This window comes from Paenibacillus solani, assembly GCF_001277345.1.
Taxonomy (GTDB): Bacteria; Bacillota; Bacilli; order Paenibacillales; family Paenibacillaceae; genus Paenibacillus_AQ; species Paenibacillus_AQ solani.
In genome coordinates this window covers 115,343-230,685 of sequence record NZ_LIUT01000005.1, presented here as the reverse complement: position 1 = coordinate 230,685, position 115,343 = coordinate 115,343, and the positions used below count along the sequence as shown (strand labels likewise).

Genomic DNA, 115,343 nt, shown 5'->3' with positions numbered 1-115,343 from the left:
AATTGGGTGTAATTCAGTTTTTTCGCCAGCATACTGCAGTGTTCGATGACATCTGCCTTGAGATCCAATCCGACAATATTCAGCTTTCTGCGCGCAGTAATCGCCAAATAGTGATACAAAGCGAAGGTGAGATACGATTTACCACAACCAAAATCAACGATCGTGAGCGGCCGATCCTCCGGCAAATGAGGGAGGACATCTTCAACCATCTCCAGGAATCGGTTGATCTGCTTGAATTTATCGTATCTGCGGGCAAATACTTTGCCCTCTTCGCTCATGATGCCGAGCTCCACCAGAAACGGAACCGGCTCTCCCTCTTCCAGAATATATGTTTTTTTGCGATTATGAGACAAGTCCGTCTTCTGCTTGGAGGCGGATTTGGTCAGAATCGAAACCTTGTATTTCTTCGAGATCAGCACCTGATAGTCCGCTTCCGGTGTATACATCATGGCTTGGCGGAATACGTTCTCGAACATGTCGATAAGTACCGCCTCGGCCTCGTCTGCAGGCACATTCTGATGGGTAACTTTCGTTCCGGAGTAATAGGCGAACTGATAGTGCAGCTTGTTATTCTTAAGCTCGACTGGCTTGACCGTAACCTTGCTGTACGTCATGCCTTCCCGCTTGCGGAGCTGGCTTAACGTAGCCGTGATTAAAGTGCCTTCTTCCATGATGGTGTGAATCAATTTTCTTAATGCATCCAAAAGGTACATCTCACTTTCTTTATGTTAGTCGATATGTTGATTACGAAGGATAAGCTACTTATTCCCCTCCGTTAGATGCAGACAGCGGCGGTTAAGCTCGTCGATGCCTTCGTGGACCTCCTCCAGCGGAAGCCCGCCCCTTGCCAGATCCTCCGGCAGCTTCAGCAATAATCTTTCATAAAAAGAGATTGCCTCGTCATATTCCATATAACCGTTATCCAGCAGCTGGTACAGCATATTCTCGGCTTCTGCATACATCCCCTGCTGCTCTGCGTAGGCATAGTAATCCCGCTGCGCCGTTTCGGGCAAAGCATACGCCTTTAATTGCTCTTTCACCAAGCCGATCCGTTCCTCGAGCCTGATCAGCTTCATGTCTGCCCCTTGCAGGGCTGACTTCAAATATAACTGAAATACTTTGATATAGAGCATAATCGCTTCTTCTTCACGTTCCAGCTCAAGCAGTAATGATGCTTCTTCTTCCAACAGTCTAGCAGCACTCTGCAGCTTGTCCGCTTCCAGATAACCATGATTACGAAATAACTGTTCAATATCAGCAGCAGACAAGGAACGAAGCAGTTCTGAGTTCAACCGGAACTGCCGTTTGAACAGCTCATCCAGCTCCCATAAAGCTTCCGTGTGTTTACGCTCCTGCTTAAGCGAAAACACCTTGGCAATCATCTGTGTCATATCCTCAATTAGCCGCACGAGATAATCCCTGCGAAACATTCGCTCGCCCCCAGTCGGCACCCATAGCGGATGCTGATGTTGATGTGCCCATCTTCTTTGGGCCAAGAAACCGATTCGGCACGTTTAAATTGTAGGCTATTCGGAACCAGAATTCCAGTGGGCTCCGGTCCTACCCATTCTTCTCTTCCCAGGGCTGCAGGATTCAACTTCCCAAAATGAATAAACGGATACCTCTCTCAGGAGAGGTATCCGTTTATTATACAAGATGCGACAATGGTCCTGCCTTTATTCATGCTCAAGCTGATTCATAAAAGAAGTAATCACTTCACCAAGTTTTTCTGGCTGCTCCATCATGCTCATATGTCCCGCACCCTCAATCACGACTCGAGTTACATTCTCATGGTCTGTCGTAAAAGTACGCTCGGCGGGAATCAAACCGTCCTGATCTCCCGCCACAAGCAGGATAGGCAATACAGATGCTGAAAGAACATCACGTCGGTCCGGACGCTCACGCATCGCCAGCGCCGCTCCGATCGCTCCCTGTGGAGGTGTCAAATAGCCGATCTCCTTCGCCCGCTGAATACATTGCGGGTTCGTATCCGGAGCGAATAAGCCAGGCACCAATCCATCAACAAAAGCCGTAATGCCTTCCCCTTGAATGGTACTGACGGCCTTCACCCGTCTCTCCTTCGCTTCTTCGGAATCCGGGTACGCTGTGGAATGAATAAGACCGAAGCCGCTCAAACGGGAAGCATAGCGCTGGACAAACGAGAGCATTATATATCCTCCAAGGGAATGTCCGAGCATGGTTGCTTTCGGAATATCAAGCTCATCCATTAATAACAATACATCGTCTGCCATCTGTTCTATAGTATAAGATCCCATCGGTGCGTCAGACCGCCCATGACCCCGGAGATCCGGCACAATAACCCTGAAGCCTGAAAGAAATGGCAGCAGCTGCTCCCAATAGGCCGAGCTTCCGCAGAAGCCGTGAAGCAGAATGAGCGGCTCGCCTTGTCCCTGATCAACATAGCAAATTGTGCTGCCGTTGCATTGTACTTTTTCCATCGCGATACCCTTCTTTCTATTCAGCGGGTGTGTACGTAAAGGTGTACACCCATTATTTTATAAAGAATGATCTATTATTAAACAAAATTGCTCTGACTGAAACGCATGTCCTACGCCCTAAGGCCAAAGGCTGAAGCGGCTATCTTCGCTAATTGCTCCGCCATCCCCATCACCTCGTAAAGAGACGTCACCTGGAGGGTCCAGTAAGGCTTGGGGCCATGGACGTTCACCACTGCTGCCACGCTGTAATCTCCCACTGCCGGAAGCTTCCCTCCGACGGATTGAGCAGGCGTCAGCGCCCCTTCACTTGCAAAGAAGCAGCCGACGGATGAGGGTTGCCCGAGACAAGCATCGATGGCTATAATAATTTTATCCTCGGGTATTCCGCTCAATTTCGTCTCGAGGTTCAAAGCATCGCATGGCTCGGGCAAAGTCCCGATCACATGGGGAAAGCCGTATTCCTTAAGTCTGCTTCCTGTCAGCGGCCCGAGTGCATCTCCAGTGGATCGGTCGGTGCCAATACATAAGAACACAATACTGTCCAGCGCATGCCGCTGGGCAATTATATGAAAAAAATCCGTTAGTTCGCAGCCCGACATTTTGATTTTGGCAGCATGCACGCTTGGTGTTTTACCGACTTGCTCGCTCATGACGGACCTCCTCATTCATTTCATCCGCTGCTGTCATCCCCTGCACGTTAATTGGTTTTCATTGATTTTAACCTAACCCTGTCCCTAATGGCAAAAGAATTGGTCGAGCCGCATAATTACATGGTACAATACAGGGATGAATATCGTAATCCGCCTAGGAGAGGATGGTGTTAGTAATAATGGATTTGAACATTAAATCTCAAGAAAATGTCGAGTATATGATTGAGCAGATTAAGAGCAAGCTTCGGATGGCCACCGGGGCTGCAATGCAAGCCTCTGCCTTTTCAGTTAACCAATATGATGATATTTATGATTTGTATGATATGGTCATGAATAAACAAAACCTCAGCATATCAGAAGTGGAGGCTGTCGTGTCCGAGCTCGGACAGCTCCGCGGAAATCGTTAAAATCGGTAGATCTAACCTTATTGCTTATCATTCGCCTGAAAGAGCACAGCCCCCGGAAGTTCGCATATCTTGCGAACTTCCGGGGGCTGTCTTTGATCCGCTATGGCATGTCAATCAGGATGACTTCCGAGCTTCCCTCACTTGAGTTTCCCTTAAACGTAAGATTATGGCGACGCTGGATCCGCGCCGCATCTCCGGCCTTAACATCAAATACCCCGTCGTCCGAGGAAATTTCGATATGACCGCTGGTCACATATACGTGCATTCTTCGGTCCTCGGCCAGACTGTATTCGAGCACTTCTCCTGTCTCCAGCACGCTAGCGTACATGACCATATCCAGCGACTGCGGGGAACTCAGCTCACCGCGGCTTGAGCCCAAGAGCGGGAGCAGTCGGTTTAATCGCTCCTCTTGCGTATAAATCTCCTGATAGTGGCTCGTCTCCAAGCCCGGTTCAGCAGGTAAAAACCACATCTCAAGATAGCGCACTGCTTCGGATGCGGAAGCATTACGCTCCGCATGATAAACGCCGGAGCCTGTATTCAACACATGAATCGTTCCCGGTGTCAAATCCGCCTGTTTCCCTGTATCATCCTCATACGTTAACGTGCCCTCTAGCACAAGATGTACTATCACCAGATCATGATGAAATCTGCGATCAAACCCTTCCATAGGTTGAAGGGTATATTCATTATGTGCCAGTAGACTTCCAAAATGTTCATTGTGTGGATCTATATAATCACCAAAAGAAAAGCTGAATTCACTATGAATACCGTCTTCATGGGTAGTATGTCTTTCCGCTGCCGTCATGATTTTAATCATGTCCGGTCACCTCCGCCGTTTTTACTATTCAATACCCCAGTGGTTTACGCTCTAATCAGCGTTCCTTATAAGCGGGTTAGCGTAAATGCGGTTTCCGTTTTGCCTACCTTAAGGCCTTCGTCATTGATTAAATCCTTGGGATAAGCAGACTTCAGACGTTCGATGGTGCTTTTATTGCTATATCCGATTTGCTCTAATATGGATTCCGCAATCCAGCCCCATTCTTCTTCCGAGCCGTCCGCTATCTTAAAAGAAATCCCCAGCCGCTCCTTCTTCAGTCCAAAGCAATACACCCCTTTGAAACCGCCCTTCGCCACGATATTAGAGTCTTCCAACAGGAGCGTATCCACTTTCTGTTTGCCAGCCACCATATAGGGAGCGGCATTCATGGCTCCCGTAATTCGGCTAACTGCATCCCGAGTCGGTTTATCCTCTATCCGTTCCGGAACTGCGAGCTTCATATAGGCTGTTGCTAATGCACGAAGCGGGAGGGCAAATACTGGCAAGCCGCAACCGTCCGTTCCTAAATGAATGTCACCGGGAGCCAGTCCGGCCAAATCGGTTACCGTTCGAAGAATCTCCTGTTGGAGAGGATGGTCTGGATGGTCATACCCAATTAACGGGTATCCCGCCATCAAAGAGTAAGCCAGCATACCATAATGCTTGCCCGAGCAGTTATGATACCATTTGCTCTTCTCTTTCCCCGCCCGCAGCAGCCGTTCTTTGCTTTCCTCATCAAGAGGCCAGCTGGGAGCACAAACCATGTAAGATTCGCTGATGTTCACCTTATTGGACAAACCTTTCAAAGTTTCGATATGAACGGGTTCTGCCCGATGCGATGCTGTCATCATGGCAATCTCCTCATTCGTTAGCCCGTATTGATCAGCCAGCCCACCACGAATCGCAGGGATCGCTTGCAGCGGTTTTGCGGAGGATCGTGTAAATACGATATAATCCGGGTCTCCCGCATATGCCTGAACGTTTCCTTGTTCATCTACAATACATATATGTCCGTTATGGACGCACTCCACGATGTTCGCCCGATATTCCTTTACCAGTACATTGTCCATGCTTGTGTAACTCCTTCTATATCCGTCTATGCTGCATTATTCCTTTAAATCCCTCGGAATAATCCTTATCTTATGAGGCAATCCGTATCATTCCTTATTCTTGTGTGAGTACGAATCTGTATACAGTATAGTACAAAAATCCATGAATAACAGCATGGCAAGTTCCATAGGGGGTGGACACTTGATTTTGTTTACTGTTTCCTGCTTCTCCTGTTTCACGATGTGGCCTTACGTTTAATTACGAGATAAGCAAGCCCACTTGAAAGACATTGCTCTGAAAAGGAGGCGATCGTATGTGGGGAATCATTATCAGCATCGTGATGGCAATCATCATCGGGATTATCGGGGATGCGCTGGCTGGTCATGAAATGCCGGGTGGAATTATCGGATCCATGATCGCAGGTTTCGTAGGCGCTTGGCTCGGACCTTGGCTTTTTGGAGCGTGGGGCCCGGTTATTGGCGAATTTGCCATTGTGCCCGCTATTATAGGTACAGCCATTTTCGTATTCCTGCTCGGTCTTGTTGCCAAGTTGTTTAGACGCACAGCCTAAATTCTCGTGTTTATATTCATTTTTATATTAAATTAAAGGAGTGAATGTTATGAATAACGCAGAACAAGAATATCCAGTACAAAGTGGTTCCACATTCTTCAAAGGTGCTTTTATCGGTGCTTTGGTAGGGGCAGCAGCAGCGCTGTTGTTCGCTCCAAAACCAGGTCACGAATTGCGTGGTGATTTATCTGAAAAGCTGAACAAGGTTACAGAAAAGTCCAAGGAAGTTGCTTCTACCGTTGGGGATAAGGCTTCCGAACTCGCCAAGACCGTAGGCAGCAAAGCCTCTGATGTCATGACAACCGTAAATGAAGGCCGTCAAAACATTATGTCGAGCGTTAAGGAAGCATCGGCAGATGTTTCGAATGAGGTATCAAATGCTTCCAAGGATGTAAAAGACAACGCAATGGACACCTCTTCTGATGTCAGCCGCGAAATGAAATCGACAACGAATGTTTAATTCGTGAAGTCACGAATAGCCAGCTGACACAGCTGGCTATTTTTGTGCCAGGTCGTGAGAAGTAATGATGTGAATTCCTGGAAATGAACGGGCCATTAGCCTAGAAAGCGGGGATATCTCATGAGTAAAGCCAACCCATATAACAGCGGCTCCACCTTCGCAAACCGAAGCGGGAGTCTGCCCAGACGAGCCGAGGAACAACGGGCAACCGTCGATTCGAACCATTCAAACACGGACAGGCACGCTCGGGAGGCGGAGGAAGTTCAGGAACATCCCTTCGAGCTTAGGCATGAAGTGAGAAAGCTGAATACCCGTCTGGATAAAATTGCTGCCACACTGGAAAAGTCCGAAATGAAAGACATGATCGATAATTATATGAATCCCAAGAAACGCATCATCGCCAACCTCTCGGCCGGACTGGCCCGCGGTTTGGGGCTAACGGTCGGTACTGCACTGGTGCTTGCTCTTCTTGGTTACATTCTCAGTTTCTTCGTCAATGTACCGATGATCGGCGATTTCATCTCAAATCTGCAGGGATATGTAGAGCAAACTAAAAAATGATAGCATATAATTACAGGCCCGGTTCCTTTAACAGGTTACCGGGCTAGAATTTGCTGCTGACAGCTGTTTTTTGCATATTTAAAGGTTCTTATTTTTGGCCTTCACACGAAGCAGATCCCCTGTCCATCCCTTCGCACGCATCCATAGGTACATACCTCCGGTCCACAGGATCGTTAAGCCGCTGATAGCCGTAAATCCCCAAAAGGTTCGAATAGCAGGCAAATTCTCAAAATTCATTCCCCATATCGCGCCAATGACCGTGGCCGGCGTGAATATGACCGTTAAGATTGTGAGTGTCTTCATAATTTCATTCCCACGAAATGCCGATATGGCATCATCTATGGATACCAGCGTATCGATTTCGCGTTCATAGTGGTGCATGAGCTTACCCAGTCGTTCCACACGATGCTGGAGCTGTTGAAACGAAGGACTATGATCCAGCTCCCCGTGATATCCTTCCTTGGAAGCAGCGATTAGTTCCTGAAAAGGAATAAACAAATTGCTCCAATCCAACAATTCAAATCGTGCAGTCAAAATATCATCCATTAAGGATTTGCGGTTATGGACACGCATCTCACTTTCGACAAGCCTCAAGTTATGCTCGAATTGATCCATGCCGGTATGATAATAATGCAGTATTGCCCGGGCTAATACAAACATGCCATCTATGGGTCTCTGACATTGATTAAGCATTGAGAACCTCTCCGAATTAGTCATCACGCAGCGTGTATGTTCATCCAAATTAATCGTAATCAGCACGTTATTGTCTATATAGAAATAGAATTGTTCCAACTTATAGTTGTCGGCGGTGGCATCCATCACTTTATAGATCATGGTCCCCATCATAACGGCTTCTACCCCGTCTCTGAACCGGACGGATAAATAATTACGTTCCTCTAACGAGGGTGCCAGATCAAACCATTCGGCTGTGTAAGGATATTGTACCCGAAGCTCTTCAATCCTAGAGGACTGCCAATGATCAATCTGAACATCGTACCACTCCCACCCTTTCGGAAATGTATGGATATTCCGACTCTCCGTCCCGTTTGACCCCGTCATGATTTCGATACAACTCCTTTCCAAGATTCCGAATAAAATTGGGTACCAAAAAGGCACGCTTTCCCATGATGGAGGAAGCGCGCCTTATGCGTCCATACGTCTGTCTCTACGAGGCTTGTCCATATCAGTAAGAAGAATTGGACATGATCTGCTTCAATTTTTCGGTTGCCCGCTTTTGGATACGCGAGACACTCATTTGTGATACCCCTAACCTCTGAGCGATAGCCCTCTGAGACTGTCCCTCCTGAAATGCCAGCAACAACACTTTCTGTTCTTGCTCCTTCAACTGGCTCATCGCTTGCTGAAGATCCATGCGTTTCTCAACGGAATCAAAATCATTTACATCCGAGCTGATCAGCTCTCCAAGCGTTGCCCCTGTCTCTTCCTGAGACAACGGTGAGTCCAGCGATACATAATGATAGCATTCCCGTCCCGCTAATACTTCAACCGTTTCCTCAACAGAAAGATCCAGGTAGTCTGCAATTTCATTCACATCCGGAGATCTTTCGAGCTTAACCATTAATTCATCAATCGCCTGCTGAACTAAAGCGCCTTTCTCCTTGATACGTCTCGGAACTTGGATGTACCAAGATTTATCTCGAAGGAAGTTCTTCATATGTCCAATCATGCTCTTCATAGCATACGGCTCGAACGGTATGCCAAGGCTGATGTCATATTGCTGAAGCAGGCGGATCAAAGCCATTTGGCCGACCTGATATAAATCTTCATAGAGATCTGGTCGATTTCGCGCAATCTTGCCAGCAGCCATCTTGACCATCGGTTCGTATTTCTTAATCAACACGGTCGCGATCTCGTTATCCTTGGTCTCCTGATACTGTTGTATTAGCTCTACTGCTTCATCTCTTGACTCTTGGGAGGTTACCTTATCGCTCATACTGGCTCCTCGCTTCTTGCGAGCCGCTTCGTCAGCGTAACCTCAGTTCCCTTTCCGGTCTGGTTTGTTACGCTCACCTCATCCATAAGCGCCTCCATCAGATAGAAGCCAAGTCCTCCGATTTGGACCTCGCTGAGATCTTTGTCATGCAGTGAACGATCGCCTACTGCACCCACATTGTCGAAACTCTCCCCTTCGTCTCTGACCGTAATAGATAGCGAATCGGGGGTCACTTGAAACAATACCTCTACCATTCCGCCTTCCTGACTGTAAGCATACAAAACGGAGTTGTTGCAGGCCTCGGATACCGCAACCTTCATATCTTCAATTTCTTCATAGGAGAAGCCCATCTTGGAGGCTATTCCATATAAATTCAGTCTAACGATATCTACGTATTCCGCACTGGCAGGCAAATTAAGCGTTACTCTCTGAACATCTGAATTCATTCTCTTTCGATCCTTTCCTATTGGGAATTCTTCTTACGACTGAAAAAACTTCGCGATGCCCGTCATATCAAACAGCTTTTGAATTTGCGGCGGTACTTCCTCAACTGCAAAGCGCGCCTCCATGCCATGTCTGGCTTTCAGGATCGACAGAAGAATACCAATGCCCGTACTATCAATATATGTCATGTCTTTCATGTTGACGATCAGGTCTACTTCGGAATTGCCAACAAGGGGTTCCATCACCAATCGAAAATCTGGAGCGACAGACAGATCAAGTTCTCCGCTCAAAAACACAGTGCACACACCCTCGTTTAACTGAGTCTTCGCATTGAACTTATCATTCGTTTTTGTATTCATAGACACTCTCTCCCAATAATTTGTTTTCTCTTTACATAACCCGTTATCTTGCTTGTTGAAACAGCTTTGAGGGAAGCAGCCTCTCGCTAATATCTGGAAGATTCCCGCTTGTTAGCCGTTAATCATACGAACCGCACCATGGGTATCGCCCCATTCTATTGATTCTGCAGGCGAAAAACGAGAAATCAGACGCTTCACGCAGCTGATTTTGACGGGCTTGCTAATATAATCATTCATACCTGCATCAAAACACCGTTTTTGGATCCCATCCATCACGTTGGCTGTCATAGCAACCAATACAGGAGCTTCCCCCTCAGGCTTCATCTCCCGGATCCGGCGGGTTGCTTCTAATCCATCCATGACGGGCATCTGTAGATCCATAAAAATCATATCGTAAACTTTAGGGCCCGCAACCATCTCGACCGCCTGTTTTCCGTCTTCTGCCAAGTCTGCTTTGAGTCCCATCTTTTCCAGCATACTGTCCATTAGCTTTCGATTAATCGGATGATCATCCACAATCAGGATATTCGGCTGCCTTTCTCGATGCAGCCGGTATTTATCGGAATGATCCTCTTCCCGGATCCGCAAATCCCCTTGCTCATGCGTGTGGACACAGATCGTGAACACGAAGGTAGCTCCCTGACCTTCTTTGGATTCAACTACGATCTCACCGCCCATCATCTGTACGAGCGATTTACAGATCGCAAGTCCAAGCCCTGTTCCTCCATAACGTCTGGTCATCGAAGAATCCAGTTGAGAAAACGGCTTAAACAACCGATCTAATTTTTCCCCTGAGATGCCAATACCGGTATCCTTTACTGTGAATTCGAGAGTTAACCGGTCTTCTTCGGCTTTGACAAGCGAAGCGACCAAGTATACGCCTCCCTCGTTCGTAAACTTTACAGCATTAGAAACCAGGTTCACCAACACTTGCCGGAGACGTCCCATGTCACCGTACACCATCGTCGGAATTCGATCCTCAATATAACAAGAAAGCTCCAAATTCTTCTTGGAGGCTTCCCCAGAGAACAAGCCAAACACTTCCTGAACACATGACTTGAGATCAAACGGATACTCCTCGAGCTCCATTTTGCCGGATTCCATCTTGGAGAAATCCAGGATGTCATTAATGATATTAACCAAAGCATCTGCGCTATTGCGGATAATCGTTGCGTACTCACGCTGTTCTTCCTGAAGGTCACTGTCCATCAATAGATCTATCATACCGATTACACCATTCATCGGGGTACGGATCTCATGGCTCATCATCGCCAGAAATTCCGTTTTGGCCTTAGCCGCAATCTCTGCTTCTTCTTTAGCCTGCACAAGCTCACGATTCGTCTTTTCCAGTTCCTGTGTCTTCTGATGCAATTGCATAGACTGGATCTTTAGCCTGTTATTGGTTTGATACATATCGACAAAACCCTCGATCTTGGATTTCAAAATTTGAGGAATAAAGGGTTTGACCATATAGTCGATTGCTCCCGCAGAGTATCCTGCGAACAGGTGCTCCGCATCCTTGCTATTCGCAGAAATGAAAATAATCGGAATATCCTTCGTCTTGTCTCTCGCCTTGATCAGCCTTGCTGTTTCGATACCGTCCATGCCAGGCATCTGTACATCGAGAACAATCACGGCAAAATCATACTTCAGAAGATAGCGCAATGCCTCTTCTCCTGAAGTTGCTTTAATAAGCGTGTATTGTTCACTATCCAGTACAGCTTCGAGTGCAAGTAAGTTTTCAGGGCGGTCATCTACCAATAAAATATGAATCGGTTCGTGAAACCCCATAAGTTCCTCCTACATTACTTCTATTTAATCTTCCGGTATATTTTCTCAACCCGGTCCAGAGTCTCGTATGCTTCACTATATTCCGTAAAATGTATGGACTCTTTAGCACCCAGAACAAGAATACCGAAATGGCTTAAACTCTCGTGAAATAATCCATGAACGTGGTCCCGCAGCTGGTCATTAAAATAAATCATGACATTACGGCAAAAGATCACGTTGAATTCGTTAAAAGAGCGGTCGGTCGCCAAATTATGCTCGGCAAATATCATGTTTTTCTTCAAGAACGGTTGGAAGATAACCGAATTATACTTCGCTGTATAGTATTCGGAGAACGAGCGTGTCCCGCCCGCCTCCAAGTAATTCTTAGTGTATTGCTTCATGCGTTTGATGTCGAATACCCCCTCCTTGGCTTGCTGGAGAGAACGTGAATTCATGTCAGTCGCATATATCCGGGATTTCTCATACAGTCCTTCTTCATGAAGCAATATGGCCATGGAATACACTTCTTCACCGGTCGAACATCCCGCATGCCAGATCCGTATATAGGGATACGTACGAAGCAGCGGAACAACCGTCTTCCTGAATGTCAGGAATAAATTCGGGTCCCTGAACATTTCCGTGACCGGAATCGATAGATTATATATAAGCCGTTCAAAACAAGAACGTTCGTGTAGTACTTTATCCTGTAGGGCAGAGATCGTGGAGACGCCTTCGGCATGCACATGGTGCCAGATCCTCCGTCTCAATGAAGGAAGCGCGTAATTACGAAAATCGTACCCATAGAATCGGTGAATTCCTTCTAAAAGAAGCTCAATCTCTATCTGCTCCAGCTCACGCTCACTATCACTATCCTCTATTAATAACAGTTGCTCTTCAGTATGGTCACCAGATGGCATTACGTTTACACCGCTTTCCGAGTGTTATTTGCTACTTGTACTTTACCCACAAAAGCAGCTTACGAATACAACCAAACCCTCATGAGCGAAAGAAGTTGCTCCGTCTGAATCGGTTTTTTCATGTAATCGGAAGCACCCGCTTCTATACACTTCGCCCGATCCTCTTTCATCGCTTTGGCCGTCAACGCTATAATCGGAAGTTTATGGAACTCCGGCATTTCGCGCAATCGACGCATCGCCTCGTAACCGTCCATCTCCGGCATCATCATGTCCATTAATACCAGGTCAAAGTCCGGATTTTCCTGAAGCAGCTCTATGGCTTCCCGGCCATTCTCAGCGAAGACAACTTCCATATTATATCCCTCCAACACACTGGAAAGGGCAAATACATTGCGAATATCATCATCGACAAGCAGGATCTTCTTACCTTCAAACAGTTCTTCCTTGTTATGCAGCTTTTGCAAAATTTCACGTTTATCCTCCGGCAAATCGGCTTCTACCCGATGAAGGAAGAGCGTAGTTTCATCCAAGAGCCGCTCTGGTGATTTGACGTCTTTTATGATGATAGACTCGGCATATTTGCGAAGCTGCATCTCTTCCTTCGAATCCAGATCCTTACCTGTGTATATAATTATAGGCAAATCTACTAAGTTCTCGTCATCCCGAATCTGATCCAGCAGCTCAAAACCTGTCATGTCCGTCAGCATCAGGTCAAGCACCATGCAATCATATCGTTGTTTATGCAGCTCGCGAAGCGCTTCTGCTCCAGTAGATACAGCGGTGATCGACACATCATCATGACCAATCAATTCAATGATGGAATTTCGCTGAATATCATCGTCTTCTACGATCAAAAGATGTTTCATCGATTTCTCTGCATACGACTCAATGTGCGTAAATGCATCCTCCAGAGCTTCTCTGGATGAAGGTTTCTTCAAATAAGCAATGGCCCCCATCATCATTCCTTGCTTCACTTCATCCACAACAGAGATGACATGTACGGGAATATGACGGGTAACCGCCGAGCTCTTCAGCTCGCCCATTACAGACCAGCCGTCAATGACCGGTAGCTGAATATCCAGAATAATCGCATCAGGTATATATGATTTTGCCATCTCCAACCCGATATCCCCTTGAAGTGCAACTAATGCTTTGAAGCCGCGGCTTCTGGCCATATCCAGAAGGATTCTGGCAAACTTCACGTCATCCTCAATGATAAGCAAGATTTTATCCGTAGGCCCCAATTGGTTCCGATCGTCTTCCACTTGTACTTCGGATGATGGCGCTTCTTTACTGATTGTCTTCGCCTTCGGAATGATCATCTGGCTCGCAGGCGGCGTCTCCACTGTAGCGGCTGCTTCCTGTGCGCTCTCCCCCATCGCCGGATGACTGTCAGGCAGATAAAGCGTAAAGCAGCTTCCCTTGCCTTCTTCCGATTCCACCAGAATGCCACCGCCCAGCAAACGAGAGAGCTCACGGCTGATTGACAGACCAAGCCCGGTCCCCCCGTATTTGCGGCTTGTTGTGCCATCTACCTGCTGGAAAGCTTCAAAGATCAGATCTGTTTTATCAGCAGGAATACCAATTCCTGTATCTTTGATCGAGAATGCCACATAGTCAGCTTCATCATTTAGATAAACCGGAACCCGTTCTTTGTCTGCCTTCTCTACATGCAGCTCGACAGAGCCGCGATTTGTAAACTTGAAGGCATTTGACAACAGATTGCGCAAAATTTGCTTCACACGATGGCTATCCGTTACAATGCTTTGCGGAATATCCTCAGCGATTTGTACTTTAAGATCAATATCCTTGCGGGATGCCAATGCGGCAAAATTCTGTTCCACGAAGGATTCAATATCCGACAGCTGAACATCTTCATAATTGATATCCATTTTCCCTGCATCCACTTTGGACAAATCAAGAATTTCATCAATCATCTTGAGCAGGTCCGCGCCGGACATATAGATGGTTTGTGCATATTCAATTTGCTTGGCGCTTAGATTACCATCCTTATTCTCAGACAGCAACTGCGACAATATCAGCAGACTGTTCAGAGGGGTCCGCAATTCATGGGACATATTCGCCATAAACTCCGACTTGTATTTCGTTGTAATCGAAAGTTGTTTGGCTTGCTGCTCAAGCTGCCCTCGCGCTTTTTCTATCTCATCGTTCTTTTCTTCTACTTCCTGTACCTGCTCCTCAAGCGCCCGTGTCTTGGCAACAAGCTCGGTATTGTAGTGCTCCAGCTCTTCCTGCTGACGCTGAAGCAGATCCTCGGAGCGTTTGAGTGCATCGGTCTGCTCCTCCAAATTCTCGTTGGAACGGCGAAGCTCCTCTTGCTGAGTCTGCAGTTCTTCCGACTGAACCTGCAGCTCTTCGGTCATGGCCTGCGATTCGCGCAGCAGCTGCTCAACCCGCAGTCGGCCTGTAATATTATTCAGAATGATGCCGAGAGATTGGCTCAGCTGTGCCAACAGCTGTTCCTCTAAGGTTGTGGTTTCCTCAAATGCGGCTAGCTCCACAACACCGAGGACTTCATTCTCAAACAGGATCGGATAGATCATGATGGTAGTCGGCTTGGAAGATCCCCACGCGGATTGTATCTTCACATAATCCTCCGGCGGGCTTTTCAAAGTAATCGGCTTCTTGTCCAGAGCAACTTGGCCTACGAGCCCTTCTCCAATCATGAAGGCCGTCTTAGGCTCTTCACCGCCCTCATGGGCATATGAACCTTTCATCTCGAGCTTGTTCGGATGCTTGTCTTCTTGACGAATATACAAGGCTCCGTAATGTGCTCCCATAACCGGGGTAAATTCGCTGATGAAACGCTGTGCCACCTCTTCAAGTGAATTAATACCTTCCAGCAGTTCCGTAACTCTGGCCATATTGGAGTTCAGCCAAGACTGATCACGCTGTGCCTGAAGATAGGTTTCCTCGATACGCTGCTTCTCAATGATGTCTTCGGACAGCTTCTTGAATACACGGGCCACATCGCCCAGTTCATCCTTGGACGTGACTTTAATACGGCTAATAGCTTTCAATCTGCCTTCTCCGAAGCTCTTCAACATCATGGAGACCACACTGATGCCCCGAGAAATACTTGGAAGAATCCACAGGATAACCAGCATCCCTACTAATAACCCGCCAGCCATCAGATAAATAAATACCTGAACAGACCGATCATAGGCTGCTTTAGCCGTGTTTATGTCATCATTTATCTTCTGATTCTGATAGCCGCTGAGCTCGTTCAGGCTAGTCAGCATCTCTTCCTGTGCAGCTTGCCCAGTCGAGTTTCGCAATGAATTAGCTCCATCATTATCATTGGAAGCGAGCAGCTCTAGAGTCTTGTTTTGATAGATGAGATATTCGTTTACTGCACGTTCAATCCGGACCAGCAATTGCTGCTCCTCGGCAGCACTTATGCTCTCCTTGATCGCAGCAAAATAATCTTCCGCTTGCTTGGTCATCGTTTCGATTTCTTGTTTCGATACAGCGAAGGTAGATTCGTCGTTGCTCAAAATCATATTCGTAAGCTCGCGTGCCATATTATTGACTTCTCCGCGCATTCCGCTGGAGTTGCGCACTTTTTGATAGCGATCCTGGAATATGGTATCCATCTGGCTGTTCATGAAGCTGATTCGATCATACCCAATGAGGGTCAGAACCAGCATGAGGGCCAGTAAAGTCGTAAAGCCGATCACTAACTTGCTTCTAAGCTTCATTGATTGGTTCCCTCTCCTTTTTTAAGAGATATCCAAACCAGGCACTTATCGTCCTCACGCTCCTGCGATGGATCATCCACAAAATACAGCTCTTTCATCTCTTCTTCTCTCCAGTAATGATGGCCGCTCATATGCTCTTTCAGGTGATTGAGCTTCTCATCATGTCCACCCTCTATCAGTTCCAGCAAGCCATCCGTGTACATGACCAAATGTCCTTCACCTTCATATGGAAAACTTCTTGGCTCCATATCTTCAATACGGTCGAATAGGCCCACAGGACAACATCCCTGATCCAATGTCATGATCTCTCCGCTATCTTGGAAGAACAAAGCCGGAGGATGTCCCGCATTGACATAATCCACTCGCTTCAGACGGGTGTCTACTACAAGATAGATGGCTGTAAAATAGTACTGTATCAACTGTTCGCCCAGATTCAACTGATTGAATCTGCGGTTCAATTCCTGTACCACCTTCTCGGGCTCGACATAGGTTGTGACCGTGTCTTTCAAAACCGAAGCGATGAACATGCAAAATAGGGACGAAGTAATCCCATGTCCCATCATGTCCAGCAGAATCACACCATACCGGCCCTCACCCAGCGGGTACCATGCATACAAATCTCCGGCAAGCTCTGCCGAGGGCTGATACAGCGCATGAATCTCCAGTTGATCATCTTCAATTGGTGAGCTTAGCACTGCACTTTGTACCATGGCCGCAAGCTTCAACTCAGCCTGGACCCGTTGTTCTCTCTCAATATGCCAATCCTTCTCCTGCTTCAAACGGAGCGCAAGTCGAATGCGTGCCATCAGCTCGACCTTGTTAATCGGCTTCGTCACGTAATCGACAGCTCCCGCATCCAGAGCTTCTGCCAGCTTTTTGGAATCTCCAACTGCGGTGACCATAATAATCGGTATATCTTTCAAATGCTCATATTGTTGAACAATCCGGCAGGCTTCGATCCCATCCATCTCAGGCATCATCATATCGAGAAGAACCAGGTCAACGTCCGCTCGGCGGGGCTGCATGTCCTCATTCTGATTTCCTATACCCAGATGCTCCAGCATTTCTAGGGCTGAAGATGCAGACAGGGTGTTTCGGTAGTTTTCTTTCTTCAAGATTTCTCGAATAATGATGACGTTAGTCGGATTGTCGTCTACGATTAATATTCTCATTTCCCTCTCCTTTAACGTTACGGTTTATGCGATAGAAATCCTTTTCCTACTATTATACTATAATAAGGGTAGCGTTAAGTGCCATAGAAAAAGGATCTGCATCTTGAATATTCCACTTTTATAAGGTTTATGGAACATCCTTTTTAAAACATAGATAAGGAATGAGACTTCACCTGTCTCATTCCTTATCTATGTTCTAAGTCTATAATCTCTGCTGCTAATCCAGCCTTAAGGCAGATGAATTAATCTTTCTTGGCTATAACGAGTACTTTGCCAAGGTCGAGCTGCTTCTCGTAAAACCCCGCTTCAGCTTCCGTAAATCCAAGCGATTCGATTTTGGCACGGAGCTCGTCACCACGAGAGCGGAATAAATTCGCAATAGCGTCAAATACGCCTTCTTCCTTGATGCCCACATTGTTGGCATCAGATGCCTCTGCAATCCGGCTCGTCTTATCCGAATCATGGGCTATTACAAAAATACGATCATGATCGTAACCGGACTGTCTAAGATTCTCTACTTCCTGAACGGCTTGCGTACCATTCTCAACGACTTTTGCATAAGACTTCTCATTAGATAAATTCACTTTAAAACCTCCCCTAATCTTGTAAATATTCGAATTTAGGTTATAGTCCAATTGTTATTAACCAGAATAGTCTGAGTTGAAACAACTTCTATTGGCTATAATCAAAAAATAAATCAATTCCTGTAATCTGGCCGGAGTCCGGATCGATATATACCTTAAGCGCGTTATGATCCTCAAGGTAAACATCTCCGTCTTCCGCTTTAAAATATGGCTGTCCCAGAGTTGCCCGAACCTGAGCAGGTGTCATACTTATACGCTGGTTTTCCAATTGAAATGATGAAGCTCTAGAGTCAACATGTACATATTCCGTGTACCCGTTTCGAACCCCTACTTCCATTTCTCTGTAATGAAGTATGGCAATTCCACTCAGTTTCTCATGTTCAATTCGTTCGGGTGGTCCCAGCTTCCGGATCACTTCACGCTTGTGATCAGTCAGCGATATCCCGTTTAAGGCCCCATAGCTCTTCAAAGAGTTATCGCCAGTGTGTGCTTGTCCAACTTCCGAAGCGGTATGAATAATAGGCAGCTGCGACAACCCGGCAGTATGCTGTGCCTGTTCCACAGCACCTCCACCTCCGGAGAAAATCAAAAGCCCTACCATCAACAGTGTGACATTCCACATGCGGCTTCCTCCTATCTTCTTGCAGAGCTATACGACAAGGGCTTTTGTTATCTGGCTTTCTGACGGCGGAAGCTGTTCCACAGGCCAACCGCTGTATCCACATAACCTAACCAGTTTCGACTGCGGCTCTTCTCCTGTGCTGGTTCGGCATCATGGTTATATACCGCATCATAAGACTGGAATGTGCGTTCCGAAGCCGTCAAAGGTACCTCAGTGCGCACATGCTGCTCTTTCTTCTGCTCGGTGCGGGATTGCTTGAACTTGCTAACCATACCGGAAGATACTTGTTTCACTGCATAGGTGACTTCGCTTAAAGCTTCACCCAGATTCTTAACGGTATCCATCACCGGATCAATCTGTTTCATCTTATGCTGTACATCCACCGTAATATCGTTCGTATTTCGAATGGTCTGCTTCAGCTCGTAGGTCAATTCGTCCACCGTCTTCTGAACTTCCTGGAGTGTTTGAGTTACTTTCTCGAGCGATTGCGTCGCGGCCTTTAATGTTTTAATCAAGAAGAAAACAAGAACCGCAAATGCCAAAGCAATAATGGCAACACTGATTTGTGTTAGCATACATGTCCCTCACTTTCACGTGGTATTGGTTTACGTTACGCAATAGTTACCCGATCCCCCAGTTCACGAAACAAAGGATCCCCTGGCTGCTGCACCACTGTTTTCCAGCTTGTTTCATCCCCTGCTACCCCGGTTAAAGAACACTACGAAGGGCGCTAAAGACAACAGCCGATGGCTCCCAATCATCTTCAAGCTTGGGTGTATTCTACTTCTTAGATCTTTTGGCAACTTTCATGTATATCCAAATCATATTGAAGAAGAAAGCAGGGTGAATAGGATGTTAAAATGGTCCGTAATTTTTCTAGTTGTTGCACTGATTGCAGGGATCTTCGGTTTCTTCGGTATCGTTGAGGCTGCAGCCGGCATTGCGAAGGTACTGTTCTTTATCTTCGTTGTCCTGTTTGTAATCTCGCTCTTTACCGGACGCAGACGAAGTATGTGAAGCAGCTAAAGCCCGCATATAAAACATAAGAATAAGAAAAGGGTGTCCTGTCTGCTCATGAGCGGACAGGACACCCTTTTTCTATTCCAGCAAAATTTCCTAAACCAGGCTAGACGTTCTTAGCCACAGCCTTTCTATCCAAAGAAGACTTCTGCTCTACTGCAGGTTTCGTCTTCTTAATAAAGAATGCGAGGATCAAGGAAACAACACTGATCCACGTAGCGATCACAAAAGCATAATTAATACCATATATCGTCGCTTCATGACCAAGTTTTAGCATGTCAGCCTGATTCTGCGGATCAAATAATCCTGACTTCATCAAGGCTGCCCCCTTGTTCTCCGCCTGGGTCGACATGACCGTAACGAGGATGGCTGTACCGATCGAGCCCGATATCATGCGGAGTGTATTCGACATAGCCGTACCATGGGCATTCATAGCCCGCGGCAGCTGATTCAATCCAGCGGTCTGGATTGGCATCATAAGCATCGACATCCCAAACATGCGGGCCGTATAGATCACCATCATCTGAGTGTAAGATACCGTCTCGGTCAAATTACTGAATTCCCAAGTCGTGATGACAGTAATACCTAGACCGATAACGGCAAGCCATCTGGCGCCAACTTTATCGAATATTGCTCCGGTAATCGGCGACATGATTCCCATCAGAATAGCTCCAGGCAGCATAAGAAGTCCGGATTCCATCGGTGTAAACCCACGAATCTGCTGAAGATAAATCGGCAGCAAGATCATACCGGAGTACATAGCCATCGTAACGATGACATTGATAAGCGTTGTTAGTGTGAACATATTGTATTTAAAAATTCGGAACTCCAGCATCGGATTGTCAGTTTTCATTTCGCGCAATACAAACAGGATGAGCGCGATCACGCCAACGGCCAGGGATATAATAACCTGCTTGCTTGACCACCCGTCATTTCCCGCATCACTGAACCCATACAGCAAACCGCCAAAACCCAGCGTAGACAGTATTACCGCAATCATATCCAGCTTGGGTCTGCTGGCCTCGGTCACATTTTTCAAAAAGAAAACTCCGATTAATGTCGCAATGATGGAAAACGGTAAGATCATGTAAAATAACACGCGCCAATCATAGTGCTCCACAATATATCCTGAAAGCGTAGGTCCAATGGCAGGCGCAAATATCATGGCAATCCCCATCATACCCATCGCTTTGCCGCGATTTTCAATAGGGAAAATATTCAGGAACACGACCGTCATAAGCGGCATAAGGATACCTGCACCGGAGGCCTGGACGAGCCGTCCGGTGAGTAGGAAGGCAAAGTTCGGGCTGATAGCACACAGCAGGGTGCCTATTGAAAACAATGTCATCGCACTAATGAACAGCTGTCTTGTAGAGAATCGCGCGATGAGATAGGCGGTAACTGGAATCAGGACTCCGTTCACGAGCATAAATCCGGTTGTCAGCCACTGGGCTATCGTCGGCTTGATACTCAGGCTCTCCATGATGCTTGGAAGAGCGACATTCATCAATGTCTGGTTAAGTATAGCAACAAAGGCCCCGATCATTAATGCAGCAATAATCGGGCCTTTCTTAACAGGCTCGGCTGAGCGAGCAATAGAATGGGTACTCATATACGGCTTTCACTCTCTTTCTTATTTCGGATATGCTCAACATTCGTCAAAATTTTTCGATACAGACTACTTAACTGTTTGACCTCTTCATCTGTGAGAAATCCATATAATAAATCACTCAACTCGGCACGTTTGTTGGCAAGCTGTTCAATCAAACTACGTCCGATTGGCGTAATCTCCAAATGAACGACCCTGCGGTCTGCCTCATCCCTGACCCGGCGTGCGAACCCGCCTTCGATCAATTTATCGGATATGCCTGTCACGGCGCCGCAAGTCACATGAAGAGCATCCGCCAAATCCGATAACCTCAAAGCTCCAAGCTCATAGAGCTTTTCCAAGGCAGTATAATCGGTTCTGCCTAATTTCGGAAACCCCTCCTTCTGCCACTCGTTCTGTACGGTCCGAACCATCTTCTTAAATAGCATCTCTAATTCTAGTATTTCACTCCGCATGGACATGTATTTATTACACTCCTTTTAAAGCCCAGCACACACTCGAGAATGATCCAATTTCCACTTTTTTAAATACTTTAGTGCTAAAACATTAAAAACTAAACAATTATTGATTATAGTGCGTGAAGATTTCAGTGTCAATATTTACATATGTATTTTTTCCATATTTATTTTCAGAAAACAATAACATCACTAATAAAAACAAAAAAAGACTGAGACAAGACGTGCTTGTCTGAGTCTTTAGCCTATTTAGTAGCTTATTTAAATAGGGACGGGATGGACATCCAATCCATCGTAAAGTTCAATTCTAGGCCATCGGATAGAAACTTAACATTCTTCACGGTTACCAGGTCCGGCAAATAATCTTTAAGCGATATCTGGATAGGATCAAGTTGGAACAAATGAAGGGGTATATCCACACCGCGGATCGTCGTGGATTCATGAGTTAAATGAAGATAGCTTCCCTCTGCTGACATTTGAAAGCGTAATACGGCACCAAAAGGCACGATCCCCCATTTTCCGTTCATATTAGCCGTCATCCTGGTCCCGTTCATCACGAAGTCAGCTCCCGTAATGTCAACGCCTAAGTCGTGGGTGTTCATATATTTGACCATGTTCTTCTTGCTGAGCTCTCCGACTTCCTCCGTGCTTAGCAGCATGCGGGTATCCCGGTTTGTCACCATCGTCATTAACTTGTCCTTGAAATCAACGGAACGGTAACGCATGTCCAGCGATTGCGTAGGATAAACAAACCAGAGCGCCGCACCGATCACCACAAGCAGAAGGACAATGATCCCTAACAGGACACGTCCAATTCTTTTTTTTCGGCGTACCATCTACAGCTCCTCCTCCCAAGGATAACCTTGCAACCACAAGGGTTTATCCATCTCCAAAGTATATAGGATTCCGGGAAACTTGTCACGATATGAGAAATCTATCCAGCTTTCTTGGTTCATAACATCCAAATCGTGGTTATTACGATAATGTCGAATCATACTACAGTCCCAAGGAGGAATTAATCAATGAAAAAAACATTAAGCATTACTGCAGCCCTAGCACTCGCACTATCTCTGACGGCCGTTGCCAGCGCAGATCCGGTTAACGGAACTGTAGCAGAGCCCGTTAACGGAGCCGTAACCGACACTTCCGGAGCCGTGACTGATACTTCCGGAGCGTTGCCTATCTTGACGGATGAGCCTGTTATCAAACCTCATGAAGTGGTATTGGTACCTACCCCGATGATTGAGCTTACCGAAACAACTTATTTCTATAACGCTCCAAACGGCGAAAAGCTGGGTGCTTTGGCTCCACAAAAAATCGACACAACCGACGTTCGTTATGATGTCGTCTTTGGCGGGGAATGGGTTGAAGTTTATACATGGCTCGGTAAAGCTTGGATTTACGTAGAGTAATCTTAAATGGCTTCCGGATTCTATGATCCAATACGTAGCCTTGCATATTAAATGGCAGGTCAAGAGAATCTTGGCCTGCCATTGTTATACATAACCGTATTCGGTTTCGCGATCAGATCATATTCACTCCTTAGGCTCCACATGAATGTGTACACTCATTATATTGTGAATCTTCGCCATCTGTTCTTCGATACGGTCGCTAATTCGATGCCCCTCCAGAACACTGATCTTTGGATCTACCTCGATGACGACATCCACCAGCACATGATTGCCATGGATTCTAGCCTTCAGATCCTTGATTCCCTCAACACCGGGCGTCCGCGCGATCGTACTGCGCAAATCTGATAAACGATCTTCATCAAATCCATCGGTCAGACTATAGGTGCAATCTCTGAATATCTCCCAGGCCGTTCTACAAATGATAACTCCTACCGCTACCGCTGCAGCTGTATCCAGCCAAGGCAGGCCAAATTGGGCGCCGATGATACCAACAGCTGCTCCTACACTGACGAGAGCATCCGATAAGTTATCCTTGGCTGCTGCCATCAATGCCTGATTATCGATTCTCCGCGCAAGGTTCCGATTGTAACGGTATACACACAACATAGCAACCGCACAGATCGAAGCTACGCCTGCAGACCATAAATCCGGCACTTCTTTAGCACCTTCAAAAAACGAACGAATGGCCTCGACCAGCACCTGGATACCTACAACCGCCATAATAAACGATGCCACCAGAGCCGCAATGGTTTCTGCTCTTAAATGTCCGTAAGCATGATCGGAATCCGGCGGTTTTTGAGAAATTCGCAAACCGATTAATACGGCAAGCGATGCTACGATATCCGTCAGGTTGTTAAATCCATCAGCGAGCAGCGCACTGGACGCGAAGAAATATCCGCTACTTATTTTAAACGATGACAACACGAGATAAGCTGCAATGCTGATCCATGCCCCGCGTTCCCCTTGCTTGATGTTATCATAGGCATTCACGATACAAGTCTCTCCTTTGCGTACTCCCTAGCGGCTTTAAAACAGTCCCAGCATTATCCATATTCCAATCCTAGCAAAGGCCCATCGTGTGGGTCCAGAGAAACATAATTGGCTTTTCGTCAAAGAACCCTAACTCGGAGAAAATGGTATTAACCATTGTTACCCTTGCCGGGCGATTTAAAAACGAATAAAATGAGGACAAGCATATCGTGAGGAGGAGGGTGAAGCTATGCCCGAGAATAATGAAACGCGAAAAGTAAATTTAGCTGATGCCATCCGGCAAAAGTTGGAGCAAAAGAAGCAGCAAAATGCATCCGGAAATAAGCCGGGGCAATTCCAAGGCGCTTCAACACAAAAAATGAAGAGTCAAAACAACAAAAAACCAAACAATCAGCGTCGTCGTACCGGCGGTTCATAGAATCCGTACGTACAAACGCAAAAAAATGCTGCACCTTTCCATTTACGAAGAAGGTGCAGCATTTTTTTATTGTAATGGTGATCTTAAACTTGCACAGCGTACATGCTCTCGCGAAGTCCCTTGATCTCTTCACTCTCCAGATACTCGTCATAACTCATGCTGCGGTCGATGATACCGCTTGGCGTTATCTCGATAATCCGATTCGCAATCGTTTGAATGAATTGATGGTCATGGGAGGTAAACAGAATCGTACCATCAAAATCGATGAGTCCGTTGTTGAGTGCCGTAATGGATTCCAGATCCAAGTGGTTCGTCGGCTCATCGAGGATCAGCACGTTCGCGCCATTCAGCATCATTTTTGCCAGCATGCAGCGAACCTTCTCGCCTCCGGACAATACGCTCGCTTTCTTCAAGGCTTCCTCACCCGAGAACAGCATACGGCCAAGGAATCCGCGGAGGAAAGTCTCATCCTGATCCTTGGAATATTGACGCAGCCACTCCACAAGGTTCAGATCAACACCGTCAAAATAAGCCGAATTGTCTTTCGGGAAATACGCTTGGGTGGTGGTGACGCCCCAGCTGTATTCGCCGGCTTCCGCTTCGGTCTCGCCGGTAATAACCTGGAATAAGGTTGTTTTTGGCAAGCCGTTCGGTCCGACAAATGCAATCTTGTCACCTTTATTAACCACAAAATTCACGTTATCCAGCACTTTCTCACCTTCTACGCTCTTCGTGATGCTATCAACCGTCAGCAGCTGCTTGCCGGCTTCGCGTTCAGGCTTGAAGTTGAGGAACGGATATTTACGGTTCGAAGGACGAAGATCCTCCAATGTAATTTTATCGAGCTGCTTCTTACGGGAAGTCGCCTGCTTCGATTTGGAAGCATTGGCCGAGAAGCGCTGGATAAATGCCTGCAATTCCTTAATCTTCTCTTCCTTCTTCTTGTTGGCATCCCGTTGAAGTTCAAGAGCCAGCTTACTGGATTCGTACCAGAAATCGTAGTTGCCGACATACAGCTGGATTTTACCAAAGTCGATGTCCGCAATATGGGTACAAACCTTGTTCAAGAAGTGACGGTCATGGGATACCACGATAACGGTGCCTTCATAATCCATCAGGAAGTTCTCGAGCCATTGAATCGATTCGAGGTCCAAGTGGTTGGTAGGCTCATCAAGCAGCAGGTTATGCGGCCGGCCAAACAGAGCTTGCGCCAAGAGTACGCGTACCTTCTCGTTACCGCTCAGCTCCGCCATTTTCTTGTCGTGCAGCTCACGTGGAATACCAAGGCCAATCAGGAGCGCAGCCGCATCCGGCTCTGCATCCCATCCGTTCAGCTCGGCGAATTCGCCTTCCAGCTCACCCGCACGCATGCCGTCTTCTTCAGAGAAGTCGGATTTAGCATACAGTGCATCCTTCTCCTTCATAATGTTATACAGACGACCATGACCCATAATAACGGTCTCAAGGACCGGATATTGGTCGTATTCATAATGGTTCTGCTTCAGAACCGCCATCCGTTCGTTCGGTGTCATATGAACCTCGCCTTGGTTAGGCTCTATTTCACCGGAGAGGATCTTCAGGAATGTAGACTTGCCCGCCCCGTTTGCGCCAATAAGTCCATAGCAATTGCCGGGGTTGAATTTTATATTGACATCTTCAAATAGTGCTCGTTTGCCATAGCGGAGCGTTACGCCGCTTGTACTGATCATTAAGCATTACCATCCTTTATCACTTTTGGTGTTTCAGCACATTATAGCATAATTACGACCGTTATCGAAGCTTCCGTCACATATAAAACGGTTTTAAACAAATATAACCTCCTGCGCGCGCCAATTCTCAGATGGCGATGGCACAGGAGGCTCATGTCATTCATCGTATAATCTAAGATTCAGCACTGCGGCACTCCGGCTGAACTTTGAAGGTTTCTCCATATTTTAATACGAGAATTCGCTCCTTGGCGATTCCCAGCCGCTGCCGTTCCGCTTCCATCCGGTCCAAAGCTTCCTTAGCTGTGTCATCCGCCAATTTGAACGTGCCGTAGTGCATCGGAATCATCGTCTCGGCTTTTACATCCAAGAACGCCTGCAGCGCCTCTTCCGGATTGACATGCTGTGAGGTCATGAACCATTCCGGTTCGTATGCCCCTATCGGCATCAAGGCAAGGTGAATGTTAAATCGTTCACCTATCAGCTTGAAGCCTTCGAAATATCCGCTGTCTCCGGCAAAATACAAATTCGGTGGCAGCAACCGGGCGCCTTCCTCTGCGGAAGCATCGATCGAGCATTTCGCATCATCCAAAGGGTCTGATTCCGTCGCTGCCTCCTGCAGCACAGGCTCCATCACAAACCCTCCCCAATGAGAGGTGTTCGTATCGAACGGCGTACGCCGTGTCCAATGCTGTGTCGGCACAAAAGAGAATTTCACGTCCTTGATCGTTGCCGATTCCCACCATTGCAGCTCAATCACGCGGCGAAAGCCTTTACTGATCATTTTGCGCCGCAAACCAACCGGTACAATGATAGTCGTCCCCTCACGGTACAGTTTACGAATCGAGGAAACATGCATATGGTCATAGTGGGAATGCGAAATCAAGATCACATCAATCGGAGGAATCTCATGAATAGGAAGCCCTGGTTCTCCAAGACGCTTATTGAAAGCCATTCTCTTCGCCCATACGGGATCGGTTACAATATTCATTCCTTCATATTGGATGAAGAACGTTGCGTGCCCGATCCAGGTAACAGAGGTTTCGTGCCGGTTGCTATGCAAATACTGAAGATCCGGCGTCAGGTTCGGAATGCAGTAAGAATAATCTTTCTTCTTCTGACGACGTTCGTCGCGCCACTGCTTGAACTGTTTAAGCGTTTTGTCTGTGCTGACGTTATCGATATTGTTATAGCGAATTTTTGGCATGCAGCATCCTCCTTCCGTTACCTGTATTTTACCCTGTATAGACCTATCCGCTCAACTTTGCTGCTTCGTTGTTCTTTTTACACCGTTTGATTCCTGACGAAACAATGGAATTTTCCCCCAACATACAGAATCAATCAGAAGGATCTTTATACTTGACGACGTAGATCGCCATAAAGACGACAGCTGCCAATACGGTTAGCAGTGGTGCTATATAAATGTCGAAGTCCTCCACTTGCCTCACCCCTTCTTGGCGGATTTACCACGAATGTAGTTCGCATCGAACAGAAACAGACGCATCAGCAGAATTAGAGACGGAACCAATACGCATAAGCCCAGAATAAAGGCGGTGATCAAGGCAATCGCCATCGTATCATTGGTAATACTCTCCTGAATATGAATGTAATCATAAAGGATATACGGCAGATGTGAGCGCCCATATCCATACCAGGCAAAAGCAAATTGGAGCATAACCATAATGAAGGCTATGCCGAGACGGATACGTTTCCATAAAAGATACACCGCTACCACAAAGCAGAGAAACGACGCGATGAACATCCAGGCAATATCCAGCATCTGCCCAAAATGCACAGGATTCTGATGGTTGATCTGAAAAAAAGCGAACAGTGAAGCAAGGATTGTTGGTAAGCTCCATCCAAGCGCATAGCCGCGAACCACGCCGAAGGCGACCTCATCCCCAGCACGCTGCGCGTAATAGGATAAGAACATGGCCGAGATGTACAGGACGCTGACTAGAGCCAGAAGTATGACCGACCATGTGTACGGATTGGTAAAGAAGGTATTCCAGTGCAGCATGACCTTTCCGTTGTCCATATGGATAATGCCGCCTTCCGAGATCGCCAATATGGTCGACAAAGCTGCCGGAATCAGCAGCCCCGTTGCTCCATACAGCCCCATATAAATCTTGTTGTTCCCGGTCTGACTGCCGTAAGTATGATAAGCGTAATAAGCACCACGAATGGCCAGCAGGACAAGAGCTAAGCTGCCGGGTACTAGAAGCGCAGTGCCATAATAAAATGCCGCATCGGGAAAAAAACCGACTAATCCAACCACAAAAAAGATCAGAAATACATTGGTCACTTCCCATACTGGGGATAAATATCGCTGGATAATATTATGGATTTTATTCTCATGTCCTGTAAGTACGCTGTAAAAGCTGAAAAATCCGGCACCGAAGTCGATCGAGGCCACCAACAAATATCCAAACAGAAACGTCCACAGGACGGTGATCGCCATGATGGAATAACTCATTTGCGGTCTCCTCCTTCGATGTCGAGTCCCAGCGTCCGAATTTCCTCTTCGGCACTCTTATTCCGGAACAGTTGGCTAAGCACACGGATGGCAGACACGGAGAGCACCAGATACAAGATGATAAACAGCACCAGCATCCAGCCGACGCTTGTTGAAGTGGTTGCAGCATCCGATACTTTCATATATCCCCGCACAATCCACGGCTGCCTCCCAATCTCGGCAAGAAACCAGCCCAGCCATATGGCTGACATCGATAGAGGCCCCAAAGCCAATATACTGATCAGTAGCCATTTCGGGTAGGGCTTTTTGCCAGGAAGTTTCTTGCGGAACATATAGAGCAGCGGAATCAGCACGATCACGGCACCACTGGTTACCTTTAAATCAAAAAAATAATGTACCGACATGGGCGGTCTCTCATTCTCCGGAAATTCATTCAAACCGATGACCTCTTGATGGGGATTATTCCCCGCCAATATGCTGAGCGCATAAGGGATTTTCAGCGCATATTTAATATTGTTATTCTCATCGAGAAAGCCTCCGTATATGAGTGGAGCTTCAGTCATCGTCTCAAAATGCCACTCCGCTGCCGCCAGTTTCTCTGGCTGATACTTGGCCAAAAACTTGCCTGAAAAATCTCCGATCATTACGGTGGCTACAGCAAAAACAAAGGTAGAGACCACAGTGATCTTCAGCGCTTTCTTAAAATAAACATGCTTTCTTCCCCGAAGCAGGTTGAACGCTGCAATGCTGGCCAAAGCCGCAGCGCTTGTCGTATAAGCGGATGCCAGCACATGGCTCACCTTGGTGGGCGTTGCCGGATTAAACATGGCCACGAATGGATTCACATTCGTAAACACCCCATCCACCAGCTCAAAACCCTGCGGCTGGTTCATAAAGGCATTCATGCTCGTTATAAAGAACGCAGAGGCAGAGGAGCCGATGGCAACGGGAATAAGCAGCAGCAAATGGGTCCATTTATTCTTGAAACGATCCCATGTATATAGATAAATGCCAAGAAAGATCGCCTCTACAAAAAAAGCAAAGGTCTCCATGAACAGCGGCAGCGCAATGGCTTTACCGGCTACACGCATAAAAGTGGGCCATAGCAGGCTGAGCTGCAAGCCGATGGCCGTACCTGTCACCACACCGACGGCTACCGTAATCACGAATCCTCGAGCCCAGCGTCTGGCGAGCAATGTATAATGGTTATCCCCCGTCCGGATCCCTCTCCACTCCGCCAGAGCCAGCATAATCGGAATCCCAACGCCAATAGTTGCAAGAACAATATGTACGAACAGGGTCAGGCCGGTTAACATCCGGCTCATGAGGACCGGGTCCAGTGAAGACATGACGTTCACTCCTTGGTTTATTATCCGAAATATTCAACATAGCGCAAATATCCTTTTACGGCGCCATACAGCATAATAAGCGCAACAATAAAGCATAGAATTGCAAGCCTTGTCTCCTGCTTCCTGTACATGTGATAGCAAAGCCTCCCTATGTCTATCAACTCTTCTGCTGAGAGCTGTTCTTGGCTCAAATCCGGTGCTTCACATCATAGAATCCACCCAACCACTAACAGTTTTTACAACATGATCCCCTTTTTATCCAACATCCGGTCATTTTAAGCGAATCCTACTACAACATGTTTGTTCCTTCGGGGAAAAGAGGTACAATAAGAGGATAAGGAGGCGAGACAATATCATGAAAATAACATTCATTGAACCCACCCCGAGCCCGAACTCCATGATGCTTCACCTTGACGAGACCCTGGAGTCCGGGATACGCAGAACATATACGTTAGATAACGAACGATCGGCCCCTCCCTGGATCAAGCAGCTGCTCCATATTCCAGGCGTGAAAAGCGTCTTTCATACCCTTGATTTCATCGCGCTTGACCGTAAAGGGAATGCGGACTGGCCCTCCATTCTGGGCGCGGTACAGGAAATATTCGGTCAGGAAGGACTTGCCACAGGTCTAAAAGAAAACGGCGACGATCTTCCGTTTGGCGAGGCTCAAGTATTCGTACAATACTTCCGTAATATTCCGATGCAAATTCGTGTTAAAAGCGGAAATCAGGAAGAGCGCATCGCCCTATCCGAACGCTTCACAAAAGCGATATCGGCCGTGGGTACCTCGACGCTTATCAAAGAACGCAAGCTCAAGGAGTACGGCGTCCGTTATGGTCAGCTAGCCAACATTGCCCGAGATGTGGAGCAAGAGCTGGAAGCGGCATTCCCGCAGGAACGCCTCGATAAGGTTGTCACCCAGGCGATAGCGCACGGTGCCAGCGAAGAGGATTTCGTTGAGCAGCGCCGCAAGCTGACCGACGAGGAAATCGAAGCTGCGATGCAAGATGAGGACTGGCGTGTCCGCTATGCCGCATTGGATGCTTTGGAGCCTACCGAGCGACATATTCCGCTTCTGCGCCAAGCCCTTCATGATCCCAAGATGCAGATCCGCCGGCTTGTCGTCGTATACCTGGGCGATCTTCGCACCCCGGAAGCGATGGAGCTCTTATATGAAGCGATGCGTGACGAAACACCTGCTGTTCGCCGAACGGCGGGCGATACGCTGTCCGATATCGGCGATGCCGCCGCTACCCCGGTGATGATGGAGTCTTTGAAGGACAGCAGCAAGATTGTACGCTGGCGCGCCGCCCGCTTCCTGTACGAAGTCGGTACCGAAGAAGCACGGCCCGCACTTGAAGAAGCGTCCAATGATCCGGAATTTGAGGTTAGCCTGCAAGCTCGAATGGCGCTCGAACGTATCGAATCCGGCGAAGAGGCTGCTGGGACCGTATGGCAGCAGATGGCCAAACGAAATCACTCTTAATCTGATTTCAATGGGGCAACCGTAAAAATTATCCATTGCTTCCGGTATATCATGTGTTCTATACTGGGAAAATCTCTTGTTAAATTGAATATACAGATAGCCTCATCATTCCAAGATGAGGTAGAGGTTGCATACAGGATCAGTAATTGTGCCAAGGCAAAGAGAAGCCGATGAAGCGCAATGAAAGGCTTGAATGCCGAAGTGCAGGGTATACTCTTGTATCCTGTGCTGGGGCCGTTGTCGAAAGAGACGGAACTGTCACGGGAGCTTCCCGTGTTGAGCTATCTTCATGGAGGGTAATGATGCGGTTAACAGATAAAGACCGCAGGTACAAAACCTGCGGTCTTTTTTCTGCAGGATATACATTACACATTTCATTTCTTAATCAACCGAAGGAGTGTTCGATCTTGAATCGCAAAAAAGCACCAGCTGCTTCTCTGAAACAGAGCTTCAAAGCCCGCCATATGACGATGATCGCCCTCGGCGGGTCGATCGGCACAGGTCTGTTCCTGGCAAGCGGAACCGCCATCGCCTCTGCGGGTGCGGGCGGAGCCTTAATTGCCTATGCCGCCGTTGGCCTCATGGTTTACTTCCTGATGACCAGTTTGGGCGAGCTTGCCACATATCTGCCGGATTCCGGTTCATTTAGTACCTATGCATCACGGTTTATCAGTCCGGCCTTCGGTTTTGCTGTCGGCTGGAACTTCTGGTATAACTGGGCTGTTACCATCGCCGCTGAGCTTGCGGCTGCAACAGTTATTATCAAGTTCTGGTTTCCGGACAGCCCGTCTTTCTTATGGAGCTTGCTGTTTCTGGCGATCATGTTCGGTTTGAATTTTCTATCAGCCAAAGGATACGGCGAATCCGAATACTGGTTTGCCATCATTAAAGTAGCAACGGTCATCATCTTCCTCGTCATCGGCGTCATGATGATATTCGGCATCCTGGGCGGCGAAGCTGTCGGTTTCAGCAACTTTAACCTTGGGGATGGACCTGTGCATGGCGGATTCTTCGCACTCGTCGGCGTGTTTATGGCCGCAGGCTTCTCCTTCCAGGGCACCGAGCTGATCGGGGTTGCCGCAGGCGAAAGCGAGAATCCGAGAGAGCATGTACCCAAAGCCATTCGCCAGGTCTTCTGGCGCATCTTGATCTTCTATATTTTTGCTATATTTGTCATCGGCATGCTGATTCCATACACCCATCCTAGCTTGCTTCAATCCGGGGTCGATAACATCGGAGTCAGTCCCTTCACACTAGTCTTTGAGAAGGCCGGGCTGGCGTTTGCCGCTTCCGTCATGAATGCGGTCATTCTCAGCTCCGTGCTATCGGCGGGCAACTCGGGAATGTATGCATCAACTCGTGTGCTGTATGCCATGGCAAAGCAGGGCATGGCCCCAAAATGGCTGAGCGGCCTGAACAGCCGTGGGGTTCCCGTTGCGGCCTTGATCGTCACCTCTGCCGTAGGCATGCTGGCTTTCCTAGCCTCCTTCTTCGGGGACGGCATGGTTTATGTCTGGCTCCTGAATGCCTCCGGGATGTGCGGGTTTATTAATTGGCTGGCAATTGCCGTAAGTCACTACCGCTTCCGTAAAGCCTATGTTGCCCAGGGTAAAGACCTGAAGGATCTTCCGTTCCGTGCGCGCTGGTTCCCCTTCGGCCCCCTCTTTGCGTTCCTGCTCTGTCTTGTGGCCATTATCGGTCAAGGCAATTTTAGCGGAGAGATCGATTGGTTAACAATCATTGCCACATATATTAGCATTCCGCTGTTCCTCTCCATCTGGTTTGGTTACCGGTTGGTCAAGAAAAGCCGTATTGTGCCTTTGAACGAATGCGATTTGAGTACAAACTCCAAATAAAACCCGTGGTTTGGGCGGGTAAACATAAAACAGCTTCCCTTGGATGCCCAGGCATCAGGGGAAGCTGTTATTGGTATGCGTTTAAAAGTTTACCATATGATCTGCACTCTCAGATCATCCGTATTCTCAAATACCTGGTGATAGTATTGAATGGAGCCCAGATTGCTCTTCAGCTGCAATTGCTGCAGCACATTCACGAGCTCTTTCTCACTGCCGTCAAATCTGAACACCAGCTTCTTATCGCCTGCCGTCTTTGCTGCTTTGACCAGCGGCTGGAGCTGTCCATAGGAGCTGACAATGGAACGGCTGTCATACAGCTGATACTCCAGATCTCGCTTAATCTCTTCATAAATTCCAGCTCTGGCACGATCTTCCACAGCCAGATTGGCCAGCGTGTTTCGATACAGGGTATCAGCTTTCGGATACGACTTTATCCAGGTGTGATCGCGGCCCATCTGCTCATCCGTTCGTAGATAATACGTATAGGATACCTCGTTATCACGATCCGGTACTGGATCATCCCATGTGGTGTCCATATGATACCACTTGCCGTCCAGGAGAACCAGATTCCAAGCATGCTGCTGACCCTTTGGATTATCAGAGGCATATGCCGTGCCCTCTACAATTTTGTTCTGGATCCCTGCTTCCTTCAGCAGCTTATACGTTAAAAGGGAATATCCCTGACATACCGTGCTGCCGGTGTAAAGCCCGTCGTAGGCTGTATATTTCGTTAGTGTTGTATCATACTTCAGATTGCGGACAACCCAATCATGGATGGCCTTCACCTTCTCATGATCGTTCATAGATGGCTTGATGATTCGCTTCAGAATGCTCTCGGTATGATGATTCACATAATCGGTCTGTTCTGCGGTCTCGCGGTAACTCAACCGGACCGTGACATTGGCAGAACTGGAGGTTCCACGGTAGTCGTAGCTATAACTTGCGATCGTGTAGTGAATATAAGGGTCGCTGGCCATCGCCTGATCAAGCGCATCCTTCAGTTGGGATTTCAGCGACTTGGTCTCGCCCTGATAAACAAAACGGACCGTCGATTGCCTGTCGCTCATCGCTGTCAGCAGTTTCTGCTGTATCGCACTCACTGACTTCACAACCGCTTTGTTGGAAGTGGCATAGACATCACTGAGATTAGCCGGTTCAGGTACTGCTGCAACGGTTACCGCCAAGGTCCCTATGAACAGTAATTTAATGATCTTTCCTCGGCTTCGTTTCATCGGTACACCCGCCCTTCATCTTCCTCATCCGTATGCACCACCATTGTAACATATAACCTTAGGGCTTTAGGGTTCTAGTTTTGTCGACCGGGCACGAATAACCGACTAGTAAAAATATGAGGACAGGAAGGAATCGCTTCGTCCCGCCAGCTTCGACATCCGGATCAGAACCTCTGCGGCTTCAGCACGTGTTACTTCGCGCTCTGGCAAGAACTTGCCATCCACTGCCGGGATAAGCCCAAGCTTGAGGGCAATCAAGGCTGCACCTTTATTCGTAATGTTCTCCGCATCGGATACTCCCTGAACATCAGTCGGAAGAATAAAGGCTTTGGAGAGCTTCTCATAATTCAGAATGCGCGTCAGCGAGCTTGCCAGCTCATCCCTTGTCAGCTTACGTTCCAACTGCAACGGGCTATCCGGATCATACGGAATCCAGTTCTGGGCAATCAGCGTCTGAACGGCTTGATAATAAGGATGATCCGGCTGCAGTCCTGCATAAGGATCCATCGTCGTTCTCCCGTATATCTGCTCATAGGAGGGGGTTACTGAAGCAGCCACGAACTGATACCATTCGCCAAGGGTTATTTGACGATCTGGATATACCTTCCCATCCTTATCAGGAATCAGCACCTGGTATTTTACCAGATCTTTCAGGGCTGCCTCAGCCGGGTGGCCTGCCGTATCGGTCAATGCCGGAATATCTTTATTTCTCATTTCTGGTATGATGTCGCGCCATACTCCGCTTTTGGCATCAAGCGGTACAGAAATGCCGCTAAACGCCCCTTTTTTATGTGTCGGATAATAAATTAATTTGATTTCAGGCTTCATATCTCCGCTTGCGCTCGATACGTAACCACCGTAATAAGAACCATAATAATTGCCGTAGTATCCGTATTTCAGCTTCAAGTCAATCTCTTGCAAATATTTACTTCTCGCCTGCTCTGCGCTGAACGCCGGTTTCACATCAGATGGCAGCTTGGACGGGACAGCTTCTGAGTTCACACTAAAGTTCAGGGTTTGACCACTCCCGTCCATCGTAAGGCTCAATGTATCACCCATAACGAGAATATCGCCGATATAACGCTGGAATGTGAATTGATAATGAAGAGGTTGATCGTTCTTGCCGAGCTTATCAACCGACGTCAGTCTCCATTCTTCCGATGCATTTGGCACCAGTCTCGACACCGTCTCAAAGGCCAATTCTTGCGCTGCCTGCTGTGAGATTGAGTTCTTCACCTCGGCTGCTACGCTGCGATCAAAGCGATATCGATTGAAGGAGTATATCTGTCCGGTCTTTGCATCTACCTCAGCGGATACCATCTCTCCTCCGCCCATAGGATTTGGTTCGCCCCATCTTATGTTCCACGTCTTAATCGCGCTGTTATTCCACCTTGTACCCAGCATCTTGGACTCTGTCTTCAGGCCGGCGGGAAGCTTGATCTGCGATTCCACCAATCTGGCAGCCCCTTCACCGTTCGCAGCTGAGCTGGTGTTAGGTTTAAAACTCTCCAAGGATGGTGGAATCGCACCATTCTCGACCGAGATAATTTCACTATCCTCGCCTGAGAAGCTCAAAAATTTGCCTGTGTTGGCATCCAGTGAAAGACCCGATTGCTCATTAGCTATGTATCCCAGGAAATAATTTCCTTTTGTGTTGTTATATAATCTGTCAGGAACATATGCCAGCGTTACTTTAAACTGCTCCTCAAACACTTTACGAATGGCAGCCTCATCCCATTTCGGTGTAGAAGAAGGGAAATCCTCGCTGATCTGATTACGGGAATAGCTTACAATGTTGCCGTATCCATCAATCGTCATCGAAATGCTGTTCACATCCGACTCGATTCCATTCACTGAAGTCTGAAAATAAAAATCATACCGGGGCGGACTGAACAAAGCGGTCTGCATCCCTAAATATGCCTCATTCTCCTTTAAGTCACTAGCCTTCATATCCAAAACATGACTGCTAATCCATTGAAGCGCCTTCGCTTTGGCTGCTTCCCGGGTTACTACGGGTTTGTCGCTATCGAGGTTCTGCATACGGTTCGGGAGATAAATATTAATCAGTTCACCCGTCACTGCATTGACCTGGGCACTAAAACCCGAAGTTGTGTTTCCTCTGGTCATCGACATCTGCAGATCCCAGGCAAGCACGCTAGTTCTTAAACCGTCATTCTCCAAAAACTGGACGTTCGATATTTTCACGTTCTTAGGTTCTGGAATAGCCTTCTTCACAATCTCCTCCGCCTGCTTGGACGATATTTGTGCGCCCTTCGGTATTTCATTATCCGTTACACTCACTTCGCCCGAATTCTCACCGCTATTGACAGCAGCTACCTGCTCGAATACAGTGACTCCGCTGCCTGGGACGGAAGCTTCCCCCCAAACCGGCTGCGCCAAACATAGCATTGCAGTAGCTGTAACCGCACACACGGTCCTTTTTACCCTTACCTTCTTCTTCTCCGTTGAATTCAATTCAGTCGCTCCCTTCATCACTTGAACCTAATCACATCTGATCTTCTATGGAGGATATTCTTAACCGATGTCTGGACCCGGAAGCAATGACACCAACCATCTACCTAAATAATACCATAACTTGTCTATATATTCCTTATGTTACTAACCTGCTAAACATAACCTGTATGATAAATAATGAAAATAGTGTAATCATTCCGTCTCTTCTTTTGCATAGGAAAAGTCTATTCCGAACGCAAGGTTAACTGCGCTTCGCAGCTTCCACAAAAGCCGCCGTACGACGCGTGATCTCATCTGTGTTGCCTGTTAAGAGTGCATCCTTTGGAAGCAGTGCGCTGCCCAAACCAACCGCTGCCGCGCCGGCCGTAAAATAATCCGGAAGATTGTCCAGCGTAACCCCTCCCGTTGCAAGGAGTGGAATATGATTCAGTGGCCCCTGAAGCTCTCTGATATAGGACAAGCCCAGACTGGCAGTAGGAAACAGTTTCACGATCTCTGCTCCCGCTGCGTAAGCTGCCACAATCTCGGTCGGGGTCATCGCCCCCGGCCACACATCAATTCCCTGCTCCAAAGCATATTCGATGACAGACAGATCCGTATTCGGCGAGATCAGAAACTGAGCACCGGCAGCAATCGCTTCCTTCGCCATATCCACATCAAGCACGGTTCCAGCACCTACATATACCGCCTCATCATAGCGGGTACGCCAAGCCTGGATCATATGTAAAGCATCATCCGTATTCATGGTTACTTCCATGAAGCGGACTCCGCCTTGGGCCAATCCTTCTCCTACGAAATCTGCCTGCTCTCTCGTAATGCCCCGCACAATGGCAACGATTCTCTCACGTTTCAGTTCAGTAGTCAGTTTCAATGTTTAAATCCTCCATTCTTTTTTTACACTGGCGATAGGTTCCTCAATCGATAATGTCCGCAAAATTCACATCATGGCCACAGGTCATCCAGTCCCTGGAAACAGCTCTGCCTTCAGTATATTCGTCAAATGGCGCCCACGCAAAAAGAGCAGGCCGGAAAACATCTTCCCGACCCGCTCTATAGCGTTGATATATTAAGTTTGTCCCCGGAATTGGTCTAATTTAGCACTGAGATCGCGCGTGGCTCCGTATACGCTCTGATAGAGTCCAAACAATCTGTCATAGGTTTGAATCGTTTGCGGATTTGGAGAATAGGAACGTGCAGGACGCAAAAATGCTTTCGCGCATTCCTGTAGGCTTGGGAACCAGCCGCAGCCGTAGGCAGCGAGCATGGCTGCCCCCATGGCTGGACCCTGCTCGCTCTCCAGCTTCACGATTTCGGCGTTGAATACGTCAGCCTGCATTTGCAGCCAAGTCTCGTTCTTGGCACCGCCTCCAATGGAAATGACGCGGTCGATTTGCTTGCCTGATGCTCGAAGGATGTCAATGGATTCCCGGAGAGAGAACGTAATCCCTTCGAGAACCGACCGCGCAAAGTGAGGCAACTTATGCCCGGCGTCCATTCCAATGAAGCTGCCGCGAATGGTTGCATCCGGATGCGGTGTGCGTTCGCCGACAATATAGGGGGTGAACAGCAGCCCGCCGCTGCCAGCCGGGATATTCCCGATATCGCTTAACAGCGTTTCAAAGGAGACATCCGGCGCGAAAGTATCCTTGAACCAGTTCAGGCTATAACCTGCCGCCAGGGTTACACCCATAATATAGTAAGCATCTTTCTCGCTATGGTTAAAGAAATGGACCTTCCCTTCAAAATCCACATCGCGGCGCTCCTCGTAGGACAACACTACGCCCGATGTACCAATGCTGCACATCGTCTGCCCTTCTTCGAGGATACCCGCACCGATGGCGCCGCAGGCATTGTCCGCTCCACCCGCAAATACCTTCGTCTCCGGCAGCAGACCGGCTTGCTTAGCAATCTCGGGGAGCAGGGTGCCGCACGCGTCGAAGGATTCGACCAGCGGCGGGCATAAGGAATGCGGCAGCTGGAAGGCATCCAGAATTTCGTTACTCCAGGATTTTCCTGATACTTCCAGCAGCAGCGTTCCGGCTGCATCGGAGTAGTCCATCGCGTATTGTCCGGTCAAGCGGAAACGCACGTAATCCTTAGGCAGCAGGAATAAGGCAGCCTGTTCGAGCAGCTCTGGTTCATGCTCCTGTACCCATAGAATCTTCGGCAGGGTGAAGCCTTCCAGGGCGCGATTGCGTGCAATGCCGAGCAGCTTCTCCTGCAAGGTCTCCTCAATACGGCGGCATTGCGCCGTTGTCCGGGTATCATTCCACAGAATGGCCGGACGCAGCACGGCACCTTCCCCATCTACCAGTACTAAACCGTGCATTTGGCCAGAGAAGCTTAGTCCTTCCACTTCGGATGGAGAGATATTGCTCTCTTCCATTAACAGACGCAGTGACAATACGGTTTTGTCTACCCAATCCTCGGGACGCTGCTCGCTGTAACCCGGACGTGGCTGGCTCAGCGGGTATGCCTCCGAATGCTCTGCGACAACTGCGCCGCTGCGGTTCACCAGCACGGTCTTTACTGCGCTGGTCCCCAAATCAACTCCGATAACGTAACTCATCAATATCCTCCTTCGTTTCATCATGAAATAAGGACACCGGCTTCCCAGTAGGGAGCCGGTGAAGATTTGGATTTCATGGAACAAGCATCAAGCCAAATAAGAATTAGTTTGCAAGAATGTACTGATTCAGAATGGCTTTTAGCATTTCCTGACGTCCGGATTCATTTTTCCGCGGAGACTCGTTGTTCAGTGCGTATTCAGCAAGGGAAGCAAGTGTGGCCTTGCCGGATACAACGTCTGCGCCGATGCCTTCATTAAAGCTGCTGTAACGCTTCGCGATGAAGTCCTCGAATACGCGGTCTTCGATCAGCTTCGCAGCCACTTTCAAGCCTTTGGCATAAGTATCCATACCAGCGATATGCGCATGGAACAGATCTTCCGGCTCGAAGGATGGACGGCGAACCTTCGCATCAAAGTTCACGCCGCCGCGGCCGAGACCGCCGTTCATCAACACTTCGTACAGCGTCAACGTAGCGTCATAGATGTTAACCGGGAATTCGTCCGTATCCCATCCGATGAGCATATCGCCTTGGTTCGCGTCGAGGGAACCGAGCATGCCGTTGATGCGTGCTACGCGAAGCTCATGCTCGAATGTATGACCAGCGAGCGTAGCGTGGTTTGCTTCGAGATTCAATTTAAAGTGCTTGTCGAGACCGTATTTTTGCAGGAATGCGATCGTTGTAGCTGCATCAAAGTCATATTGGTGCTTCGTTGGCTCCTTCGGTTTCGGCTCGATCAGGAATTGAGCGTCAAAACCGATTTCCTTGGCATAATCAACCGCCATGTGAAACAGGCGTGCCAGGTTATCCAGTTCAAGGCCCATATCCGTGTTCAGCAGGGTCTCATAACCTTCACGGCCTCCCCAGAACACATAGTTCTCAGCGCCGAGGCGTTTGCCGACTTCAAGGCCCTTCTTGATTTGCGCAGCCGCATGAGCGTATACATCCGCGTTGCACGTAGTGCCCGCACCATGCATGAAACGTGGATTCGTGAACATGTTCGCGGTGTTCCAGAGCAATTTTTTGCCGGTGGATTTCATATGGTCTTCAATCGAGTCCACAATTGTATCGATGTTGCTGTAGAACTCGCGCAGGCTGCTGCCTTCCGGTGCAATGTCTACATCATGGAAGCAGAAATACGGAAGGTTCAGTTTCTCCATGAATTCAAAACCTGCTTCAACGCGGGCTTTCGCAAGGTCCATCCCGGAGAAGTGACCCCAAGGACGAACTGCAGTGTCAGCGCCGAACGGATCAGAACCGCCCGCAGTTAATGTATGCCAGTAAGCCATGGCGAAACGAAGATGCTCTTCCATCGTTTTGCCGGCTACAACTTCTGTCGGATTATAAAATTTAAAAGCATAAGGGTTAGTTGATTTGCTGCCTTCGTACTCGACTTTGTTAATGTTGTTAAAATAGGCCATGAATAAATCCTCCTATACCTTGATAAGGTGTGGTTAACGCTTACAGGGTTATCCTAACACAGGTTATATACTTTGTCTATTGGTTAAACTAAGTTATTAAATGACAACTTTTTCAACTCCTGCTTCATGAATGCTCTCGCAGCCGTGGAGCTTGTTACAGGTTGTTGCATTTTCTGAACTTTGCCCCTAGACTTGAGCTTATCAAGTTTGATGAACCTATATACGTAGGAAGCAAGATCTTAAAAGGAATGAATATATATGACGAATATTACCGGTGACCAGGCTCTGGTCAAAAGAATAAACACTTCGATTATCCTTGATACGATCCGTCAGCAGGCCCCTGTTTCCCGAGCAAAAGTATCCAAGCTGACTGGTCTTAACAAAGCCACCGTCTCCAATCTCGTACAGGAACTGTGCAATAATCACCTTGTCCAGGAGATCGGCCCCGGGCAATCCAGCGGAGGCAGAAAGCCGCAGCTGCTGCTGTTTAACGGACAAGCCGGTTATGCTGTCGGTGTTGAGCTGCGGGTCAAGCAAATGACCGCTGTGCTCACCGATCTTGAAGGCCGGATTCTTGCCGAAGACGACACAGCTCTTGAAGAGCATGACGTGCAAACGGTAACCTCGCTGATGGTGGGCATGATTCATGGTCTCATGCGTCAGGCACCTCCCTCCCCTTACGGCATCATCGGGATCGGAATAGGCGTCCCCGGGATGGTAGACGAGGACGGCACCGTTCTCTTCGCTCCCAACCTGGGGTGGGAGATGGTCCCGCTGCAGCTGCAGCTTGAGAACGAGCTGGGGCTTCCTGTCACCATCGACAATGAAGCGAATGCCGGTGCCCAGGGCGAGCTGCGGTTCGGGGCAGGTCAGGATGCCCGACATCTTCTATATATAAGTGCGGGCAGTGGTATCGGCTCCGGCATCATTATCAACGGCGAGCTGTACAAGGGTGCCCGTGGATATGCCGGTGAAAGCGGCCATATGTCCATCGAAGCCGATGGCAGAGAATGCACCTGCGGGAACCGTGGGTGCTGGGAGCTATATGCCTCTGAGAAGTCCTATGACAACAAGAATGGCATTCTTCCATCCAAAAACACTTCCGAGCTGGTTCATCACGCGGAGCTTGGACATCAGGAGACCATCCGTCATTTTGAGGAGCTTGGGCGCTATCTTGGTGTTGGGATTACCAATCTGGTTAACGGATTCAATCCGCAATCGGTGATCATTGGGGGACCGTTATCGGATGCGCGGCCCTGGATCGAGGAAACGCTGCAGCAGGTCGTCGCTCAGCGAACATTGCCATATCACCGAGAGCTGATGGAAATCCGGTTTTCGGAGCTGGGCAGCCGCTCCACCATGATTGGTGCAGCCTACTCCGCTATCTCGCAATTTCTGGGGCCTGTACGGGTGTCCATGCCGACAAATTAAAAATTGACGATATTTTGTCGTAATTAACATCCGGCATATTGAGGAAAAAAATGCAGCTTTCCGTTATAATTAATGTCATCCTTGCATTTAAATCACCGTTTCTTCCGTAGAAATGTGTGTGATTGTTATATAAAAGGGAGAGGAAACGCTCAAATGACCTATGTAAGCACTGCGGATATATCGGCACAAATGTTTGTGACCGTATTGCTGTTTCTCCTAGTTATCGCGCCTTTGTTCAGTCTTGCCATCATGCGTTTTTTTCAAGGCAAAAAAAAGCTTGGCTTCATTCTACTCGGCTCCGGTGTGGGAGCATACGTCGTATTCCAGATCATCATGAGTCTATTCTTCAGCAAGTGAAGACGAGTTGCATAAAGATGGCAGCGTCAGCTCGAAAAAAACCAAAAAGAGCTCTTTCCCTGTTCAGGGAGAGAGCTCTTTTCTCATATATGCAGCTGTCCGGTTCCCCTTGCCATAGGGTTCGGATCTTATGCTTCCGGATTCAACGCTTTATTAAATTGAAGCTTATTCATGCCAAGGATACGGTGTTCACCGATGATCGTGAGAGGTACGGCACGAACGCCCATATCCCATACCTGCTGCGCAAATTCGTCATTTTTCTCAATATTGCGTTCTTCAAACTCAATGCCTTGATCGCACAAAAAGCTTTTTACTTGCTTACAATGTGGGCAGTTGTTCGACGTGTATACAATCACATTTTCCATGGTCGCTTTGTCTCCTCTGTTCAAAATAATAAACGATGAAGGCCTGTTAGATGTTACCTATCAGTTTACAACACGACAGCGTTGTGTTCCAGGCTCTCGATGTATTTCTCGGCATCCATAGCTGCCATACAGCCGCTTCCTGCCGCCGTAATTGCTTGTCTGTAACGGGTATCCTGCACATCTCCGCAAGCAAATACGCCTTGAATATTCGTCTCCGATGTGCCTGGTGTTGTTACGATATAACCGTTCGGATCTGTCGTAATATTGCCGCCAAGGAAGCCGGTATTCGGATGATGGCCAATCGCTACGAACACACCGCTGGCCGTAATCATTTCTTCTTCACCTGTTTGATTATTCAGCACTTTAATTCCCTTTACGCCGGAATCGTCAGCTACAACTTCCTGTGGCGTGCGGTCCAGAGCCCACTCAATTTTCTCGTTAGCGCGGGCGCGGTCCTGCATGATTTTGGATGCGCGAAGTTCCCCGCGGCGGTGTACCACGGTCACTTTGGATGCAAAACGGGTCAGGAAATTGGCTTCTTCCAGTGCGGAATCACCACCACCTACAACGACAATCTCTTTGCCGCGGAAAAAGAATCCATCGCATGTAGCACAAGTGCTTACGCCGCGTCCCACATTATCCTGTTCTCCGGGAATACCGAGATATTTAGCTGTTGCGCCTGTTGAGATGATCAACGTTTCGGCAACAATCTCGCCCATCCCATCTACGTTCAACTTGAATGGACGCTCGCCGAATTCCACGCTGTTCACCCAGCCTGTACGAAATTCCGCGCCGAATCGCTCAGCCTGCTGGCGCATATTGTCCATCAATTCAGGACCCATGATGCCTTCGGGGAAACCCGGGAAATTCTCCACTTCGGTCGTTGTAGTAAGCTGACCGCCAGGTTGCGGACCTTCAATGACAAGCGGGCTTAGATTGGCCCGAGCCAGATATATTGCAGCAGTAAGTCCGGCAGGACCTGTGCCTATGATGACCGATTTGTACATAGCGGTTCCCTCCTATATATATCTTAATTGTAATCATTATAATTTGATATTCATTATGGTTACATTATGGCAGGATGTCAATATATCACATCCACTCTTAACCGAAATTATTGTTAATCCATTCTTCATAAACCGAGGAAAATTTAACATTTGGAAAATACAAATCTCATTCACTAAGGAACGCCGCCGATCTTTCTCCTTCAAGAACGCTTACTTGATGGTAATAAGTGCGCTGAATTCATTTTAGAAGAATTAATGGTCCCGAAAGGCTTCCCTTGTTCAATGGATGGCATGAAAATGAATCTTTGATGAAAAGAATCCAAAGGAAAGCCCGAAACCTGCAAAAATCCCCCTGTACTCGCCATGCGAATTCAGAGGGATACTTAGCAAGGTAATGAAGGGGATGCTGGGTGTCATAGCAGAAAATGCTCAGTCCATTAACGGCCGCTGCGCAGCAGACGAAGTCCGTTTAATATAACCAGAATGGTGCTCCCTTCGTGACCGATAACTCCCAGCGGCAATGCAACACCTTGTAGGAAATTAGCTGCGATCAGTGTCAAAATCACCGCAATGGCAAATATCATATTTTGCTTCACAATGCGCTGCACACGGCGTGCCAGCTTGATTGTTCCGGCGATCTCGTCGATGTTGTCATTCATTAGCACCGCATCCGCTACCTCCAGTGCCGTGCCGCTTCCCGACACACCCATGCCAATGCCAACGGTTGCTGTAGCTAACGCCGGTGCATCGTTCACGCCATCTCCTACCATAACCACATGGCCGTATTGAGCCCGAAGCTCCTTGATATGCGAAACTTTGTCTTCGGGCAGTAGGTCGGAGAACACCATATCAACGCCACTTTGCTTCGCGATTACCTCAGCCGTTGCCTTGCGGTCTCCCGTCAGCATCGCTACCTTGATGCCCAACTGCTGCAGCCGTCTAACCGCCAGTGCCGCCTGAGGCCGGACTGCATCCTGCAAAGCGATCATGCCTACGATATGGTCCCCCTTCAGGATAACGGATACCGTTTTGCCTTCGGATTCCATCTTGTTCCGGACTGACAGCCAGTACTGGCGATTCTCTCGGATCACACCCAAATTCTCATCTTGTGGGGGAGCCTCATTACCCAGGGGCTGAGTTCCAGCCGAAAGATCCAGAATATCACTTTTTCCTATTTTCCACGTAATTCCTTCGATCTCTGCCTGCATGCCCCAGCCTGTTATGGACTGGCCGTTCTCTGCTTGCACCAGAAGGGCTCCCTCTTTCTGGGCCGAGTCGACAATCGCCATGGCTAGCGGGTGCTTCGACATTCTCTCAATTGAAGCACTGATGCCCAGCAGCTCTTTCCGATCCCATCCCTCGTCAGCAATAAAATCGGTGACTACCGGAGCGCCAAGCGTTAATGTACCTGTCTTATCAAAAGCGACCACCGACGTCCGGGCCATATTTTCGATATGGGCGCCGCCTTTGAACAATACACCTTTTCTGGCACGATTGGAGATGGCCGACAGCATCGCCGGCATGATCGATGATACTAGCGCGCAAGGGGAGGCAACAACCAAAAACACCATCGCTTTATAGAAGGTAGTGTCCCAATCCCATCCCAGCACAGGAGTAGCCAAAACAATCAGCGCGAGGGTCGCTACAACCACGACGCGAGCGTAAATCGATTCAAACCGCTTGATAAAACGCTGCGATGCCGGCACCTCGCTCTCCGCTTCTTCCACCAACCGGATGATTTTGGCGAATAACGTAGATTCCGCCGACTGAGTTACCTCAATATACAGCACGCCTTCGCCATTCAAAGTTCCCGTGAACACTTCATCGCCTACAGATTTATCAACCGGCACGGATTCCCCAGTAATCGAGGCCTGGTTAACCGTGGAGCTGCCGCGGTAGATTTTGCCGTCTGCCGGAATAAGCTCACCCGGCTTCACCAGTATAAGATCACCAATCTCCAGTAGATTGATGGATACCGGCACCATCTCTCCCTTCTCGATCCGCAGGGCTGTTTCAGGCTGCAGCTCCATCAGGGATGAGATATCCTTGCGGCTTCTTTCCATCGTATAGCTCTCTAACGCCCCGCTCAGGGCAAAGATGAAGATCAGCATCGCGCCTTCATTCCAATATCCGATCGATGCAGCTCCCATAGCGGCAGCAATCATCAGCAGGTTTACATCGAGATCGCGTTCCTTCAGAAGGGTCTCCACTCCTTCTTTGGCCTTCACCCAGCCACCGACCGCGTAAGAAATCACATACATTACAATGGAGACAGGCTCTGACCATTGGCTGGTCAGCCAAGCCACCAGCATCAACAAGCCGCTGCCAAGCGCAGCAACGACCTCCGCATTGCCCAGCAAGCTGCGTAAGTCCCATTTCCCAGGCTGACGCGGCTCCCGTGGATCTGCTCCATTTTCTATTGTTGATATGCGTCCTGTCGTCGTCTGATTTTGTATCCATTCCATGACCCATCACCTTCCTAAATGAGAATGAGATCCATTATTACTACCCTGAAAATGACACATGCTGCCCCGGCTTCGCCGGAGCAGCATGCTAAATGAGAATGAGAATCATTTTTGACCTTATACAATTTATTTTCCTCAATACAACTTTATATGTATCATACTCACTCTGCTCTCATTTGTAAACTACATTTTTCACATTATTATGGGATTACGGTCCTGTTTAGGCAGTCGCTTATATCATGCAAATCATCTTTTCTGCACATAAAAAAAGCCCTTGCCAGTTATCGCAAGGGCTCCTCTCGATGGGCGCCTGTTCTCTATGTAAAGCGCTCTCATCCTATCCATCGGCTAGCGGCGAACATCGTCGTCGCATCTCCAGTCTTGCGCCACTGATACGAATAGCTGCCAGTTCTGAAGACTGACAGCATACTTCGTGTATGCCCTGCCTGTAAATCATCCGTAAATCCGTGGCAGCGGCTCCATTGAATCGGAGCGTTAACTGCGGCTTCATGCGTCTGATTCGGCTGATAATATCGGAAAAATCCGAAACTCTATCACTATTCCCCTCCAATGATGCAGGGTCTTTTGCCCCGTCTGCGTCCAGCACGATCACATCTGCAAGGCGCGCCATTTCGGCTGCCGCCGAAGGATTCATTCCCTTATCAAGCAGTACCCCATAACGAATTCGTACAAAGCGTTTCTGATCCATAAGCGTTTGCTCCGCCACTTCCTCAATAAAACGATGGATGGAGATAAATTCATCCACATCGGACGGACGTGTAGCCAGCAGTTCCAACTGGCAATCAGTCCCCTCCATACTGCATTGTTCCATGGCCCGGAACAGGGACTCAAGCTGTGCGTCCTGAGCTTCACGCAGATCCATCGCATTCATAAGCTGCTCATCATGCAGCAGGCTGACTGCGCATTTGTTTCCCTTGGCCGCTTGAAACACCGACACCCAGTAAGTTTTCCAGAGGGTAATCAGTCTGCGCCTAAACAGGGCACTTTTTTCTGTACCCGATGCTTGGATCCAGGCCGAGTATACCTCCTGCAGCAAACCATGCCGCAAAGCTTCCTCACCACGGATCAGCCCGATTCCCTGAGCCCCTTGTTTCAAATCGTGAATTATGGAATCAGCATCTGCCGATTGGCTCATAACCTTCAATCTTCGATTTTTGTCACTCCACTGAAGCAATCGGTTCAAGGCTGGTTGGGTCTTGCCGCTATGCCGAATTCCTGAAACCCTGAGCGCTTCCTCAATATCATCAGGCGATGCCAGTAACAACAGAACCTCTTCATGGGTGACTCCTCCCGCCATGGCAAAATGCTTCAGTAAGTCCGTCTCGGTAGTAATCTCGTTTGCTTCTTCAGCCCCGCCCCATGCCTCATGTTCATATAATCGCTCATTGCCTGCTCCCCATTGCCTTTGCGTCATGGTTATCCTTCTACTCCCTTTCGCCTTTGAATTGGAAAAACGCTTCCTTACAGACTATTATGAAACAAATGGAAATATACAGTTCACCCGATATCATTCCTGAAAAATATCCGGAACAAAGCATCGATGCCTTCTGTTATTTAAAAGCAGTAATCCAGCGGAAGTGCTGTCTGTCCGCAAAAAACATAAAAAGCCGAGGGAGCTTCTCCCTCGACTTAATAAAAACTCGCTTTACTTTTTATACTTCTCATCACCGAAATCGATATTCATTGCCCGAGAAACCAAATGCGGTAAGTCCGTATTGTTGTGTAGTCCCCGAAACAGCTCAGATCCTGGTCCAAAAGCATACAGCGGAACATCCACACCAGTATGCAGATAGGTATGCCATCCCACGAGGGAACGCTTACTGATAACATGATTTATAGCTTGCATAGCGTCAGCGGCATTTATAATTGCGATTTCTTCCTCAGTCGTCACATCGATGCCGGCATAAGCCTTGAGCACCTCTTTGACATTGCTTCTATCATTCTTCAGCTCTTTAGTCATATAGAGTCCGGATGCATGTACCTGCCGCAGCACCTCTAGTTTGGCGTCCGTTTGATCATATCCTCCGACTGTCATTCCTCCGGTGTCGTGATCACCGGCTATAACGACTAACGTGTTCCCGTCTTCTTCTGCAAACTTTCTTGCCAGCCCCACTGCTTCTTCGAACGATTCCGTGTCTTTCATGGCCCATGCGGCATCATTGTAGTGACCGGCCGAATCAATCTGGCTTCCTTCCACCAGCAGGAAAAAACCGTCCTTGCCCCTGCGGAGAATATCGATCGCTTTTCCGGTCATTTCTTTCAGACTGGGTTCGTTCGTATGCTCCCGGTCCAGCTCAGGCGCCATGTCTCCGTCCGCAAACAGACCGAGAACTTGATTTCCGCTTGCTGATTCCAGTTGAGCGCGGTTCTCAACTACACGATAGCCTCTCTGTTTCGCTTCTTCCAACAGATTGCGGCTGCTCTGCTTCCCTCCCATCGTCTCAGGAAGAAAGAAGAGCTTACCTCCCCCTAGCAAAACATCTGCAAGTTGCAGTTGCTGCTGCGCAATATCGCTTTCATCTTTCCTTGAGAAAACATGCGATGAAAACGCCGCTGGGGTTGCATCGGTAATACTCGAAGTGGCTACAAGACCGATTGCCTTGCCCTGTTCGCGGGCCGCCTCAAGAATCGTCTTACGCTCAATCCCATCGGGAGTCCTCCCGATCATTCCGTTATTCGTCTTGTATCCCGTGGCCATTGCAGTCGCCGCAGCGGCTGAATCGGTGAGCGCGGAATCAGCCGAATATGTCCTTACCATGCCTACAAGCATGGAGTCCATCACAGAGGGCTCACCCTTGTACAAGCGGTAGTTGGCTGCATAGGCAGGAGAAAATCCATCTGGAATCATAAAGATTACGTTTTTGGCTTTCGCACGAGAATTGGAGGCGGCTGCCTCCGAAATTAGGTTAGTCTGGAAACCCAAAATGGAGCATACCAGCACAAGAACTGAGATGGAGATAAATGAAATCCTAACTTTCACAGCACCTCACCTTCCTTAACGGGTATTCTGAAACTGGAACCCAAATATGAACGGAGCTCATATACGAGCTCCGATTCGCACACTGTTTTCTCTAATGGATTAACGCATCTACTGTTTGCTACAGCAGCAGCTTGTTCAGCACGTTGTCACTGATACGGACTACATTGTTGTTATAATTGTTCCAACCCAGGCTGCCGGCCCAGTTAACCGAACCGACAGAGAACACAGCTCCTCCGCCATGAATATCAAAATAAGTCATGTCCGCCCGCACAAGCGGGTTTGCAGTGCCTCCCTGACCTGGCGCAGTATGAAGCTGATCTTCATGCACGAATTGGTAGTTATCGTCATGACCGGTCGATGTCGCCAGACGCAGCGTATGCGGGGGTGTTCCGAAACTCAGATCGTAACGGTCGATCTCATCACCAGCTGCTCCTCCGGCAGCATGTCCGAAATCACCAATGATCTCGTTTTCGCCGATACCGTCAAAAATAAAGTCTGCTTCCGGTTTAAAGCTGTCGTCTAACCGCTGGTAGCCGGTAGCAGACCCGCCACCTAAAGCACTAGTACCTACACCGACAAGTCGCTGGGGCACATAACCATGATGACGCCATAGACCACCGGACTCTCCCGTGGTGCTATGGAACAGTTCGCCCGGAGGAGAGTCCGAGGCACGTGATCCAGAGTTACCGCGCCTTACTTCCAATAATGACGGGCGGTCCGGATCGAGACTCGTCACCCAATAAAATCCGTTCCCGCCTAAATACATGATCCGTCCGCCGTTCGCTAAATACTGTTCCAGAGCCTTCATCATCGGTCTCGTCCAGTATTCGGGATGGCTGCCGGTGATCAGCACCTTGTAAGGACTCAATAGATGAACTCCCTCATGATGCAAATCCTCGTCCGTCGCAACGTCATAGTTCTGTCCCCGTTTCTCCAGCCATCCTGTAATGTACAAATCAGCGGAGAAATGGCGCACAGCCCGCCAGTTACGGTAATGAGGCCGGATATTCAGAAGCGGTCGCAGACGGGAAGAAAATTGCACGCCGCTGCCATCGTTATGTAGATCGTAGATGGAGTTGCCAAGCTCCGGATGTTCATCCAAATAAACGTCCTGAGAAGGAAGAACGTAGTCCTCTCCTAGATAATCCTTGGCGAATTTAAACAGCCGCTCATTCCCGTAAGCCAGATAAGTATTCGTCGGCGCAAGAAACAAAACGGGTGCAGTTACGGTTCCTTGAAGAGGGCGTACAAAAAAAGGAATAAAGTCCACGCTGCCTTCAGCTTCAAGTTTGAGCGCATATATTCCGCTCGGCAAATCATCCGGAATTTTCCAGGAAATATCAATCTCCCACTCGGCATCGACAAGATCATCATCATGAAAGTGAACAGCCGCGTATTGTTTAGGTGCGTGCCGGTAGTCCAGGTGCTCCCCGTTCCAGTTGTGACTGGTTACCGCCCTTGTGCCTCCCTGATGCAGGGTACCGTGGTAGCCACCTGCCGACAGGTCCTCAAGACGTGTTGATGCAATATCGATGCTGAAATCGTAATCCGCAAGGGGAACAATGCTATTTCCGTCAGTGCCAACCAGTACTTCCGGTAACAACTCTTCGGGTAGAAGCTCTCCCCAGAATCGGGGATTGCCGATTTTACCATTGTAATGATGAATAGTGCGTCCCGGAGCGGCTGGGTCGGAATCTGCAGCGAGCAGGACGCGCGCTAAGGCGACACTACTGTAATCCAGATTTGCAGCAGCGGTATGAACTTGTAAGCCGTCATCCGCCTTCCACCCATCCCGGCTGGTGACACAAAGCTTGGCTGCCTGTGTGCTTGCAGCATACTGGAGGACAACGGAATACCATATATTTTCCTTAAGCGGGCTATCGGTGCGCACTATAACGGATTGACCGCAGCCCCCCGTTAGGGATAATGCCAGACGTCCATCGGTTTCCAGTGCCAAGGCAGCGCCGGATATGCCATCTGCAGAGCGTGCGGACCAGACGGTCTGGATAGAGTCATAGACGGGAACCGTCGGGTAAATCCACAGCTGTGCCGAAAATTCGCCGCTCTGCATCCAATTTTCCGGCAGAGGCAGCTCTGCATAGGAACCTGGAGCCGTTATCTGCCGCCGCCCAGGATATTCGCCCGCACAATCTGCCGTCACCGGTTCCGTTGGCAAAAAGATCGAGTTGTCGGGATCAGGCATTCCTCCGCTTAATCGCACAACATTAGCTGTATATACCGAGCTACCGGTATCAATCATAAAGTGCAGATCTTGACCAGGCTGGACGCTGAATTCATTCGTATACCCGACAATAGTTACGGGATTAGGCGCCTCTTGACCGGTCACATTCTTTTTCACATCTTCTTTGGACATTCTTACATTCCTCCCGTGGTTCAAAGTTAATCTTTGTACGACGTGAATCGGTTCTGTTATGTCTGCCATGAATAAGATGAGAACGACATCTGGGTTCCATCCTCGTATACCGCATACAAGTCTGCCAAAGTTTCCACAAATTGTATGATATATAATAGGATTATATCATGTAAATATTATGGAAAGTAGGTAAAACTTGTTTGTGATTATAATAAATTCTACCAATCTTAGCAGCGGTATAAATTGGACCTTTGATGATTATCCCTCTCTTTATTCTATTAATTAAAAAAAATACCATGACTGTGACAGGAATAATTCCCGCTTCGTCATGGTATTTGAGAGTCCCTCTTCTGATGCCTGCTGCAATTCAGGAGTTTTCCCGTTTGCTCTGAATCACCCATTCTGTCAGGTGCTTAACACTACTTATAGAATCCAGAGTCAAATCTTCCTCATCCATCGTAAAGTCAAACCGCTTCTCTAACTCCGCAAGCAGTCTAATCAACGTCATAGAATCCAATACTCCTGCCGTCCCGATTAAGACGGTATCATGATCAACAAACGACAACTGAAGCATTTTCTTAATTATGTCCGTAATCTCTTGTTCGATCTCATCACGGTTCATCGTTCAATCTCCAATCTCAAGCCAATTAAATATTTTGTGCGGAAGCGGCAGTTGAAGTATGTAGGTGAAAATAATATCATCCGCTGCAAATTTCTTGAAGCCCAGCATCTCCAATAACAGTCTGGCTGGTAAATTTCGTTGTTTGCGCACTAACCTGCACCGAACAGTTTCCGACATCGGCAGCTGTTGTTCCAACCGTTCAAGAACTGTATACAAAAATGCCGAAGCGATGCCACGGCCTTCGATTCGACAGGAGATGCAAAAAAGATCCAGATTGATCTCACCGTCGTCGGTATTCACAAAACAGGTCCCGATAAGTCCATGCGAGCCGAACCGATCCTCAAGCTTGGCCACATATAAATAGCGGCCGCGCTTACAATAAGAATCGACGAACGCCATGTCAATTCTCTCCAGCAAGCTGTTCATCTGATTCGTACGATGGGACAATTCAACAATTCGAGGGTAATCTCTCTCCTGCGCCAATCGGATCTGCAGCTTCATACCGCATTCTTTTAGAAATTGCTCACGACTTCCCTTGTGCTCTTTTCTGGCTTCTTCTCTCCTGGATCGAGCCTGCATATATTGACGCCGATTCTCCGATTCCTCGGTCACATGATCGACCTGAAATTCGGGAAACTCAGGCAAATCCCGGTATTGACGAGCATCATAAGTACGTATCTGAGGGACATAATAATTTATTTCAAACCGTTCGAACGGATCGTTGTCAATCAAAGCCAGCGTATCCAATCCGATGTTAAGTTCCTTCGCTATCCGTTCCATACTACTCACTTTTGAATCGAAATGGCACTGTGGGTACAGGAAATATTGACCGACGCCCAGCTCCTCCAGCTTGCTTCTGACCTGTTCCCAGTTGTTGCGGCTGGCTATACTCTGAACAATTCCGCGCCTGTCCAATATATCGAGGACGTTGATGATCCCGGGCAGCAGTTTAATACCCGCTTCGTCTTCTATAAGCGTCCCCTGCCACAACGTATCGTCTAAATCCCATACCAGACATTTAATCATCGGATCCATTAAAAGATAGCTCCATCGTCAAATGTGTCGGCTTGAAGCCGTATTTCTTATAGAGAAGCCGCATCGGCAAGTTGCTCACATGCACTTTACCGACGATCTGCGTAACTTCCTCGCTTCTGCAGTAGTTCATTCCCGCCTCGAAGAGCTCATCGACATAAGCGGTGCCCCGACAGGATTCAGCAATATAGAAGCTCTTGAAATTCGCATATGTCTCTTTAGTAACCGAGTTTTTACGCGGGGTTATCCACATCCAGCCAGAGACTTCCCCGTCCATATCGAGAACTAGCATTCCTTCCCTCTCATAACGAAGAGCCTTTTCTAGCTTTTTCGTATGAAATACAGGGTCGGTTATCGCTTCATCTCCGAAAGAAATCATGGAGATTTCTGTCTCAAACCTTGTAATAACGGCAATATCCTGGGGCTCGATTTCTCTAATCGGCATCTTGCTGTAACTCCAATCTGCGTTCTTAAGCGTTCTTTTTTTGGATGAGCTCGAAAGTCTCATGTCGGCAGTTCGGGCAGCCCTCTTTCTTCAGATGCTCGATCGTTTGCCACTGCATTTGGAAGCCTACTTCAGTCACACGATTACAGTGTTTGCACTCGTATAAGCGAATCGTACGTTTGACTTCTCCGGTATACAGCGCTTGCCTGTACTCTCTCTCAATGCTTTCATGAGTCTCTTCAGTAGATTGTAACACAATCATCTGGCTTGTGTTACCAATAATTTCCGCACCAATATATTCATTGAAGCGAGGCAAGACACTTGTCACTAACAAACCCATATTGGCAAATTCGCGTTGCATCGCCAAGGTAAAATCAGGTGACTTGTGAGCGAACGACAAGAAGATCGGCAGTCCTATATCCCGCTTCAGCAATTGAATTCCACGGGAGACGAATAGCGACATCCCCTGCTGTGTATAAGGAGGATCAGTAAATACGCAATCAAAACTGTGCAGGAATTCAGGCGGAAGCTGTTCACGAAAATCCATCTCGTAGCAGACGATCGGCAAATCTTCGGTTTCCGCCAAATAGTTCACATAACTGGTAATCCGTTTGTCAATTTCGAATACATAAATACGAGTGTTCGACTTGGTGGCATCATTATGGTAAAGCTGCTTCAGCAGAAATGCCAGCGACACGCTGACGAGATCATCGTCCCCCAGACAAACGATGTCCCTGCCGATTAGAGCTTCGTGACGAAGCGCCAGAACAGCCCTGTTCATGCTCGTAGCCAGAGTGCAGCTTGACTGGTCAATCGTAACATCGACCTGGGGCCGTCCAGCAAATACGCTCTCCAGCTTGTTCATCATGTCCTTTAGCTCGTCAGGCTGCCACTGCTCGTACTTCAAACGCTGATACAGGTCATGATCCAAATGACCGAACCCCATCGTTTGCTCGACAAAACGATTGCCTCTTGCAGTACAGTTCACCCCACGCTTTTGTTCAACGAGGCCAACCTTGATTAGCTCTTTCTTAATTGCGGACACAAGCGGTAGGGGCAGCAGTGTTTTTCTGGCCATCTCTTTGGTGGAAATGCCCGGTTTGAAATAAATATCCAGGAGAATATTCTCAATTACTTTCTTTCCTTCCTTAATTGACACTTGAGAATAAACATAATCTATCAATCCCTCATTCATATATTACCACCATCTCCTTTTAAAATTATATTATCCAGAGTCATTCACAATTGTATATTAATGTATTTACAATAAGTCCAATTATTATCCTATATTTACCATAGAAAAGCAAGGCATCCGTTGACAGGCAAAAGCCTTGTCACATGATGCCTTGCTGGTAAAGTTACCTCGTATCACTCCATGACGGAGATTCGAAGGAAGGGACTTAATTGATGAATCGTCCGATATTTGAATAATTGCTGTCCTTCTGCCAATAAACCTTGTTTCTCCATCTCAATCTCCACCCGAACAGCATGAAGGGACGTTCCGCCCAGCCGGAAAAAATCGTCGTCAATTCCGATGCCGCTGATCCCGAGCACCCGTTCCCAAATTTGTACTAGGGCCTCCTCTGTCGGATTGGATGGAGCCCGGTACGGAGCTCTCAAGGCTGTGCTCTCTTCAATCTCCTTCACTGGGATCTGGAGCAGCCTTGAAGCATCAGAATACTGCAGCGGAAGCAAATGACTGCGATGCTGCTGATTTTCACGGCCGCTGAGAACTTCTTCCCAGTCTGTTCTTTCTACACTTCGCATTGTTCCTACGGAGATGCTCGCTTCTCCCTGGTTTTCAATACCAGTAAGCTGAGACTGAGTCCGTCCTGCGCCGGGCAGACGCTCATTAAGGACTTCGATATGCTTGATGGAATCAGGGATATCCTTTACTGCAATCCGGAAACGCACACTGCGATCGGACTCTTCCGTAATGCTCCATGGGCCCGTTCTTAAAAATGCGAGCAGCGGCTCATTTTTCCCGGTAATTGTGCACACAGCCTCCATATATTCGGCCTTCATTTCAAGGCAGTAAGGCTTTAAAGAACTGATTACGGCCGACTCGATCCCTCTCCCGAGAATGCGGCAGCTGAGCAGGAAGACGTCCAAATGAACAATCTCCTTCTCCCATCGCGTGATCACCGCTCCTGTCAATCCATAATGTCCGAATCGGTCTGAGGCTTCAATCGCCCAACATCTCGTATCCGGCTTAGTCCGCGTGGCTAGCAGTTCACTCTCTGACATCGTATCTGCGTTCAGCGTGAATTGATTGGTGCGCTGCGTTAGCTGGGCTATGCGGGGCAGCTGTTCGACAGTCGCTTCATAGATGCCCATCCTAAGCTCCAATTCGTCTAGAAAATTCTGCAGAGAGGAAACCGAAGAACGAATGTGTCTGCGCTTGCTCTCTGATACATACATTTCGGTTCTTCGTCTATCCTCTTCTGTGACGCGCAGGCGGTCTGCTGCCCAGATATGCTCCAGAAATGCCGGGATTAGCCGCTCTTCAGGAAGCTGCAGCGTCAGGACTTCCGGACACTGTAACTGAACTTCGGAACATTCCAGCGAACTGTCATCAATGAAGATAAAACTGTCCAGCCCTAACCCAAGTTCTTCTGCTAATGAGAGCAAGTTTTCGGATTTTGAGTTCCAGTTGATTCGTGTTCCCACAAAATGATCTTTTTTAAGCAGCATGTCCGGATTATTGTCCATTACATTCCATACATCTGCCTCATTATTCTTGCTGACCAGCACCAGTAGCATGCCTTCTTGCTGCTTGCTAAGCAGATACCGCTGGAACTCCATATAAGGAGCCGAAACCGTCACCCCTGCAGCTCCATCCTCCCCGCACACCCCATTCCAGAGCGTGTTATCGCAATCCACCGCAATAACTTTGAAGGGATGTCCTTGCCAAGCAAGCAACCGTCGTGCCGTATGGGTGCCGATTGCCGCATAAAATTCCGGCGTGAACGGCATATGTGCTGCATGATCGGCAGTGGAATCATGTATGTGTTCAATACCGAACAAGGCATCAAGCTCTCTGAAATCGATAATATGAACGTAATCCAGCCGTTCCAATTCGCGCTTCCAACGATTCCCGAGCTCTTCCAGGTAGCTCTCCATGACTGGGGAAACATCTAATGTAGCGGATACGGGAAACACTCCGGCGAATAACGGGCCCGTTCTCCGGCCTGCAGATAATGTCTGAAGCAGATCGGCCAGTGCCCCTTCGAGCTTCTTAATCTGCTGGGCTTCCGAAGAGTGGTCATCCCGCAACCAATCTTCAAAGCGGACGAGCAGCAATCCAGCAGCCTCTTCGGATGAGAAGTTGCTATCCGGATTCAATAGTTCTTGGAACACTTGTTGATATGGTGCAAAACGGATGTTAACACATGTTCCGAATTGCTCTCCCCACCATCTGACATATGGAAGGATCGGGTCCGCAGTAAAGGTAGAGATCGCCGTTACATTAAAGATACGCTCTGGCATCGAGCTGCTTCTTTTTGCCGCCGCTTCGGCCTCCTGCTCTTCGGTAAACAGCTGGACATCTCTCAATTCGATAGCCGGGTTGTCCAAAACCAGTTCAATCAGATCCGTAAAATGTCCCATGAATCCCGCCATGGTAGATTCCGCGAACAAAGCGGTATTATACTGCATGACACAGAGTAATTCGCCATGATCCGCATAACCGATATCGAGTTTGAAATCGAGCTTGGAAATTCCTTTTGTAATCTCAAAGTTTTCGAAAGTGAGTCCTTCGGCAGTAAGCACGGTGTCTCCATCAAATTCATTGTGAAAAATCATCATGGTATCAAAAAGAGGATTGCGTCCGCGCGGTAATTTTGCCGAGAGCTTCTCGACCATTCGGTCGAACGGGAAGTCTTGATTCTCATAGGCGTTCATCAACGTGTCATTTAAAATAAGCAGTTGATCGAGAAGACTGAGCCGGTCTTGGAAACGGACCCGAATCGGCAGGAAGTTCGTGAACATGCCTATTAAAGGCTCTACATCGGCATGCCGCCTGCCTGCCACCAGTGAGCCGACCGTAATGTCATCCTGGCCGGTGTATTCATGCAATACAATCGTGTATAAATGAAACAAGAGCACATTAATCGTCACATTTTGCGATTTAGCCAAAGCATTCAGCCGGTCTGCGGTTTCCTTGGACAGACTGATCTTGTGCGCTCTGCCGACAAAAGATTGAAATTCAGGTCTCTCAAAGTCATACGGCATGTTCAGCACTGGGATATTCTGCCGGAACTGGTTCATCCAATAATCCTCTTGCTTCCGAATAACATCCCCGCTCAACAGGCGATGCTGCCATTCCGCGAAATCCTTATACTGAATGCGAAGTGGCGGGAGATCTATTCCGGCATACAGATCGCTGAATTCCTTAATAAACACATTCATTGAAGCACCGTCTGAAACAATATTATGCATATCCATAAACAGCACATGTTTCTCCGGCTCGATTCGAACGAATGCGGCGCGAATAAGAGGGGCTTTGCCGAGATCAAACGGCCTGATAAACTTCCGCATGATTTTCCTCAAATCTTCCTCGTCCGCTTCCATGCGTTCAACGGTAAACGTGAAACTCTCATGTATTCGCTGAACCGGTTCTCCGTCTATCATATGAAACGAGGTGCGCATGTTTTCATGACGATGAATCAATTTAATGAAAGCCTGCTCAAACTGATCCGCTTCCGCTTTTCCGTGCACCCACAAAGCCATCGGCATGTTGTAAGTCGTTACTGCACCGATTTGCTGGTGAATGAGGAACGTGCGTTTCTGTGCTGAGGACAAGCGGTAGTAAGGTTTGGGCTCTGCCGGTTCAATAGCAAAATATTTATTTTTAGCTTTCTGTCCGATGTAACGCGCAAGCGCACTGATCGTCGGCATGTTGAAGATATCCGACAGAGCCAGCTCCACATCAAGTTCCTTGTGAATCTTCGTAATCAGACTGGTCGCTTTCAAAGAATGACCGCCTATTTCGAAGAAATCCTCATGAATTCCGATGCGCTCTAAGCCAAACAGATTACGCCATATACCGGCCAGCGTCTCTTCCAGCGGGTTGCTTGGTTCAGATAACGATAACCCTTTCTGGGTTTCCATCCGGTTATCCCGCTCCGTAATAGCTTGTTGTCCTGCCCTCTCCCGCGGTGAATCCGAGTGGACGATCTGGATTCCTTCCTCATCAAGCCAGAAACGGCGACGGTCAAACGGATAAGTTGGCAGAGGAATACGATTTCTTTTCTCTTCCCCGTAGAAGCGGGTCCAATTTATTTTTATCCCTGCATTCCATAGACGCCCCACTTGAAGAAGCAGGTAAGCGACATCAGAGGTATTCTGCTTCGGGTGACGCAGGAGGTTCACCATAACACGCTCTTTAGGGGCCTCGGCTGAGTTTTTGGAGAATTCATGATGACTCTTCGCAAATGCGGTCAAGGCATTCCCTCCGCCAACCTCTACAAACACAGCGTCCATTTCACCCATCAGGGTACGGAGCCCGTCTGAGAATCTTACTGTACCGCGCAGATGCTTTGCCCAGTAAGCAGGACTGATTGCCTGCTCATCCTGAATCCAGGTCCCTGTGACATTGGATATAAAGGGCAGCTGAGGTGCTTTCAACACAAGCTTGCCTACCTCGCGCTCATAAGATTCCAGAATCGGTTCCATCATGGCGGAATGGAAGGCGTGTGACGTGTGGAGACGACGACATTCGACTCCTTTCTCTGCCAAGGAACCGGCTAATGACTCGACCGCTCCCGAAGTACCGGACACAACGCACATGGAAGGAGCATTCACCGCAGCCAGCGATACGCCGCCGGACAACAGCGGAAGAATCTCCTGTTCGGTCAGCGGGACGCTCAGCATGACACCGCTTGGCTGACTCTGCATCAATTGACCGCGAAGGGTGACGAGCCGGACTGCATCCTCCAGCGAGAAGACGCCTGCCAGACATGCGGCGACGTATTCACCGATGCTGTGGCCGATCATGGCTTGCGGTTGTATTCCCCAGTTCATCATGAGTCTGGCAAGCGCATATTCAACCGTAAATAGAACCGGCTGGGCAATGTCAGTGCGGTTAATAAGTGACGTATCCAGCTCATCGGCGGGGGGATATAGAACCCGCTTCGCCTCATGGCGGATCTCATCCGGCATCAGCTCGAAGCAGCGGTCCGCCTCCTCGCGAAACACTGATTCCTGTTCATACAACTCCCTGCCCATTCCGGTGTACTGCGAACCTTGGCCGGAAAACATGAACACGACCGGCGGCTCATCGGCAGCGGCAAATCCGTTCTGAACATCAGGCGATTCCGGCTGAGCCAGCAGGACGGCCGCTTCCTTCGTGCTGCCGCAGACCAGTGTTCTGCGGTGCGAGAAAGCAGCCCGCCCCTCATGGAGCGTATAGGCCATATCGGCTAGGCACACATCCGGATGCTCTTGCAAATGCTGCGCTATCCGCTCCGTCAGTCTGTCGAGCGAAACTTCCGTCTTGGCCGACAGCGAAATGAGCTGCGCCGACCTGCCCTGAGAGGCCGGGGTAACCGGCGGTGCTTCCTCCAGAACAACATGCGCGTTCGTGCCACCGATGCCAAAAGAGCTGACACCTGCCCGAAGTGGGAAGGAGTCGTTGGTCCAGTCTTTTAACTGGTCATTAACAAAGAACGGACTGTTCTCAAAATCGATTTTGGGATTCGGACGTTCATAGTGAAGTGTAGGCGGCAGCTGTTTATGGGTCAGGGCGAGCACGGTCTTAATGAATCCGGCTACCCCTGCGGCGTTGTTCAGATGCCCGATGTTGGATTTCACCGAGCCGATGCCGCAGTATCTCTTCTTGTCCGTTTGAAAAGCGGTCTTCAACGCTTCGATTTCGATTGGATCGCCAAGTGTCGTACCTGTACCGTGCGCTTCAATATAGCTAATGCTTTCCGGCTCCACTTCAGCTACATGATGGGCGGCACGGATTACGGACGCCTGACCTGATGTACTAGGAGCGGTGTAGCCTACTTTTCGGCTGCCGTCATTATTGATCGCCGAGCCTTTAATGACAGCGTATATATGGTCGCCATCTGCAAGTGCATCCTCCAGCGGTTTCAAGGCGACAATCCCGGCGCCTTCACCAAAGACGGTGCCCGCCCCTTTCTCGTCGAATGCCCGGCAGTGGCCGTCGGGCGAATTAATCATCCCTTCCTGATAGAAATAACCGGCTCTCTTGGGCAGTTGTATCGATACGCCGCCAGCCAGCGCTATGCTGCACTCCCCGCTGAGCAGACTTTGACAAGCAAGATGAATGGCAACAAGCGAGGTCGAACAAGCTGTCTGCACCGTAAAGCTCGGTCCTTTCATATTGAGCTTATAAGAAACGAGCGTGGCCATATAATCGCGTAAATTCAGCATAGCCGTCTCCAGGGTGGCGGATTCCTCCGCTGTCCCCAGCCCCTTGAACGCGCGCATGAACCAGTTGGAATTAAAAGCCGCGCCTATATATAACCCGATCGAGCCTCTATATGTCTTGGGATCATAACCCGCTTGTTCGAGCGCTTCCCAGGAACATTCGTGCATAAGACGGAACTGCGGATCCATAAGCTCCGCTTCGCGAGGCGTATAATCGAAGAATTCGGGATCGAAGTACTCGAGATCATCGAGTACTCCCTTGGCCTTCACATAATTAGGGTGAGTCACCGTCTTCACATCGATGCCTTCTTCCAACAGCTCTTCATCACTGAAAAAAGAGATACTCTCCTTGCCGCTGCAGAGGTTATTCCAATATTCCCGCAAGTTTTTGGCTCCCGGAAACCTGCCCGACATGCCGATTACGGCAATTTCCGACCCGTTATACTCCCTACCGTTCGATATGCTCATAGCAAGACCTCTCCTTTGCGTCTTTTTTCTTTTTGCTGCTGCTGCCGCTTTCTTCCCTTCGCGGCGGAGTCGATCATCTGATTTTCAATCTCTGCCTCTTCCGCCTCGTCTTCTTCGCTGTGGGTAAGACGCTGAGCCAGGGCATGAATGCTGGGATAGGTGAACATATCAACAACGGCGATACTCTCGTCTAACGCTTCATTCAATTTGGCGGTCACCTGGATCATATCCAGCGAGCTGGCTCCCAGATCGAAGAAATTATCGTGGATACCTACCTCGTCAATACGGAAAAATTGTTTCCACACCTCGGCGATCGTCTTCTCGACCCGATTGCGGGGCGCCGCATAAGGTGTGGTTAGATCCGGCCTGCTGAATGAGGCGCCGCCTGCCGCGTGACTGTCTTCTTTCTTGCCTGCGTGCCGAATCCATTGATCGATCCGCGTCTGAAGATCACCGGTCGATACAATAATTTGGTTGCTGCCGCACGGACTGTAGACGTACCGGAACAGATCAGGTGCTTCGGCAGGCGTTATCGCCAGTTCGACAAGCGACTCTCCGATCGTCGAGCGGTGTTCTTCCCAGAATTCCCACGCATCCCAATTGACGCACAGCCACTTCGCCCCGCCAGCCCGGTTCTGTTTACGGGCAAAGGCATCCATGTACAGATTCGCAGCTGAATAAGCGCTGAAGCCAAGTCCCCCGAGTATGCTGGCGATGGAGGAGAACAGGATGCATATCTCTGTCTCCCTGTCGGCAATTAGCCTGCCCAGCGTCTGCAAACCCTGGACTTTGGCTCGGAATTGCTCGTCGGACTGGTCTCCGCTGATATTCTCGATCGCACGGAAAGATTCGCCGCCAGGAAGTCCCGCCGCCTGTACAACGCCATGAAGGCGGCCGTACTCACAATCAATAAACTTGAAGACATGGCTCATCTGCTCTTCATTAGACAAGTCGGCCTGCATATAGGTAACCTCCGCGCCGAGTTCTTCCAATTGCAGCACACGTCTGATTTTTCGGGAAAGCGGATGCTCCTCTCCATATTCGGCCAGGCAACGCGTATAATCCTTCTTGTCGGGAAAGCTTGAACGTCCGGTAAGGATGAGCCGTGCGCCGTAATTGCGGGCCAGAAACTCTGCCGTCAGCATCCCGATTCCTCCCAGGCCTCCCGTAATCAGATATACACCCTGCTGCCGAAATGGCGCTGCCGGTTTCTCCGCCTGATGCAGTCCCATCGGCTTGATATTCTGAACCCATCGGTAATTCCCCCGATAAGCGATAAGCCGATCCGAAGGCGGAGACGATAACTCCCCGATAAGATTGTCAGCGATTCGCCGCTTTTGCTTGGTCTCTTCCTGTACATCAATATCAATGCTCACACAGGTAATTCCACTGTATTCCTGCTGAATAACCATGCATGGGCCGAGGAGCGTCATTTTACCCGGAGACAGCCGCTCCAACCCGGTTACCTCCTGCATCCCTGAAGACACGACCGCTATACGGATATCCTCTTCCTTATGCTTGCGCAGTGCCTGAGCCAAATAGATCAGGCTGTAGTAGCCTTCTTCTTGCTGGCGGCGTTCAACTGCTTCCGTATTGGAGCGTTCCATTTCCTCTTCTTCATCCCCAGAGGAGGAAACATTCCACAGATGAGCAACCCTGTCGGGAACAAAATCTCGCTTTTGCAGTTCCTCCAGCAGCCGGACGTAATGCTCCCCAGAACTTGGGGACAGCGTGAACGTTCCATTCTCATGCGCGCAGAATGCGTTACCCGCCTTAACCATCACCGTACGCTCACCCATATTCTGAATACTTGCAGCCAATTCGTCCGCGATCCCGCAATCATCCTTGAATACAAGCCAGTTATGACCATTCTGATGACTTTCTTCCGGTTGCTCCTCCAGCAGGGCGCGTTCCCAGGAAGGATAATAGAACCAGTCTGCCATGTCAGAGTTTTTACCGCCTCTTGGGGCTGAGGATGACCTCGCTCCCGTTAATGGCTGCTGCTCATCATCAAGCCAATAGCGCTGGCGCTCCATCGGATAGGTTGGCAGCTCGATGCGTCTGCGCCGCTCATGGGCGTAATAGCCCGTCCAATCGATGTCGATACCCGCCAGCCAGAGGCGTCCGATTTTGTTCAAGAGATGCGCGGTATCAGAAACGGCTTCTTGAGGATGTCTCAGCATATTGACAACGATCCGGTCGCGCGAACCGGCTTCATGCTTCCGCACGAATGTGCTGAGCGCATTGCCCGGACCGGCTTCTATGAATACAGAGCGCGGATTATTCAAGAGTTCTGTAAGCCCGTCTGCAAACCGCACGGTCGAGCGCAAATGCCTGACCCAGTACTCCGCATCCATTGCCTCTTCAGGTGTGATCCAAGTGCCGGACACGTTGGAAATAAAGGGCATTTCAGGCTCATGCAGCTGGATTGAGCGCACTTTATCCGCAAATGCCGCAAGTATCGGATCCATCATATGAGAATGGAAGGCATGAGATGTGCGGAGAAGCCGGCAAGCACAGCCCCTTTCTTCCAGCAGCCGTGAGAATGCATCAATGTCAGCTGATGTGCCAGATAAGACGCATAAGGAGGAGCTGTTGACTGCCGCGAGCGCAATATGATCAGGCAGTAATGGGCGCAGTTCTGCTTCTCCCATCGCCACACTGAGCATAGATCCTGCCGGAAGCCCCTGCATGAGCTGACCGCGAAGCGCTACGAGCTGCAGCGCATCTTCCAGCGTAAACACACCCGCCAGACATGCTGCCACATATTCGCCGATGCTGTGACCCAGCATCGCCTCGGGCCGGATGCCCCAGCGGATCAGTAATCTGGCAAATGCATATTCGATCATAAAGAGCACAGGCTGTGCATTATCGGTCCGCATCAGGAGCTTCTCGGAAAGATCTTGGTCCGGTTTGCCGGCGGCATAAAGGAGAGCCTTTAAATCAACCTGTACATACGGTTGAACGAGCTCGAAGCAGCGATCAAGTTCTTTCCTGAATTCAGGTTCGTTGAGATAGAGCTCCCGTCCCATGCCAACGTATTGCGACCCTTGGCCTGGGAACATGAATACAACAGAGCGTGTTTGCGTCCCCGTATGGCTTTCGGCAATGTTATCGGACCCGTTCGATGTCAAGATGGCGGTCGCTTCTTCTACATCCTTGCACACGAATGCGGCTCTCCATTCAAAAGCCTTTCTGCCTGCTTGCAGCGTATACGCCATATCCGCCAGATTCACTTGCGGATGTTCTGTCAAAAATGTGGCCAGACGTGCTTTCGCCTCCGTCAATGCTGTGGGCGTTCTTGCCGACAAGAGCAGCAGCTTCTCTGCACGTCCTTCGTCGGATGGCTCTCTTGGGGGAGCTTCTTCCAGAATAATGTGCGCATTTGTGCCACCGATGCCAAATGAGCTGACTCCGGAACGCAGGGGATGCTGGCTGCTTTCCCAAGGCACCAATTCGGTATTGACGACGAAAGGGCTGTTAGCAAAATCAATATTAGGGTTGCCCCGTTCATAATGCAGGCTCGGCGGAATTTGTTTCGCTTTGAGCGCCAGTACCGTTTTGATGAACCCGGCCGCTCCGGCTGCGCTGTTGAGGTGACCGACGTTCGTCTTGACTGAACCGATACGGCAAAATCCTTTTTTATCAGTACCGAAGGCTTCCTTCAATGCCTCAATCTCTATCGGGTCCCCCATGCTTGTGCCTGTTCCGTGCGCCTCTACATATGTGATGCTTTCCGGGTCCACACCCGACATTCGATGAGCGGCACGGATGACCTCGGCTTGTCCCTTTGTGCTCGGAGCGGTAAAGCCTACCTTGCGGGTGCCGTCATTGTTCAAGCCAAAGCCTTTGATAACGGCGTGGATAACATCTCCATCCGCAATGGCGTCACTCAGCCGTTTCAGAACGACGACACCGACTCCATCTCCGAACACCGTTCCTGCGGCCTGCTCGTCGAAAGCACGGCAATGTCCGTCGGGCGACAGAATCATTCCATCTTCATACAAATATCCGGATTTGTCGGGTACGCTGACTGTAGAGCCACCGGCCAATGCGATGTCACACGCCCCTCCTAATAATCCTTGCGAAGCCAGAACGATATTAACCAGGGATGTGGAGCAAGCGGTCTGCATCGAGATGCTGGGTCCCCGGAGATTGAGTTTATATGAGAGCTGCGTACTGAAAAATTCCCTGTCGTTAAGAAGCATGGCACTGAATCGTTCCGTTCCGCCCAAGGCCGCGGCAAAGCGGGAAACCCACTCCAGATTTGGAGTCGCACCAGCATAAACGCCGATAAGTCCCGGGTAGGTATCGGGATTGTATGCGGCCGCTTCGAGCGCCTCCCATGCGCACTCGTGAAATAGCCTAAGCTGCGGGTCCATCAGCTGTGCTTCCCGCGGAGAATAACCAAAGAACGCAGCATCGAACTGATCGATTCCGTTCAAAGCGCCTTTGGCTTTTACATAGGAAGGTTGAGATATAAGCTGCGGGTCAACGCCTGCCTGAACCAGCTCTTCGTCCGTATAGAACGCTATCGATTCGACGCCGTCACGCAAATTGCTCCAGAACTGGTCGATGCTGTCCGCACCTGGGAATCTGGCAGACATTCCTATAACCGCTATCTCAAGTCCATTCTCCCCCGCGACTTCACGTTCTGTGTGGCCCTGTCTTCCCGGCAGATCCCTTTCTTGAACCGATATCGCCCTCATCCGTTCGGAACGCGCCATTCCCTCGCAGATGACATTCTGGCGCTCCGCTTCCTCTTCTGCTGCTGCCTCAGCAGACGCTGACCTTCCCTGCCCGTTTTCACCCAAGAATACCGCCAGGCTGCGAACAGAGGGGTAGGAATACAAGGTAACCACTGGCACTTCCCTCCCCAGCACTTCGGCAAGCTTATCGGCCAGCTGGGAAATATCGAGCGAGCTTGCCCCGAGCTCAAAAAAGTTATCATTCATCCCCAGATGAGCGAATCCGAAATGGCTCTGTACAAGGTCAGCAACCGTCTGCTCAATAGAGGATGCAGACAGCACACGGGCGGTTGCTTGGGATGGTTTAACAGCATCGCTACCGGTCTCCGTTTCCGAAGGACCTATTCTCCGCGGAGCTGTTTTCTCATGCATGTCTCTCAATGACAGTTGTGTGCGCTCTACGGAATACCGCTGACGTTCGAATGGATAGGTCGGCAGAGCAACCCGCTGGCGGCGTTCCGAGCCGTAGTATCCCTTCCAATCGATCTGCGCGCCCGCAATCCACAGTTTGCCTATTTTCTCCAGTAAGAAAGCATCATCCTCGGCCTGTTCTTGCGAGTGACGGACGAGATGGAGAACTTCATGCTTCTGCTCCGCATCCTTCCCCTGTTGTTTACGGATGAAGCTGCTGAGAACATTGCCAGGCCCGATTTCTATAAATATGGCCTGCTTCCCCTTAAGCAGTTCGGCTGCCCCGCTTGCAAACTGCACTGTTTCCCGCAAATGTCTGGTCCAATATGCGGGATCAGCGACATCCTCCGGCGTTATCCATGTTCCCGTCACATTGGACACATACGGAATCAACGGGGCCGATAGGACGACCTGCTTGACTTTGTCCGCAAACTCCTCAAGTATCGGCGTCATCATAGCCGAATGAAACGCATGTGAGGTATGAAGCTTTCGGTGAACCACCTGCAGCTCGGTAAGTTTGGACTCAAAGGAAGCGATGGCTGCATGCGGGCCGGAAACAACACAGAGTTCAGGTCCATTAACGGCTGCAAGCGCCAGCTCTTCCGGAAGAAGCTCTAATAAATTCGCCTCAGCAAGGGAGACGCTCAGCATCTCTCCTGCGGGCAGACTCTGCATAAGCTTGCCGCGCAGTGTAACGAGCTTCAGTGCATCCTTAAGTGACAGAACACCCGACAAGCATGCAGCTGTATACTCACCAATACTGTGTCCGATCATGGCATTCGGCTTGACACCCCATGACATCAGGAGCTGGGCGAGTGAATATTCGAACGCGAACAATGCTGGCTGCGCCACTTCCGTCTGATTGATCCTATCAGCAGCTGCCGCACTGTCCGAAGCCCCGTACAGCACATTCCTTGGATCGCTTCCGCCTTCTGCTGTAATGATCTCGCAGCAGCGGTCCATTTCCGCCCGAAACAAAGGCTCCTTGCGGTATAAATCAGCTCCCATGTTCACATACTGCGAGCCCTGCCCCGGGAAGAGGAAAACAACCCGGGTCTGATCCCTCTCCGACTCGCCCGTTTGCAATTTGCCTTCATCGATAGCATCCAGACGCTCCAAAGCTTCACGGACATCAGCGCAGACCAGTGTTCGGCGGTAGCGGAACCGTTTGCGGCCTGTCTGCAGCGTATAAGCCGCATCAGCCAAGTTGGTTTCAGGACAAGTCCGCAGAAACTCGCCGAGATTGCGAGTCGCCCGTTCTAACCCATCCTCCGTCCGGGCAGAGAGTACGAGCAGTTTCAGATCGCGTCCCGCCGAACTTGCCGCGCCAATCGGGGCCTCCTCCAGAATGACGTGGGCATTCGTACCCCCGATACCGAAGGAGCTGACTCCTGCTCTCAGAGGTCCTTCTGTTTTTCTCCAATCGCTAAGCTTCGAATTGACTATGAAGGGAGAGTTTTCAAAATCGATTTTGGGATTCGGTTGGTGAAAATGAAGGCTTGGCGGGATTTGCTGATGCTTAAGCGACAATACGGCCTTGATGAAACCCGCGACTCCTGCCGCAGCGTCCAGATGACCGATATTGGATTTGAGCGAACCGATTTTGCAAAAGCCCTTTTTATCCGTGGCGAAAGCAGCCTGCAGAGCTTCCACTTCGATCGGGTCCCCCAGTGTAGTCCCTGTTCCGTGGGCCTCAATATAACCGATACTTTCCGGATCAACTTCTGCCATCTGGTGGGCTGCGCGGATAACTTCCACCTGGCCGTTCGTGCTTGGCGCCGTGTACCCTACTTTCCGGCTGCCGTCATTGTTAACCGCCGAGCCTTTGATAACCGCATGAATAACGTCGCCGTCCCGGGCGGCGTCTGCGAGCCGCTTGAGCACAACGATTCCGATTCCGTCGCCAAACAAAGTTCCGTTTGCGCCTTCGTCAAAAGGCCGGCAGTGACCGTCGGGAGATTGGATCATTCCTTCCTGGTAGAGATAGCCGGTTGTGCGCGGCAAATTGACCGAAACCCCTCCTGCTAAGGCAAGATCGCATTCGCCGGCCAGCAATCCCTGACAAGCCAGATGAATAGATACAAGAGAGGTGGAGCAAGCCGTTTGCACGCTTACGCTTGGGCCCTTCAGATTCAGCTTGTATGAAATTCGCGTCGTAAACGAAGGATTATTTAATTGCAGAATTTGAAAATGATCACTGGCATGTGCCGCATTCATAACTTGGCTTGCAACCCAATAGGTGTTAGGAGAAGCCCCTGCGTACACTCCGATTAGTTGATCCTCGGTTTCTGGAAGGTGTCCCGCATTTTCAAGCGCTTCCCAAGCGCATTCGTGGAACAAACGAAACTGTGGATCGATGAGTTCGGCCTCTCGCGGTGTGTATTCAAAAAACGGCGCATCGAACGACTCCACGTCCTCTATCTGGGACTTTGCTTTTACATACTGGGTATGCTTGAGTATCTCAGGGGCAATTCCTGCCTTCTCCAGTTCTTCATCCGTAAAAAAAGTGACCGACTCCTTGCCGGCACGCAAGTTTTCCCAAAATTCTGCGAGATTCTTCGCACCAGGAAATCTACCTGCCATTCCGATCACGGCAATTTCCAAACCGGTTTCTCCGTACTTCTCGTTCTCGGCACTCATGTTGCGACCTCCTTCACGTTCTATTCCTTTTTTGCAGCCGCTTCTGCAGCCTGTGCTTTCCGTCCTGTATCAGTTCTGTGCGGTCCGCTGTCTCTTCTTGCTGAGCGGTTCCCGTTTGCACTCTTCTCAGCAACCCGGCGAGCGTATATATGGTCGGATGGCTGAACATGTCAACCACTGACACTTCCTGTTGAAGCGAACGTTGGAGCTTGGAATTCATTTGAATAATATCGAGCGAAGTAGCTCCCAGCTCAAAGAAATTATCATGCAGGCCGACTTGATCAATACCCAGATAGTCCCGCCAAAGCTCAGCTAAAGTCTGCTCTAGTTCGTCCTCCGGAGATGCAAACGGCGTGCTGACGTCGGAACGTGGCGTTGTGCGGGATAAACCGCCCTTTTCCCCATCCACTAGGGATTGCAGGGATGAAGTGCGGGCGGCATGCAGCCGCAGACTCAAATCCGTCGTTGATACCGTTACCTGGGGCAGACCGCAAGCCAGTGCATACCTGAAAACAGCGATTCCTTCCTCAGGGAGCAGTCGGGTCTGCTTGCCCGGACCCTGTGCAGACACCCCCGCTTGCGCAGCGGCGATGGCCACTTCTTGCTCAGCCGCCGCTGCCATCCCGACAGTCTGCCACCCGTCCCAATCAATCGCAACGACATGAGTATTGTCCAGTGCGCGTTTACGGTAAGCATAAGCATCAAGAAACGCGTTGGCCGCACAGTACCCTGCTTGACCCAAGGCTCCCAGCACACTGGTCAGAGAAGAACACAATACGATAAAGTCCAGCTTCCTTCCCGCCAGCACTCGTTCGAGGACACGCGTGCCGTCCACCTTGGCTGTTAATGCGCGTTCTTCAATCTCCCGGGTCCGCCTCTGGATAAGCGCACCATCGGCCGTACCGGCCGCGTGGATAACGCCATGAATCGTTCCGAAGCGGTCGATCGCCCGGGCTACGGCCTGCTCCATTTGCTGCTCATTGCTTACATCCGCTTTGCAAACCAGCACCTCGGCCCCATACTGCTCCAGCTCCTCGAACATTCTTAACTGAGTTGCCAGAGTTGCGTCAGATTCTTGTTTGATGCAGTTTTGCCAGTCCGCTTCATCTCCTATTCCAGATCGGCTGACAAGTACGAGTTTAGCCCTAACGGTCTTCGCCAGATGCTCCGCCAAGGTCATTCCTATACCGCCCAAGCCTCCGGTTATCAGGTATACCCCTTCTTCCCTGAGGCTGGAATTCTCTTCGGAAGCGGCAGGAACCGGAATTGGAACGTATGTCTGCACCCAGCGGTTTAAACCACGATAAGCCACGAAAGTATCCGCAGAAATTGCGATTATTTCGGCTTGTAATCGACCCAATAGCGCTTGCGGCCGATGTTCTGAAACATTCTGCCCGAGCGAATCCGCAATATCGATGCTGCGGCAGCGCACATTGCCATATTCCTGCGGTATCACGAGGCATGCCCCAAGCACCGCTGCTTGTTCCGGCAGCAGCCGCTCTTCTCCTGTCACCTCTTGCATACCGGACGTTACGACTGTAAGCTGCAGCTCATCCTGCAGACCGCAAGTCCCCATCGCCTGAGCAAGTGCAATAAGGCTGAGATAACCATTATCGAGTATCCTTGTGCTGCGGGAAGCGGTCCATTCCTCGGTATGTATGCTTTCCTCCGTCAACCAGGCATGAACAATGCGCTCTGGTATGGTGCCGGCCTCCTTCAAATTCTGAAGCAGCCGGGTATAGTGCTCTTGCTGCCTCGGATCGATCCCATACACTTGATCATTCAGCTTAGCAAATGAATCGGATGGATAAACGGAAATGACCACGCCATGGCCGGCTTGCTGTAACCCCGCTGCCAGCCGGGAACAAACACCATGCTCTGGCGCAAAAACGAGCCAAGTGGCTTTGGCTTTCATGCCTGTAGTCGCCTCTCCGCTCAACAGGGAACGTTCCCAGACTGGCGTGTACAGCCACTCCCCTACGGCATTCTTCTTAACCGATCCGGCAACGTTTTGGAGGCGTGCTTCCTTCGATTGCTTACGAACAAGACCTTGCTTTAGAACATCCGTCTCAAACGGCGGATCAACCCAATAACGCTTGCGCTCAAACGGATACGTCGGTAGTGCTATCCGTCGACGCTGCTCGTTCGCGTGGAATACCTTCCAATCAGGCCGAGCTCCTTCCAGCCACAGGCGTCCCACCTGCTGCTGCAAATAATAGTCGTCGCGCATCTGCTCCTTCACATGACGGATAAGATTAATGACGGCATGCCGCTCTTTCTTGTCCGGATGTCGACGCACGAATGCACTTAATGTGGTTCCGGGACCAACTTCCACAAAAACGGCCCTTTCGTCATGCAGCAGCTCGCACAGACCGTCGGCAAAACGTACGGTGCCGCGCAAATGCCGGACCCAGTAAACGGAATCAACTGCTTCTTCCTTTGTAATCCAGTCTCCGCTTACATTTGAAATATATGGTATGTCGGCGGCCTGCAGCTTCATCCCACTCAACTTCAGGCGAAATGGCTCCATTGCCGGTTCCATCATGGCGGAGTGAAAGGCATGTGATGTTTGCAGCCTAGTGCAGGCCTGTCCTTTTTGATTCAGCTCTTCTTCCAAAAGCTCTATTTTTTCAAGAGATCCTGATAAGACGCACATCGCCGGACCGTTTACTGCCGCAAGCGATAAGCCTTCGTTCAGAAAGGGTATGAGTTCCTGTTCAGGTAAAGGTACGCTTAACATCGCTCCCTCCGGCAGACTGTGCATAAGTTTACCCCGGAGTACAACCAGCTCCAGTGCTTCCTCTACTGTCATTACTCCTGCAAGGCAAGCAGCCACATATTCTCCGACGCTGTGTCCGATCATGGAGGCGGGCTTCAGTCCCCATCCGATCAGCAGATTTGCCAGCGCATAGGAGAATATAAACATGACCGGCTGTGTCACGTCCGTCTGCTTCAAGCGATCACTATGATCCCCGGCAGCTTCGCTGTCGGCGGGATAGAGCAAATCTTTTAAATCAACCTCCATCAATGGACGGATAATATCAAAGCACCGGTCGGCAGCTTTGCGGAATTCCGGCTCATGGTTGTACAGATCCAGCCCCATATTGACATACTGAGCGCCCTGTCCAGGGAACATAAATACGAGCCTGGGCTGTTCGTTGTCGCCAACACGGCTGTAAACCCGTTCAGGAGGCAAGCTGTCCAGCAGCTCCGCCGCTTCTTCCGCAGAAGAACTTACGAGCATACGTCTATGCTTGAATGCCCTGCGGCCGATTTGCAATGTATAGGCCGCATCCGGTAGAGATAAGCCTGGATTAGCTTGTAAATATTCGCGGAACCGAACTGTAGCTTGTTCAAGTCCTGATTCCGTCTTTGCCGACAAAAGGAGTAGCTGCGAATCTCTCCCTTTGGTTTCTTCCGCCCGGGGTGGTGCCTCTTCAAGCACCACATGCACATTGGTTCCGCCAATACCGAACGAGCTCACTCCGGCTCTCAGCGGGTGAAACTCGCTTCTCCAGCTCGTGAGCTCTGTATTGACGATAAACGGACTGCTGGCAAAATCGATTTTGGGATTAGGCTTATTGAAATGTAAGCTCGGCGGAAGCTGCTTGTGCATAAGCGCAAGCACCGTTTTGATGAAAGCCGCAACTCCTGCTGCGCTATTCAAGTGGCCGATGTTCGTCTTGACGGAGCCAATCCGGCAGAACCCTTTTTTGTCCGTCTGGAAAGCCAGCTTAAGGGCTTCGATCTCGACCGGATCACCAAGCGCCGTACCAGTACCGTGCGCTTCGATATAACTGATAGTTTCCGGGGTGACCCGGCTCATCCGCTGCGCCGCCCGGATTACCTCCGCCTGTCCCTCTACACTGGGAGCGGAGTAACCCATTTTACGCGTACCGTCATTGTTCGCCGCCGAGCCCTTAATAACCGCATAAATAGTGTCTCCGTCGGCTAATGCCTGCTTAAGCGGCTTCAACACAACGACTCCTGCCCCTTCGCCGCCGACGGTGCCCTTGGCATTTGAATCGAAAGCACGGCAGTGGCCATCCGGCGAGCTGACCATCCCTTCCTCGTATAAATAGCCTTCCGTCCGGGGTACCGTTACGGTAACTCCGCCAGCTAACGCTATCCTGCATTCGCCCGTAAGCAGTGCTCGGCAGGCCAGGTGAATGGCCAGCAGGGAGGTGGAGCAAGCAGAATCGACGTTCACACTCGTGCCTTTTAAATTCAGCTTGTGGGCAATTCGCGTGCTCAGGAAATCTTTGTCCGACAAAGCCAGTGCTGCGAACTGCTCGGCTGTGCTCTCACTGCGCGAAAGCATGGCCACTAGCTGCCAGTAAATACTCGACGATGCCCCTGCGAACAGACCGATGGCGCCGCTTGTCTGCTCCGTGTCGTAGCCTGCGTGCTCCAGAGCTTCATAGGCGCACTCATGGAAGATCCGAAGCTGCGGATCAATGACTTCAGCCTCACGCGGGGAATAATCGAAAAAATCAGAATCAAACCATTCCGCATCCGGTACGAGCCCTTTCGCTCTTACATATCTGGAGTTTCGAATCAATTCGGGATCAATGCCTGCAGCCTCAAGTTCGCTATCGGAGAAGAAGTGGATCGATTCCTTCCCGTTTCTCAAATTATCCCAGTATTCCTCTATATTTCGCGCTTCGGGAAACCGGCCTGCCATACCGATCACAGCGATTTCCAGCCCGGTGGCCGTTTGTGTATGTTTGCTTTTAGTCATCGTTCGCTCCCTCCAGAATCAGCATCGTCTGCTCCATGGTTTCGAATCCCGCATCTATCTCCTCGTTGTCCGCCATATCTTGGGGCATAGGAACTTCTCCTTTGTCCATCCTCTGCAAATAGCCACCGAGTGCCGAAACGGTAGTGTATTGAAACATGACAGGTACTGGAATGTCATGCCCGAAGGTTTCCTTCAGCATATTGACTACCTGGACCAGCTGGAATGAGTTGCCTCCCAGGTCGAAAAATGTATCCTGCACCCCAATTTTGTCTTCGCTAACCGCCAAGACCTCAGCCCAGATCCGGACCAGTGTGTTCTCGGCGTCACCCTGTGGCGCCACATATGTCTTGCCGGTATGAACATGAGCTTTCGGATCGGGTAAAGCTTTCATATCAAGTTTGCCGTTTGCCGTTACAGGAAACTGGTTAAGGTGGACAAAATAGGCCGGAATCATATAAGCGGGCAGTTGCCCGGAGAGATGCTCCCGAAGCTTAGCAGCAGAGAGATCATCCGGCCCGGTATAGTACGCGCATATAATGTTCTGTCCGCTCTCATCTTCCATGATGCGAATTACAGCTTCGCGAATTTCTGCGTGACGCCGCAGCAGAGCTTCGATCTCACCGGGCTCTATGCGATATCCCCGTACTTTGACCTGGTCATCCTGACGGCCCAAGTACTCCAGCGTTCCGTCTTGGAGCCAGCGCCCCAGATCACCCGTCAAATACAGGCGTTCTTCGGGAGCGAACGGATGAGGCACGAATTTCTCCCCTGTCAGCTCTGGGCGACCGAGATAACCACGAGCCAGACCTACACCGGCAACGCATATTTGTCCAGGCAATCCTGGTGGAAGCAGCTGAAAATTAGCGTCTAATATATAAACCTTGGTGTTGTCGACCGGCCGCCCGATCGGAAGACCTCCGTTATCCGGCTTAATTTCGGTGAACGTAGTCACGACCGTGTTCTCGGTGGGACCGTAATTGTTGAACAACCTATAGCTGCCCGGCTTATACCGCTTCAACCGATCGCCACCCGTTAACAAGATCCGCAGGGGGGACGGTTCCCGGTCCGGCAAATCCATAAACTGCTCGCACATCAGGGTCGGCAGGAAGGCGATGGTGATGCCATTTTCAGTGAAAAAATCATCCAGTTTTTTTGCATCCAGTCTGATCTCGGAAGGCACGATATGAATGCATGCCCCTGCAAGCAGGTAAGGGAACACTTCCCATACTGAAGCGTCAAATCCGAAACCGGCATACTTAATGCTGCGATCCACCGGAGTTATACCAAAAGTGCGATTGTGCCAGAAAGCCAGATTGACAAGCGAACGGTGCTCAATCATGACACCCTTTGGCCGTCCAGTTGACCCGGATGTATAGATCACATACGCCAGATCATCCGCTGTGCTCTCTAATGCCAAATTATCTGCTTCGCCGGCAAACAACTTTTCATCATCCAAACACAGTGTCTTGCGGCCTGTCATTCTACCGATAAAAGCCTGTTGTGTCAGGACTACTTGTGCGCGGCTGTCTTCCAGCATGTACGTTATGCGCTCGTCGGGATAATCCGGGTCTATCGGCAGAAAAGCACCGCCGGCTTTAAGGACGGCCATCATACCAAGCATCATGTCAGCGGAAGGTGCAAACAGCATGCCTACGATGTCACCCGCCCCGATTCCTTCCGTCCGCAGTACCCGGGCAAGCTGGTTGGCCTTCTCATTCAGCTCGCCATACGTCATGTGCTGCCCTCGGTTAACGATGGCAGGCGCATGCGGGGTCCGTGCAGCCTGCTCTTCAAACCATTGCTGAACGGTCTTATGTTCAGGAAATTCGGCTGGACTGCCGGCCAGAGGGCCGAGAAGATCCTCTCTCTCCCCCGGCAGCAGAATGTCGATGCTGTTCAGCGGAAGATCCGGATTCGCCAGCGTCTCCCGCAGCAGAAGTGTGTAACGCGAGACAAGTTTATCTATCGTGTCGCTGCGGTAGAGCTGTGCGTTATATTGAACCGTACCTTCAATGCGATTTTGATTCCTACGAAATGTAAACAACGTAGTCCATTTCACATTCCGGAAATAACGCTCTTCATGAATGTTGTCGAGCAGCAATGCCGCCTCGAATAACGGATGTGCGATGGGATCATCCGTTTGAAGCGCCAACTGTTCCGCCACCATCTCCATCGGATAGCTCTGATGATCCACTGCTGCCACAACCGTATCTTGCGTGTGAAGAAGACATTGTCTGAACGAGAGTGAGTGATCGATCTTAATCCGCAAAGGCAGTACGGAATTGATAAATTCGGCCTCTTCCTTCTGCTTATAGATCGGAGTCCCTAGCGTAACGACACTGCGATTGGACATTTTGGCCAGCAAAACGGCGAGTGCAGCAGATAGTACGACATGAAGCTTTGAATCCGATCCGTTGCTGACTTGCAGCAGGCGGTCCGCCAGCTCCTGCGGGAAGGAAAACGAAGCATATTCAACCGTCACCCCTGTTCCGCGCGTATAATCGCCAGGAAACCCGCTCTTGTCATATTCTCCGGACAATGCGGACAACCAGTAATCCCGTTCCTTGCTCTTTTTAGAAGCTGCCACTGCCAGTCGGTCCAAACGATTTTCAGGCCCCATCCCTATTCCTCCCTTTCTTCCTCCGGCTTTCACTCATAGTCCGAAATCTCCCCGGGCTCCGGCAAGATAGACAGGTTCGGGCTCAGCTAAATGATGAGCAATCGTAATGTCCTTCAGCTTCTTGTCGGGATCTGCCAGAACACCGGATATAATATCCTGCATATAACCTGCATAACGAACAATCGTATCCCTCAGGAATAAACGTGTACTGAATTCAAACTTGAAGGACAATCTTTCCCCGTCCTCCTCCGCAATCAGAGATAAATCGAAATGAGAGGCATCGTGAACAAACGGGAATGGCTCCATCTTCAGGCCGGGAATGCTCATCTCAGGATTCTGCATATTCTGAAGCGCAAATACAACATCAAATACCGGATTACGGGCCAAATCACGATCCTGACCCAACTGCTGAACCATTTCCTCAAACTGGTAGTCCTGATTAGCAAATGCATCCAAGGTTGTGCCCCGCACAGTTTGGAGAAGAGCACTGAAACTCATTTCTTCATCCAATTGATTACGCAGCGGAAGCATGTTAACGAACTTGCCGATAATAAGCTGCAAAGCCTGCTGTTTGCGGCCGATAATCGGGGTCCCTATAATGATGTCTTGTTGTACACAAACTTTGGAGAGAAGCAGGTTGTAAGCGGCGAGCAGCGTCATGAACAACGTTACATCTTCCTTCAGGCAGAGCGACTTCAAAGCTTGGGTCTGCTCCGTACTCAGATCAAAATGGACTCGACTGCCAGCGAAATTTCTTGCCTCCGGACGCGGATAATCCGTGCGCAGAGCTAGCCGGGGAGCTTCCTGCAGCTGATTTAGCCAAAAGGCTCCTTGTCGCTGCTGCTCTTCCGTTTCTTTCATCCGGTTCTGCCATTCTGAAAAGTCCTTATACTGCAACTCAAGCTCGGGTAAGTCACGGCCAGCATACAGGGCCATAAAATCGTTAACGAAGATGTCCTGCGACAAACCGTCCGACACGATATGATGAAGATCTACCATCAATACGTGCCGCTCCTCCTCAAGCTTGATCAGTCCAGCGCGCATCAAAGGCGCCTGGGTCAAATCGAAGGGACGCACGAACTGCGCCACGGCTTCACGGATATTCGTAGTAGTTTCCCCTTCCTCATCAAGTAGTCCGGCGTCCGATGTCCCCGGCTCAATATCACCGCTGAAGTCTGCATATTCAACCTCGAATTCGACGGTTTCGTTGATTTTCTGCATAGGCAGGCCGTTAACCAGTTCAAACGAAGTACGCAAGCTTTCATGACGCTCAATCAGCTGCCGGAGTACCGCTTCCATTCGAGCTTTATTCAGTTTTCCTTTCAAAATGCCGGCGACAATTTCGTTATATCCCGTATGTCCCGTCTCCATCTGCTGGATCAGATACAGACGTTTCTGCGCAGAGGATAACTCGTAATATTCGCGGATTGAGGCCTTTTCGATATCGTGGTAGGTACTCTGTTCCGCCTCATCGATATAGGCGGCAAGCTGCCGGATCGTCGGCATATTGAAAAAGACGGGCAAGCTGATTTCCACCTTCATTTCCCTATGAATCCCGGTTACGACTGTAATTGCCTTGAGCGAATCTCCACCCAATTCGAAGAAATCATCCAGCACCCCGATCCGGTCTATCCGGAAGAATTGCTCCCACATTCCGCAGAGCCTGCGTTCGGACTCTGTTACGGGAGCGATATATTCACCGGACAGCGCGGGACGGGTGTAGAAACCGCCGTCTCCCTTCGGGAGCGGTGCCTCTTCCTGAGCCGTCCGTTTCACCCACTTGTCGATCCGATCCTGCAAGCTGCCGGTCGACAGGACGATCTGGCCTGCTTCCCGGACCGACAACACGCGCCTCAGCAGCTCGATCCCCTCCTCTGGCGCAATAAGCAGCTCGGATATTGAAGTTCCCGCCTGTCCATGAATCGTCTGCTCTTGCTCCAGCTGCCAACCGTCCCAGTTGACACTGGTCCAGGCCGTGCTCAGACGACGGTTTCGATCGTGTACATAGGCATCCATAAAATGGTTCGCTGCCGAATAGGCGGTAAAGCCTAATCCGCCTAGCATCGGAGACAGCGACGAGGCCAGCAGGCAGAAATCAAGCTCCTTGTCAGCCAGCACTCGATCCAGAACATAGAGTCCATACAGCTTTGCTTGGAAATGCTGTTCGCTTAATTCCTCGTCTGTCTCCTCCAGCATCCTAAATGCCGCTTCCCCAGTCATACCCGCTGTATGGATAACTCCGTTTAAGGAACCGAACACTGACTCGATTTGCCGGACAGCCTCCTTCATTTGCTCTAAGTCCGACGAGTTCGCCGTTAACACAAGTACCTCGGCTCCCTGGGATTCGAGCTGCTTTAGCTTGCCAATCTGGACACTAACGGTATTCTCAGGGCCGTGTTCGGTAAGCCACTGTTCCCATTTGTCATTGGTCGGGAATGATGAGCGGGTGGTGAAGACAAGCTTCGCCTGTACGCTTCGGGCCAAATGACCTGCGAGGACCTGACCGATATATCCCAATCCGCCCGTGATCAAATAAACGCCGCCTTGACGGAGTCCCGATGCTTCCGCTTCAGGTTCCGCTATTTTAACGGGTTCATAACCGAGAACCCATCGTTCGTTATCGCGATAGGCAGCCGCCAATTCAAACCGGGCAGCGCCGAACTCGTCAAGCAGGCGGCGGATCAGCCTATCTCTCTGCCAGCTCCCCGCTTCCGGCAGGTTAATATCGATACTGTGACAATGAATGTTAGGTAATTCTTGCGGAATAACCCGGCATGGTCCAAGTACTGTTGCTTTCTCAGGATACAGGACAGATTCGCCGGCAATAGCGTGCATATGATCCGTCAGCACCCACATGTGTATTTCATGCCCTGAAACTTGTTTTTTCAGTGCCTTGCCCGTGTATAACAAGCTGTAGTACCCACGTTCCTGTGTGGCAGTCAGCCAAGATGCACCGCTGTCACAAGAGGATGGAGCGGAAATTCCCCAAGCGTGAAGCAGTAGATCAGGCAAGGTTCCCCGGGCTTCCAGATCCGCAAAAAGCTTCATATAATGATGTTCATTTTGCGGATTCACGATATATTGATGAGCTGTGGCCCGTTCGTAGTGCTCGCCCGCTCTAACGACAACAATTTGCCCTCCGTACTCGGCAATAGACTGCATAATATCGGCGGACAAGCCGTTTTCATCGGCAAATACAAGCCAGTTTCCGGCAATGTTCGTGTTCATGCCGGAGGAGCAAGGAAGCAGCTGTTCTTTTTTCCATGTCGGTACATAGAACCAGTCAGACATGTCGGGCAGCTTGGCCACCTTCCCGCCCGCTCCCTGTGTCTTGCTAGTAGTGCCTCCCCCTGGCAGTGAAGAACCTGAAGTAGTCTCGATCCAATAACGCTGTCTTGCGAACGGATATGCAGGCAGAGAGAGTCGCTGTCGCGGTTCCTCCCCATGATATGTTTTCCAATCGACGGATTGGCCGTAGAGCCAGATCCTCCCGATCCGGTTAACGAGCAGGGAAGTATCCGATACACGGTTCTGCTCAACTGGCATAAGGTTGAGCGCCTGCTGTCCGCGTTCTGTATCGATATAGCGGCGCGCCAAGAGTGTTAAATCCTGTCCCGGACCGATTTCCACGAATAGTCTGCCCGGCTGCTCGACAAGCCGATCAATACCATCCGCAAAACGAACCGTATCCGTCATGTGACGGGTCCAATAATCCGGGTCTGTCGCTTCTTCATCCGTTATCCAATCGCCCGTCGTTGTGGAGACATACGGTATTTCGGGCGGATTTAAACGGACCATTCGGACGGCTTCAGCGAACGCTTCTGCCACTTCCCGAAGCAGCGAAGAATGAGCAGCCGTCGACACCGGCAATCTCATGCATACGTATTTGCCAGCCTTCATTTGCTGTTCGAATGCAGCGATTTCTTCTTCAGGTCCAGACACTATGCAGGAAGGCCCGTTGACAACGGCCAGTGATAAGGAGCCGCTAAGAAGGGGTTTAATATCTTGCTCAGGAAGAGGCACGCTGAGCATCCCGCCTGGCGGCACCTGCTGCATCAGCTCTCCTCGCAGTATGATGAGACGCATTGCTTCTTCCAGCGACATGACGCCAGCGAGGCATGCGGCAGCATACTCGCCGAAGCTGTAGCCGATCATCGCATCCGGCTTCACTCCCCATGACAGGAGAAGATGCGCGAGCGAGTATTCGAGCATAAGCATGGCAGGCTGAATATGTTTAGTCTGATTTAATTGAAGGGACGCTGCCGCAGTCTCCGCTTCCGCGTCCGGGTACAGCATTGCCTGCATATCAGAGCCGGTAATGTCGAGATATAAACGGAAGCAGCGGTTCATCTCTTCTCGGAACACAGGCTCGGTCTCATACAACCCCTTACCCATGTTGATATATTGCGATCCCTGCCCGGAGAACATAAACACAATTGAACCGTGTTCCTCTCTCGTCGTGCTGGAGATTACTTTCCGCGTATCGAAGCTTGCCCTGTCGGCAGAAGGCGTCAGTGCCGCTGCCGCTTCCTCAACCGTGCTGCAGGAGAGCATGCGTCGGTATCTGAAGGAATGACGGCCGGTCTGCAAGCTATACGCAACGTCGGCCAGATCCACCGAGGGATGCTCCTTGAGATAGACGCCCAGATTGGCCGTCATTGAATCGAGCGCATCCGGTGTTTGTGCAGACCATACCAGTACCTGATTGGCTCGGCCTTTTCCCGAGTCTTCCTGAACAGGAGCCTCTTCCATGACGACGTGGGCATTCGTTCCGCCTATCCCGAAGGAACTGACTCCCGCGCGCAGCGGGTAACCATCGCTGTGCCAATCGGTCAGGCCGGTATTGACCATGAAAGGACTGTTCGCGAAATCAATATTCGGATTCGGGGTCTCATAATGCAGGCTGGGCGGAATCTGTTTATAATGAAGCGCCAGCGCCGTCTTGATCAATCCCGCTACCCCTGCTGCAGCATCCAGATGTCCTATATTCGTTTTAACAGAGCCTATTCGGCAGAAGCCGGTCTTGTCCGTCCGGAATGCCTTCGTCAACGCCTCGATCTCGATCGGATCGCCAAGCGTGGTTCCCGATCCGTGCGCCTCAACGTAGGTGATACTCTCGGCCGGAACTCCTGCGGATTCATGAGCTCTAGCGATTACATCCGCTTGGCCCTGTACGCTTGGCGCCGTAAAACCGACCTTGCGGCTGCCGTCATTGTTGATGGCCGAGCCTTTGATTACCGCATAAACCCGGTCACCATCCGCGATTGCTGTCTCGAGCGATTTGAGCGCCACGAATCCGACACCATCTCCGCCTATCGTTCCCTTTGCTTTGGCATCGAAGGTGCGGCAATGACCGTCCGGTGACTTTACCATTCCTTCCTGATACAGATAACCCGATTTATGAGGGAGCACGATCGACGCGCCTCCGGCTAGAGCCAGATCGCAGTCCCCGTTAAGAATAGACTGGCAAGCCAAATGTACAGCTACCAGTGAGGTAGAACAGGCCGTTTGTAAACTAATCGCAGGACCTTTTAAATTCAGCTTGTGAGATATGCGGGTGCTGACTGTGTATGAGTCGTTTAGCGAATCAACCTCAAACATATCCGATAAACTCCCGTGCAGGCGGTCAGACAGCTGCGACAGCCAGTGGAAATTGTTCGTAACCCCGGCAAACAGCCCGATAGACCCAACATGTCGCTGCGGGTCGCAGCCGGCATCTTCCAGAGTATGCCATGCGCATTCATGCAGCAGTCGAACTTGGGGATCCATCATCGCCGCCTGATCGGGTGTATATCCGAAGAAGGCCGGATCGAAGTGGTCCATCTCATCCAGCACGCCCTTTGCTTTGACAAACTCCGGCCGTTTCAAAAGCTGACGGTCAAAGCCATACTCAGCCAGTTCGTCATCCGAAAAAAAGGAGATCGACTCTCTGCCCTGCTGTAAATTGCTCCAAAACTCACCGATGGTTCGTGCACCGGGGAATCTGCCGGCCAAGCCGATAACTGCAATGTCCCGGCTGCCTTGATTCCCGTGCTCTGCACGGCCCGATTGTGCCAGAGAAGGCTGCTCGTTCTTCCTGCTGGCTGCTGAACTCTCGCTCTTCCGATCTGCCGATCGTTCAGTATCACCTGCCAAATGCGCAGCCAGATCATGCACGGTGGGGTATTGAAATAGCGTGACGATTGGAATCTCACGCTTAAGCTGTCTTTGCAGCTTGCTCTGCAGTTGGATTAGATTAATCGAATTGCCGCCTACTTCAAAATACTTATCGTGGATACCGATGCGCTCCAGCTCTAGCACGGCTTTCCAGGCATCTGCGATCAGATTCTCCAGCACTGTCCTCGGCATCGCCGCTTCCTGGATCTCGCGGGGAGCCTCCGCAAGCGCAGGCAGTGCCTTGCGGTCCAGCTTTCCGTTAGGTGTCAATGGTATCTGGTCCAACTGGACAATGTGAGAAGGTATCATGTAATCGGGTAATTTTGCGGCAAGATACGCCCGCAGGTCAGATACGGACACCGTCTCGGAAGCAGCCACGTAGGCACATAACTCAGTTTGAGCGCCCCGTCGCTGCACCGTCACCGCCGCTTCTTGCACAGATTTGTGCTGCAGCAGCATCGACTCAATTTCACCAACTTCGATGCGGTGGCCGCGGATTTTGACTTGCTGATCCATTCGTCCCATATATTCAATGGTTCCGTCTTCAAGCCAACGCGCCATATCGCCAGTCTTGTAGATCACGCCGCCAGGGCGGAAGGGATCCGGTACAAATTTCTCCGCCGTCAATTCCGGCCGATTCAAGTAACCGAGCGCAACACCGTCACCTCCGACGATCAGCTCGCCGGGAATGCCGATTGGCAGCAGATTATCATAGCGGTCAACAATATAAGCCGTAGAGTTGCTGATAGGCGGCCCGATCGGAATATGCTCTTTAAATTCACGGTCGATACGGAAGCAGGTCGAAATAACCGTGTTTTCGGTAGGGCCATACGCGTTCCAAATCGTCAGTCCAGGACAAACTTGCCGGACTGCCTCAACATGCTTCGGAGAGAGTACATCGCCGCCAACGACCAAGTTCCGCATTGCGGCGAACATGTCCGGACGCTGCTGGGCCAGCTGATTGAATAATGCCGGAGTCAGCAGTCCGCCCGATATTGCGCGCGTACGCAAAAAGGCATCCAGTTTGGCATTGTCAAGCAGCGTATGCTTGTCCGCAATATGCAGGCTAGCCCCGTTCAAGAGCGCTCCGAACACCTCGAATGTTAGAGCATCAAAGCCGATTGCTCCTGCCTGAAGGACGCAGTCATGCGCTTCAAACTGGACGTGGTTCGTGTTCCGAACCAGCCTCACGATTCCTCGGTGTCCGACAAGGACACCTTTGGGCTTACCGGTCGAACCCGATGTGTACATGATGTAGGCCGGATGTTCCGGACTGCCTGCCGGAGGCAACTCGGATGCTTCGCCGCGATGAAGCAGATCTTCGTCCAGCTTCAGCACCTGAGCATGGTCCGGTACCATAACCTCAAAGCCCGGTGAAGTCAGCACCGTGTCCACATTGCCATCAGAGAGCATATAGGCGATCCTGTCGGAAGGATGTGCGGAATCAAGCGGCAGATAGACCCCTCCCGCTTTGAGTATGCCAAAGATTCCGGCAATCATTTCTGTCGATCTGTTCGCCATCAAGCCCACAACCTGGCCGCTTTCCATGCCTTTCGCCTGCAGCGAACGAGCAATCCGGTTAGCCTGTTCATTCAATTCGCGGTAGGTATAGGATTTCCGCTCATCTGTTACAGCCAAACTCTCTGGGGACAATAGCGCGTGTTCCTCGAACAGCCCATGAACCGTTTTCTCACTGGGATAATTCGAAGTCGTCAGATTGAATAACAGAATTCGCTCCCGTTCTTCATGGGTAAGAATCCCGATATCTTTCAGCCTTGTCTCCTGGTAGGTGGCAACCTGAGCTTGGGTGATTTGTTCAAGAATACAGAGGTATTGTTGAGCAAGCCTCTTGACCATATCCTCGTGATACGCCTGGTTATTATAAGAGAAGGTTATTTCCAGCTTTTCGGCCACTGTAATACGGAGTGTCAAATCGAACTCGGTCTCTTCCTCAATGTGATGGGGTTCAATGATAAGCGGTCCGTCGGTACTTGTAACCACTTCATCCAGCGGGTAATTCTCCACTACGACTAGGGTATCGAACGGACTACCTTCAGCTCGGAGCCCTCCGTATGTTTTAATATCTGTTAAGGAAGTGTTCGCATGCTCTTCGCTTGCTTGAATCGATGCATTCACCTCGGCCAGGAGTTCGATGATTAATTTATCCTGACCAACCGTCATGCGAAACGGCAGCGTATTAATGAATAAGCCAACCATATGTTCCATTACCGGAATAGTCGGATTGCGTCCCGACACAGTAGTACCGAATAATACGTCGTCACTGTTCGTATAGTGCTGAAGCAGAATCCCCCACGCCGTATAGAATAGAGCGGCCTGCGTCACTTCCTCGGAACGGACCCACTGGTGAAGTCCGGCAGTGAAGGTGCTATCCCGTTTTTCCGAGTATGAAGCCATAACCGGTATCGCCGAAGCTTTTGCGCTCCTTGTAAGAATAGGCCGGTTCTGCATGTCACGCAGGTATTGGCTCCAGTAGTTCTCTTGTGTTGGCTTGTCCTGCTGCTGCAGCAGTGAGATAAACTGCTTCAGATGCGGCTTAGCTTGCCGTCCTGGCTTTTGCCCCTGCGCCAGCATCAGATAGGCGCTTCGCCATTCCTTCAACAGGATTCCGGTGCTCCAGCCATCAAACAAGATATGATGAAAGCTCATTAGCAGGGTGTGCTTGCGCTCGGTCTGCTTACACAGCGTCAAGCGGAAGGGAACCTGATCCAGCTTAAATTTTTCCTTTTTATCGGCGGCAATACACTCTGCAATCAGTCCAGCCTGTGCATTCTCGTCATAATCAGAATAGTCCTCATAACGAATAACGGGACGGTGTTCACGCAGCACGATTTGAACAGGCTGGTTCACTTCCTCCCAGCGGAACAAAGACCGCAGCGCCTCGTTGCTCTGCACAACGTAAGCCCACGCCTGTTCAAACAACGATGGCTTCAGCTCCCCGCTGACGGCAAGTGCGATCAACTCTACATACTGCGTAGTTTCGGGATCTCTCAAGTATTGAAGCAGCATCCCGGACTGCATAGGAGACAATGCCAAAATATCTTCAACATTGCTTTTGTCCAGCTTCTGAGGTTTCTTCACACTCTCACCCATCCTTTTCTATTCGAACTTCCTCCTACTTCTTCACCGCATATTTGCGAAGTCCGTATTGAGAAATGACCTGCTGTTGAATTTGGCTAGTGCCTTCAATGATTTCCAGCACCTTGGCTTCCCGGAATAACCGTTCGGCAGGGTAACCGCTGTGGCAGCCGTTGCCGCCGTGAATTTGCACCGTATCGTTCGTGACCTCAACAGCCACTTTCGATGTAAAATATTTGGCGATCGCCGTCTCGTCAACCGCTTCCGCCGCCCCGTTTTTGCGCACTACACCTGCAGCGATACAAAGCGCACGCGCGGCATGAACCTTGGTGACCGCGTCCCCAATCAGCCCTTTGACCAACTGGTACTGGTACAGCTTCTCTCCGAATTGGGACCGCGACATCGAGTAGGCCACCATTGCTTCCAGCGCCTCGCCCGCAATTGCCGCTCCTGCCCAAGCAATGCTATATCTGCCGTGATCAAGGGCGGTGGATACGATATAAGTAAAACCTCCGCCTACGATGCCGAGCACATTCTCCACCGGAATTCTCACTTCTGTGAGCTGAATCTCCGCAATGTGAGCCCCCCTGTTGCCGAGCATGCCTGACATAGGGATTGTATGCACTCCTTCACGTCCGCGCTCTACGATGAATGAGGTGATTTGCCCCCCTGAATCAGCTGCGATCACGACAAAAAAATCAGCGATTGCAGCGAATGAAATCCACTTTTTGCTGCCATTCAGAATATAATGGCTTCCTTCTTTACGGTAGGTGGTCTGTACGCTTTTAGCATCCGAGCCCACATTCGGTTCTGATAAAGCGAACGCGCCCAGCTTCTCCGCCCGCGCCATCTGCGGCAGCCAATATCTTTTCTGTGCCACTGTGCCGAAACGCAGCATCGTCTCTCCGAGCAATGAGGTTTGAACAGTAATCAGAGCTCTCGTGTTGCAGCATGCTTTGCCGATCTGCTCTGTAAACAGTCCGTATGCCACTGGATCTAGCCCCAGACCGCCGTATTCCATCGGCCAGCTGGCCGACAGATAGCCCAATTGCCCCATTTTGTTAATTAAGCTGCGGGGCAGCTCCCCTGTGACATCGATCTCTCCTGCGAGCGGCCGGATTTCCCGGCCGGCAAAAATTTTAGCTTCCTCTACGACTTGAGCGGCAGACGCGGATGTCTGTGCAATCATCGCTTAGGCCTCCTGCTTATGCTTTTCGATTAGTTTTACGATATTGTTAAGCGTGCTGAAATTAGCGATATCCAAATCTTCATTGCTGACCGTGAAACCGAATTCTTGCTCGATGTAGCTGAGAAGTTTCATCGCGAACAAAGAGTTGACGAAACCCTTTTGAAAAATATGATCATCGTCAGTGAATACCGCCTCGTCCTCAAATACAACCAGATTGCTTTCAATAAAACTGCGGATTTTTTGTTTGATTTCCATTATGTTACCCCTTTCCCCCGGCCACCGTTACCAACACATCAATATAAGGCGGGAACGGCTGAATTTGTTTTAAATCGTTCTCAAACAGAATGTTTCCTTCTCCGTCATTGGAGATTTCCGTAAAATTAGCGAAACGGTACGTGACGTACATCATCTTGTTGCGGTCCGTCTGTTTAAAGTCGGCCCTAAGTACTTTCCCTTCATTCTTCGCTTGCTGCATGATGTATGTGAGCATAACGGTACCAACTCCGCGAGACATCACCCTGCAGGACATAAGCAGCATTTTGAGATGCCAGCAGCTTTCCTTCAATTCGATCAGAGCGAGCCCGATCTTGCCGTAAGAGCCGTATTTGTCCGTCAATTCACACACGAGCAGGATATGATTATCCGACTGCCTGATCCTGTCCAGCTCCTCATAGCTGTATGTATAACCCGTCGCATTCAGCTGATTCGTACGGATGGTCAGTTCCTCCGCCCGTTTCAAGTCCTCCTCTCTAGCCTCGCTTATGACAAAGCGCATACCGAGCGAGCTTAGAAACGCCTCTTGGGGACCCGCAAACGATTCCTCCTCCTTCTTGCGCTGAATGTCTTCCAGATACATGGCGCGCCTACGTCTTGAATCTTCCGTAATGAACCGAGGATTAAGACGCGGGTGACCGAGTAGTGTCTCGTATGGGGTCACATCCAGACACTCGACCTCCGGATGGACGCTTAGGACCTCATCCCGTTCGAAGGGCTGATCATCGATGAACAGAATCGTGTCCATCCCGATGTTCAAGTTCAGACGTATTTTATCGATCGACGTTGATTTGGCATTCCAGTTGATTTCGGGGTACAGAAAATAGGTATCGATACCGAACTCCTTCAGCTTGTCCAGCGCATGCTCCGTATCATTGCGGCTTGCGATGGATTGCAGAATGCCGCGAGAATCCAGTTCCGCGAGAAGCTCGCGCATGCGCGGCTTTAACTTAACCTCATCGGACTCCAGCAAAATACCGTCCCACATCGTATTGTCCAGATCCCAGATCACGCATTTGACTTCCTTTAGCTTGTCCGCTGCTCTGTTCATCGTTATCCCTCCCTACTTGCTGTAATCGAAAAATCCTTTTCCTGATTTTTTGCCCAGGTAACCGGCATCCACCATCTTGACGAGCAGCGGGCAGGGCCGAAACTTCGGATCCTTGTAGCTGTCCTGCAGCACCAGCAGCGAATTGAGAATGGTGTCCAGGCCGATCAGATCACATGTAGCAAGCGGCCCCATTTTGTGGCCGAAGCCCAAGCGGAAAATCTTATCGACATCCTTCGGTTCTGCGACTCCATCCTGCACGGTCCAGACGCATTCGTTAATCGTCAACATGAGGACTCGATTCGTTACGAAACCGGGAAAATCATTAACCACTACCGGGACTTTATCGAATGATTTTAAGAACTCTTCCCCGCAGGCAACAGTCTCGTCCGATGTATGCTCGCCCCGGATGACTTCGACCAGTTCCTTCATCGGGACGGGGTTCATGAAATGCATGCCGATGACATTCTCCGGTCTTGGCATTAACGAGCCAACCTTCGTAATGGAAATGCAGCTTGTGTTAACGGCATAGGTGGTTTGTAAGCCGCACACCTCGGACAGTTCCGTAAACACCGCTTTCTTAAGTTCCCATTCTTCTGTCACGTTCTCAATAACAAACTGGACGCGTGCGAAGTCATCATAAGCTGTGGTGAAGGTAATCCGGGACAGAACGTCCTCCACGGTAAGCTGTTTCGCCTGAGGCTTGACCAGCCTTAACAGCCGGAAATCTGTCTTGATTTTCTCCATAGCTTGATGCAAGACATCTTCGCTAATATCTTTGAGCACCACTTCGTATCCATAGCAAGCCAGATCCAAAGCAACGTCACTGCCCATTACACCCGCACCCACTACTCCGACGGTTCGTATCATTAATTCACAACTCCTTTTTGATGGACATTTATTCAACAGAGCTGCTTAGCACATCGTTGACGAGCGATACTACCTGCTCGGTATGTTCGTTTATGAAGAAATGTCCTCCTTCGAATTCATAAAGTTGGCAGCCTCGACTGCCATATGTTGACCACTCCAGCAGGTTGAAACCTTCTGTCGCCTTATCCTCTTTTCCGCTCAGCACGGATATATCACAGGGAATAAGCTCCTCTCTGCTCTTAAAGCAATGCGTTTCCACCAGCTCCAGATCTCTCCGCAAGCCTGGTAAAAACAACCGCAGCAATTCTTCCCGCTCAAACACTTCGTCCTCGGTTCCGCCAAGCAGCTTAATTTCTTGCTGGAGTCTTGCATCAGATAGAAGATGCAGTGTAAGATTCCTGCGGGTGTGAGGGGGAAAGGTCCCCGATACAAATAAATGGATAGGATTGCGCCCCCTCTTCTTCCTGACGATATGCGCCAGCTCGTAAGCGATGAGGGCTCCCATGCTGTGGCCGAAGAAAGCAAATTCAGCTTCGTCCAGATGAGGGTCCAAGTATCCGTATACATCCTCCACCAATTCGTCCATACTGCTGTAACGGGGTTCGAGTAATCTTTTTCCCCTTCCGGCCAGTTCAACGGGATGCAGTTCAATATGGCCGTGCAGATGGCGTTTCCATCTTGTATAGATCGTAGCGGAGCCTCCGGCGTAGGGCAGGCAGAACAGCTTGCATTTCATTTAGATCACCTCCTCTGCAGGAGCTGGCAAAATCGGTCCGGATCGGCGTTTCACTGATGGAAACAACCAGACCGTAAGAAAGAACAGGAAGGCGATTCCCACGAATAGGTAGAGCGCATAGACGAGCCAGATGATGGACATAGGCGCCCATACCGCTACTACTCCAAGCGGCAGGCCTACAAATGCCACCTTGAGCAGCAGGCCGATTCCCCACACACACGCTCCGGTCAGCACAAGCGCAGTTCCGAGGCCGATAAGCCTTCTTCCTTTTGGCGGAACGTAAATGCGCCGCTGACGACGTAATTGACCGGGGATACCGATGGCTTTACCTGCAAGAATAATCATGAAGACGCTGATGACACTAAGCGAAATCATCGCAATGCGATCAAGCTGCGGATAGAAGTCCGCTTCAGCGGGCAGAGGCTCTTGCTCCTGCAGCAAGCTCATAAGGCCCTGGCCGATATGAAACGTATAGGCGGAGTTGATGTTGGCGAGTACTCCTACGCCGAGCCGTTCTTGCGGACTCATGATGAAATAGGACGAAAAATTGGGATTAGAGCCTTGGTGCCAGAGCTCTTTGCCGTCCGTCGTTACAAACCACCCCGAGGCATAATAGTTTCCGTTGACGTCCGACCCTACGCTCGTATCGGGCATATGGGAACGCTCGATGATGTTCCGGTTCGCCTCGGAGATGCTCTTGGTCCCAAGCTGAAGCAGCAGCCACTGCCCAATATCCTCCGCACTGGAGACTAAGTTGCCGGCGGGCGTATTCCCCCTGTATTCGGGTGCTTCGTATACATGGGGCGAGCCGAACCCGACCTTATATCCCCTGGCGAGCCGCTGCGGGTCCTTCAGCTGTGCCGCAGGCACCGTGTTGTTCATGCCAAGCCTTTGCAGTAACCCCGACATGTAGGCTTCGTACGACATACCGGATACTTCCTGAATGACCAATCCCAGAACATCATAATTAATCGTCGCATACTGATATTTATCTCCGGGTGGGGTATCCAGCGCCGTGCCCGATAATGCCCGTACAGTCTGTTCCAGTGCCTGCTCTTCAGAACTGATCGGGATGGAAGCGAGCGAGGCGAACGGCACTCCACTCGTATGGTGCAGCAGCTGGGCCAGCGTCACCTCGGCCGGCTGTCCTTGGTAGGTTAGCGAGAGCCACGGAATATAGCGAGTGACCGGATCGTCAATGCTAAGCTTGTCTTCATATTCCAGCTCTAACAAGGCCAGACCTGTGAATGCTTTGGAAGTCGATCCCAATTCAAATAATGTAGTACTTGTTGCCGGAATCCCCGATGCTCTATCGGCTAGTCCGAATCCCTTCGTATAAACCACCTGATCACCGCTAACAATCACAACGGCGGCTCCCGGACTTTGTGCCTTCACCAGTTGGGCCTGTACAAACTGGTCGAAGGCATCCTCATCTATGTTCGGCTGTCTATGCGTAGAAGGGGCTCCGCCTTCGGCAGCTGCAGCTGATGAACTGACTAGCAGGAGCATCAGTACGTAGAAAGCAAGTTTCTTTACCACGATTGTTCGCCCCTTTATTAATTGAAGAGTATGTCCAGTTCTTCTTGTGCAAGCTTGACCGTCTCAAAATCAGAGGGCGTAAAATCAGTCTGTCCCCTGTCTGAGCCCAACTGAATGACTTCAGCCAGCCGCTGCATAAAAACTTGAATGAAGGCGTTCATTGTATCCCGACTGAACATAGCCGTGCTGTATGTCATGCGGATCTGAAGCCTCTTGTCCGTAATCATGGCTACCACATTGACCAGACAAGACAACCTGTTGCTTGGGCATGTCTCTCTTCCGGTATCGTCTCCGGAAATGGCGAGCACAGGGCTATGCAATAGATTATCGATTTCGCCCATATAGTTGAAACGGAGCAAGTTGCCGCCCATCTTCGGAATGTCGCCGGAACCATAGGCCAAAATACCATAGTCGATTCCTTTGTTTGGAATGGATCGAAGCCGTCCTTTTATGCTCTTGATGATTTCCGCTGTTCTAGTTTCAGTCATCTCGAAATTAACGGGATACAGCGAGGTGAACCACCCGACAGTTCTGGATACATCCACATTCTCAAACAACTCTTCGCGTCCATGCCCCTCCAATTCAATCGAGAATTTATTCTTACCGGTAATATCGCTCACAGCCATAGCCAGCGATGCGATCAGCAAATCGCTCGTTTGAGTTCGGAATGCGGTGTTCGCCTCCCCTAGCAGCCTGCTCGTCTCCTGCTCGGAAAGATCCTGGACCAGCGTGTCGCACACGGCAATCCGGTCGTCATCCGAAGGATAATCAGTTTCAAGGCTGTTTTCTGTTTTCTCTAAGACCGAATGCCAGTAGTCGAGATGTTCCAGCGCCTTCTCACAGCCGTAAGCATCTATAGCATCCGACCAAGTTTGAATAGAATCCGTTTTATTCGGTAGAGACCAAACCGACCCGGTCAAAGCTGCTTTCAGCAGCTGGTCCAAGTCTTCCAGCATAATTCGCCAGGATACTCCATCTACAATCAAATGATGCGCTGTCAGCAAGAGGCGTTGTCCCTGATTTCCTTTATCAAATACAAGAGCCTTGAATAGAAGGCCTTGTCCAAGCCGTACACTTGCTTTGAAAGATTCAGCTTGTTTCTTCAGGACTGCAGCCCGCTTTTCCTCCGGTATGCTGGTCAGATCGAAGTGGGCTAGCTCCACGTCCTCGCGTCCAACGGTCCTGTACACCAGGCGGCCTGGAGTTTCATCAACTTGCAGCCTCAAAGTGTCATGGTGGCCGATTAATGCATATAACGCATCCTGAAGCTGATCTCTCGTTATTTCCGGTGTTAAGCGGAGCAATACAGACTGAGCATAGTAATGGGGATTGTTCCATTGTCTTGAGAAAAACCATGATGTAATCGGCAGTGGTTTAACTTCCCCGCAACTTGGCCCCTGCTCGATCGGAGCAGCGGTGTTTAGTTCAATGAATTCGGCCAGTTCTCTGATAACGGGGTAGCTCATGATTTGCTGCACCTTTAACTGATAACCTGCCGCCTTAATTTTAGATACAATTTGTATTGCCTTGATGGAGTCACCGCCGAGCCGGTAAAAATTATCCTGAACCTTTATTTCATCCGTGCGGAGCACATCCTTGAATATATTCATTAACAGTGCTTCGACTCCACTTGTCGTTCCAGCCTCGCTTGTTTCTTGGTACTGTTCCGGAGCCGGCAGAAGACGCCGGTCCACTTTACCGTTGGGAGTAAGCGGCAGTTGGTCGAGACGGACAAAGTAAGCCGGTATCATGTACGAGGGCAGCACCTCTGCCAGCTTCATCCTCAGCTCCAGAGCCGTAAGATGTCCTTCCGCAACGTAATAAGCGGCAAGCTGTTGCTGTCCGTCTTCGCCAGTGCGGTCAATGACCACGACTTCTTCAATGCCGTTCATTTCAAGCAGCTGATGCTCGATTTCCCCCAATTCGATGCGGTACCCTTTAATTTTGACCTGATGATCGATCCGGCCTAAATATACGATGCTGCCACTATCGTGGCGTACGGCCAAGTCGCCCGTCCGATACATCCTATTGCCCGTAAGAAAAGGGTTGGGCAAAAACCGGTCTTGAGTCAGCTCCTCCCTGTGCAAGTAGCCCCGGGCCACTCCGGCTCCGGAAATATAAATTTCGCCAATCGAGCCGTTGGGGACTGGCTCCAGCTGCCGATCCAGCAAATAAATCTGCATATTGTCAATGGGCTGTCCGATCGGAACGGATACCCCTTCGTCGCTCGCCGGATCATACCGGTAAATCATGCAGCCGACTACGGTTTCGGTCGGTCCGTACTCGTTAAGGATTTCAATCCCGCCCCGGCTGTTTTCATGTATGTCACGAACCAGCGAGCATTTCAAATCTTCACCGCCCACAATGAATGTCCGAACTGTGTGCTCCCTGAAATCCATGTCTTTGATGAGCGCCAGATGCGCCGGCGTCAACTTGATAATGGTGGCCTTGTTGTCTTCCACAATACGCTTAACTATAAAGTCGCTCCCGTCATCTTCGTAGATTTCGATACGGCAGCCGCTAATTAACGGCGTAAAGATAGAGGTCACGGTCAGATCAAAAGCAATGGAAGAGTACAGTGCAAATACATCGTTTTGAGAACGGACATACGTTTTGCCGGCCCACCAGATATAGTTTAAAAGTCCTCTGTGCTCAATCATCGCACCTTTGGGATTGCCTGTTGATCCCGAGGTGTAGATGATATAGACCAGATCGTCTGGCGAAACCTTGACAGGCAAATTGCTCCCGTCCTTGTTGTATAAACGCTCATCATCAAGTGCGAGAACCTCACCATTGTAAGAAAGCTGCTCCCATTCCATGCCATGGGTCAGCAATAGGGAAGCCCGACTATCCCGCAAAATATACTCGATCCGTTCTTTGGGATATTCGGGATCGATCGGCAGATATGCCATACCACCCTTGATTACGGCCCAGATTCCCACAACGATAGACAGAGAGTGGCGGCCCATGATGGCTACAGGGGTGTGAGGGCTTATTCCTCTCTCCAGGAGTGTTCGTGCCAGCCGATTGGAGCGTTCGTTCAGTTCGCCGTAAGTAAGCGATTGTCCCATGCATGAAACGGCAATGCGCTCTGAATTTCGCTCGACTTGTTCTTCGAACAGCTGCAAGATCGTTTGATGTGAGGGATATTCGCAATCCGTAGTGTTGTATGTGTATAAAAGCTTCGCGCGCTCATCCGGCAGAAGCAGCTCCACATTATGAAGTGCGGCATCGGGGCGGCTCAGGACTTGATCGATTAAAAATAGAAAACGGTTATATAGTTCATCAATTTGCCTCTCCGTGTAGTCGCCTTCTTTGTAATCGAAGTACAACTCCAATTCTTTATCCGATGACCATTCGGTTACGATTAGCTGCAAGGAATACAGCTGATTGCCGTTATTCACTTCTATTTGCTGCATTTTCCACCCGGGGCCGAAGCTCCGATCGAATGCTGTATTGTAATAGTTCACGCATACTTGAAATAACTGGTCCAATCCCCGCTGTTGAAGCTGAAGATCCTGTATGAGCAGGTTGTATGGATATTTCTGATGGAAGTAACATTGAATGAGTTCTTGGTTGACGTTATGTATGAATGATGAGAAGGACATCTCGTGCTCGATGTCAATGAGAAAAGGCATCGTGCTGGTAAACATTCCGAATGTATTTTTTTCTTTGGCCCCCGTACGATTTAATACAGGAGTGCCGATCAGGAGCCTGTTTTGTTGATTGGCTTTGTGGAGATAAAGGAGCATCGTTGCTACAAAAAAGGTATTCAACGAAATATGATGGGTTTGTGCAAAATCGTGGATGGCGCCGGAAGTTGACCGGCTTATCAAGAATTTTTTGCGGTTGCCTGCGGTGCCAATTGATGTATTATGCAATTCAAGGTCATGGATGTGATCAAATTTCTGATTCCAATAACTTTGATTTTTCATAAAGCGAGGGGATGACAAATACTTTTGCTCTTGTCCGATGTAATCCAGGTAGGTAGGGCGAGGTTCCTGACGAACTTCCTCCCCTTCCATCAATTGCGTATAAATTTGATTGATGTGCGTTGTCATCAATTGAAAGGACCAGCCGTCCGAAATAATATGGTGGAATTTTGTGAGATACGCGCTTTCTGTGTCGCTGACTTTAACAAGTACAAAATCATACAATCGTTCTCCGTCCAGTGCGAGCGGTCTGGCAAATTCGGCATTCACCCAGGCATCCACGTCGGATTCTAAGACCGTAAAATCTATTAGCGGGAACGTTCTCCTGCGGTATTCTGTCACTATCTGATGCACCGAGCCAGCCTGTTCGACTAACCGTATGCGAACGGCATCATTGAGCCGAATGAATTGATTAATGGCTTCCTCAAGCAAAGTAAAATCCACGGGGCCGTAAATTTTGATAAGTCCTCCGATGTTATGTATGCTCGTGCCGGGATATATATTTTCTACATACCAAATGCGCTTTTGCGGATGTGTCAACGGATAGAGTTTGCCTGCCTCCATAGAAATAGCCTCCAATCGGAATTAATTACGGATACTAGGAAACAACCTGAGGTTCCAGCGCTTTCACAACCATTTCAAGTATTCTTTTTTCGCTTTCCATAATGTGAGTCATTTCTTCCAGTCCTTGTTTCAAAAGGTGATCGTCCCCGGTTAAAGCGTATTTCATCAACAAATGACGCAAAGCATATGCCTGCTCTTCTATTGGCCGGAAACATTCAACAAAATCCGGCGAAATAAGTTCCTGATCACATAGATATTGGAGCCGCAGCCCCATCATTTTCTTGTGTTCCCACAGAATGTGGATAGGCCGGATATCACGCTTACGCACAAGCACGGGCATATTGCGAATGAGCGCAGCATAAACATCCATGCCAAATGCCGCCTCCAGTGGATCAGCCGTTCCGCGGTTACGTAAGGAGATATTGCTGCCCATCATATATTCTTCCAGAGACTCTTTGATGAACGTTGCATCTAGCCGGTAGCTTCCTGATTTATTGAACTGGTAAAGGTAGATTTGTTCATCATAGTTGTCCGTCCATTCGAGATTTTGGAACCCTTGCTCCATTTCATGGTACGGCACCACGGTCTTCTGGAACTGCATTTCTTCATCGTAGCCGAGTACAAGAAAACTCCTTCTCGCATTATCGTAACCGTAAACCAGAATATCGTGAGCATAATGAGTTTGTTGATAGACTCGTCTCCGAGGAATATAAAACTCATCTACATGAAGAGAGATTGTATAATTTGAACGGATACTATGTATCAGAAATTCGATAATTCCAGACGGTGAATCGAGCACGTATTCGCGCTCCAGCTTTTGTGTGATCAGCCATGGACAGCGAATAAAATCCTCTCCGTAAAAGGTCATAGGCACTGAGCGTGAGGCGGCTTCTGCGCTAAGATCGTGATGACAATAGAGATGGATGAAATTGCTGTAGAACCATGGCAGCGCCTCATTGCGTGTGAGTACCGTGCATAGGGGATATGCCAAATACTGATATCCAACAATAGGCGGGATACGCAATTCCAGTTCCTTGATATCCAAATCAATACTCACTTCTTTCTCGTTTGTTAATTTATTGTAAAATATTGAAGTATTATATTGTTCTGCCTGAAAATAATATAATAACTATTTTATGTAATTTATACTCCCATAGATGTATTTTATTGTCAATATCTATTGAAAATTTTCATCTATACTTTTCATCCCCTAAGATATCCATCTCGAAAAAAGTCGATTAGCTCCAAAATCCGACCTGTTTCTGAACTATGAAAATAGTCCTGCTCAATGAAAACATCCTGAAAAAGTCCATCCGCCCTTCTTCCCACCTCCCCTAACTAATAGAGCAGAATCAGGAGACTCGCCTCTAGGCAAAACAGATTATTGTGAGCTGTAAGGAGTTAGCCCTATCTGGCAAGTCACTCAGAGTAAAACAGCAAAAGGCACCTTCCTCCAAAAAGGAAAGTGCCCTGTGTATCTCCGTCATTAATACTATATATAACAGCCTTTACTTCTGACTGGCCGCAATCGCCTGCTCCAGATCAAACAAGATATCATCAATGGACTCCGTTCCGACCGACAGTCGCAGCAGCTCGGGATTAACACCCGCTGTCAACTGCTCTTCTTCCGTCAGCTGCTGATGCGTTGTGCTTGCCGGATGAATGATAAGGGACTTGGAATCCCCTACATTGGCTAGGTGGGAGAACAGCTTCACATTCTCGATCACCTTCTGCCCGGCAGCTGCACCGCCTTTAATACCGAACGTAAGAATGGCCCCCTGGCCCTTCGGCAGATATTTCTGCGCCAGCTCATACGAAGGGTGACTCGGCAGCCCTGCATAGCTCACCCATTCCACAGCTTCGTGGTTCTCAAGATACTGCGCCACTTTCAGTGCATTCTCACTATGACGCTCAACCCGAAGATGCAGTGTCTCCAGTCCTTGCAGCAGCAGCCAGGAATTGAACGGAGACAGCGACGCACCGATATCCCGCAACAGCTGCACACGCGCTTTGATGATATAAGCGATAGGTCCCACTGCCTCTGTGTACACAACGCCATGATAGCTTGGATCTGGCTGGGTCAATCCTGGGAATTTATCGTTTGCCGTCCAATCGAATTTACCGCTGTCGACAATTACGCCACCAATCGAGGTTCCGTGGCCGCCAATGAATTTGGTCGCCGAATGAACGACGATGTCCGCGCCATGTTCAATGGGACGAAGCAAGTATGGGCTTGGGAACGTATTATCAACGATAAGAGGGATACCATTCTCATGCGCAACAGCAGCAATGGCTTCCACATCCAGCACATTTCCTTGCGGATTGCCGATCGTTTCAGCAAACAGCGCCTTCGTCTTGCTATTGATCGCCTTACGGAAATTCTCCGGGTCCGTGGAATCAACAAAATGCACTTTAATACCCAGCTTCGCCAGCGTATTGGAGAACAAATTATAAGTACCGCCATACAAGCTTGAGGAAGAAACAATCTCATCACCAGCGCCTGCAATGTTCAGGATGGAGAAGGTAATAGCTGCCTGCCCGGAAGAGGTGGCCAGCGCACCAGCACCGCCTTCAAGCGCGGCTATCCGCTTCTCAAATACGTCCGTGGTCGGGTTCATGATGCGCGTGTAAATGTTACCAAACTCTTTAAGAGCAAACAAATTCGCTGCATGCTCACTGTCTTTAAACCCGTAGGACGTCGTCTGATAAAGAGGGACAGCACGGGACAAGGTGGTAGGATCAAGCTCCTGACCGGCGTGCACCGCTAGGGTTTCAATAGAAAATTGGCGTTCTTCTGACATGGAATGTTTCCTCCCTTTTCTCTCATATGGAAAGTATGATCATTTCATAATTTCTCCCATTCTCTCATACTTTCCATCGTTTGAAAAGAGCTAAAACCAACTAATTTCATCGGAATATAATTATTTATTGTTTCACCCTGCTTCTAATCCGCTTATTTCTTGTCCTCCGTGTACACTCTGCCCCAGCCATATCCGGCTTCTGGAGACGTATCTTCCGGCATGCCAGGAAGAATCAGGCCACCGTCTACACGAAGATTAATTCCGGTAATGTAGGATGCCTTGTCCGAACTTAGCCAAGCGATGGCTTCCCCGATATCCGATGGCGTACCTAACCGGCCCAACGGGATCTTGCTGCCCAGCGGCTCCTCCTCTGCCGACTGCTCCAGCTTATGAACAGTCGCTCCCGGAGCCACGCAGTTCACGCGGATGCCATGCGGCGCCCATTCCAAGGCCAGCGATTGTGCGGCACGGATAAGCGCTGCCTTCATACCGCCATAAATACTGTCCTTTGGATAGGCTCTCTCCCCGCGGGAGGAAGTGATGAATATAATATTACCCAGAATTTTCTGAGCGATCATTTCCCTGACGGCATATTTGCTCAGCAGCATCGGCGCCCGGAAATCGAGATTTACGGTCATATCCAGGGCATCTTCTTCAAGCTCAGTCAGTTCCTCATGAATGCCTATTCCTGCATTGTTGACCAAGAGATCAATCCGGCCAAATTCTTCTATGGTCTTTCGAATCGTATTCTCCGCTTCACTGCGGACGGTCAAATCGCTTTGTATAATAAGTGGCTCCTTGCCGTAAATATGACGGATATCCTCTGCCACATCTAATATTCCATCACTACTTGATTTATAGGTCAACGCCAGCCGATATCCTTTTTCAGCCAGCACTTTGGCAATCCCCCGTCCGATACCTGCACCCGCGCCTGTTACCAGCGCCACTTTCTCGCTTCCTTGATTACCTATGGTTCCCATTCATCTCGCTCCCTTCGTAATTCAGCGTAAATGCATCATTGCATGCCTTTAACTAAAGACGCAAAACGCACCTACCCTTCCTTACCCTGTTCCGATCTGGATGAATGAAACCGGAAACGAAAAATCCAATTCAGCCTGAAACTGTACAATCATATACATTAATGAAACCATAATATGGTTATAGACGTATTATATATTATCAGGGAATATTTTCTAATAAAAAATCAACCCTTGAGGAGCGTGCGCTTATGAGTTCAGTAATGTGGATCATTGTGGGTGTTCTGTTTGCCATATTTCTGATCATGATCCCCGTGCAGTACCGCTACATTGCGGCATTAAGAGAGGACCCTCGAAGACAAGGAGTCGACCAGGAAACGTTTCACAAGAACATGTCATTTCAGGAAGAACAGCTCCATTACAGTGCACAATTATGGTCCTTGCCCTCCAATATGGTAGCTTCGTGGATCTATAACTGGCGACACAGGAACAAAACTAAGAAGTAGGGCTCAAATGAGTAAAAATCGCACAAAAAAACCATCGCCCCATAGAGGGGCAATGGTTTTTTTGTCATAATGACTATACTCAGCCTCGCTTGGCCAATGCATTCATATGAAGGAAGAAAGCATCCTCCAGCGTAGGCGCTTTTTCCACAAACTCTGGACCCGGCTGCTTTTTCCCCATCAATCTTACTCTCATGCGATGCTCTGTCATTTGAAAATGAATCAACAATTCCTGCGGAATCCGCTCGAATGCTTCCAGGTCAATCTCGCCCTCCCAGACGCTGGAAACCACATTCAGCTTCCATTGCGCCGGAGAACCGATATATCGGATTCGACCGCGATGTATCCAAATCACGGTATCCGCCGCCTCTTCCCATTCGTTCAGCTCATGAGCTGCCACGATCACCATTCGTCTTCGTGCATACTGGGTGAGATAGGTAATGAGGAATTTGCGTTCCTCGGCATCCATACCGTTTAAGGGTTCATCCAGGAACAGAAAAGTCGGTGAAGCGAGCAGCGCTTGAACGACAGCAATGCGCCGCTGTACGCCTTGCGACAAATTTTTGATTTTACTCTTACGGAGCGGCTCCAACCGAAATTCCGCCATCAATCTGTCAATGGCTTCCGGGTTATAGATCCCCTTTAACTCAGCCATGTAGGTTAGCAGCTTGCCGACTCTCATATCTCCATACAACTCGATATCTGCCGGAACATAACCGATCTGGCTGCGGATGAGCGGCAAATGATCTCCTGACCTGCGTCCGCTATACAGAATCTCGCCTGAATCGGGAGACTGCAAGGTGGTCAACAGTTCAATTAGGGTAGTTTTCCCGGCTCCGTTCGCTCCAACAATCAGATTCAGCCCGGAGTGTATCTCCGCTTTGTCAATTTCTAGCCGATACGTGCCCGCCTGACGCTCGACTCCCTCCATTCTAATCATGAGCAGTTCTCCAAGTACCGTTCAGCTTCAAACTGCGGCCATAGGAAGAGATGAGCAGAATCAATCCGATCACGAGCAGGACCACATCGATCAGCATTTTACCGTTCATGGAGACCCCTTGGTCCATCATCTGTCCTTGGATCACGATCCACATTCCGTAGACCAGTATGGCGGAGATCAGGGAGACGACCATACCTTTGCGAAACAACATGTACATTGCCGCTCCGCCCGTAACGAGCAGAATACCCATCCACTCCAGAATGAAAGGCCCGAATAAAAAGTGGGAGGATTCCGCCTGGATGGATCGCAGTCCTAATACAAAGGTGCTCAGCAAGGCCATTCCGATGACGATACCCGTTACTAGAAGCAGCCGGGTATACAGCACAAGCGCTGGCGGGTAAGGAGTCAACGTTTCGACGGCCCGCATCCCTTTATCCCAGGTTCGACTGCTGAACAGCATCGACACGATTAACAGCAACGGAGTAATCAATGGGAAGATGCCGCCAGGCAATCCGGCAAATTGATCTAGTGGATATTCTGGGTCCACCAACATAACCAACATACAAAATACCGCACCTGCCGTTAGTACAATGGATCTTTGGTTCAGTCGAATTTGGCTCCGAAGGATCTGCTTTAGGGAAGGCGGGTCCACCTGTGGATTAAAATCCAGCTTGGGCGACTCGGGTTCAATCTTTAACTGATCGAACTCTCTCTGAAGGGACGCGATAAGCGCGGCCGTTTCATCCGGCGACGGCGATGGAAGAACAGATCGTCTGAGAGGACCGCGAAGCTCGTCTTCGAGCCTTCTCAATTCGTTATCATCGAATGGATGATCCATGGAGATACACCTCGCTTTCTTTTACTTTGTTCTGTGAATCGGACTCTTCCACCCTGGAACGATGTTGGACATGTTCCGAAGAAGCCTTTCCCCGTGTCCTCCTGGAAGATTGAACGGGAACCAGATCAGAGTGCTCCATCGCCAATGTTTTCTTCAGCTTTCTCAAAGCATTATATAAATGTGTTTTCACCGTACTTAAGGGGAGGCCAACCAGATCAGCAATTTCTTGAAGCTTCAGATCATGAAAGAATCGCAGTGATACGATTTCCTGTTGGATATCCGGCAAACTCTCCAGTGATGCCGCAATCTCAAGAGAGGTTTCCTGCCTCTCCATCAGCTCCTCAGCACCGGGCGCCGGGTCGTGCGCATCCGGCATCTCTTCGCCCGCAAGTCCTTCAGATCTGTAAGCAGCGCTCTTCCAGTAATCCTTGCACATATTCAGAGCTACACGGTAAAGCCATGAACGAACATGCTCGAGCGTCCCGTGCTGCTTCAAGTGCCGAATGAGCCGGATAAAGGTTTCCTGGACAATATCCTGAGCTTTTTGCCGGTCCCCCAGCCTCTGGTTTGTATAATTGAGAAGCGGTCCGTGGTACCTGGTCACCAGCATTTCAAATGCTGCTTGGTCACCGGCCGCCATGCGTTCGGACAGCTGCTGATCGGAAATCATGCTCTCCCCCCTTTCCATTGACGTCGTTCTATCGTTTCTATTCTTCCAATGTAGTAACAGACTGTATCCAGGCAGATGGCCGATATTAATCAGCGTTCATGATGGACTCCCAGGCCTGCTTCCACTCCTTGTAGGAGATCGGCTCCTCTGGATGTAATGGATCATCTTGTTTGGGATACGGGAGCATCAGCCCTTGCCGGTAAAAATGCACCAACAGCTCTTTTACCTGACTTCCCTTGCCCTCTTCCAGTGCTTTTCTGACCTGTCTGGCCATACTTATGCCGATTCGGTTCTGAGGGTCGTCGCCTCTCCCACTTTTGAACAAAAGCTGCTGTACGGAACGAAGATTGCCATAAGCGGCTCTCAATTGCTTATCACTAAGTCCCTTCTCTTCCACATAATACACATACCAGAAGAGGCTCGCGATCTTTCCGCGCATATCCCGCTCAGGCTGCTCATCATAATAATAAAACCCATCCTGGTTGCCGAACAGAATCGAATTCATCCATTCGCCTGACAGATTTTTGAAGTTATATGTGTATTGGTTCGAAGACAGTATTACTCGATTGTCTACCCGGGTATATCTAAATCCTTGACCCAAATATAGTATCTTGGCTGCGTTACTGTTAAATTCAGGAGCCCACTTTGAGAAATAATCATACTTCACCTTAAGTTCCCGCTGGATCGGCAGGACGGCCTTCTCCAAGTAAGGTGTCGTCACGATGGTGATCGGAAGATCAGGCTGGCGGAGTTCCTTCCAGAACCGGCCTCCATACAGGGAAATATTCTGCTGTATCCCATTATCTTCGAATCGCTGGTAGCCCGGTCTCCGTTCCAACTCTTTCAAACCCGTAAACAAGGGCACCGGGTAACCTTCAACCTCCAGCTTTATGTTTCCAGTAGAGTAACGAAGCTGACCATAATCAAAGCCCAGATAAATATGCTTAGGAGGATAATCTCCGTTATTGCTCTTTAAATATACATTTTGATATCCAGGCAGCGGATACCAAGCAAGATGTCCTTCCAGCTTGACTTCAGGTCCAACACTATAAGCGGCAAATTCATCATTAGAATACCCGTCCATAAAGTCCATGACTTTCCCTCTATATTCCAGCTCTGCTTGCATATCCTCTCCGCCGCCATCACCAACCATCCTGACCGATATCCGGTCTCCCTGTCTGCTATAACGGGCATCAATGCCTTGAAGCTGGACACGCTCAAGCTTAAACATTCGGTTTAGTGTTAATGGAAGCTGCTTCATGTCCTTTATCTCGGCTGCAGGAATCGTGAGTTTTGCCGTCATGCGAAGCTCATCATTCGGCAGCCGTTTCACCTTAATATCATAGGAAGAAACCCGGTAGAAGAAAGCATCTTCAGCATCATCGATATAAGACAGCGATGGATCTACAAGCCTGGCATCAATCTGAGCATATCGATCTGCCCATAAAGCGCCGTAGGGCACGGCTGCAGCTATCGTAATAACAGCCGCTCCCAGCATAGCAAACCAGCCTGCCTTCCGCAGCATGGTAGAGCGTTTCCGGTTTAACAAGAACAAGCATACTGTAAGCAGCAGGAAGGTAAAAGCGAGCACAAACCATCGTGATGTATTTATATCTTTGCTAAAAAGGCCGTACCCCCAATTCTCATATTCATATCGAGTGGATTGGAGGAAGAATTGATTGAGATGAAATACTTGAGCCGGCATCCATCTTAGCTCACTGATGATATAAATCTCCATGAAGAATGTGCCAAACATCCACGCGCAAAAACCGATCAAATACACGATTCGATTCGGAATGCTGGCCCCAAGAAGCATGGCGAGAGCCAGTGTCACCATGTACGAAACCTCATACTGCAATGCAAATTGCATGGTATGCATGATAGCAACATACCCAGCTATCCCCTGACTGACCGACAGAATGTAGAATATAACCGATGTCGACAGCGTAAACAGAGAAAAATACAGCAAGCTGACTGCATATTTCGACGTCAACAAGGTGAAGAAGGACACAGGCAAGCTGTGATTCCATTCAAAGGATCGGCGGCACACATCCCGCCTTATGGACAAGATGCCGATTAACATGGCTGGGCCAAGTGTCATCGTATGTCCCAACATATGGAATGAATAGGCCGCGGTGAATAAATTATGGTTTGGCGCGTTGCTGCTTGCCGCCTGCAGCATCATCACAATAAACAATATGGCATAGATGACCGGAAGAGACGCAAACAATGGGTTTCCGAACAGTAGCCGAAGCTCCAGAATACTATGTCTCCACCATTTATGCATAGCGATCCCTCCGCAGCAAGGCCAGATATCCATCCTCAAGGGTCGGATCAGCGGGGAATGCCTCAGGAGCCGGGGAGGTTTGACCGATGAAGCGGCACAGCACACCTTCCGGCACCGTACGAGTGGACACGACAGTCAACGGATCCATCAAAGTAAATTCGTCCGGGCTCATCACCGCTTCCCATACTTGCCCTTTTCCACAAGCCTTCAGCTCTGCCAGGCTGCCGTTCATGACCAATCTCCCCTTATTCATTACGGCGATATGGCGACAGTTGCTCTCAATATCAGCTACGATATGAGTGGACAGCAGAACTGTCCGATCGATGCTGAAACGAGTCAATACATTACGGAACCGGACACGCTCTTGGGGATCCAGTCCCGAGGTCGGTTCGTCCACGATTAGAATATCCGGCGAGCCTAACAACGCCTGAGCAATACCCAGCCGCTGTTTCATTCCCCCGGAATAAGTACGCACTTTTTTATCCGCCTTTTCCTGGAGATTCACCATCTCAAGCAGTCTGGAGATTTCCTTGAATCTGGCATTCCGGTCCGAAATCCCTTTCATTGACGCCACATAATCCAGATAATCCCGGCCGGTCAGCTGCGGATAGATGTGAAAATGCTGCGGTAAATAACCGATCATCTGCCGGATTTCCTCCGGCCGTCCAAGGGATATCCCGTTTACTCTCACCTGCCCGGAGGTAGGCGTCAATAAGGTTGCCAGAATGCGCATGAGCGTGGTTTTGCCAGCTCCATTAGGCCCCAGTAGACCCGTCATGCCTTTATCCAATTGTAGAGAAACATCAAGGAGCGCCCAGGCGCCCTTGCGATAGGTTTTTGACAGATGTTCAATGGTAATCATTCCAAAATCCTTTCACCATTTACGATATGGCATAAGCCGCGCGGTTTACGTTGCTTAGAACGAACCCCCGCCGCAAAAAGTTTTAGATCCCCGAATCTTAACGTTAATTTGGCCGGTTATTTATAATAAAACGCATAAAATGCCCGTGATCCTTCAGACGGATTGCGGGCATCTTCTATTTCACGGACACAAGAATATTATAAGAGACGATAACATAGGAAGGAAGACTCATCGATAAATTAAATCATAAATATTCCATGATCCATATGATAAGCACGATGGATCTTTAGAAACTTGATCGCACCTTACCGGTGAGATTCATATTGGTTGGCATGGCTGATCGCCTGGATGGTCTGAATATCCTGTGGTGATAATGGCTCAAGGTTTCCAGCTGCCAGGTTATGCAGCAGTTGTTCAAGCGAGCTTGCGCCAGGGATGGTGCAGGCAACAGCGGCATGACCAAGAGCATAACGAATGGCTAAATGCGTCAAATCCTCACCTGCTGCGTACTCTTCAAGCTTACCCAGCACGTCAAGCAGCTCATCCTGGCTGTAATCCAAATAACCCTTCTCGGCTTTGGTTCGTCCCTTACCCGATAATAGACCACGAGCAACGGGTCCACGGGCAATCGCGGAAATGTTCTTCTCTGCAAGCAGATCAAGCACAGCCTCCTCCGGTCTTCGGTCCAATATGCTATACTGGCTCATCACGCTGACGATATCGGATTTTTCCATATATTCACGAATCACGTTCGGTCTAATGGATGAAATACCGTAATATCGAATCCACCCTTCCCGCTTCAATTCTTCAAAGGCCTCAATTGTTTCGTCTATCGAATCTTCCAACGTACCTCCATGCAGCTGATACAAGTCGATATAATCCGTTCCCAGCCTTCGAAGGCTCTCCTTAACGGCAGATTTTATGTATGCCTTGGAAGGATCCCATACCCAGCCATCCTGTCCCGGCACACGCCGATTACCTACTTTGGTTGCGATAATCACATCCGAGCGCCGGCCCTGAACCGCTTTACGAACCATTTCCTCATTACGGCCTTCATCATACAGATCCGCCGTGTCCAGGAAATTCACACCTCCATCCAGTGCTTGATGAATAAGCTTTACAGCATGTTCTTCCTCTGTGCCAAGCGACATACAACCCAATCCGATTTCGCTAACGTATAACTCTGATGATCCCAGCCGGCTTTTTCTCATAATTTATAAGCCTCCTCTTTTACGATGATGAATAAGGTTCTACTTCTTTACTTACCCTAAAATATCAAGCCAAATTTTGACCGCTGTAAATGCAATAAGAATTGCCAGCCCATAACGAAGCAAGCGAACATTCATCCTGCGGCTAATCAACGCTCCAATGGGAGCTCCGATCAGACTACCGACAACGGCGAACAGAGACGGCCAGAGCGGGATATCACCCGAGGCCACTTTACCGATAACGCCCCCGACCGCAGACAGAAATACGATGGCGAGTGATGATGCAATGGTAATCCGAGTCGGTATTTTAAGAATGGTCAGCATGATAGGGATCAGAATAAACGCGCCTCCAGCACCGACAATGCCAGCGATGCCACCGACAATAAAGGCCGCTCCCATAGCCATCCATGAATGGTAAGTCACCTCGCTCACCGTACGGTTCTCCCTGGAGGCACGGGTCGGTACAAGCATCAATAACACCGCGATCACAGCCAGAATACCATAGATCATATTGATGGTTTCGCTAGTCATCAACATGGAGGACAGACTCCCGATCAGACTGCCGACCAACGTGCTTGCCCCCATCTGGATAACCAGGCGCTTGTGAACATAAGATTCACCGCCGCGTGAACCCAATCGGTTAGTTATCATGCCTGACAAGGATGCGAAAAATACCTGAAGCATACTAATGGAAGCGACTTCCTTGGAGCTAAAGGCTTCCAGCCCGAACCAGGGAGGGATATATAATAACAAAGGAAAATTAATGATCGCCCCACCAATCCCAAGCAATCCCGAGAAAAAAGAACCGACAATCCCAATAAAGATCATAACTACAAGCTGTACTAACATGGTGATTGATCTCTCCGTTCGAATGAATATCGCTTGTGAACATATTGCTATTGAATGTACCAAATTGTTGATTTATAATAAACCCAAGTATTTATATCGGAAATACAGGAGGTGTAGTGTTTTATGTTGAGTAGACTGAAATCTCTGTTCCAGGACCGATGCCCTGATTGTGAGCAGAAGCTTGTCTCCAGGCAAGAAGCCATGGCTACGATCAAGCATTGTCCCGATCACCACTACACTGAAGAAATATATAATCAGCTGGGGGTTACTATTGTTTATCACCTAAGTGAAGACGACGATTAGGCTTGCTTCAAACGTTTTTTGTAAGTCAACGAACTTTCTAGGAGGCTATTCCATATTCTCTGTCCATTGCCGCGCGAATAGTCGCACCAGAAGCAGAATCGCTATCTCGGCAATCATCACAAGAAGCGAGCATACAAAAACCACGGGAATCATAACATTTGAATCCAGATTGAGAAGGAACGGATGGATGAAAAGCCACAACAGCTGTACAGTCATAAACATGTGGAGCCGGAAGCGTGCTTGCTGATCAAGCCCGGATTCAACACCTGCAGTGTAGGCTTGAATTCCTCTGCAGATTCCGTAAATCAATACGATATGCACAGCGCTGGCTAGCAAGTGAGGTAACAAATCAATTACAGAATGCATGGGCACGCTGCCAATCTCTGCGTCAGGATACCAGAATAATTGCAGAATTGACCAGATTAGCAACAGCCAAGCGCACAAATGTCCTGCTTTAAAATATCCGTTTAACCTCTGCAGCTGCCATAAACCCGAAGCAATCAGCAAATATCCAAGACTGTCCGGCAGGATATCAACGAATTCGACCCTCAAGTCGGCAAGAACGAGGAATAGGCCCCATACTATGCGATAACAAGCGCTTCTCATGATCCATTCCTGCCTTTCCGGACAAATTCCGTCATTTCCTTTTCCATCGGCCAAACTTGGTAAGGTATTATCGTGTCCTCATACCAATGGCGCCCATCTTCTTCGAAGGTTGTCCTCAGCATAAACTGGTACACCCCCATGCTCTTCTCCAATCCATGCATGTTAAATTGATGGCTGATCCGTATAGAGCCGCCTTGATTAATCTTTAATGGAAGCGATATCTCTGCGATCGGTTTCCCGCTCAACTCGATTTGGGCTTTCGAAGGCGGCGTCTGATAGCTCCTTCCCGGGACTTGCCCGGAGATGTCAGCATTGATTTGCAAGTCTCCTGCTTCTACGAGACCCATCAATTTGGAGGAGAACGCCGTCAATTCAACTGGCCGATTCACGACCGCAGAGGTGTAGCCGGTATTATCGGAAGAAGATCCACTTGACGTCCACGAGATGGCATCTTGAGCCCCCTCATGATACATCGCAGGCCATATGTATATTTCCCCGATATCCACTTGCTCCGAGGTTCCATCCGTATAATTTGCAGTAATCATTTGAACAAGCACTGGCTCCGCTGATGGCTCTGATATTGCTTCCTTCTGTACGGACGGCTTGTTTAAATTCACCGTCATTTTACCTAAATATTGCCGCTGATACTCTGCATATTGGGGGTGAGACGTTACAATCAGATTCGGATAACCCTCGATATGAATCGAGCTCAATGTTTTAGCAGCACGCTTGTCCTCTACATAATACAAATCGAATACCTGGCCATCCCCTTCTCTGGTTTCGACATGGTGCTCCAGGAAAGCGGTTCTGCCCAGTTGATTGGCTTCATAGTACCAGACATTACCGATCCAGCTGCAGGTTACGAGCAGGATGGCGATGATATAAACCCATTTTTTGCTCATGGTCCCTCCTTGTATAGCTGCAATGGTTTCGTAATCTTTCACTATATTAACATGTAACCAAAAGAGAGAGTTCCATCAACGATAATTTCCGCGAGCTAAGTAATAAAAACTTCCTTTTCATTGTGAATTAAGGCTGCGTCTTCCTGGGCAAGCTATCTGAAGCCATTGATAATTAAGGAAGGTGTGTACTATGAATTCATCAATCAAAGAGGTTACCCATTGGCTTGAAACGAAAAGCAACCATACCTTGCACATCTCCAAGCAAGAAGAGAAAGATCTGGACCGGATCGAACTGCAGCTTGAACGAATTGAGCATCAGAAGCATCAGGAGCAGTCCATTGACGGGTATGGCGACCAGGATACTCTTATGCTCCATGGTTCGGGTATTGTCATTACGGCTGGCCATGAAGCTCCGCTGCCAAATAACACCTTCCTCATTGGGCTGGACGGGTTTAAGAGTGCGGATATCCAAGACCAGCAAGTGGTACTCTCAACGGAGCGCGGCACATACTTCATCAAGGCAACCTGAAACAGTCCCTGTGAAACACCAAAGAACCGCCAGAGACCATGATTCTCTCTGGCGGTTCTTTGTGAGGCTGCCCATCTATAAGCTGGATTCTTGATAATGCACTCAAAGCACAAACATTATGCCAGCTTAATAAAGGTACTTTATACTCGTCTTAATCTCCAAATGAAGCTCTGGAAATCTCCTGGCATCGGCGGAACAGCTAATCCGGCATTCATCAGACGGTCTCCACCATAGATGTTTCCATCTTCCAGGCATCGGTAATCCTCTTCCGGATCGAGACCCGCTGTACGCAGCCACACAATTGGCGCATTCGCTTCACTTAGAATCCGGAAGTAAAACAGCACGGCTTCCGAACGATCCTCAGACACGATGGTCCAGGCCGCTTCGGTTCCTTCAAACGGATTCCGAAGACGGTACAAATCTCCAAACTGCACGAGATGGCGAATTTCTTTAAACAGCTTGACCTGCTCACGGACTTCATCCTTTTCCTGTTCGCTAAAAGCGGTCAGGTCCAGCTCATATCCGAAATTGCCTGACATCGCTGCGTATCCCCTCGTACGCAGTGAAGTATGCCGGTGTACCTGATGATTCGGAACTGCTGATACATGGGCACCCATGGAGCTGGGAGGATACACCAGGCTCGTTCCGTATTGAATTTTCAACCGGCTGACAGCATCCGAGTTATCGCTTGTCCACGTCTGCGGCATGTAATACAGCATCCCCGGATCATAACGTCCGCCGCCGCCGGAACAGCTCTCAAACAAAATATGAGGAAATCGGAATGCGTTCGCCGAAATCGGTCTTGAAACTGTCAACGCCCATATCGGCCAGCTCAAGCAAGTAACCTGCATACCATTCACACGCGTACGGATTCGTGAAGTCCACCAGCGCCATACCCGGCTGCCACAGATTCCACTGCCATATATCTCCGTTCGCTTTCTTCACCAGATAGCCTTTCTCACGGCCTTCCTCAAAGAGACGCGAGCGCTGCGCGATATATGGATTGATCCACACGCAGATTTTCAAACCCTTTTCTTTCAAACGCTTCAGCATGCCTTCCGGATCTGGGAATACCTCTTCATCCCACTGGAAGCCTTCATCCAGAAGCAGTCGAAATGGAACACTTCCAGCGGGATATCACGCTCCAGCATACCGTCAACGAAGGAATTTACAGTCGCCTCGTCATATTGGGTCGTAAAGGAGGTGGACAGCCACAATCCGAAAGTCCAAGCCGGTGGTAATGCCGGTTTGCCTGTCAGGTTCGTGTATTTGTCGAGCACGCCTTTCGGATCAGGCCCATCAATAACGAAATACTCCAGCGACTCGCCACGCACACTGAATTGCACCTTCTTCACTTTCTCCGAAGCCACTTCAAAGGATACCAGATCCGGTTGGTTTACAAACACACCATATCCCTTGTTTGTCAGATAGAACGGGATATTTTTATAAGCCTGCTCGGAACTCGTACCTCCATCCTGATTCCAAACATCCACAACCTGTCCATTTTTGACAAACGAAGTAAAGCGTTCACCCAGACCGTACACCCACTCGCCTACGCCGAGATCCAGCTCTTCCCGCATATAGGCCTGCCCGCCATCTTCCACGATATGTGCCATGGATTTGGCCCTGCTGCCGGTAATCCGTTCATTTCCTCTATAGAAGTGAACCGACCATTCCGGCCCTTTCTTGATAACTACGCTCAAATTGCCGCTGCGAAGAACTGCTTCCTGATCGTTCTCTTCAATGACCGTATGGTCACCATTCTTTTTGTACAATTCAAATGTAGGTCCCCGGTCTCTTACACCCGCATAGTGGATCAGCTTTACGCCAATGACGCCGGGTGCCAGCGAATGGAATTGCACGGTAATCAGCTGCGCATTAATAGTCGCCCCTCTGCCCGGCATCAGTGCCGTAGATGCATAAGCTGTCAACGTATCTCCCTTTACTGCAAAATCATAAGCTTGAACCGCTCCCGAAACGGAATACCCGATGCTGTTGATATGACCAAGACGGAACGGTTGAAAAAAGTCATCCTCTATATCCAAAACTATTACCACCCTCCCATCAAGCTCCGTGAGCTGGCAGATTTGATTCCAATGAGCGAAGGGCAGTTCTGCCGCTTCTTTAAATCCATGACGGGCCAAACGCCCGTCGACTACATGAATTCCTATCGGGTACGTCAGGCAGCGGAATTACTTCGTCAGCCGGACCAAAAAATATCCGACATCGCATTCGATGTCGGATTTGGGCATATCAGTTATTTTGTTCGGGTGTTCCGCAAGATCATGAACTGCACGCCTTCAGAATATCGAAAGAAATTATAATTTCGGCAAGCTTGGGATGGTGCTGTTGCAATCTCCTGCAAGCGGCAGATTGCGGCATACGTACTGACCGGCACTGTTCTCATTCGCTGCTCCGGAAGGTGCCGGGGAATGAACCCGCTGTTTCCAGAGCTGCCACAACATAAAGCCGTCGTTAGCTCTTCCCTTATTCTTAATGTAATTCACCATGGTCTCAACATTATAATACTGCGTTGCAAGGTTATTCTGACCGTTCATCATCTCGGCATCATAGATCGTGCCTGGTGCCGCATTCAATTGGAGGACGGCCCCACCGGAGCCCTCAGGCGCAATCTGCATGCCCATATTAATAGGACCATTGTAAATCGCCTTGTAGGATTCGTAGCCTTCGCGCGGGTCGTAATACACGCCGCCATCGTATGACATCAAATTGATAAAATCAATCTTGCTGCCATGGTCCTTAACTACGCGATACATGGTGCCTCCAAAAGGTGAGCCCCATTGGACTTTACCTTCTTCAAAAGGGGTCCCCTTGACATAATAAGCGCCCGTGGACCATCCAGCGATAGATATTTGCAAATTCGCATTTCTATTCTGGATTTCATTATAAAGACTCGTTATGATACCAGCGATTTCCCCATCCTTAGAGCAGCTGAACTGGGCGGCTGTTCCCTTATTGCACCTGCTGCCGCTGGATTCCCAGTCAATATCGACACCGGCTGCGCCGAGATCAAGAGCCAAATCCACCACGTTCTTGGCATTGAAACTAGACCATTGGGAGCCCTGACTGTATGACCAGCCCCCTACTGAGAGGAATGTCTTCGTCCCACGGGCTTTCAGGGATGCGATATTGTTGCGCAAATCCTGGGATTGCTGTGCAGTAAATTTGCGTTGCCCATTCGGTGTCGTTGCTCCTTCCACGAATTCCAATCCTGCAACGGCTTGATCAAACGCATATGATCCTTGGGTATACGCAGTGTCCGGCCTTACGAATGAAAGATTAACATGTGTAATGTAATTGGGAATGTTGGCGGTGGTCAAATCGTAAATGCTCGTATTCCATGAACTTGCATATGTGACATACATCCGGTCACCGGACACAGGCGGATCTACGGGTGGGTCTACTGGTGGATCAACCGGCGGGTCCACAGGGGGATCTACTGGTGGATCAACAGGAGGCGTTCCCGGACTACAGGCTCCAAGATCTTCCCATACTCCCCATTGCCCCGTTGCCCCTGGCACCTCGCCCTGTGTCCACCACTTCGCTTTCCAGGCATGATCATTGTGGGACACGATATTACCTCCGCCATATACAGCAGAACTACTCCATGCCGGCTCTGCGCATGTTCCAGCGGCTTCAGCCTGGTATACAGGGAAAACACTTATCACCAGCATGGCGATGATTCCGAGTATCCATCCTCTCATCATTTTGGATGCATTAGTCATTCATTAAACAACTCCTTTTTCCTTGGTATTTTTCATTAAAGCGCTTTCATTATTAATGAAAGAACAGCCCCTTGTCCACCTCCTGACCCATCGTTGTTTGTTGGATAACGCACTTGTTGAATTTGATTGATGTGCTTCAAGTGTAACTTGGTAATTTTCCGTACAACAAGGATAAGATTTACTTATGAAGGGACAAAATGCTATACCCAGACACCAAGGTTCCACATAAAAAAAGCCGTCACTCTGCAAATTACCGCAAAAGTGGCAGCCTGAAATGAAAAGCCTGCTTATCCCTTACTCCGATTTAAGGTATGATGATAGCAGCACGTTATTTCTAAAAGACTATCGTATCTCTTTATGCAGCCTGGCGAACGGACATTTCGATAACGACGTTGTATTATCCCGTAAAAAATATTGCTTCCATTCATAATTATCCTTCGCCCCGTAGAACTTCAAGTCAGGATGGGGAGGCACGGGATCATATTCGGCCAGACGCTTACGAATCATAACCTTCGTATGTTCGGCTTGCCTGACTCGAGCATTGAATTGCTTCAATCCCCATCGGGGTGTGAAGGCAAGCATCATGTAGGGACTATGGCGGCTTTGACGGAGTTCATGTGCCGGCGTACCGCAATATACAAAGTAAGGCTCGCCTGCATAGCAAAACTCCCACAGATGATCCGCCGGATCCTCGGGCAGCTCCGCAGGCCAGGGCTCCGTATCATATTCGGTCGTTCGGCTTAACAGCTGCCAGAATAATCGTTCATAATACTCAATGCCTTCCAGGTTCTCTCTGCTC

General features: G+C 49.5%; 81 protein-coding genes, 3 pseudogenes and 1 riboswitch (2 of these 85 running past the window's edge). Of the genes and pseudogenes, 15 read left to right on the top strand and 69 right to left on the bottom strand.

The features are described 5' to 3' along the window. From AM231_RS21290 to yyaC, 4 genes are all read right to left on the bottom strand, one after another. On the bottom strand, positions 1-713 hold the 5' portion of the coding sequence (locus AM231_RS21290) for a class I SAM-dependent methyltransferase (protein WP_053491491.1). The gene continues 466 nt to the left of window position 1, outside the view; 713 of the gene's 1,179 nt are visible here — the first part of the coding sequence; the start codon lies at positions 711-713; its stop codon lies off the left edge, out of view. 45 nt (positions 714-758) lie between these two features. Then, complete coding sequence (locus AM231_RS21285; RefSeq protein ID WP_242615260.1) at positions 759-1,496, bottom strand: DUF6483 family protein; 738 nt, start codon at positions 1,494-1,496, stop codon at positions 759-761. 180 nt (positions 1,497-1,676) lie between these two features. Further along, a complete protein-coding gene (locus tag AM231_RS21280) occupies positions 1,677-2,459 on the bottom strand; it encodes an alpha/beta fold hydrolase (protein WP_054404408.1) in 783 nt (260 codons plus the stop codon). A 110-nt stretch (positions 2,460-2,569) separates the two neighbouring features. After that, positions 2,570-3,109, bottom strand: a complete 540-nt coding sequence (gene yyaC / locus AM231_RS21275) for a spore protease YyaC (protein WP_054404407.1) — start codon at positions 3,107-3,109, stop codon at positions 2,570-2,572. A gap of 179 nt (positions 3,110-3,288) precedes the next feature. On the opposite strand from yyaC, the gene AM231_RS21270 reads away from it, so the two are divergent. Continuing rightward, the gene (locus AM231_RS21270; RefSeq protein WP_054404406.1) at positions 3,289-3,516 is read left to right on the top strand and encodes a DUF1128 domain-containing protein; all 228 of its coding nucleotides are present in this window, start codon (positions 3,289-3,291) and stop codon (positions 3,514-3,516) included. A 100-nt stretch (positions 3,517-3,616) separates the two neighbouring features. Here AM231_RS21270 and AM231_RS21265 read toward each other — a convergent pair whose 3' ends face one another. Together AM231_RS21265 and AM231_RS21260 are read right to left on the bottom strand one after the other, a co-directional pair. Then, a complete protein-coding gene (locus AM231_RS21265) occupies positions 3,617-4,336 on the bottom strand; it encodes a pirin family protein (protein WP_054404405.1) in 720 nt (239 codons plus the stop codon). A gap of 65 nt (positions 4,337-4,401) precedes the next feature. Next, on the bottom strand, positions 4,402-5,406 hold the full coding sequence (locus AM231_RS21260) for an asparaginase (protein WP_054404404.1): 1,005 nt from the start codon (positions 5,404-5,406) through the stop codon (positions 4,402-4,404). A gap of 293 nt (positions 5,407-5,699) precedes the next feature. On the opposite strand from AM231_RS21260, the gene AM231_RS21255 reads away from it, so the two are divergent. From AM231_RS21255 to AM231_RS21245, 3 genes are all read left to right on the top strand, one after another. Further along, complete coding sequence (locus AM231_RS21255) at positions 5,700-5,957, top strand: GlsB/YeaQ/YmgE family stress response membrane protein (RefSeq protein WP_053491484.1); 258 nt, start codon at positions 5,700-5,702, stop codon at positions 5,955-5,957. A 49-nt stretch (positions 5,958-6,006) separates the two neighbouring features. Further along, positions 6,007-6,417 carry a YtxH domain-containing protein gene (locus tag AM231_RS21250; RefSeq protein WP_054404403.1) on the top strand — a complete coding sequence of 137 codons (411 nt, stop codon included), beginning with the start codon at positions 6,007-6,009 and terminating at the stop codon, positions 6,415-6,417. A gap of 120 nt (positions 6,418-6,537) precedes the next feature. Further along, positions 6,538-6,978: a DUF5665 domain-containing protein gene (locus tag AM231_RS21245; protein WP_053491482.1), complete on the top strand. Its 441-nt coding sequence runs from the start codon at positions 6,538-6,540 to the stop codon at positions 6,976-6,978. Between the two features lie 78 nt (positions 6,979-7,056). On the opposite strand, the gene AM231_RS21240 is transcribed toward AM231_RS21245, so the two are convergent. The 11 genes from AM231_RS21240 to AM231_RS21190 all read right to left on the bottom strand — a co-directional run bounded on the left by AM231_RS21240 (position 7,057) and on the right by AM231_RS21190 (position 19,097). Next, a complete protein-coding gene (locus AM231_RS21240) occupies positions 7,057-8,037 on the bottom strand; it encodes a magnesium transporter CorA family protein (protein ID WP_054404402.1) in 981 nt (326 codons plus the stop codon). 124 nt (positions 8,038-8,161) lie between these two features. Continuing rightward, the gene (locus AM231_RS21235) at positions 8,162-8,932 is read right to left on the bottom strand and encodes a sigma-70 family RNA polymerase sigma factor (RefSeq protein ID WP_054404401.1); all 771 of its coding nucleotides are present in this window, start codon (positions 8,930-8,932) and stop codon (positions 8,162-8,164) included. After that, the gene (rsbW, locus tag AM231_RS21230) at positions 8,929-9,378 is read right to left on the bottom strand and encodes an anti-sigma B factor RsbW (RefSeq protein ID WP_054404400.1); all 450 of its coding nucleotides are present in this window, start codon (positions 9,376-9,378) and stop codon (positions 8,929-8,931) included. Before rsbW ends, AM231_RS21235 begins: the two co-directional genes overlap by 4 nt. A 33-nt stretch (positions 9,379-9,411) precedes the next feature. After that, the gene (locus tag AM231_RS21225; protein WP_053491478.1) at positions 9,412-9,735 is read right to left on the bottom strand and encodes an STAS domain-containing protein; all 324 of its coding nucleotides are present in this window, start codon (positions 9,733-9,735) and stop codon (positions 9,412-9,414) included. 111 nt (positions 9,736-9,846) lie between these two features. After that, positions 9,847-11,526 carry a response regulator gene (locus AM231_RS21220; protein ID WP_054404399.1) on the bottom strand — a complete coding sequence of 560 codons (1,680 nt, stop codon included), beginning with the start codon at positions 11,524-11,526 and terminating at the stop codon, positions 9,847-9,849. Between the two features lie 20 nt (positions 11,527-11,546). Then, entirely contained in the window at positions 11,547-12,422 is an 876-nt protein-coding gene (locus tag AM231_RS21215; protein ID WP_054404398.1) for a CheR family methyltransferase, read from the bottom strand. Between the two features lie 59 nt (positions 12,423-12,481). After that, positions 12,482-16,144 (bottom strand): response regulator, encoded by a 3,663-nt coding sequence (locus AM231_RS21210; RefSeq protein ID WP_054404397.1) that lies wholly within the window; start codon positions 16,142-16,144, stop codon positions 12,482-12,484. Beyond that, positions 16,141-17,316, bottom strand: coding sequence for a PP2C family protein-serine/threonine phosphatase (locus AM231_RS21205; protein WP_054404396.1), 1,176 nt, complete (start codon positions 17,314-17,316; stop codon positions 16,141-16,143). Before AM231_RS21205 ends, AM231_RS21210 begins: the two co-directional genes overlap by 4 nt. Before the next feature lie 242 nt (positions 17,317-17,558). Then, positions 17,559-17,900, bottom strand: a complete 342-nt coding sequence (locus AM231_RS21200) for a YflT domain-containing protein (RefSeq protein WP_053491473.1) — start codon at positions 17,898-17,900, stop codon at positions 17,559-17,561. Between the two features lie 88 nt (positions 17,901-17,988). Next, complete coding sequence (locus AM231_RS21195) at positions 17,989-18,522, bottom strand: YceB family lipoprotein (RefSeq protein ID WP_054404395.1); 534 nt, start codon at positions 18,520-18,522, stop codon at positions 17,989-17,991. 47 nt (positions 18,523-18,569) lie between these two features. After that, the gene (locus AM231_RS21190; protein WP_054404394.1) at positions 18,570-19,097 is read right to left on the bottom strand and encodes a DUF948 domain-containing protein; all 528 of its coding nucleotides are present in this window, start codon (positions 19,095-19,097) and stop codon (positions 18,570-18,572) included. A gap of 277 nt (positions 19,098-19,374) precedes the next feature. Between AM231_RS21190 and AM231_RS28395 the strand changes: the two genes are divergently transcribed. After that, entirely contained in the window at positions 19,375-19,539 is a 165-nt protein-coding gene (locus AM231_RS28395; protein WP_082341766.1) for a DUF1328 domain-containing protein, read from the top strand. 109 nt (positions 19,540-19,648) lie between these two features. On the opposite strand, the gene AM231_RS21185 is transcribed toward AM231_RS28395, so the two are convergent. The 3 genes from AM231_RS21185 to AM231_RS21175 all read right to left on the bottom strand — a co-directional run bounded on the left by AM231_RS21185 (position 19,649) and on the right by AM231_RS21175 (position 22,442). Then, positions 19,649-21,154, bottom strand: coding sequence for a DHA2 family efflux MFS transporter permease subunit (locus AM231_RS21185; RefSeq protein ID WP_054404393.1), 1,506 nt, complete (start codon positions 21,152-21,154; stop codon positions 19,649-19,651). Then, the gene (locus AM231_RS21180; protein WP_053491469.1) at positions 21,151-21,612 is read right to left on the bottom strand and encodes a MarR family winged helix-turn-helix transcriptional regulator; all 462 of its coding nucleotides are present in this window, start codon (positions 21,610-21,612) and stop codon (positions 21,151-21,153) included. Before AM231_RS21180 ends, AM231_RS21185 begins: the two co-directional genes overlap by 4 nt. Positions 21,613-21,863: 251 nt before the next feature. Beyond that, positions 21,864-22,442 carry a hypothetical protein gene (locus AM231_RS21175; RefSeq protein ID WP_053491468.1) on the bottom strand — a complete coding sequence of 193 codons (579 nt, stop codon included), beginning with the start codon at positions 22,440-22,442 and terminating at the stop codon, positions 21,864-21,866. Between the two features lie 186 nt (positions 22,443-22,628). Between AM231_RS21175 and AM231_RS21170 the strand changes: the two genes are divergently transcribed. Then, a complete protein-coding gene (locus AM231_RS21170; RefSeq protein ID WP_053491467.1) occupies positions 22,629-23,018 on the top strand; it encodes a hypothetical protein in 390 nt (129 codons plus the stop codon). 123 nt (positions 23,019-23,141) lie between these two features. On the opposite strand, the gene AM231_RS21165 is transcribed toward AM231_RS21170, so the two are convergent. After that, on the bottom strand, positions 23,142-24,011 hold the full coding sequence (locus AM231_RS21165; protein WP_054404392.1) for a cation diffusion facilitator family transporter: 870 nt from the start codon (positions 24,009-24,011) through the stop codon (positions 23,142-23,144). A gap of 226 nt (positions 24,012-24,237) precedes the next feature. On the opposite strand from AM231_RS21165, the gene AM231_RS21160 reads away from it, so the two are divergent. Then, complete coding sequence (locus tag AM231_RS21160) at positions 24,238-24,426, top strand: hypothetical protein (RefSeq protein ID WP_053491465.1); 189 nt, start codon at positions 24,238-24,240, stop codon at positions 24,424-24,426. An 83-nt stretch (positions 24,427-24,509) separates the two neighbouring features. On the opposite strand, the gene AM231_RS21155 is transcribed toward AM231_RS21160, so the two are convergent. The 5 genes from AM231_RS21155 to AM231_RS21140 all read right to left on the bottom strand — a co-directional run bounded on the left by AM231_RS21155 (position 24,510) and on the right by AM231_RS21140 (position 29,957). Next, entirely contained in the window at positions 24,510-26,135 is a 1,626-nt protein-coding gene (locus tag AM231_RS21155) for an ABC-F family ATP-binding cassette domain-containing protein (protein WP_053491464.1), read from the bottom strand. Positions 26,136-26,307: 172 nt separating this feature from the next. Continuing rightward, positions 26,308-27,339, bottom strand: a complete 1,032-nt coding sequence (locus AM231_RS21150) for an MBL fold metallo-hydrolase (RefSeq protein WP_054404391.1) — start codon at positions 27,337-27,339, stop codon at positions 26,308-26,310. Positions 27,340-27,469: 130 nt separating this feature from the next. Then, on the bottom strand, positions 27,470-27,571 hold the full coding sequence (locus tag AM231_RS30560) for a cytochrome bd oxidase small subunit CydS family protein (RefSeq protein WP_423212936.1): 102 nt from the start codon (positions 27,569-27,571) through the stop codon (positions 27,470-27,472). Between the two features lie 5 nt (positions 27,572-27,576). After that, the gene (locus tag AM231_RS21145) at positions 27,577-28,608 is read right to left on the bottom strand and encodes a cytochrome d ubiquinol oxidase subunit II (RefSeq protein WP_053491462.1); all 1,032 of its coding nucleotides are present in this window, start codon (positions 28,606-28,608) and stop codon (positions 27,577-27,579) included. Continuing rightward, positions 28,605-29,957, bottom strand: a complete 1,353-nt coding sequence (locus AM231_RS21140) for a cytochrome ubiquinol oxidase subunit I (RefSeq protein WP_053491461.1) — start codon at positions 29,955-29,957, stop codon at positions 28,605-28,607. The genes AM231_RS21145 and AM231_RS21140 overlap by 4 nt, the downstream gene beginning before the upstream one ends. Positions 29,958-30,312: 355 nt before the next feature. Here AM231_RS21140 and AM231_RS21135 point away from each other — a divergent pair, with 355 nt between their 5' ends. Both AM231_RS21135 and AM231_RS21130 read left to right on the top strand, forming a co-directional pair. Continuing rightward, on the top strand, positions 30,313-31,443 hold the full coding sequence (locus AM231_RS21135) for a virulence factor (protein ID WP_054404390.1): 1,131 nt from the start codon (positions 30,313-30,315) through the stop codon (positions 31,441-31,443). 113 nt (positions 31,444-31,556) lie between these two features. Beyond that, positions 31,557-31,735: riboswitch (Lysine riboswitch) on the top strand. A 172-nt stretch (positions 31,736-31,907) separates the two neighbouring features. Then, on the top strand, positions 31,908-33,299 hold the full coding sequence (locus AM231_RS21130) for an amino acid permease (RefSeq protein ID WP_242615262.1): 1,392 nt from the start codon (positions 31,908-31,910) through the stop codon (positions 33,297-33,299). A gap of 89 nt (positions 33,300-33,388) precedes the next feature. Here AM231_RS21130 and AM231_RS21125 read toward each other — a convergent pair whose 3' ends face one another. From AM231_RS21125 to xylA, 5 genes are all read right to left on the bottom strand, one after another. Continuing rightward, entirely contained in the window at positions 33,389-34,531 is a 1,143-nt protein-coding gene (locus tag AM231_RS21125) for a transglutaminase domain-containing protein (protein WP_054404389.1), read from the bottom strand. A gap of 105 nt (positions 34,532-34,636) precedes the next feature. Beyond that, positions 34,637-37,024: a YcdB/YcdC domain-containing protein gene (locus tag AM231_RS21120; protein WP_242615259.1), complete on the bottom strand. Its 2,388-nt coding sequence runs from the start codon at positions 37,022-37,024 to the stop codon at positions 34,637-34,639. Positions 37,025-37,247: 223 nt separating this feature from the next. Then, complete coding sequence (locus AM231_RS21115; protein WP_054404387.1) at positions 37,248-37,877, bottom strand: bifunctional 4-hydroxy-2-oxoglutarate aldolase/2-dehydro-3-deoxy-phosphogluconate aldolase; 630 nt, start codon at positions 37,875-37,877, stop codon at positions 37,248-37,250. A 195-nt stretch (positions 37,878-38,072) separates the two neighbouring features. Next, complete coding sequence (xylB, locus tag AM231_RS21110; RefSeq protein WP_053491456.1) at positions 38,073-39,575, bottom strand: xylulokinase; 1,503 nt, start codon at positions 39,573-39,575, stop codon at positions 38,073-38,075. A gap of 103 nt (positions 39,576-39,678) precedes the next feature. Further along, positions 39,679-40,995: a xylose isomerase gene (xylA, locus tag AM231_RS21105; protein WP_053491455.1), complete on the bottom strand. Its 1,317-nt coding sequence runs from the start codon at positions 40,993-40,995 to the stop codon at positions 39,679-39,681. 258 nt (positions 40,996-41,253) lie between these two features. On the opposite strand from xylA, the gene AM231_RS21100 reads away from it, so the two are divergent. Then, positions 41,254-42,426, top strand: a complete 1,173-nt coding sequence (locus tag AM231_RS21100) for an ROK family protein (protein ID WP_054404386.1) — start codon at positions 41,254-41,256, stop codon at positions 42,424-42,426. A 153-nt stretch (positions 42,427-42,579) separates the two neighbouring features. Next, entirely contained in the window at positions 42,580-42,783 is a 204-nt protein-coding gene (locus AM231_RS21095; RefSeq protein ID WP_053491453.1) for a hypothetical protein, read from the top strand. Positions 42,784-42,911: 128 nt separating this feature from the next. On the opposite strand, the gene AM231_RS21090 is transcribed toward AM231_RS21095, so the two are convergent. The 25 genes from AM231_RS21090 to AM231_RS20970 form a co-directional block, all read right to left on the bottom strand. Continuing rightward, positions 42,912-43,148: a glutaredoxin family protein gene (locus tag AM231_RS21090; protein WP_054404385.1), complete on the bottom strand. Its 237-nt coding sequence runs from the start codon at positions 43,146-43,148 to the stop codon at positions 42,912-42,914. A 65-nt stretch (positions 43,149-43,213) separates the two neighbouring features. Beyond that, complete coding sequence (gene trxB / locus AM231_RS21085; RefSeq protein ID WP_054404384.1) at positions 43,214-44,155, bottom strand: thioredoxin-disulfide reductase; 942 nt, start codon at positions 44,153-44,155, stop codon at positions 43,214-43,216. A 437-nt stretch (positions 44,156-44,592) separates the two neighbouring features. Continuing rightward, on the bottom strand, positions 44,593-46,620 hold the full coding sequence (locus tag AM231_RS21080) for a heavy metal translocating P-type ATPase (protein ID WP_054404383.1): 2,028 nt from the start codon (positions 46,618-46,620) through the stop codon (positions 44,593-44,595). A 337-nt stretch (positions 46,621-46,957) separates the two neighbouring features. Continuing rightward, the gene (locus AM231_RS21075) at positions 46,958-48,055 is read right to left on the bottom strand and encodes a hypothetical protein (protein WP_054404382.1); all 1,098 of its coding nucleotides are present in this window, start codon (positions 48,053-48,055) and stop codon (positions 46,958-46,960) included. Between the two features lie 231 nt (positions 48,056-48,286). Beyond that, positions 48,287-49,621 carry an alkaline phosphatase gene (locus AM231_RS21070; RefSeq protein ID WP_054404381.1) on the bottom strand — a complete coding sequence of 445 codons (1,335 nt, stop codon included), beginning with the start codon at positions 49,619-49,621 and terminating at the stop codon, positions 48,287-48,289. A gap of 118 nt (positions 49,622-49,739) precedes the next feature. Continuing rightward, positions 49,740-51,995: a N,N-dimethylformamidase beta subunit family domain-containing protein gene (locus tag AM231_RS21065; protein WP_054404380.1), complete on the bottom strand. Its 2,256-nt coding sequence runs from the start codon at positions 51,993-51,995 to the stop codon at positions 49,740-49,742. Positions 51,996-52,362: 367 nt separating this feature from the next. Further along, entirely contained in the window at positions 52,363-52,617 is a 255-nt protein-coding gene (locus AM231_RS21060) for an acyl carrier protein (RefSeq protein ID WP_054404379.1), read from the bottom strand. 3 nt (positions 52,618-52,620) lie between these two features. Next, on the bottom strand, positions 52,621-53,652 hold the full coding sequence (locus AM231_RS21055) for an HAD-IIIC family phosphatase (protein WP_054404378.1): 1,032 nt from the start codon (positions 53,650-53,652) through the stop codon (positions 52,621-52,623). Next, a complete protein-coding gene (locus AM231_RS21050) occupies positions 53,636-54,157 on the bottom strand; it encodes a GNAT family N-acetyltransferase (protein ID WP_242615258.1) in 522 nt (173 codons plus the stop codon). Before AM231_RS21050 ends, AM231_RS21055 begins: the two co-directional genes overlap by 17 nt. After that, a complete protein-coding gene (locus AM231_RS21045) occupies positions 54,120-55,289 on the bottom strand; it encodes a bis-aminopropyl spermidine synthase family protein (protein WP_054404376.1) in 1,170 nt (389 codons plus the stop codon). Before AM231_RS21045 ends, AM231_RS21050 begins: the two co-directional genes overlap by 38 nt. 173 nt (positions 55,290-55,462) lie before the next feature. After that, the gene (locus AM231_RS21040) at positions 55,463-61,960 is read right to left on the bottom strand and encodes a type I polyketide synthase (RefSeq protein ID WP_054404375.1); all 6,498 of its coding nucleotides are present in this window, start codon (positions 61,958-61,960) and stop codon (positions 55,463-55,465) included. Continuing rightward, the gene (locus AM231_RS21035; protein WP_054404374.1) at positions 61,957-69,759 is read right to left on the bottom strand and encodes a type I polyketide synthase; all 7,803 of its coding nucleotides are present in this window, start codon (positions 69,757-69,759) and stop codon (positions 61,957-61,959) included. The genes AM231_RS21040 and AM231_RS21035 overlap by 4 nt, the downstream gene beginning before the upstream one ends. Positions 69,760-69,772: 13 nt before the next feature. Beyond that, entirely contained in the window at positions 69,773-74,500 is a 4,728-nt protein-coding gene (locus AM231_RS21030) for a type I polyketide synthase (RefSeq protein WP_054404373.1), read from the bottom strand. Next, the gene (locus AM231_RS21025) at positions 74,493-77,120 is read right to left on the bottom strand and encodes a non-ribosomal peptide synthetase (protein ID WP_054404372.1); all 2,628 of its coding nucleotides are present in this window, start codon (positions 77,118-77,120) and stop codon (positions 74,493-74,495) included. The genes AM231_RS21030 and AM231_RS21025 overlap by 8 nt, the downstream gene beginning before the upstream one ends. A 33-nt stretch (positions 77,121-77,153) precedes the next feature. After that, positions 77,154-86,387: a hybrid non-ribosomal peptide synthetase/type I polyketide synthase gene (locus AM231_RS21020; protein ID WP_054404371.1), complete on the bottom strand. Its 9,234-nt coding sequence runs from the start codon at positions 86,385-86,387 to the stop codon at positions 77,154-77,156. 22 nt (positions 86,388-86,409) lie between these two features. Further along, positions 86,410-87,561: an acyl-CoA dehydrogenase family protein gene (locus AM231_RS21015; protein ID WP_054404370.1), complete on the bottom strand. Its 1,152-nt coding sequence runs from the start codon at positions 87,559-87,561 to the stop codon at positions 86,410-86,412. Between the two features lie 3 nt (positions 87,562-87,564). Beyond that, the gene (locus AM231_RS21010; protein ID WP_053491437.1) at positions 87,565-87,816 is read right to left on the bottom strand and encodes an acyl carrier protein; all 252 of its coding nucleotides are present in this window, start codon (positions 87,814-87,816) and stop codon (positions 87,565-87,567) included. Between the two features lie 4 nt (positions 87,817-87,820). After that, the gene (locus AM231_RS21005) at positions 87,821-88,885 is read right to left on the bottom strand and encodes an HAD-IIIC family phosphatase (RefSeq protein ID WP_054404369.1); all 1,065 of its coding nucleotides are present in this window, start codon (positions 88,883-88,885) and stop codon (positions 87,821-87,823) included. A gap of 12 nt (positions 88,886-88,897) precedes the next feature. Beyond that, a complete protein-coding gene (locus AM231_RS21000; protein WP_054404368.1) occupies positions 88,898-89,752 on the bottom strand; it encodes a 3-hydroxyacyl-CoA dehydrogenase family protein in 855 nt (284 codons plus the stop codon). A 28-nt stretch (positions 89,753-89,780) separates the two neighbouring features. After that, entirely contained in the window at positions 89,781-90,488 is a 708-nt protein-coding gene (locus tag AM231_RS20995; protein ID WP_054404367.1) for a thioesterase II family protein, read from the bottom strand. Continuing rightward, on the bottom strand, positions 90,489-92,027 hold the full coding sequence (locus AM231_RS20990; RefSeq protein ID WP_054404366.1) for a serine hydrolase domain-containing protein: 1,539 nt from the start codon (positions 92,025-92,027) through the stop codon (positions 90,489-90,491). Positions 92,028-92,044: 17 nt separating this feature from the next. Then, on the bottom strand, positions 92,045-96,523 hold the full coding sequence (locus AM231_RS20985; RefSeq protein ID WP_242615256.1) for an amino acid adenylation domain-containing protein: 4,479 nt from the start codon (positions 96,521-96,523) through the stop codon (positions 92,045-92,047). A gap of 34 nt (positions 96,524-96,557) precedes the next feature. Further along, positions 96,558-97,580 carry a BtrH N-terminal domain-containing protein gene (locus AM231_RS20980; RefSeq protein WP_242615255.1) on the bottom strand — a complete coding sequence of 341 codons (1,023 nt, stop codon included), beginning with the start codon at positions 97,578-97,580 and terminating at the stop codon, positions 96,558-96,560. A 451-nt stretch (positions 97,581-98,031) separates the two neighbouring features. Beyond that, the gene (locus AM231_RS20975; protein WP_054404363.1) at positions 98,032-99,324 is read right to left on the bottom strand and encodes a homocysteine synthase; all 1,293 of its coding nucleotides are present in this window, start codon (positions 99,322-99,324) and stop codon (positions 98,032-98,034) included. 152 nt (positions 99,325-99,476) lie between these two features. Next, positions 99,477-100,304 (bottom strand): SDR family NAD(P)-dependent oxidoreductase, encoded by an 828-nt coding sequence (locus AM231_RS20970; RefSeq protein WP_054404362.1) that lies wholly within the window; start codon positions 100,302-100,304, stop codon positions 99,477-99,479. 248 nt (positions 100,305-100,552) lie between these two features. On the opposite strand from AM231_RS20970, the gene AM231_RS20965 reads away from it, so the two are divergent. Continuing rightward, positions 100,553-100,807: a DUF3949 domain-containing protein gene (locus AM231_RS20965; RefSeq protein ID WP_053491428.1), complete on the top strand. Its 255-nt coding sequence runs from the start codon at positions 100,553-100,555 to the stop codon at positions 100,805-100,807. A 79-nt stretch (positions 100,808-100,886) separates the two neighbouring features. Here AM231_RS20965 and AM231_RS20960 read toward each other — a convergent pair whose 3' ends face one another. From AM231_RS20960 to AM231_RS20930, 7 genes are all read right to left on the bottom strand, one after another. Continuing rightward, on the bottom strand, positions 100,887-101,744 hold the full coding sequence (locus AM231_RS20960) for an ATP-binding cassette domain-containing protein (RefSeq protein ID WP_053491427.1): 858 nt from the start codon (positions 101,742-101,744) through the stop codon (positions 100,887-100,889). Next, positions 101,737-102,582 (bottom strand): hypothetical protein, encoded by an 846-nt coding sequence (locus tag AM231_RS20955; RefSeq protein ID WP_054404361.1) that lies wholly within the window; start codon positions 102,580-102,582, stop codon positions 101,737-101,739. The genes AM231_RS20960 and AM231_RS20955 overlap by 8 nt, the downstream gene beginning before the upstream one ends. Next, entirely contained in the window at positions 102,563-103,252 is a 690-nt protein-coding gene (locus AM231_RS20950) for an RNA polymerase sigma factor (RefSeq protein WP_054404360.1), read from the bottom strand. The genes AM231_RS20955 and AM231_RS20950 overlap by 20 nt, the downstream gene beginning before the upstream one ends. A gap of 85 nt (positions 103,253-103,337) precedes the next feature. After that, positions 103,338-105,539, bottom strand: coding sequence for an ABC transporter permease (locus AM231_RS20945; RefSeq protein WP_054404359.1), 2,202 nt, complete (start codon positions 105,537-105,539; stop codon positions 103,338-103,340). Further along, complete coding sequence (locus AM231_RS20940; RefSeq protein ID WP_054404358.1) at positions 105,532-106,401, bottom strand: ABC transporter ATP-binding protein; 870 nt, start codon at positions 106,399-106,401, stop codon at positions 105,532-105,534. The genes AM231_RS20945 and AM231_RS20940 overlap by 8 nt, the downstream gene beginning before the upstream one ends. A 305-nt stretch (positions 106,402-106,706) precedes the next feature. Then, on the bottom strand, positions 106,707-107,612 hold the full coding sequence (locus tag AM231_RS20935) for an aldo/keto reductase (RefSeq protein ID WP_054404357.1): 906 nt from the start codon (positions 107,610-107,612) through the stop codon (positions 106,707-106,709). Between the two features lie 51 nt (positions 107,613-107,663). Continuing rightward, positions 107,664-108,458 (bottom strand): sulfite exporter TauE/SafE family protein, encoded by a 795-nt coding sequence (locus AM231_RS20930; protein WP_053491421.1) that lies wholly within the window; start codon positions 108,456-108,458, stop codon positions 107,664-107,666. A gap of 123 nt (positions 108,459-108,581) precedes the next feature. On the opposite strand from AM231_RS20930, the gene AM231_RS20925 reads away from it, so the two are divergent. Next, entirely contained in the window at positions 108,582-108,761 is a 180-nt protein-coding gene (locus tag AM231_RS20925; protein WP_054404356.1) for a hypothetical protein, read from the top strand. Positions 108,762-108,806: 45 nt separating this feature from the next. On the opposite strand, the gene AM231_RS20920 is transcribed toward AM231_RS20925, so the two are convergent. Both AM231_RS20920 and AM231_RS20915 read right to left on the bottom strand, forming a co-directional pair. Further along, a complete protein-coding gene (locus tag AM231_RS20920) occupies positions 108,807-109,367 on the bottom strand; it encodes a hypothetical protein (protein WP_053491419.1) in 561 nt (186 codons plus the stop codon). Next, positions 109,364-110,269, bottom strand: a complete 906-nt coding sequence (locus AM231_RS20915) for a hypothetical protein (RefSeq protein WP_054404355.1) — start codon at positions 110,267-110,269, stop codon at positions 109,364-109,366. Before AM231_RS20915 ends, AM231_RS20920 begins: the two co-directional genes overlap by 4 nt. A 190-nt stretch (positions 110,270-110,459) precedes the next feature. Here AM231_RS20915 and ymzB point away from each other — a divergent pair, with 190 nt between their 5' ends. Continuing rightward, the gene (gene ymzB / locus AM231_RS20910; RefSeq protein WP_054404354.1) at positions 110,460-110,798 is read left to right on the top strand and encodes a protein YmzB; all 339 of its coding nucleotides are present in this window, start codon (positions 110,460-110,462) and stop codon (positions 110,796-110,798) included. Positions 110,799-110,938: 140 nt separating this feature from the next. Here the strand turns inward: ymzB and AM231_RS20905 are convergent. Together AM231_RS20905 and yicI are read right to left on the bottom strand one after the other, a co-directional pair. Beyond that, positions 110,939-111,577: pseudogene (locus AM231_RS20905) on the bottom strand (GH36 C-terminal domain-containing protein); the annotation flags it as partial. After that, positions 111,576-112,798 (bottom strand): annotated as a pseudogene (yicI, locus tag AM231_RS20900) (alpha-xylosidase); the annotation flags it as partial. The pseudogenes yicI and AM231_RS20905, both read right to left, overlap by 2 nt. Between yicI and AM231_RS20895 the strand changes: the two are divergent. Beyond that, positions 112,790-113,122, top strand: a pseudogene (locus tag AM231_RS20895) (helix-turn-helix transcriptional regulator); the annotation flags it as partial. The pseudogenes yicI and AM231_RS20895 sit on opposite strands and share 9 nt — an antisense overlap. Here the strand turns inward: AM231_RS20895 and AM231_RS20890 are convergent. Next, positions 113,117-114,544 carry a glycosyl hydrolase family 18 protein gene (locus AM231_RS20890; protein ID WP_054404352.1) on the bottom strand — a complete coding sequence of 476 codons (1,428 nt, stop codon included), beginning with the start codon at positions 114,542-114,544 and terminating at the stop codon, positions 113,117-113,119. The pseudogene AM231_RS20895 and the gene AM231_RS20890 sit on opposite strands and share 6 nt — an antisense overlap. A 342-nt stretch (positions 114,545-114,886) precedes the next feature. Then, positions 114,887-115,343, bottom strand: partial view of a YqcI/YcgG family protein gene (locus AM231_RS20885; RefSeq protein WP_054404351.1) — the 3' portion only. Its footprint extends 293 nt past the window's final position; 457 of the gene's 750 nt are visible here — the last part of the coding sequence; the start codon falls outside the window, past its right edge; the stop codon is at positions 114,887-114,889.

Excerpts from the sequence above, each read along its gene's own strand:
- AM231_RS21280 (WP_054404408.1), bottom strand. The coding sequence starts at position 2,459 with ATGGAAAAAGTACAATGCAACGGCAGCACAATTTGCTATGTTGATCAG.
- yyaC (WP_054404407.1), bottom strand. The coding sequence starts at position 3,109 with ATGAGCGAGCAAGTCGGTAAAACACCAAGCGTGCATGCTGCCAAAATC.
- AM231_RS21270 (WP_054404406.1), top strand. The coding sequence starts at position 3,289 with ATGGATTTGAACATTAAATCTCAAGAAAATGTCGAGTATATGATTGAG.
- AM231_RS21265 (WP_054404405.1), bottom strand. The coding sequence starts at position 4,336 with ATGATTAAAATCATGACGGCAGCGGAAAGACATACTACCCATGAAGAC.
- AM231_RS21260 (WP_054404404.1), bottom strand. The coding sequence starts at position 5,406 with ATGGACAATGTACTGGTAAAGGAATATCGGGCGAACATCGTGGAGTGC.
- AM231_RS21255 (WP_053491484.1), top strand. The coding sequence starts at position 5,700 with ATGTGGGGAATCATTATCAGCATCGTGATGGCAATCATCATCGGGATT.
- AM231_RS21250 (WP_054404403.1), top strand. The coding sequence starts at position 6,007 with ATGAATAACGCAGAACAAGAATATCCAGTACAAAGTGGTTCCACATTC.
- AM231_RS21245 (WP_053491482.1), top strand. The coding sequence starts at position 6,538 with ATGAGTAAAGCCAACCCATATAACAGCGGCTCCACCTTCGCAAACCGA.
- AM231_RS21240 (WP_054404402.1), bottom strand. The coding sequence starts at position 8,037 with ATGACGGGGTCAAACGGGACGGAGAGTCGGAATATCCATACATTTCCG.
- AM231_RS21235 (WP_054404401.1), bottom strand. The coding sequence starts at position 8,932 with ATGAGCGATAAGGTAACCTCCCAAGAGTCAAGAGATGAAGCAGTAGAG.
- rsbW (WP_054404400.1), bottom strand. The coding sequence starts at position 9,378 with ATGAATTCAGATGTTCAGAGAGTAACGCTTAATTTGCCTGCCAGTGCG.
- AM231_RS21225 (WP_053491478.1), bottom strand. The coding sequence starts at position 9,735 with ATGAATACAAAAACGAATGATAAGTTCAATGCGAAGACTCAGTTAAAC.
- AM231_RS21220 (WP_054404399.1), bottom strand. The coding sequence starts at position 11,526 with ATGGGGTTTCACGAACCGATTCATATTTTATTGGTAGATGACCGCCCT.
- AM231_RS21215 (WP_054404398.1), bottom strand. The coding sequence starts at position 12,422 with ATGCCATCTGGTGACCATACTGAAGAGCAACTGTTATTAATAGAGGAT.
- AM231_RS21210 (WP_054404397.1), bottom strand. The coding sequence starts at position 16,144 with ATGAAGCTTAGAAGCAAGTTAGTGATCGGCTTTACGACTTTACTGGCC.
- AM231_RS21205 (WP_054404396.1), bottom strand. The coding sequence starts at position 17,316 with ATGAGAATATTAATCGTAGACGACAATCCGACTAACGTCATCATTATT.
- AM231_RS21195 (WP_054404395.1), bottom strand. The coding sequence starts at position 18,522 with ATGTGGAATGTCACACTGTTGATGGTAGGGCTTTTGATTTTCTCCGGA.
- AM231_RS21190 (WP_054404394.1), bottom strand. The coding sequence starts at position 19,097 with ATGCTAACACAAATCAGTGTTGCCATTATTGCTTTGGCATTTGCGGTT.
- AM231_RS28395 (WP_082341766.1), top strand. The coding sequence starts at position 19,375 with ATGTTAAAATGGTCCGTAATTTTTCTAGTTGTTGCACTGATTGCAGGG.
- AM231_RS21185 (WP_054404393.1), bottom strand. The coding sequence starts at position 21,154 with ATGAGTACCCATTCTATTGCTCGCTCAGCCGAGCCTGTTAAGAAAGGC.
- AM231_RS21180 (WP_053491469.1), bottom strand. The coding sequence starts at position 21,612 with ATGTCCATGCGGAGTGAAATACTAGAATTAGAGATGCTATTTAAGAAG.
- AM231_RS21175 (WP_053491468.1), bottom strand. The coding sequence starts at position 22,442 with ATGGTACGCCGAAAAAAAAGAATTGGACGTGTCCTGTTAGGGATCATT.
- AM231_RS21170 (WP_053491467.1), top strand. The coding sequence starts at position 22,629 with ATGAAAAAAACATTAAGCATTACTGCAGCCCTAGCACTCGCACTATCT.
- AM231_RS21160 (WP_053491465.1), top strand. The coding sequence starts at position 24,238 with ATGCCCGAGAATAATGAAACGCGAAAAGTAAATTTAGCTGATGCCATC.
- AM231_RS21155 (WP_053491464.1), bottom strand. The coding sequence starts at position 26,135 with ATGATCAGTACAAGCGGCGTAACGCTCCGCTATGGCAAACGAGCACTA.
- AM231_RS21150 (WP_054404391.1), bottom strand. The coding sequence starts at position 27,339 with ATGCCAAAAATTCGCTATAACAATATCGATAACGTCAGCACAGACAAA.
- AM231_RS21145 (WP_053491462.1), bottom strand. The coding sequence starts at position 28,608 with ATGAGTTATTCCATCATGGCGATCACCGTCCTGTGGACGTTTCTGTTT.
- AM231_RS21140 (WP_053491461.1), bottom strand. The coding sequence starts at position 29,957 with ATGTCTTCACTGGACCCGGTCCTCATGAGCCGGATGTTAACCGGCCTG.
- AM231_RS21135 (WP_054404390.1), top strand. The coding sequence starts at position 30,313 with ATGAAAATAACATTCATTGAACCCACCCCGAGCCCGAACTCCATGATG.
- AM231_RS21130 (WP_242615262.1), top strand. The coding sequence starts at position 31,908 with ATGACGATGATCGCCCTCGGCGGGTCGATCGGCACAGGTCTGTTCCTG.
- AM231_RS21125 (WP_054404389.1), bottom strand. The coding sequence starts at position 34,531 with ATGAAACGAAGCCGAGGAAAGATCATTAAATTACTGTTCATAGGGACC.
- AM231_RS21120 (WP_242615259.1), bottom strand. The coding sequence starts at position 37,024 with ATGAAGGGAGCGACTGAATTGAATTCAACGGAGAAGAAGAAGGTAAGG.
- xylB (WP_053491456.1), bottom strand. The coding sequence starts at position 39,575 with ATGAGTTACGTTATCGGAGTTGATTTGGGGACCAGCGCAGTAAAGACC.
- xylA (WP_053491455.1), bottom strand. The coding sequence starts at position 40,995 with ATGGCCTATTTTAACAACATTAACAAAGTCGAGTACGAAGGCAGCAAA.
- AM231_RS21100 (WP_054404386.1), top strand. The coding sequence starts at position 41,254 with ATGACGAATATTACCGGTGACCAGGCTCTGGTCAAAAGAATAAACACT.
- AM231_RS21095 (WP_053491453.1), top strand. The coding sequence starts at position 42,580 with ATGACCTATGTAAGCACTGCGGATATATCGGCACAAATGTTTGTGACC.
- AM231_RS21090 (WP_054404385.1), bottom strand. The coding sequence starts at position 43,148 with ATGGAAAATGTGATTGTATACACGTCGAACAACTGCCCACATTGTAAG.
- trxB (WP_054404384.1), bottom strand. The coding sequence starts at position 44,155 with ATGTACAAATCGGTCATCATAGGCACAGGTCCTGCCGGACTTACTGCT.
- AM231_RS21080 (WP_054404383.1), bottom strand. The coding sequence starts at position 46,620 with ATGGAATGGATACAAAATCAGACGACGACAGGACGCATATCAACAATA.
- AM231_RS21075 (WP_054404382.1), bottom strand. The coding sequence starts at position 48,055 with ATGACGCAAAGGCAATGGGGAGCAGGCAATGAGCGATTATATGAACAT.
- AM231_RS21065 (WP_054404380.1), bottom strand. The coding sequence starts at position 51,995 with ATGTCCAAAGAAGATGTGAAAAAGAATGTGACCGGTCAAGAGGCGCCT.
- AM231_RS21060 (WP_054404379.1), bottom strand. The coding sequence starts at position 52,617 with ATGAACCGTGATGAGATCGAACAAGAGATTACGGACATAATTAAGAAA.
- AM231_RS21055 (WP_054404378.1), bottom strand. The coding sequence starts at position 53,652 with ATGGATCCGATGATTAAATGTCTGGTATGGGATTTAGACGATACGTTG.
- AM231_RS21050 (WP_242615258.1), bottom strand. The coding sequence starts at position 54,157 with ATGAGACTTTCGAGCTCATCCAAAAAAAGAACGCTTAAGAACGCAGAT.
- AM231_RS21045 (WP_054404376.1), bottom strand. The coding sequence starts at position 55,289 with ATGAATGAGGGATTGATAGATTATGTTTATTCTCAAGTGTCAATTAAG.
- AM231_RS21040 (WP_054404375.1), bottom strand. The coding sequence starts at position 61,960 with ATGAGCATATCGAACGGTAGGGAGTATAACGGGTCGGAAATTGCCGTA.
- AM231_RS21035 (WP_054404374.1), bottom strand. The coding sequence starts at position 69,759 with ATGAGTGCCGAGAACGAGAAGTACGGAGAAACCGGTTTGGAAATTGCC.
- AM231_RS21030 (WP_054404373.1), bottom strand. The coding sequence starts at position 74,500 with ATGACTAAAAGCAAACATACACAAACGGCCACCGGGCTGGAAATCGCT.
- AM231_RS21025 (WP_054404372.1), bottom strand. The coding sequence starts at position 77,120 with ATGGGGCCTGAAAATCGTTTGGACCGACTGGCAGTGGCAGCTTCTAAA.
- AM231_RS21020 (WP_054404371.1), bottom strand. The coding sequence starts at position 86,387 with ATGGGTGAGAGTGTGAAGAAACCTCAGAAGCTGGACAAAAGCAATGTT.
- AM231_RS21015 (WP_054404370.1), bottom strand. The coding sequence starts at position 87,561 with ATGATTGCACAGACATCCGCGTCTGCCGCTCAAGTCGTAGAGGAAGCT.
- AM231_RS21010 (WP_053491437.1), bottom strand. The coding sequence starts at position 87,816 with ATGGAAATCAAACAAAAAATCCGCAGTTTTATTGAAAGCAATCTGGTT.
- AM231_RS21005 (WP_054404369.1), bottom strand. The coding sequence starts at position 88,885 with ATGAACAGAGCAGCGGACAAGCTAAAGGAAGTCAAATGCGTGATCTGG.
- AM231_RS21000 (WP_054404368.1), bottom strand. The coding sequence starts at position 89,752 with ATGATACGAACCGTCGGAGTAGTGGGTGCGGGTGTAATGGGCAGTGAC.
- AM231_RS20995 (WP_054404367.1), bottom strand. The coding sequence starts at position 90,488 with ATGAAATGCAAGCTGTTCTGCCTGCCCTACGCCGGAGGCTCCGCTACG.
- AM231_RS20985 (WP_242615256.1), bottom strand. The coding sequence starts at position 96,523 with ATGGAGGCAGGCAAACTCTATCCGTTGACACATCCGCAAAAGCGCATT.
- AM231_RS20975 (WP_054404363.1), bottom strand. The coding sequence starts at position 99,324 with ATGTCAGAAGAACGCCAATTTTCTATTGAAACCCTAGCGGTGCACGCC.
- AM231_RS20970 (WP_054404362.1), bottom strand. The coding sequence starts at position 100,304 with ATGGGAACCATAGGTAATCAAGGAAGCGAGAAAGTGGCGCTGGTAACA.
- AM231_RS20965 (WP_053491428.1), top strand. The coding sequence starts at position 100,553 with ATGAGTTCAGTAATGTGGATCATTGTGGGTGTTCTGTTTGCCATATTT.
- AM231_RS20960 (WP_053491427.1), bottom strand. The coding sequence starts at position 101,744 with ATGATTAGAATGGAGGGAGTCGAGCGTCAGGCGGGCACGTATCGGCTA.
- AM231_RS20955 (WP_054404361.1), bottom strand. The coding sequence starts at position 102,582 with ATGGATCATCCATTCGATGATAACGAATTGAGAAGGCTCGAAGACGAG.
- AM231_RS20950 (WP_054404360.1), bottom strand. The coding sequence starts at position 103,252 with ATGATTTCCGATCAGCAGCTGTCCGAACGCATGGCGGCCGGTGACCAA.
- AM231_RS20945 (WP_054404359.1), bottom strand. The coding sequence starts at position 105,539 with ATGCATAAATGGTGGAGACATAGTATTCTGGAGCTTCGGCTACTGTTC.
- AM231_RS20940 (WP_054404358.1), bottom strand. The coding sequence starts at position 106,401 with ATGATTACCATTGAACATCTGTCAAAAACCTATCGCAAGGGCGCCTGG.
- AM231_RS20935 (WP_054404357.1), bottom strand. The coding sequence starts at position 107,612 with ATGAGAAAAAGCCGGCTGGGATCATCAGAGTTATACGTTAGCGAAATC.
- AM231_RS20930 (WP_053491421.1), bottom strand. The coding sequence starts at position 108,458 with ATGTTAGTACAGCTTGTAGTTATGATCTTTATTGGGATTGTCGGTTCT.
- AM231_RS20925 (WP_054404356.1), top strand. The coding sequence starts at position 108,582 with ATGTTGAGTAGACTGAAATCTCTGTTCCAGGACCGATGCCCTGATTGT.
- AM231_RS20920 (WP_053491419.1), bottom strand. The coding sequence starts at position 109,367 with ATGAGAAGCGCTTGTTATCGCATAGTATGGGGCCTATTCCTCGTTCTT.
- AM231_RS20915 (WP_054404355.1), bottom strand. The coding sequence starts at position 110,269 with ATGAGCAAAAAATGGGTTTATATCATCGCCATCCTGCTCGTAACCTGC.
- ymzB (WP_054404354.1), top strand. The coding sequence starts at position 110,460 with ATGAATTCATCAATCAAAGAGGTTACCCATTGGCTTGAAACGAAAAGC.
- AM231_RS20890 (WP_054404352.1), bottom strand. The coding sequence starts at position 114,544 with ATGACTAATGCATCCAAAATGATGAGAGGATGGATACTCGGAATCATC.